Annotated in this window: 120 protein-coding genes, 6 tRNA genes and 1 riboswitch (2 of these 127 only partly in view); of the genes, 59 read left to right on the top strand and 67 right to left on the bottom strand. The window is 44.7% G+C overall.

Annotation, left to right across the window (positions count from 1 at the left end; genetic code table 11):
* The 10 genes from rplJ to LIN78_RS09250 all read right to left on the bottom strand — a co-directional run.
* A protein-coding gene (gene rplJ / locus LIN78_RS09295) for a 50S ribosomal protein L10 (RefSeq protein WP_227180515.1) crosses the window boundary here: on the bottom strand, nt 1–482 show its 5' portion. The gene continues 19 nt to the left of window position 1, outside the view; only the first 482 of its 501 coding nucleotides appear in the window; the start codon lies at nt 480–482; its stop codon lies off the left edge, out of view.
* 222 nt (nt 483–704) lie between these two features.
* Nucleotides 705–1,400: a 50S ribosomal protein L1 gene (rplA, locus tag LIN78_RS09290; RefSeq protein ID WP_227180514.1), complete on the bottom strand. Its 696-nt coding sequence runs from the start codon at nt 1,398–1,400 to the stop codon at nt 705–707.
* A 2-nt stretch (nt 1,401–1,402) separates the two neighbouring features.
* Entirely contained in the window at nt 1,403–1,831 is a 429-nt protein-coding gene (gene rplK / locus LIN78_RS09285; protein WP_227180513.1) for a 50S ribosomal protein L11, read from the bottom strand.
* A gap of 108 nt (nt 1,832–1,939) precedes the next feature.
* Nucleotides 1,940–2,473 (bottom strand): transcription termination/antitermination protein NusG, encoded by a 534-nt coding sequence (nusG, locus tag LIN78_RS09280; protein WP_227180512.1) that lies wholly within the window; start codon nt 2,471–2,473, stop codon nt 1,940–1,942.
* Nucleotides 2,474–2,475: 2 nt separating this feature from the next.
* Nucleotides 2,476–2,829, bottom strand: coding sequence for a preprotein translocase subunit SecE (gene secE / locus LIN78_RS09275; RefSeq protein ID WP_227180511.1), 354 nt, complete (start codon nt 2,827–2,829; stop codon nt 2,476–2,478).
* 35 nt (nt 2,830–2,864) lie between these two features.
* A tRNA-Trp gene (locus LIN78_RS09270) sits at nt 2,865–2,940 on the bottom strand.
* A 41-nt stretch (nt 2,941–2,981) separates the two neighbouring features.
* Complete coding sequence (tuf, locus tag LIN78_RS09265) at nt 2,982–4,172, bottom strand: elongation factor Tu (RefSeq protein ID WP_227180510.1); 1,191 nt, start codon at nt 4,170–4,172, stop codon at nt 2,982–2,984.
* A 62-nt stretch (nt 4,173–4,234) separates the two neighbouring features.
* Nucleotides 4,235–4,309: transfer RNA gene (locus LIN78_RS09260), tRNA-Thr, on the bottom strand.
* 13 nt (nt 4,310–4,322) lie between these two features.
* Nucleotides 4,323–4,396 (bottom strand) — tRNA-Gly (locus tag LIN78_RS09255).
* Nucleotides 4,397–4,475: 79 nt separating this feature from the next.
* A tRNA-Tyr gene (locus tag LIN78_RS09250) sits at nt 4,476–4,560 on the bottom strand.
* A 269-nt stretch (nt 4,561–4,829) separates the two neighbouring features.
* Here LIN78_RS09250 and LIN78_RS09245 point away from each other — a divergent pair.
* The 3 genes from LIN78_RS09245 to LIN78_RS09235 all read left to right on the top strand — a co-directional run bounded on the left by LIN78_RS09245 (nt 4,830) and on the right by LIN78_RS09235 (nt 6,295).
* A tRNA-Phe gene (locus LIN78_RS09245) sits at nt 4,830–4,902 on the top strand.
* A 10-nt stretch (nt 4,903–4,912) separates the two neighbouring features.
* Nucleotides 4,913–4,985 (top strand) — tRNA-Phe (locus LIN78_RS09240).
* Nucleotides 4,986–5,161: 176 nt separating this feature from the next.
* Entirely contained in the window at nt 5,162–6,295 is a 1,134-nt protein-coding gene (locus LIN78_RS09235; RefSeq protein WP_227180509.1) for a porin, read from the top strand.
* Nucleotides 6,296–6,364: 69 nt separating this feature from the next.
* Here LIN78_RS09235 and LIN78_RS09230 read toward each other — a convergent pair whose 3' ends face one another.
* A complete protein-coding gene (locus LIN78_RS09230; RefSeq protein ID WP_227180600.1) occupies nt 6,365–7,195 on the bottom strand; it encodes a Dyp-type peroxidase in 831 nt (276 codons plus the stop codon).
* A gap of 182 nt (nt 7,196–7,377) precedes the next feature.
* On the opposite strand from LIN78_RS09230, the gene LIN78_RS09225 reads away from it, so the two are divergent.
* The gene (locus tag LIN78_RS09225) at nt 7,378–8,430 is read left to right on the top strand and encodes an NADP(H)-dependent aldo-keto reductase (RefSeq protein ID WP_227180508.1); all 1,053 of its coding nucleotides are present in this window, start codon (nt 7,378–7,380) and stop codon (nt 8,428–8,430) included.
* 56 nt (nt 8,431–8,486) lie between these two features.
* Here LIN78_RS09225 and rfaD read toward each other — a convergent pair whose 3' ends face one another.
* Together rfaD and rfaE1 are read right to left on the bottom strand one after the other, a co-directional pair.
* Entirely contained in the window at nt 8,487–9,488 is a 1,002-nt protein-coding gene (gene rfaD / locus LIN78_RS09220) for an ADP-glyceromanno-heptose 6-epimerase (RefSeq protein WP_227180507.1), read from the bottom strand.
* Between the two features lie 22 nt (nt 9,489–9,510).
* A complete protein-coding gene (gene rfaE1 / locus LIN78_RS09215) occupies nt 9,511–10,455 on the bottom strand; it encodes a D-glycero-beta-D-manno-heptose-7-phosphate kinase (protein ID WP_227180506.1) in 945 nt (314 codons plus the stop codon).
* A 191-nt stretch (nt 10,456–10,646) separates the two neighbouring features.
* Here rfaE1 and minC point away from each other — a divergent pair, with 191 nt between their 5' ends.
* From minC to LIN78_RS09195, 4 genes are all read left to right on the top strand, one after another.
* The gene (minC, locus tag LIN78_RS09210; RefSeq protein WP_227180505.1) at nt 10,647–11,402 is read left to right on the top strand and encodes a septum site-determining protein MinC; all 756 of its coding nucleotides are present in this window, start codon (nt 10,647–10,649) and stop codon (nt 11,400–11,402) included.
* An 81-nt stretch (nt 11,403–11,483) separates the two neighbouring features.
* Entirely contained in the window at nt 11,484–12,299 is an 816-nt protein-coding gene (minD, locus tag LIN78_RS09205; RefSeq protein WP_227180504.1) for a septum site-determining protein MinD, read from the top strand.
* 3 nt (nt 12,300–12,302) lie between these two features.
* The gene (minE, locus tag LIN78_RS09200; RefSeq protein ID WP_227180503.1) at nt 12,303–12,563 is read left to right on the top strand and encodes a cell division topological specificity factor MinE; all 261 of its coding nucleotides are present in this window, start codon (nt 12,303–12,305) and stop codon (nt 12,561–12,563) included.
* A gap of 77 nt (nt 12,564–12,640) precedes the next feature.
* Nucleotides 12,641–13,618 (top strand): quinone oxidoreductase family protein, encoded by a 978-nt coding sequence (locus LIN78_RS09195; protein WP_227180502.1) that lies wholly within the window; start codon nt 12,641–12,643, stop codon nt 13,616–13,618.
* Nucleotides 13,619–13,641: 23 nt separating this feature from the next.
* On the opposite strand, the gene LIN78_RS09190 is transcribed toward LIN78_RS09195, so the two are convergent.
* The gene (locus LIN78_RS09190; protein ID WP_227180501.1) at nt 13,642–14,490 is read right to left on the bottom strand and encodes an SDR family NAD(P)-dependent oxidoreductase; all 849 of its coding nucleotides are present in this window, start codon (nt 14,488–14,490) and stop codon (nt 13,642–13,644) included.
* 163 nt (nt 14,491–14,653) lie between these two features.
* Between LIN78_RS09190 and LIN78_RS09185 the strand changes: the two genes are divergently transcribed.
* Complete coding sequence (locus tag LIN78_RS09185; RefSeq protein ID WP_227180500.1) at nt 14,654–15,616, top strand: TerC family protein; 963 nt, start codon at nt 14,654–14,656, stop codon at nt 15,614–15,616.
* 14 nt (nt 15,617–15,630) lie between these two features.
* Here the strand turns inward: LIN78_RS09185 and dinB are convergent, their stop codons facing one another.
* From dinB to panD, 4 genes are all read right to left on the bottom strand, one after another.
* Nucleotides 15,631–16,710: a DNA polymerase IV gene (gene dinB / locus LIN78_RS09180; RefSeq protein WP_227180499.1), complete on the bottom strand. Its 1,080-nt coding sequence runs from the start codon at nt 16,708–16,710 to the stop codon at nt 15,631–15,633.
* 81 nt (nt 16,711–16,791) lie between these two features.
* On the bottom strand, nt 16,792–18,402 hold the full coding sequence (locus LIN78_RS09175) for a GGDEF domain-containing response regulator (RefSeq protein WP_227180498.1): 1,611 nt from the start codon (nt 18,400–18,402) through the stop codon (nt 16,792–16,794).
* 167 nt (nt 18,403–18,569) lie between these two features.
* A complete protein-coding gene (locus LIN78_RS09170; protein ID WP_227180497.1) occupies nt 18,570–19,550 on the bottom strand; it encodes an ABC transporter substrate-binding protein in 981 nt (326 codons plus the stop codon).
* A 115-nt stretch (nt 19,551–19,665) separates the two neighbouring features.
* On the bottom strand, nt 19,666–20,046 hold the full coding sequence (panD, locus tag LIN78_RS09165; RefSeq protein ID WP_227180599.1) for an aspartate 1-decarboxylase: 381 nt from the start codon (nt 20,044–20,046) through the stop codon (nt 19,666–19,668).
* A gap of 172 nt (nt 20,047–20,218) precedes the next feature.
* On the opposite strand from panD, the gene hrpA reads away from it, so the two are divergent.
* Nucleotides 20,219–24,094: an ATP-dependent RNA helicase HrpA gene (gene hrpA / locus LIN78_RS09160; protein WP_227180496.1), complete on the top strand. Its 3,876-nt coding sequence runs from the start codon at nt 20,219–20,221 to the stop codon at nt 24,092–24,094.
* A gap of 11 nt (nt 24,095–24,105) precedes the next feature.
* On the opposite strand, the gene LIN78_RS09155 is transcribed toward hrpA, so the two are convergent.
* Nucleotides 24,106–24,519: a nuclear transport factor 2 family protein gene (locus tag LIN78_RS09155; RefSeq protein WP_227180495.1), complete on the bottom strand. Its 414-nt coding sequence runs from the start codon at nt 24,517–24,519 to the stop codon at nt 24,106–24,108.
* A 90-nt stretch (nt 24,520–24,609) separates the two neighbouring features.
* Between LIN78_RS09155 and LIN78_RS09150 the strand changes: the two genes are divergently transcribed.
* Nucleotides 24,610–25,317, top strand: coding sequence for a TetR/AcrR family transcriptional regulator C-terminal domain-containing protein (locus LIN78_RS09150; protein ID WP_227180494.1), 708 nt, complete (start codon nt 24,610–24,612; stop codon nt 25,315–25,317).
* A 45-nt stretch (nt 25,318–25,362) separates the two neighbouring features.
* Here LIN78_RS09150 and fabG read toward each other — a convergent pair whose 3' ends face one another.
* The 10 genes from fabG to LIN78_RS09100 all read right to left on the bottom strand — a co-directional run bounded on the left by fabG (nt 25,363) and on the right by LIN78_RS09100 (nt 35,280).
* Complete coding sequence (gene fabG, locus LIN78_RS09145; RefSeq protein ID WP_227180493.1) at nt 25,363–26,103, bottom strand: 3-oxoacyl-ACP reductase FabG; 741 nt, start codon at nt 26,101–26,103, stop codon at nt 25,363–25,365.
* Between the two features lie 335 nt (nt 26,104–26,438).
* A complete protein-coding gene (locus LIN78_RS09140) occupies nt 26,439–27,122 on the bottom strand; it encodes a Fe2+-dependent dioxygenase (RefSeq protein WP_227180492.1) in 684 nt (227 codons plus the stop codon).
* A 69-nt stretch (nt 27,123–27,191) separates the two neighbouring features.
* The gene (locus LIN78_RS09135) at nt 27,192–29,327 is read right to left on the bottom strand and encodes a TonB-dependent receptor (RefSeq protein ID WP_227180491.1); all 2,136 of its coding nucleotides are present in this window, start codon (nt 29,325–29,327) and stop codon (nt 27,192–27,194) included.
* Between the two features lie 144 nt (nt 29,328–29,471).
* On the bottom strand, nt 29,472–29,906 hold the full coding sequence (locus LIN78_RS09130) for an ExbD/TolR family protein (protein WP_227180490.1): 435 nt from the start codon (nt 29,904–29,906) through the stop codon (nt 29,472–29,474).
* Nucleotides 29,907–29,915: 9 nt separating this feature from the next.
* The gene (locus LIN78_RS09125; RefSeq protein ID WP_227180489.1) at nt 29,916–30,656 is read right to left on the bottom strand and encodes a MotA/TolQ/ExbB proton channel family protein; all 741 of its coding nucleotides are present in this window, start codon (nt 30,654–30,656) and stop codon (nt 29,916–29,918) included.
* Nucleotides 30,649–31,416 (bottom strand): energy transducer TonB, encoded by a 768-nt coding sequence (locus LIN78_RS09120; protein ID WP_227180488.1) that lies wholly within the window; start codon nt 31,414–31,416, stop codon nt 30,649–30,651. Before LIN78_RS09120 ends, LIN78_RS09125 begins: the two co-directional genes overlap by 8 nt.
* 214 nt (nt 31,417–31,630) lie before the next feature.
* Nucleotides 31,631–32,347, bottom strand: coding sequence for an ABC transporter ATP-binding protein (locus LIN78_RS09115; RefSeq protein ID WP_227180487.1), 717 nt, complete (start codon nt 32,345–32,347; stop codon nt 31,631–31,633).
* Nucleotides 32,347–33,126 (bottom strand): ABC transporter ATP-binding protein, encoded by a 780-nt coding sequence (locus LIN78_RS09110; RefSeq protein WP_227180486.1) that lies wholly within the window; start codon nt 33,124–33,126, stop codon nt 32,347–32,349. The genes LIN78_RS09115 and LIN78_RS09110 overlap by 1 nt, the downstream gene beginning before the upstream one ends.
* A 3-nt stretch (nt 33,127–33,129) precedes the next feature.
* A complete protein-coding gene (locus LIN78_RS09105; RefSeq protein ID WP_227180485.1) occupies nt 33,130–34,332 on the bottom strand; it encodes an ABC transporter permease subunit in 1,203 nt (400 codons plus the stop codon).
* 18 nt (nt 34,333–34,350) lie between these two features.
* Entirely contained in the window at nt 34,351–35,280 is a 930-nt protein-coding gene (locus LIN78_RS09100; RefSeq protein ID WP_227180484.1) for a branched-chain amino acid ABC transporter permease, read from the bottom strand.
* A gap of 642 nt (nt 35,281–35,922) precedes the next feature.
* Here LIN78_RS09100 and flhB point away from each other — a divergent pair.
* The 6 genes from flhB (at nt 35,923) to LIN78_RS09070 (ending at nt 43,536) form a co-directional block, all read left to right on the top strand.
* Nucleotides 35,923–37,056, top strand: coding sequence for a flagellar biosynthesis protein FlhB (gene flhB / locus LIN78_RS09095; RefSeq protein WP_227180483.1), 1,134 nt, complete (start codon nt 35,923–35,925; stop codon nt 37,054–37,056).
* Between the two features lie 197 nt (nt 37,057–37,253).
* Nucleotides 37,254–39,326: a flagellar biosynthesis protein FlhA gene (gene flhA / locus LIN78_RS09090; RefSeq protein WP_227180482.1), complete on the top strand. Its 2,073-nt coding sequence runs from the start codon at nt 37,254–37,256 to the stop codon at nt 39,324–39,326.
* 81 nt (nt 39,327–39,407) lie between these two features.
* The gene (flhF, locus tag LIN78_RS09085) at nt 39,408–41,120 is read left to right on the top strand and encodes a flagellar biosynthesis GTPase FlhF (RefSeq protein WP_227180481.1); all 1,713 of its coding nucleotides are present in this window, start codon (nt 39,408–39,410) and stop codon (nt 41,118–41,120) included.
* Between the two features lie 11 nt (nt 41,121–41,131).
* Entirely contained in the window at nt 41,132–42,019 is an 888-nt protein-coding gene (locus LIN78_RS09080) for a MinD/ParA family ATP-binding protein (protein WP_227180480.1), read from the top strand.
* Between the two features lie 27 nt (nt 42,020–42,046).
* The gene (locus LIN78_RS09075) at nt 42,047–42,781 is read left to right on the top strand and encodes an RNA polymerase sigma factor FliA (protein ID WP_227180479.1); all 735 of its coding nucleotides are present in this window, start codon (nt 42,047–42,049) and stop codon (nt 42,779–42,781) included.
* 5 nt (nt 42,782–42,786) lie between these two features.
* The gene (locus tag LIN78_RS09070; RefSeq protein WP_227180478.1) at nt 42,787–43,536 is read left to right on the top strand and encodes a flagellar motor protein; all 750 of its coding nucleotides are present in this window, start codon (nt 42,787–42,789) and stop codon (nt 43,534–43,536) included.
* Between the two features lie 8 nt (nt 43,537–43,544).
* Here the strand turns inward: LIN78_RS09070 and LIN78_RS09065 are convergent, their stop codons facing one another.
* From LIN78_RS09065 to LIN78_RS09010, 12 genes are all read right to left on the bottom strand, one after another.
* Nucleotides 43,545–44,111: a flavin prenyltransferase UbiX gene (locus LIN78_RS09065; protein ID WP_373307749.1), complete on the bottom strand. Its 567-nt coding sequence runs from the start codon at nt 44,109–44,111 to the stop codon at nt 43,545–43,547.
* Nucleotides 44,112–44,163: 52 nt separating this feature from the next.
* Nucleotides 44,164–44,778 carry a surface-adhesin E family protein gene (locus tag LIN78_RS09060; protein ID WP_227180476.1) on the bottom strand — a complete coding sequence of 205 codons (615 nt, stop codon included), beginning with the start codon at nt 44,776–44,778 and terminating at the stop codon, nt 44,164–44,166.
* A 2-nt stretch (nt 44,779–44,780) separates the two neighbouring features.
* Entirely contained in the window at nt 44,781–45,698 is a 918-nt protein-coding gene (gene rapZ, locus LIN78_RS09055; RefSeq protein ID WP_227180475.1) for an RNase adapter RapZ, read from the bottom strand.
* Nucleotides 45,688–46,638, bottom strand: a complete 951-nt coding sequence (gene hprK, locus LIN78_RS09050) for an HPr(Ser) kinase/phosphatase (RefSeq protein WP_227180474.1) — start codon at nt 46,636–46,638, stop codon at nt 45,688–45,690. The genes rapZ and hprK overlap by 11 nt, the downstream gene beginning before the upstream one ends.
* Nucleotides 46,639–46,640: 2 nt before the next feature.
* Nucleotides 46,641–47,093 carry a PTS sugar transporter subunit IIA gene (locus LIN78_RS09045; RefSeq protein WP_227180473.1) on the bottom strand — a complete coding sequence of 151 codons (453 nt, stop codon included), beginning with the start codon at nt 47,091–47,093 and terminating at the stop codon, nt 46,641–46,643.
* Between the two features lie 220 nt (nt 47,094–47,313).
* Nucleotides 47,314–47,649, bottom strand: coding sequence for a ribosome hibernation-promoting factor, HPF/YfiA family (hpf, locus tag LIN78_RS09040; protein WP_227180472.1), 336 nt, complete (start codon nt 47,647–47,649; stop codon nt 47,314–47,316).
* A gap of 47 nt (nt 47,650–47,696) precedes the next feature.
* Nucleotides 47,697–49,121, bottom strand: a complete 1,425-nt coding sequence (locus LIN78_RS09035; protein WP_227180471.1) for an RNA polymerase factor sigma-54 — start codon at nt 49,119–49,121, stop codon at nt 47,697–47,699.
* A gap of 3 nt (nt 49,122–49,124) precedes the next feature.
* The gene (gene lptB / locus LIN78_RS09030; RefSeq protein ID WP_227180470.1) at nt 49,125–49,856 is read right to left on the bottom strand and encodes an LPS export ABC transporter ATP-binding protein; all 732 of its coding nucleotides are present in this window, start codon (nt 49,854–49,856) and stop codon (nt 49,125–49,127) included.
* Nucleotides 49,857–49,862: 6 nt separating this feature from the next.
* Nucleotides 49,863–50,423: a lipopolysaccharide transport periplasmic protein LptA gene (lptA, locus tag LIN78_RS09025; protein WP_227180469.1), complete on the bottom strand. Its 561-nt coding sequence runs from the start codon at nt 50,421–50,423 to the stop codon at nt 49,863–49,865.
* 4 nt (nt 50,424–50,427) lie between these two features.
* On the bottom strand, nt 50,428–51,012 hold the full coding sequence (lptC, locus tag LIN78_RS09020) for an LPS export ABC transporter periplasmic protein LptC (protein ID WP_227180468.1): 585 nt from the start codon (nt 51,010–51,012) through the stop codon (nt 50,428–50,430).
* Between the two features lie 2 nt (nt 51,013–51,014).
* The gene (locus LIN78_RS09015; protein WP_227180467.1) at nt 51,015–51,548 is read right to left on the bottom strand and encodes a KdsC family phosphatase; all 534 of its coding nucleotides are present in this window, start codon (nt 51,546–51,548) and stop codon (nt 51,015–51,017) included.
* A gap of 54 nt (nt 51,549–51,602) precedes the next feature.
* Nucleotides 51,603–52,601 (bottom strand): KpsF/GutQ family sugar-phosphate isomerase, encoded by a 999-nt coding sequence (locus LIN78_RS09010; RefSeq protein ID WP_227180466.1) that lies wholly within the window; start codon nt 52,599–52,601, stop codon nt 51,603–51,605.
* A gap of 213 nt (nt 52,602–52,814) precedes the next feature.
* Here LIN78_RS09010 and LIN78_RS09005 point away from each other — a divergent pair, with 213 nt between their 5' ends.
* The gene (locus LIN78_RS09005) at nt 52,815–54,803 is read left to right on the top strand and encodes a monovalent cation:proton antiporter family protein (RefSeq protein WP_227180465.1); all 1,989 of its coding nucleotides are present in this window, start codon (nt 52,815–52,817) and stop codon (nt 54,801–54,803) included.
* On the opposite strand, the gene LIN78_RS09000 is transcribed toward LIN78_RS09005, so the two are convergent.
* The 8 genes from LIN78_RS09000 to mshL all read right to left on the bottom strand — a co-directional run bounded on the left by LIN78_RS09000 (nt 54,804) and on the right by mshL (nt 64,360).
* A complete protein-coding gene (locus LIN78_RS09000; RefSeq protein WP_227180464.1) occupies nt 54,804–55,493 on the bottom strand; it encodes a type II secretion system protein in 690 nt (229 codons plus the stop codon).
* Nucleotides 55,494–55,514: 21 nt separating this feature from the next.
* Nucleotides 55,515–56,306, bottom strand: coding sequence for a prepilin-type N-terminal cleavage/methylation domain-containing protein (locus LIN78_RS08995; protein WP_227180463.1), 792 nt, complete (start codon nt 56,304–56,306; stop codon nt 55,515–55,517).
* Complete coding sequence (locus LIN78_RS08990) at nt 56,296–57,459, bottom strand: hypothetical protein (protein ID WP_227180462.1); 1,164 nt, start codon at nt 57,457–57,459, stop codon at nt 56,296–56,298. Before LIN78_RS08990 ends, LIN78_RS08995 begins: the two co-directional genes overlap by 11 nt.
* Nucleotides 57,460–57,805: 346 nt before the next feature.
* A complete protein-coding gene (locus LIN78_RS08985) occupies nt 57,806–58,414 on the bottom strand; it encodes a hypothetical protein (protein WP_227180461.1) in 609 nt (202 codons plus the stop codon).
* Nucleotides 58,411–59,817, bottom strand: coding sequence for a hypothetical protein (locus LIN78_RS08980; protein ID WP_227180460.1), 1,407 nt, complete (start codon nt 59,815–59,817; stop codon nt 58,411–58,413). Before LIN78_RS08980 ends, LIN78_RS08985 begins: the two co-directional genes overlap by 4 nt.
* Nucleotides 59,814–61,022, bottom strand: coding sequence for a type II secretion system F family protein (locus LIN78_RS08975; protein ID WP_227180459.1), 1,209 nt, complete (start codon nt 61,020–61,022; stop codon nt 59,814–59,816). Before LIN78_RS08975 ends, LIN78_RS08980 begins: the two co-directional genes overlap by 4 nt.
* Nucleotides 61,019–62,626 (bottom strand): GspE/PulE family protein, encoded by a 1,608-nt coding sequence (locus LIN78_RS08970; protein WP_227180458.1) that lies wholly within the window; start codon nt 62,624–62,626, stop codon nt 61,019–61,021. Before LIN78_RS08970 ends, LIN78_RS08975 begins: the two co-directional genes overlap by 4 nt.
* A gap of 27 nt (nt 62,627–62,653) precedes the next feature.
* Nucleotides 62,654–64,360, bottom strand: a complete 1,707-nt coding sequence (mshL, locus tag LIN78_RS08965; protein WP_227180457.1) for a pilus (MSHA type) biogenesis protein MshL — start codon at nt 64,358–64,360, stop codon at nt 62,654–62,656.
* Between the two features lie 288 nt (nt 64,361–64,648).
* Between mshL and LIN78_RS08960 the strand changes: the two genes are divergently transcribed.
* The 24 genes from LIN78_RS08960 (at nt 64,649) to tatC (ending at nt 81,088) form a co-directional block, all read left to right on the top strand.
* A complete protein-coding gene (locus LIN78_RS08960; RefSeq protein WP_227180456.1) occupies nt 64,649–65,461 on the top strand; it encodes an ABC transporter ATP-binding protein in 813 nt (270 codons plus the stop codon).
* Nucleotides 65,458–66,237: a lipid asymmetry maintenance ABC transporter permease subunit MlaE gene (gene mlaE / locus LIN78_RS08955; RefSeq protein ID WP_227180455.1), complete on the top strand. Its 780-nt coding sequence runs from the start codon at nt 65,458–65,460 to the stop codon at nt 66,235–66,237. Before LIN78_RS08960 ends, mlaE begins: the two co-directional genes overlap by 4 nt.
* Before the next feature lie 2 nt (nt 66,238–66,239).
* Complete coding sequence (gene mlaD / locus LIN78_RS08950) at nt 66,240–66,722, top strand: outer membrane lipid asymmetry maintenance protein MlaD (RefSeq protein ID WP_227180454.1); 483 nt, start codon at nt 66,240–66,242, stop codon at nt 66,720–66,722.
* A 28-nt stretch (nt 66,723–66,750) separates the two neighbouring features.
* Nucleotides 66,751–67,359, top strand: coding sequence for an MlaC/ttg2D family ABC transporter substrate-binding protein (locus tag LIN78_RS08945; RefSeq protein WP_227180453.1), 609 nt, complete (start codon nt 66,751–66,753; stop codon nt 67,357–67,359).
* Between the two features lie 7 nt (nt 67,360–67,366).
* Complete coding sequence (locus LIN78_RS08940) at nt 67,367–67,648, top strand: hypothetical protein (protein ID WP_227180452.1); 282 nt, start codon at nt 67,367–67,369, stop codon at nt 67,646–67,648.
* 97 nt (nt 67,649–67,745) lie between these two features.
* Nucleotides 67,746–68,477, top strand: a complete 732-nt coding sequence (locus tag LIN78_RS08935) for an MlaA family lipoprotein (RefSeq protein ID WP_227180451.1) — start codon at nt 67,746–67,748, stop codon at nt 68,475–68,477.
* An 85-nt stretch (nt 68,478–68,562) separates the two neighbouring features.
* The gene (locus tag LIN78_RS08930) at nt 68,563–69,465 is read left to right on the top strand and encodes an ABC transporter ATP-binding protein (RefSeq protein ID WP_227180450.1); all 903 of its coding nucleotides are present in this window, start codon (nt 68,563–68,565) and stop codon (nt 69,463–69,465) included.
* On the top strand, nt 69,462–70,217 hold the full coding sequence (locus LIN78_RS08925) for an ABC transporter permease (protein WP_227180449.1): 756 nt from the start codon (nt 69,462–69,464) through the stop codon (nt 70,215–70,217). The genes LIN78_RS08930 and LIN78_RS08925 overlap by 4 nt, the downstream gene beginning before the upstream one ends.
* A gap of 37 nt (nt 70,218–70,254) precedes the next feature.
* Complete coding sequence (locus LIN78_RS08920; protein WP_227180448.1) at nt 70,255–70,500, top strand: BolA family protein; 246 nt, start codon at nt 70,255–70,257, stop codon at nt 70,498–70,500.
* Nucleotides 70,501–70,663: 163 nt separating this feature from the next.
* Nucleotides 70,664–71,917 (top strand): UDP-N-acetylglucosamine 1-carboxyvinyltransferase, encoded by a 1,254-nt coding sequence (gene murA, locus LIN78_RS08915; protein ID WP_227180447.1) that lies wholly within the window; start codon nt 70,664–70,666, stop codon nt 71,915–71,917.
* Nucleotides 71,892–72,308, top strand: coding sequence for a hypothetical protein (locus tag LIN78_RS08910; protein ID WP_227180446.1), 417 nt, complete (start codon nt 71,892–71,894; stop codon nt 72,306–72,308). Before murA ends, LIN78_RS08910 begins: the two co-directional genes overlap by 26 nt.
* A gap of 8 nt (nt 72,309–72,316) precedes the next feature.
* Nucleotides 72,317–72,958, top strand: a complete 642-nt coding sequence (hisG, locus tag LIN78_RS08905; protein WP_227180445.1) for an ATP phosphoribosyltransferase — start codon at nt 72,317–72,319, stop codon at nt 72,956–72,958.
* Between the two features lie 28 nt (nt 72,959–72,986).
* Nucleotides 72,987–74,291: a histidinol dehydrogenase gene (hisD, locus tag LIN78_RS08900; RefSeq protein ID WP_264474563.1), complete on the top strand. Its 1,305-nt coding sequence runs from the start codon at nt 72,987–72,989 to the stop codon at nt 74,289–74,291.
* A 105-nt stretch (nt 74,292–74,396) separates the two neighbouring features.
* On the top strand, nt 74,397–75,476 hold the full coding sequence (hisC, locus tag LIN78_RS08895) for a histidinol-phosphate transaminase (RefSeq protein ID WP_227180444.1): 1,080 nt from the start codon (nt 74,397–74,399) through the stop codon (nt 75,474–75,476).
* Between the two features lie 5 nt (nt 75,477–75,481).
* Nucleotides 75,482–76,075, top strand: coding sequence for an imidazoleglycerol-phosphate dehydratase HisB (gene hisB, locus LIN78_RS08890; RefSeq protein WP_227180443.1), 594 nt, complete (start codon nt 75,482–75,484; stop codon nt 76,073–76,075).
* The gene (gene hisH, locus LIN78_RS08885) at nt 76,072–76,731 is read left to right on the top strand and encodes an imidazole glycerol phosphate synthase subunit HisH (protein ID WP_227180442.1); all 660 of its coding nucleotides are present in this window, start codon (nt 76,072–76,074) and stop codon (nt 76,729–76,731) included. Before hisB ends, hisH begins: the two co-directional genes overlap by 4 nt.
* Before the next feature lie 23 nt (nt 76,732–76,754).
* Nucleotides 76,755–77,498: a 1-(5-phosphoribosyl)-5-[(5-phosphoribosylamino)methylideneamino]imidazole-4-carboxamide isomerase gene (gene hisA / locus LIN78_RS08880; protein ID WP_227180441.1), complete on the top strand. Its 744-nt coding sequence runs from the start codon at nt 76,755–76,757 to the stop codon at nt 77,496–77,498.
* A 39-nt stretch (nt 77,499–77,537) separates the two neighbouring features.
* Nucleotides 77,538–78,308, top strand: coding sequence for an imidazole glycerol phosphate synthase subunit HisF (gene hisF / locus LIN78_RS08875; RefSeq protein WP_227180440.1), 771 nt, complete (start codon nt 77,538–77,540; stop codon nt 78,306–78,308).
* A 39-nt stretch (nt 78,309–78,347) separates the two neighbouring features.
* A complete protein-coding gene (gene hisI, locus LIN78_RS08870; protein ID WP_227180439.1) occupies nt 78,348–78,743 on the top strand; it encodes a phosphoribosyl-AMP cyclohydrolase in 396 nt (131 codons plus the stop codon).
* 19 nt (nt 78,744–78,762) lie between these two features.
* Complete coding sequence (locus tag LIN78_RS08865; RefSeq protein ID WP_227180438.1) at nt 78,763–79,095, top strand: phosphoribosyl-ATP diphosphatase; 333 nt, start codon at nt 78,763–78,765, stop codon at nt 79,093–79,095.
* Nucleotides 79,096–79,140: 45 nt separating this feature from the next.
* Nucleotides 79,141–79,473 (top strand): histidine triad nucleotide-binding protein, encoded by a 333-nt coding sequence (locus tag LIN78_RS08860; protein ID WP_227180437.1) that lies wholly within the window; start codon nt 79,141–79,143, stop codon nt 79,471–79,473.
* Between the two features lie 46 nt (nt 79,474–79,519).
* Nucleotides 79,520–79,753: a Sec-independent protein translocase subunit TatA gene (tatA, locus tag LIN78_RS08855; protein WP_227180436.1), complete on the top strand. Its 234-nt coding sequence runs from the start codon at nt 79,520–79,522 to the stop codon at nt 79,751–79,753.
* Nucleotides 79,754–79,805: 52 nt separating this feature from the next.
* The gene (tatB, locus tag LIN78_RS08850) at nt 79,806–80,369 is read left to right on the top strand and encodes a Sec-independent protein translocase protein TatB (RefSeq protein WP_227180435.1); all 564 of its coding nucleotides are present in this window, start codon (nt 79,806–79,808) and stop codon (nt 80,367–80,369) included.
* Entirely contained in the window at nt 80,366–81,088 is a 723-nt protein-coding gene (gene tatC / locus LIN78_RS08845) for a twin-arginine translocase subunit TatC (RefSeq protein ID WP_227180434.1), read from the top strand. Before tatB ends, tatC begins: the two co-directional genes overlap by 4 nt.
* On the opposite strand, the gene LIN78_RS08840 is transcribed toward tatC, so the two are convergent.
* A complete protein-coding gene (locus LIN78_RS08840; RefSeq protein WP_227180433.1) occupies nt 81,085–82,275 on the bottom strand; it encodes a BaiN/RdsA family NAD(P)/FAD-dependent oxidoreductase in 1,191 nt (396 codons plus the stop codon). The genes tatC and LIN78_RS08840 overlap by 4 nt on opposite strands.
* A 74-nt stretch (nt 82,276–82,349) precedes the next feature.
* A riboswitch (yybP-ykoY riboswitch) is annotated at nt 82,350–82,539 on the top strand.
* A gap of 4 nt (nt 82,540–82,543) precedes the next feature.
* On the opposite strand from LIN78_RS08840, the gene LIN78_RS08835 reads away from it, so the two are divergent.
* Nucleotides 82,544–83,116 (top strand): TMEM165/GDT1 family protein, encoded by a 573-nt coding sequence (locus tag LIN78_RS08835; protein ID WP_227180432.1) that lies wholly within the window; start codon nt 82,544–82,546, stop codon nt 83,114–83,116.
* Between the two features lie 30 nt (nt 83,117–83,146).
* On the opposite strand, the gene LIN78_RS08830 is transcribed toward LIN78_RS08835, so the two are convergent.
* The 10 genes from LIN78_RS08830 to ffh form a co-directional block, all read right to left on the bottom strand.
* A complete protein-coding gene (locus tag LIN78_RS08830; RefSeq protein WP_227180431.1) occupies nt 83,147–84,136 on the bottom strand; it encodes a class I SAM-dependent methyltransferase in 990 nt (329 codons plus the stop codon).
* On the bottom strand, nt 84,133–84,627 hold the full coding sequence (gene coaD, locus LIN78_RS08825) for a pantetheine-phosphate adenylyltransferase (RefSeq protein WP_227180430.1): 495 nt from the start codon (nt 84,625–84,627) through the stop codon (nt 84,133–84,135). Before coaD ends, LIN78_RS08830 begins: the two co-directional genes overlap by 4 nt.
* A 58-nt stretch (nt 84,628–84,685) precedes the next feature.
* Nucleotides 84,686–86,572 carry a potassium transporter Kup gene (locus tag LIN78_RS08820; protein ID WP_227180429.1) on the bottom strand — a complete coding sequence of 629 codons (1,887 nt, stop codon included), beginning with the start codon at nt 86,570–86,572 and terminating at the stop codon, nt 84,686–84,688.
* 163 nt (nt 86,573–86,735) lie between these two features.
* Entirely contained in the window at nt 86,736–87,644 is a 909-nt protein-coding gene (gene xerD / locus LIN78_RS08815) for a site-specific tyrosine recombinase XerD (RefSeq protein WP_227180428.1), read from the bottom strand.
* A gap of 9 nt (nt 87,645–87,653) precedes the next feature.
* Entirely contained in the window at nt 87,654–89,312 is a 1,659-nt protein-coding gene (locus LIN78_RS08810) for a hypothetical protein (protein ID WP_227180427.1), read from the bottom strand.
* A 130-nt stretch (nt 89,313–89,442) separates the two neighbouring features.
* Nucleotides 89,443–89,826 (bottom strand): 50S ribosomal protein L19, encoded by a 384-nt coding sequence (gene rplS, locus LIN78_RS08805; RefSeq protein WP_227180426.1) that lies wholly within the window; start codon nt 89,824–89,826, stop codon nt 89,443–89,445.
* 77 nt (nt 89,827–89,903) lie between these two features.
* The gene (trmD, locus tag LIN78_RS08800) at nt 89,904–90,653 is read right to left on the bottom strand and encodes a tRNA (guanosine(37)-N1)-methyltransferase TrmD (RefSeq protein ID WP_227180425.1); all 750 of its coding nucleotides are present in this window, start codon (nt 90,651–90,653) and stop codon (nt 89,904–89,906) included.
* Nucleotides 90,654–91,190, bottom strand: a complete 537-nt coding sequence (gene rimM / locus LIN78_RS08795; RefSeq protein ID WP_227180424.1) for a ribosome maturation factor RimM — start codon at nt 91,188–91,190, stop codon at nt 90,654–90,656.
* 35 nt (nt 91,191–91,225) lie between these two features.
* Nucleotides 91,226–91,462 carry a 30S ribosomal protein S16 gene (rpsP, locus tag LIN78_RS08790; RefSeq protein ID WP_227180423.1) on the bottom strand — a complete coding sequence of 79 codons (237 nt, stop codon included), beginning with the start codon at nt 91,460–91,462 and terminating at the stop codon, nt 91,226–91,228.
* Between the two features lie 115 nt (nt 91,463–91,577).
* On the bottom strand, nt 91,578–92,936 hold the full coding sequence (gene ffh, locus LIN78_RS08785; protein ID WP_227180422.1) for a signal recognition particle protein: 1,359 nt from the start codon (nt 92,934–92,936) through the stop codon (nt 91,578–91,580).
* A gap of 302 nt (nt 92,937–93,238) precedes the next feature.
* Here ffh and LIN78_RS08780 point away from each other — a divergent pair, with 302 nt between their 5' ends.
* From LIN78_RS08780 to LIN78_RS08750, 7 genes are all read left to right on the top strand, one after another.
* Nucleotides 93,239–93,985, top strand: coding sequence for a cytochrome C assembly family protein (locus LIN78_RS08780; RefSeq protein ID WP_227180421.1), 747 nt, complete (start codon nt 93,239–93,241; stop codon nt 93,983–93,985).
* 187 nt (nt 93,986–94,172) lie between these two features.
* A complete protein-coding gene (gene pilB, locus LIN78_RS08775; protein WP_227180420.1) occupies nt 94,173–95,885 on the top strand; it encodes a type IV-A pilus assembly ATPase PilB in 1,713 nt (570 codons plus the stop codon).
* A 20-nt stretch (nt 95,886–95,905) separates the two neighbouring features.
* Nucleotides 95,906–97,144, top strand: coding sequence for a type II secretion system F family protein (locus LIN78_RS08770; RefSeq protein ID WP_227180419.1), 1,239 nt, complete (start codon nt 95,906–95,908; stop codon nt 97,142–97,144).
* Complete coding sequence (locus tag LIN78_RS08765; protein ID WP_227180418.1) at nt 97,144–98,022, top strand: prepilin peptidase; 879 nt, start codon at nt 97,144–97,146, stop codon at nt 98,020–98,022. Before LIN78_RS08770 ends, LIN78_RS08765 begins: the two co-directional genes overlap by 1 nt.
* A 12-nt stretch (nt 98,023–98,034) precedes the next feature.
* Nucleotides 98,035–98,631, top strand: a complete 597-nt coding sequence (gene coaE / locus LIN78_RS08760; RefSeq protein ID WP_227180417.1) for a dephospho-CoA kinase — start codon at nt 98,035–98,037, stop codon at nt 98,629–98,631.
* Nucleotides 98,632–98,747: 116 nt separating this feature from the next.
* A complete protein-coding gene (zapD, locus tag LIN78_RS08755) occupies nt 98,748–99,503 on the top strand; it encodes a cell division protein ZapD (RefSeq protein WP_227180416.1) in 756 nt (251 codons plus the stop codon).
* Nucleotides 99,504–99,559: 56 nt separating this feature from the next.
* The gene (locus LIN78_RS08750; protein WP_227180415.1) at nt 99,560–99,742 is read left to right on the top strand and encodes a DNA gyrase inhibitor YacG; all 183 of its coding nucleotides are present in this window, start codon (nt 99,560–99,562) and stop codon (nt 99,740–99,742) included.
* 13 nt (nt 99,743–99,755) lie between these two features.
* Here LIN78_RS08750 and LIN78_RS08745 read toward each other — a convergent pair whose 3' ends face one another.
* The 5 genes from LIN78_RS08745 to mutY form a co-directional block, all read right to left on the bottom strand.
* Nucleotides 99,756–100,175 (bottom strand): hypothetical protein, encoded by a 420-nt coding sequence (locus LIN78_RS08745; RefSeq protein WP_227180414.1) that lies wholly within the window; start codon nt 100,173–100,175, stop codon nt 99,756–99,758.
* Between the two features lie 3 nt (nt 100,176–100,178).
* Nucleotides 100,179–100,868 (bottom strand): 8-oxo-dGTP diphosphatase MutT, encoded by a 690-nt coding sequence (gene mutT, locus LIN78_RS08740; protein WP_227180413.1) that lies wholly within the window; start codon nt 100,866–100,868, stop codon nt 100,179–100,181.
* Nucleotides 100,865–101,713: an ATP-binding protein gene (locus tag LIN78_RS08735; protein ID WP_264474575.1), complete on the bottom strand. Its 849-nt coding sequence runs from the start codon at nt 101,711–101,713 to the stop codon at nt 100,865–100,867. The genes mutT and LIN78_RS08735 overlap by 4 nt, the downstream gene beginning before the upstream one ends.
* A gap of 17 nt (nt 101,714–101,730) precedes the next feature.
* Nucleotides 101,731–102,966 (bottom strand): bifunctional glutamate N-acetyltransferase/amino-acid acetyltransferase ArgJ, encoded by a 1,236-nt coding sequence (argJ, locus tag LIN78_RS08730; protein WP_227180411.1) that lies wholly within the window; start codon nt 102,964–102,966, stop codon nt 101,731–101,733.
* A gap of 62 nt (nt 102,967–103,028) precedes the next feature.
* Entirely contained in the window at nt 103,029–104,060 is a 1,032-nt protein-coding gene (gene mutY / locus LIN78_RS08725; RefSeq protein ID WP_227180410.1) for an A/G-specific adenine glycosylase, read from the bottom strand.
* Between the two features lie 201 nt (nt 104,061–104,261).
* Between mutY and hutH the strand changes: the two genes are divergently transcribed.
* From hutH to hutG, 7 genes are read left to right on the top strand one after another with little or no spacing between them, the layout of a single operon-like run.
* A complete protein-coding gene (gene hutH, locus LIN78_RS08720) occupies nt 104,262–105,791 on the top strand; it encodes a histidine ammonia-lyase (RefSeq protein ID WP_227180409.1) in 1,530 nt (509 codons plus the stop codon).
* A 5-nt stretch (nt 105,792–105,796) separates the two neighbouring features.
* Nucleotides 105,797–106,492: a histidine utilization transcriptional repressor HutC gene (gene hutC, locus LIN78_RS08715; RefSeq protein ID WP_227180408.1), complete on the top strand. Its 696-nt coding sequence runs from the start codon at nt 105,797–105,799 to the stop codon at nt 106,490–106,492.
* 58 nt (nt 106,493–106,550) lie between these two features.
* Nucleotides 106,551–108,224, top strand: coding sequence for a urocanate hydratase (gene hutU, locus LIN78_RS08710; RefSeq protein WP_227180407.1), 1,674 nt, complete (start codon nt 106,551–106,553; stop codon nt 108,222–108,224).
* The gene (locus LIN78_RS08705) at nt 108,224–108,811 is read left to right on the top strand and encodes a HutD/Ves family protein (RefSeq protein WP_227180406.1); all 588 of its coding nucleotides are present in this window, start codon (nt 108,224–108,226) and stop codon (nt 108,809–108,811) included. The genes hutU and LIN78_RS08705 overlap by 1 nt, the downstream gene beginning before the upstream one ends.
* Before the next feature lie 19 nt (nt 108,812–108,830).
* Nucleotides 108,831–110,060 (top strand): imidazolonepropionase, encoded by a 1,230-nt coding sequence (hutI, locus tag LIN78_RS08700; protein ID WP_227180405.1) that lies wholly within the window; start codon nt 108,831–108,833, stop codon nt 110,058–110,060.
* On the top strand, nt 110,057–111,442 hold the full coding sequence (locus tag LIN78_RS08695; protein WP_227180404.1) for a formimidoylglutamate deiminase: 1,386 nt from the start codon (nt 110,057–110,059) through the stop codon (nt 111,440–111,442). Before hutI ends, LIN78_RS08695 begins: the two co-directional genes overlap by 4 nt.
* Nucleotides 111,443–111,454: 12 nt before the next feature.
* On the top strand, nt 111,455–112,252 hold the full coding sequence (hutG, locus tag LIN78_RS08690; RefSeq protein ID WP_227180403.1) for an N-formylglutamate deformylase: 798 nt from the start codon (nt 111,455–111,457) through the stop codon (nt 112,250–112,252).
* 5 nt (nt 112,253–112,257) lie between these two features.
* Here the strand turns inward: hutG and LIN78_RS08685 are convergent, their stop codons facing one another.
* The gene (locus tag LIN78_RS08685; protein ID WP_227180402.1) at nt 112,258–112,998 is read right to left on the bottom strand and encodes a sulfite exporter TauE/SafE family protein; all 741 of its coding nucleotides are present in this window, start codon (nt 112,996–112,998) and stop codon (nt 112,258–112,260) included.
* A 115-nt stretch (nt 112,999–113,113) separates the two neighbouring features.
* Between LIN78_RS08685 and LIN78_RS08680 the strand changes: the two genes are divergently transcribed.
* Nucleotides 113,114–114,010, top strand: coding sequence for a LysR family transcriptional regulator (locus LIN78_RS08680; RefSeq protein WP_227180401.1), 897 nt, complete (start codon nt 113,114–113,116; stop codon nt 114,008–114,010).
* 96 nt (nt 114,011–114,106) lie between these two features.
* The gene (locus tag LIN78_RS08675; protein WP_227180400.1) at nt 114,107–114,640 is read left to right on the top strand and encodes a MarR family winged helix-turn-helix transcriptional regulator; all 534 of its coding nucleotides are present in this window, start codon (nt 114,107–114,109) and stop codon (nt 114,638–114,640) included.
* A 70-nt stretch (nt 114,641–114,710) separates the two neighbouring features.
* Here the strand turns inward: LIN78_RS08675 and LIN78_RS08670 are convergent, their stop codons facing one another.
* Nucleotides 114,711–115,343, bottom strand: partial view of an AsmA family protein gene (locus LIN78_RS08670; RefSeq protein ID WP_227180399.1) — the final stretch only. The gene runs 1,794 nt beyond the window's last position; only the last 633 of its 2,427 coding nucleotides appear in the window; its start codon lies off the right edge, out of view — the gene reads right to left on this strand; the stop codon is at nt 114,711–114,713.

Here is a 115,343-nt window from a genome sequence, read left to right as displayed (position 1 = left end):
CCTTTTTGTGCTGCCAAAGCAGCCAATGCACGAGCAAAGCCAGAAACAGGGGCTTGCATAACACCCAACAAGCGAGCAAGTAATTCTTCGCGACTTGGGATAGAGGCAAGAGCTTGTACACCTGCTTTATCTAGTACATTACCATCGTAACAACCAGCAGTTAGAACCAACTTGTCATTTGCTTTAGCAAAGTCGTTCAACACTTTTGCAGCCGCTACAGCATCTTCAGAGATACTATAGATAATCGGACCACTCATATGCTCAGCAAGACCTTCAAATGAAGTTCCCTGAACAGCACGGCGTACCAATGTATTTTTCAATACACGCAGGTAAACGCCACTTTTACGAGCATTTGCACGAAGTTGAGTAAGTTGGCTAACTTGGATACCACGATATTCAGCCAAAACAATGGTCTGAGCCTTTGCAACTTCTGCAGCGACTTCAGCCACGACGGCTTTTTTATCTTCGAGATTGAGACCCAAGGCCTATCCTCCTATTAACACGAAATTCCGTTACCAGAATTTCACCTCGGCGACCTTAGTTCAGGAGTGTTTAATCTAAATTCCTGCATTAGGGATCACCATCTGCGCAGGCTTCTGTTTTTGACAGAATTAACAACCTGCGGTCTTTGACGATCTGCAAGTTAGAAAATCTAACTTGCAGCCCAAAGCATGAGATCTTGCGATCTCACTACTTATTCTTTATTAAGCTTGTACGGTTGCTGTATCTACACGCACACCCAAGCCCATGGTGCTGCTAACTGCGACCTTGCGAAGGTAAACACCTTTGCTTGATGCTGGCTTGGCTTTTACCAACGCCTCGATCAACGCACCTAGGTTTTCACGCAAAGCAGCTTGTTCAAATGAAGCGCGACCAATTGTGCAATGGATGATACCTGCTTTGTCTGTACGGTATTGAACCTGACCAGCCTTAGCATTTTTCACAGCGGTTGCTGCATCAGGAGTAACAGTACCAACCTTAGGGTTAGGCATTAGACCACGCGGGCCCAACACTTGACCTAATTGACCCACGATACGCATTGCATCTGGTGTTGCAATTACGATATCAAAGTCAAGCATGCCACCTTTGATTTGCTCTGCTAGATCTTCAAAGCCAACAATATCTGCACCAGCTGCTTTAGCGGCTTCTGCGTTTGCACCCTGTGCAAAAACAGCAACACGAACAGACTTACCTGTACCACGCGGCAACACTACTGATCCACGAACAACCTGGTCAGATTTACGTGCATCAACACCTAGGTTAACTGATACATCTACAGACTCATCAAACTTTGCTGATGCAGTTTCTTTAATCAAACCCAATGCTTCTTCGATTGGATATAGTTTTGTAGAGTCAACTTTAGAACGAAGCTCTTTCAAACGCTTAGAGATTTTCGCCATGATTAACCCTCCATCTCTACGCCCATTGAACGGGCGCTACCAGCAATACAACGAACAGCAGCATCTAAATCAGCAGCTGTTAAGTCTGGCATTTTTGTTTTTGCAATTTCTTCAGCTTGAGCACGAGTCAACTTACCAACTTTGTCGGTATGAGGCTTCGGACTACCTTTTTGTAGACCAATTGCTTTTTTGATCAAGATAGTAGCTGGAGGAGTCTTCATCACGAATGTGAAAGACTTGTCCGCGTAAGCTGTAATTACCACTGGAATTGGCAGACCTGGCTCTACACCTTGTGTAGCCGCGTTAAAGGCCTTACAAAATTCCATAATATTTAGACCGCGCTGACCTAGCGCTGGACCAATAGGTGGAGATGGATTTGCCTTACCTGCAGGCACTTGTAGCTTAATTAAGCCAACAATTTTCTTTGCCACAATACTACTCCTTCAAATGGGTAATAACGCAGAAATTAATACTGCTCCCCGTTACATACAAACGCCCCACATTCAATATGTGAGGCATTTTTATCTCATCAAGAAGACTCAAAGCTTCTCGACCTGAGAAAAATCCAATTCTACCGGTGTTGCACGACCAAAAATAAGAACAGAAACACGCAACTTACTTTTATCGTAATTAATTTCTTCCACAGACCCATTAAAGTCAGTGAATGGCCCGTCAATCACACGAACCGACTCGCCGACCTCAAAAAGAATCTTAGGTTTTGGCTTTTCAACACCTTCTTGCATTTGATGCAAGATATCGTCTACTTCTTTTTGCGAAATAGGCGCAGGACGGTTTCCAGAACCACCAACAAAACCAGTGACTTTTGGTGTACTTTTCACCAAATGCCACGTCTCGTCGGACATATCCATCTCAACCAAAACGTACCCCGGAAAAAACTTTCTCTCGGTAATACTTTTGTGACCACCCTTAACCTCGACCACCTCTTCGACAGGGACCAAGATTCTACCAAACTTTTCAAGAAGTTCGCTACGATTAATTTTTTCTTGTAGCGCTCTTTGCACACTCTTCTCAAAACCTGAATAGGCATGAACAACATACCATCTCATCGCCATGTTCAACCCCTATTCAATAGAAACGAGTAAAAGAATTTACCCAAACTCCAATCCACCAACGACATAAAGATCGCAAGCACCACTACAAACAACAAAACAACACCCGTCATTTGCAACGTTTCTTTTCTCGTTGGCCACGTTACACGCTTCGCCTCTTTCAGAGAATCTGCCGCATAACCCTTAAACGAAGAACCCATTTCTGTCGTCAACATCAACACCAAAGCTGCCACAACAGACACCAAAACGATGCCTCCACGGGCAAAGCCTGGAAGTGAGTGAATCGAATAAAATACAACAAGACCAGCCGCGACCAATAAGATGGATGCGGCTAGTTTTGATTTATCAATCGTAGTCATTATTGATAATGCTCTATTTGCACTACTTGAGTGAATGGCAGGCCAGGAGGGCTTCGAACCCCCAACCCTCGGTTTTGGAGACCGATACTCTACCAATTGAGCTACTGGCCTGTAAGGAGGGTGACAATTTCACCCTCGTGAACAACTATCGATTACTCGATGATCTTAGCAACAACGCCCGCACCTACGGTACGACCACCTTCACGAATAGCAAAACGCAAACCGTCTTCCATCGCGATCGGAGCAATCAAAGCAACTTTGATTGACACGTTATCACCTGGCATCACCATTTCTGTACCTTCTGGCAATTCAACTGCACCAGTTACGTCTGTTGTACGGAAGTAGAACTGTGGACGATAGCCATTGAAGAATGGTGTATGACGACCACCTTCATCTTTAGACAACACGTAAACTTCTGCGCTGAATTTTGTGTGTGGGTTGATAGATGCTGGCTTAGCCAATACTTGACCGCGCTCAACGTCTTCACGCTTTGTACCACGCAACAATACACCAACGTTATCACCAGCTTGACCTTGATCCAACAACTTACGGAACATTTCAACACCGGTACATGTTGTTTTCTGAGTTGCTTTCAGACCAACAATCTCAACTTCTTCACCAACTTTAACGATACCACGCTCAATACGGCCGGTAACCACTGTACCACGACCAGAAATTGAGAATACATCTTCAACTGGCATCAAGAAAGTACCATCAACTGCACGCTCTGGCTCTGGAATATAAGAATCCAAAGCTTCAGCTAGCTTGTGAATTGCTGGCTCGCCGTATTGACCTTGATCACCTTCCAACGCCAACTTAGCAGAACCGATAACGATTGGAGTATCATCACCTGGGAAGTCGTAGCTAGATAGCAATTCACGAACTTCCATCTCAACCAACTCTAGCAACTCAGCATCATCAACCATGTCTGCTTTGTTCAAGAACACGATGATGTATGGAACACCAACCTGACGAGCCAACAAGATGTGCTCGCGAGTTTGTGGCATAGGACCATCAGCTGCCGAACATACTAGAATCGCGCCATCCATCTGCGCTGCACCAGTAATCATGTTCTTAACATAGTCAGCGTGACCTGGGCAGTCAACGTGAGCGTAGTGACGTGTTTCTGTCTCATACTCTACGTGTGCTGTGTTAATCGTAATACCACGCGCCTTTTCTTCTGGCGCGCTATCAATCTGATCGTAACCCTTAGCTTCGCCACCAAATTTCTTAGAAAGAATTGTAGTGATCGCTGCTGTCAATGTAGTTTTACCATGGTCAACGTGACCGATAGTACCTACGTTTACGTGCGGCTTCGTCCGCGTGAATTTTTCCTTAGCCATTGCGCAAAACCTCGTCTTATAAATAGATAGATGCGAAAGTTCACAACCCAACCAAGGGCGGTTGGAGCCCATGACGAGAATTGAACTCGTGACCTCTCCCTTACCAAGGGAGTGCTCTACCGCTGAGCTACATGGGCACAACTAGAAACCTGGAGCGGGTGAAGGGAATCGAACCCTCGTCTTAAGCTTGGAAGGCTTCAGCTCTACCATTGAGCTACACCCGCCCTAAAAAACCTCTGTCGAGTATTCGGACTGTATTTCTTAACACAACCTCGTCTCTGACCGCTAGTTGCAGCATTCTTCTGGTGGAGGGGGAAGGATTCGAACCTTCGAAGGCAGTGCCGTCAGATTTACAGTCTGATCCCTTTGACCGCTCGGGAACCCCTCCAAAAGAGATGCGCATTATGCAGACATTAAAAACTTGTGTCAACAGTAATTTTCAATTTTGTACAAAAAAGCTCACTTACACTAATAATTGCGTACCGATGTTATGTGTCAACCTCCCATTAACAATTACCGCCACTGATATCACGCCTGTTAGTAAGTAATACTTCAATCCCCCTCCCTACTTTATTTCATTTAATTAATTCACCCGCTTCAAGCATAAATAGTTGACACGCGCTTTTTCTTAGTGTTTAATGCACGACTTCTGTGTTTGGCCGGATAGCTCAGTTGGTAGAGCAACGGATTGAAAATCCGTGTGTCGGCAGTTCGATTCTGCCTCCGGCCACAGAAAAATAGGCCAGATAGCTCAGTCGGTAGAGCAACGGATTGAAAATCCGTGTGTCGGCAGTTCGATTCTGCCTCTGGCCACAAATATTTTAAAAGGCTGCCTAGTTTTCTATGCAGCCTTTTTTCTTTTCTATTTCTCTTCGTTTAAAACACTCACCTCTAACTGACTTCACCGTCACATAAACGTAATCACTTCGTAATCTCCCCTCTGTATAACGCTCTCTGTCCTTCTAACACGTTTTAACAGGGAGTTAAAAATGCGTAAAGTTATTGCACTAGCCGTTGCTGGTGTTTTCGTTTCTCCAACGGTCTTCGCCGACAGCGGCAATGTGACTATTTACGGTAAAATTCGTATGGGTGTTGAATTTTTAAATTCTGACGCCAACACAACGACCCTCAACTCAACCTCTCACACATCACAGACAAAAATTTCTAGCTTTAAAAGTCGCATTGGTTTCAAAGGTGAAGAAGATCTAGGTAATGGCCTAAAAACCGTTTGGCAAGCTGAAGGCGGTATTAACGCCGATGATGCAAGCATGGATACACTGTCTAGCTCAAAAAAATTAAACGGCAATGGTCTTCTTGCAACACGTGACACCTTCGTTGGTTTAAGCGACGCAAAACTTGGCACATTAAAATTGGGGCGCATTACCTCTCCATATGATAACGTTGGGTCAAAGTTTGATGGATTTATTGGTAGTGACCGTATAAACGGTTTCTTTGAGCAAAACAACACAGATCCTGATAGCTCTGTTACTAATGGGGTTTATAATTTCCCTATCAACGTTAAGCAGAACCGCAAAAATAATGCCATTCACTATACAAGCCCTAATTTAAATGGTTTCAGTGGTGCTGTTGAGTATTATCTCAATGAAAATGCCACATCAACTTCTAAGGCAGGCAAAGGTATTTCTACTAGATTATCTTACTCTGGTAATGGACTATCTATTGATTGGGGTTTCGAACAAAACAAAACAGGTGCCCCCTCTGTTTCTGGCAGTGCTAACAAAGAAACCGCCAACCTTGTAAGTATTGCGTACGACGTGTTGCCAGAGTTAACTTTAGGCGGCCAGTTGTATAAACAGCAAAACAATGCTGCTTCCAAGGTAGAAAACAAAGGTTATGGCCTTTTTGCAAACTATAAAGCAACCCCTCAAGTAACCTTACGTGCTTTTTATGGTCAATTTACAGCCAAGAAAAACGATGGTATTGAAGACACAAATGACTTCAAAGCAAAGCGCCTAACACTAGGTGCACACTATGCACTTTCTAAGCGCACACTCGTTTTCGCTGAGTATCTGAATGACAAGATTAATCGCAAAGCAGTAAGTGCCTCCACCGGCAATACTAGTGCACGTACAATCAGCATTGGTTTGTCACACGACTTCTAAGTCTTAAGCGATACTCCGTTGATTGACACGATTGAGGCCACCTTTGGGTGGCCTTTTTTTACATCTCATCTAAACTTCCGGTATCCAAAAGTAAGATGTTTTTATTGGTACCGAAAATCGAAACAGTCCATCCTCAACCCCATCTTCAAGCCCAAGCATTCTTTTGAATTGGCTTTCAAAAGCGTTCATCCCATTCTTTTCAAACGACAAAAAAGCTAATCCACTACTACAACCGTCTGACCATGGCATTGATCGTCTAACCATAAATGCTTCTGGCTCAAAGCTTTCTTGTGCCGTTCTTTTCACATGTGCGGAATCTGGCGCGTCTTCTATTTCTTCGTTATCTTTTAGCCTTCTTCCAATTAGAAGATCCTTCTCTTCAGGCGTGAATGAATGAAATCGATTAAGGTTATGTTGCCAAATTTGCAAAACAGCATAGGCGTCATTCATATCCCCTACCGCAACATTCAAGGCATCCTTATCCACAGGGTTCTCTGTACCATCCTCATAGCCGGTTAAATCCCGACCTTCTTTGTATTTGAAGCATTGAACGACATCTTCAAGCACAAACAATCCAGCTAATTTACTTTCTAGTAACTGCTGGAGGTGAACCAATTCGCCAATCTCCGCAGAACGGATCCATAGCCACAAATCATATTCATTAGAGGGAATATCTCTTTGGGCACCAACAGGGGGGTGAAACGCCTTTAACTGATTGTTCTCAATCCCTAACAAATCAACTAGTTTTTTCCCATACCCAATGGCTATTTTTTCGCCATCAATAAACTCTTTAATCGCATCTAATGCGAACTCAACTTTCGCCAAGTCTTGTATCTTCCATAGTAAGTGCCTTGCAAATGCAGGGATTGGCGCTAAGATAGCGCCTTGAAATTTTGACATCATCAAGCCTTTCTACTGTGTTATCTTTTCATATACAAATAAGAGCAAAGTCTTTCATCTGCATGTTGAATACATTTAAGATTTAATTCGATTTATCTTAAATTTTAGATCCATATAAGCGTTAACATTAGCGTACTCTTGCTAAGTCACATTACCTCTTTTTTTAATAAGGCACAGCATAGATGCAATATAAACAACTTGGTACAACAGATGTTCGTGTAAGCCTCATTGGTTTAGGGACCATGACATGGGGTGAGCAAAATACGTTAGATGATGCACATTCTCAAATTACTTTCGCCAAAGCAAGTGGCATTAATTTAATTGATGTCGCGGAAATGTACCCTGTCCCACCCAAGCCTGAAACACAAGGTGCCACAGAAAAGATCGTTGGCGAATATTTTGCTAAGTTTGGCGATCGTCAGGATTGGATACTGGCCACCAAAGCAACAGGACCGGCACAGAACCCTAAACAACCAGGGTATGTACGAAATGGAGAGCTAAATTTTAATTTAAAGAACTTAAGCACTGCAGTGGAAGGTTCTTTGAAGCGATTACAAACTGATTATATTGATCTTTACCAATTGCATTGGCCAGACCGTAAAACGAACATGTTCGGCCAACTTGGGTTTAAAGAAGAAGAAAACAACCCTGGCGCCGTAGCAATTGAGGAAACCTTATACGCACTAAGCGAACTAGTTAAGTCTGGAAAAATTCGGTACGTTGGTGTTTCAAATGAAACACCTTGGGGTGTGGCTCAGTTCCTAAAATATGCGGACAAATTTAACTTACCGCGAATTGTTAGTATTCAAAACCCGTACAATTTACTGAATCGCTCATTTGAAGTCGGACTATCAGAGTTCTCTTACCGTGAGCAGGTTGGATTACTAGCGTACTCACCACTTGCATTTGGTGTTTTATCTGGCAAATATTTAGATGGCCAAAAGCCTGATGGTGCCAGATTAACCTTGTTTGAGCGCTTTAGTCGCTACACAAATCCCCAAGCCACAGCGGCAACCGCTGCATATGCCGCCATTGCAAAGCAATATGGGCTATCTTTAACACAAATGTCACTTGCCTTTATCAATCAGCGCCCTTTTGTCTCCAGCAACTTAATTGGTGCGACTAATATTGATCAATTAAAAGAAAACATTGAAAGTGTTCATATCACCCTAAGCGAAGAAATACTGCAGGCAATTGAAGCGGTACATACTCAGCACCCGAACCCTGCGCCGTAACCAGTAAAAAAGCCCAAGACATCAGCTTGGGCTTTTTTACTGGTATAGGTCAAGATTTATGCTTTGCCGTCTGCCTTTAGTCTAGACTCCACATAACGGGAAGTACCTTCTTGTACAGTTAGGAAATCGTCTTCATATCCAGCTTCCCTTAGTAAGACCGTATCCGCCTCTGTAAAGCTTTGATATTTTCCTTTTAGTGCATCCGGGAAGGTGATGTATTCTAAAATCCCTTCTTTGACCAGTTCTTCTAGGGACAGGATAGATTTACCCTCTGCATGTCGGCAAGTATTAGCGACCGTCACCGCTACATCATTAAAGCTTTGTGCACGCCCTGTACCGCAGTTGAAAATACCAGCAACCTCTGGATGATCCATAAAATGAAGATTGACCTTCACCACATCTTCAACGGAAATGAAATCTCGCATTTGAGAGCCATTGGCGTAACCATCGCATCCTTCGAAAAGCTTAATTTTGCCGTTTTCCCAGTACTGGTTGTATAGGTGGTAGGCAACTGATGCCATGCGCCCCTTATGCTGCTCACGTGGACCATAGACATTGAAGTATCGCAAACCAACCACAGGGGCGGTTAGGGTATCGATTCGTTGACGAATGATTTGGTCGAACAGGAATTTAGAATACCCATAGACATTCAATGGCCCTTCAAACTCGCGTTCTTCACGGAAGACTTCTGTCGCGCCATAAACGGCGGCACTAGAGGCGTAAATAAATGGAATTTCTTCTCGTTGGCAGAATTCAAACAGATTCAGCGTATAACGGTAGTTGTTTTCCATCATGTAACGGCCATTATGTTCCATCGTGTCTGAACATGCGCCTTGATGGAAAATCATGGTTAGTTGGCCGTCTAGCTCACCTTCGGCCACTAACTGGATGAAATCTTCTTTATCCAGAAAATCGGCAATTTCACAATCAACCAAGTTCCGGTATTTGTCACCTTTTGTGAGGTTATCTACCGCTAGAATATTGGTAATGCCACGCTCATTCAGCGCTTTTACAAGATTGGAACCAATAAAGCCTGCTGCACCGGTTACAACATACATATTACTTCTCCGTTCAATTCTTTTATGCTGGTAAGAGTTCTTCAGGTAGCGCCACAGCAGTACCCAATTTACCAACAACAATGCCTGCTGCTCTATTTGCCCATTCAACAGAAGACTGCATGGATTCACCTGCGGCCAGCATGAGGCCCAAGGTGGCAATCACAGTATCACCCGCACCAGTCACATCAAACACTTCTCTGGCAAAGGTTGGCTGATGGAAGGTTGCGCCTTCAAGGAACAAGGTCATCCCTTCTTCGCTGCGAGTCACTAGCAAGCCTTCTAGATTAAAACGCTCCCTGACTGCATTCGCTTTTTGAATTAATTCCTCTTCGTTTGACCAGCCACCGGCAACTTCTTTAAACTCACTTCTATTAGGTGTAATTAGCGTTGCCCCTTCGTAGCGAGACCAGTCCGCCCCTTTAGGATCGACTAAGACAGGCTTTCCTGCTGCCCTTGCTAGTTCAATCATCTTACGGATGTGGGTTAGGCCGCCCTTACCATAGTCAGACAAAATCACGACATCTACGTTAGGGAGGCGGGCTTCGAAATCAGCCAACTTTGCAGCAAGCACTTCATGGCTTGGCATGGTTTCGAAATCGATCCGAATGAGTTGCTGTTGTCTACCAATCACGCGTAACTTAACGGTGGTGACTAGTGATGCATCTCTTAATAAACCAGCATCGATCTGATCGGCTACCAATAGTTTTTCTAGTGCGCTTGCAGGTTCATCATCACCAACAACAGATAGCAATCCAGTTTGACCACCGAGTGCAGCGATATTTTTAGCAACGTTAGCCGCCCCGCCTGGGCGCTCTTCTACTGATTCAACCTTTACCACAGGAACTGGGGCCTCTGGTGAAATACGATTGACTTCGCCAAACCAGTAGCGATCTAACATTACATCACCGACAACAAGTACTTTAGCGCTGGTTAAACGTTGCTTTAGCGTGCTTAGGGATAAGTCCATATAGACAGACAAGTCCTTCAAAGAAAATGTAAAAACAATTATTGCGCAATATTGTATCTTGAATCCCGTGAGTTATGCCCAAAAGTCTTCGCAAAAAATAGAAATCTGCCGGTTAAAACTTGTTCATTACATGACACACCGGTAAACTTATCATCTTTAAGTGTAATGATTTTTTTAGGGTTTTTTCTGTCATGACATCCACACCCGCTGGCCATGTTCCAGCCATTTTCGATCTCAAAAGCGCGACCTTGACCTTGATCGCGGTTGTTTTAAAAACAACCAACCTGGATGAATTGGCAACAGAACTCAATGATCGCCTTTCAAAAACGCCTAATTTCTTTAGTCAAGATCCTGTTGTTATCGATTTTTCGCTAGTGATGGATCAACCCACGCCTGACTTTGCTCGGTTAATCCCTTTGTTGAAGCAGTTCAAAATGATCCCGATTGCCGCAAAAGGCGGGAATGATCAGCAAATGAATGCAGCATTAGCTGCCGGCTTAACAGAAGCACCAGAACAACATGCGCCGGCAACTGTCGCGGCACCACGTGTTGAAACCGTTGTAAAAGAAGTGATTAAAGAAGTTGTTCGTGAAGTGAGCGTCCCAACTGCTGGTGTCACAATGGTGATTGACCGCCCGCTTCGCTCTGGCCAACAAGTCTATGCTAAAGGTGGTGATTTGGTGGTGCTTGGCGCAGTGAGTTTCGGTGCCGAAGTGATTGCGGATGGCAGCATCCATGTTTACGCTCCCTTAAGAGGAAAAGCGATTGCCGGCGCGCGTGGCAATATGGAAGCTCGCATTTTTACGACGCAATTTGAACCTGAATTGATTTCAATTGCAGGGATTTATCGCACCACAGACACTCCTCTTCCAGCCAATGTGGCAGGCAAAGCGGCGCATATTCGTCTTGAAGGCGAAAAAATGATCATGGAACCATTAGTATTTTAAGCGATTGACTCGCTCAGAAATTTGTTTAGCAGATTACTTGTACCTGTTGTCTGAGACAGGTTCTTTAAAGGAATAATGAATATGGCAAAAATCGTTGTCGTTACCTCTGGTAAAGGCGGTGTGGGTAAAACCACGACAAGTGCTAGTTTTGCGTCTGGCTTAGCATTGCGTGGTTTCAAAACTGCAGTGATTGACTTTGATGTAGGTCTACGTAACTTAGACTTGATCATGGGCTGCGAGCGCCGTGTGGTTTATGACTTAATTAACGTCATCCACAATGAAGCAAATTTGAACCAAGCACTAATTAAAGACAAGCAGTGTGAAAACCTGTTTGTTCTACCTGCGTCGCAAACCCGTGATAAAGATGCGTTAACACAAGATGGTGTTGAGCGCGTGTTAAACGACTTAGTCACAATGGGTTTTGAGTACATTATTTGTGACTCACCAGCTGGTATTGAAACAGGTGCACTGCTTGCGATGCATTTTGCAGATGAAGCATTGATTGTAACGAACCCAGAAGTTTCTTCTGTTCGTGACTCTGATCGTATTCTTGGCATGCTTGGATCAAAAACCAAACGAGCAACAGAAGGCAAAGAGCCAATTAAAGAGCATTTACTGATTACACGTTACAACCCACTACGTGTAGAAGATGGACAGATGCTGTCTCTTGAAGATATTCAAGAAATCTTGCGAGTGAACTTGATTGGTGTGGTGCCAGAATCTGAAAGCGTACTTCAAGCATCTAACCAAGGCGTACCAGCGATTCATTTACATGGTTCTGACGTATCAGAAGCTTACAAAGATGTGGTTGCAAGATTCTTAGGTGAAGATAAGCCACTTCGCTTTGTAGACGCTGTGAAGCCAGGCTTCTTCAAACGTCTATTTGGCGGGAGATAAGTCATGTCTTTTTTAAGTTTCTTTCTTGGCGAAAAGAAAAAGTCTGCCAGCGTTGCGAAAGAACGCTTACAGATTATTCTGGCGCATGAACGAAATGGAAAATCTGAAGCACCAGATTATCTTCCTGCGTTGCAGCGCGAATTAGTCGCCGTTATCTCTAAGTATGTCTCTATTAATGCAGACGATATTAAAGTGAACCTAGAGAAACAAGAAAACCTAGAAGTGCTGGAAGTAAAAATTGAACTGCCAGATGCTAACCGATAGGCAAATGCATTAACGTGACTTGTATTGATAAAAGCCCAGCTTAGCTCTGGGCTTTTTATTTAAACGGAAGAGATTCAATGAAAGCAGAACAAATCCAAATTTCAGCTCATGGTGGTCCTGAAGTATTGCAGTTGGTTAGTATTGATCTTCCAGCACCAGCGGCTGGAGAGGTTCAAATTAGGCAGTACGCGGCGGGTCTAAACTTTATAGATATTTACCATCGCACGGGTTTATATGCTGTGCCATTACCTTCTGGCATCGGGCAAGAAGGAGCTGGAGAAGTCATTGCCGTTGGCGACGGAGTGGATAACTTTAAAGTTGGTGATCGTATTGCTTATGCCGGTGGCCCCATTGGTGGCTATGCAAGTGTTCGCAATCACCCTGCAAAGCACATTGTGAAGCTACCGGATGGCATTAGCTTCGAGCAAGGTGCTGCGATGATGCTGCAAGGCTTAACTAGCCAGTATCTATTAAGACAAACATATCGCGTCAGTGCTGGCGACACGATTCTGATCCATGCGGCTGCTGGTGGGGTTGGCCTAATTGCCACCCAATGGGCGAAGGCATTAGGTGCAACGGTGATTGGTACGGTATCGAGCGAAGCAAAAGCGGAATTAGCAAAAGCCCATGGCTGCGACCATGTACTGATTAGTGGAGAGGTTAATTTACCTCAAGCGGTAAAAACCCTGACAGGTGGTGTTGGCGTGCCAGTTGTATATGATGGCATCGGTAAAGATACCTTCAATGATTCTTTAGATTGCTTAAGACCACGTGGGCTAATGGTGAGTTTTGGGAATGCATCGGGTGCTGTACCCGCGTTTGAGCCAAGCATCTTAGCGGCAAAAGGATCTCTGTACCTGACACGACCAACACTCGCACCGCATATTGCAAGTCGGGAAGCTTTAGACCAAGCCGCAGCAGAACTCTTTGAGGTAGTACTTAGCGGAAAAGTGAAGATTGAAGTAAACCAGCGTTATGCATTAAAAGATGCCGCCCAAGCGCAGATAGACTTAGCAGCCAGAAAAACGACTGGCTCCACTGTTCTGATTCCTTAAATAACTGCGGCAATATATCCCGGTTAGGTGCCCGCTTTTAAGCAAGCCCAATCCAATAAGCGCTGAGGCAAGATACGTTTTAGGATCGCAAATGCTTTCGTTGGCACCGTCACAGGATATCTTGCCTTTGGTCGTTTACTTTCTAGCGCATGAACCACCGCCGCCAATACCGCCTCTGGCCCTAAAGTAAAAGGCACTGCGGCACCTTGCTTGGTTAATCTTGCTTCTAACGACTCATAAATCACTTTATGAGTCGTTTCTTTTACTTCCGCAATCTTTGGGGCGATATGCTTCTGATAAGCCAAATACGCATTTGGGCGGAACTTGCTTTTGATAGGGCCCGGTTCTACCAACACTGGATACACGCCGCTTCCGCTTAACTCGAGGCGAAGCGTATCAACTAAACCTTCCATGGCAAACTTACTGGCATTATACGCACCGCGCATTGGCATGGCGGCAAAGCCCAAGATTGAGCTATTAAAAATAACCCTTCCGTGCCCTTGCTGCCTCATGATCGGGATGAGGAGGTTCGTTAACTCTACCGCACCGAATAGGTTTGTTTCAAACTGCTCTCTTAATGACTCGCGGCTAAGATGCTCTACGGCACCGGGTTGACCATAGCCGGCATTATTAAAAATGGCATCAATTTTCCCGCCTGTGCGCGAAAGGATGATTGAAACGGCTGTATGGATGCTTTCAGAGTCAGACACATCTAACTGTAGTGCTTCTAACCCTTCATCTTGTAGACGAATCACATCTTCAGGTTTTCTAGCTGTTGCAAATACTCGCCAGCCTCTTTCTTGCAAACCTTTGGCGACACACAAGCCAATGCCACTAGAACAGCCGGTAATTACAATATTGCGTTCAGTCATTATGTCCTAACGATGATGAATACATGAAAAAGGGATAATTCGATTGTAACCGCTTGCGAAATTATTCCATAGACTGCACGGAACAAATTCTCAGAGACTTGTACTAATGCTAAATAAGTCTAATGTAAAAAGTAATCAATTTTTGTTTTTACATGAGGATTATATGCAAACCATAGGTAACAACCCACTCTTGTGGATCGTCTTCCTAGTCATTATCGCGGTGATGATTGCAATTGACATGCTTGCAATGAAGAACCAAGGTGCACACAAAATTTCAACCAAAGAAGCGCTAACTTGGTCTGCTGTTTGGTTTAGCATCGCCTTATTGTTTAATTTAGGCTTGTGGATTTACCTAGATCAAACGGCGACGAGAGAAGTAGCTAACGACGTTTCCCTCGCGTTCTTTACTGGCTATCTCATTGAAAAAGCATTGGCCATTGATAACATCTTCGTCTTCTTGATGATTTTTAGCTACTTCTCTGTGCCTGCACAGTATCAGCGAAGAGTATTGGTTTACGGTGTGCTTGGTGCGATTATCATGCGTGCGGTGATGATTGTATTGGGTAGCGCGCTCATCAGCCGCTTTCACTGGGTCTTGTATATTTTTGGCGCTTTCCTCGTCTTTACCGCGATTAAAATGTGGTTTAGCAGCGAAGAAAAAGAAGATTTAGGCAACAATGGGCTACTAAAATGGGTGAAAAAACACATTCGCTTAACTGATGAGTTTGCTGAAGAAAAATTCTTTATTGTTAAGAACGGTATCCGCTACGGCACACCATTATTGCTCGTATTAATTATGATCGAACTTTCTGATCTGATTTTTGCGGTGGATAGTATTCCTGCAATTTTTGCCGTGACAACCGATCCATTTATTGTGTTCACCAGTAATATCTTTGCGATCTTAGGTTTGCGTGCCATGTACTTCTTACTAGCAGACATGGCAGATCGGTTCCATTTATTGAAATTTGGATTGGCTTTAGTACTTGGGTTTATTGGTGTGAAGATGCTAGTAGTGGAATTCTGGAAGATTCCGGTAGGGGTTTCACTCGGGGTAGTTTTCTTGCTAATTGCTGGATCGGTGGTGTTATCCCTTTACCGACCAGTGAAAGCAACCGAAGTAAAGTAATCGTCTAATCTAAGTTAGTAATCCCCATCTTGCCAGAGTGGTAGTTGTATACCCTCTGGCAAAGGTGCTTTATCGTGAAATCGAACACCCAACCCTAATAAACGAACCGCCTGCTGCTTTCTTGGTAATGCCTGCTTTAACAACCCTTCAAAGGTATGGAGATCTGGTTGTTCGCAAACACACTCCATGGTGGTTTGGCTAAAATCTGCGTACTTTATTTTCACAAAGGCTTTATGCGGCTGTTCGCTAGCCGATTTTTTCATCCGTTTCATCCAGTCTTCGAATAAAACAGGGATTTTACTCAAGCAGCTTTCTTCAGTCGTCAGATCTTGATCGAACGTATATTCAACCGACAAAGACTTTCTCCGCTCGTGTGGCGCGACACTTCTCGAATCTACCCCTCTACATTGGTCATAGAGTTGCTGGCCAAACTTACCAAAATTCTGCACTAATGCCGCTAGCGACCAGCCTTGCATATCTAGGCAGGTTTCAATCCCTAATTTACTGAGTTTTTCTGCAGTCACCTTCCCTACGCCCCACAATTTAGCAGCAGGCAGCGTGGTGATAAAATCGGAAACATCCTCTGGGCGAATCAGGAATTGCCCATTCGGTTTATTCCAATCACTGGCAATTTTGGCGAGTAGTTTATTAGGTGCAATGCCCGCAGAGGCAGTTATACCGACTGTTTGCTCAATTCGCTGGCGGATTTCTTTTGCCATTAAGGTGGCGCTCCCTTTACAGAGATCAACACCGGTAACATCTAAATAGGCCTCGTCTAATGAAAGCGGTTCGATTAAGTCTGTGTAGTCTGCAAAGATAGCGCGAATTTGTAGCGATGCTTCGCGATAACGGGGGAAATCAGGCGGAACGACTTTTAGATGTGGGCATAACTGGATTGCTTTATAGGTAGACATGGCTGATCGAACGCCAAACTTCCGGGCTTCGTAATTACAAGTCGCAATCACGCCTCTTCGATCGGCGGCACCACCGACTGCCAGAGGAATCCCTCTATAAGTAGGCTCATCTCGCATCTCTACAGAGGCGTAGAAGCAATCACAATCAATGTGAATGATTTTTCGAAGTGGCTCGATCATGTCAAACGAGAGGTTAGTCTAAAGTAATGATTTAGACCATATTGTACGATCGTTCTATATGATTGTCAGTACTGAAAGGGGCTAAATGCCTGATGTAAAAATCTTGAGGCAATTTCTACCGGCATGTTTGGCTTGATATAAAGCAGCATCTGCAGCGTTAATTAAGCCATCGATATGATCAGTGATTTTACAATCGGCAATACCGCCACTGAAGGTGGTATGAAAGAACGAGCTACCTTCTGGGTGCTGTAGTCGCCCAAAGTCAACACGGATTTTATCGAGAATCTGATGTGCTTGATCCGCATTCACGCCTGGTAATCCCAATAAAAACTCTTCGCCACCATAGCGACCAACCACATCGGTTTTGCGTAAACGACGTCGTAATAACCAAGCCAAAGAACGGATCACTTGATCCCCGACCGGATGTCCATAGCGATCGTTTACTTGTTTAAAGTGATCGATATCAATCATGATAACTGACATTGGCGAACCAGCCTGTTTACATTGAAGCATGCTCGCCTCAATCGCTACCTTGGTACTGGTATGGTTATGGAGCCCTGTAAGGCTATCACGGTACATCGACCAGCGTAATGCCCGATAACGCTCAACCGTACTTTTAACAATGGCATTTAAAAAGACGGGGTTAAATGGTTTTGTTAGGAATAAATCCCCACCAATTCTCAGCGCCTCGATTTGCAGCGCGACATCTGTCTCACTCGACAAATAGACGATAGGGATTGAGAGGTATTGTTGGTGTTGACGAATCACCCTAGCAGCTTCTACACCGGTACAGCCCGGCATGTGCATATCCATCAGAATTAGGTCTGGCTGGAATGCGGCTAGTTCTGACAAGACGCCTTGGGGCGCAGCAATTGCACGCGTCACAATTTGATGTTCGTTTAATGCTTGCTGGGTCAGCTTAGTGGCGGTTTTTGAGTCCTCTACAATCAAGACTTTGTAGGGTTCATCTTCAACAGCTTCACTCAGCGTGAGTAACTGAGACACAATTTGATGGACTGGCGTATCTTCTAGTAAGCAGAACTCACAACCCTCTTTTAAAGAGACTTGAAGGAGTTCGAAGTCTGATTTCATGCCAAAGGCAACGATTCGGCAGGTTGGATAGCCAGCGCGGAGTTGTTTAACCTTCATCCGCCAAGTGTTGGCATCTGCCGCCGACGCATCGATCAGCAACATCGGCATTTCATCGGTTACCGCGGGTAACTTAGCCCAATCGTGTGCTGTAGCAGCTAAACCAAAATAGCCCAATTGCTGAAGCATGTCTGCCCATCTGCTTGGGGTTGAGCTTAATAACCAGACGCTTCTAAAGCCCAGCCATTCAGATTTGGTTTGGTCGTTATTACTTTTGCGGCGTTCTTGTGTGAATTCTTGTCTCTCTACATGCTGAATGAGGAGATGATCTAAACTGGCAATTTTATCGCTTAGGTTGGATAGTTCATCTGTAGAAATAGGATGCGGTACACCATACAATTCTAGCGCTTGTTGCTCTAATACCTCTGCTAATTGCATTAAGCCGGAGATATGTTTCGCGACTAAAAACTCTGTCAGGCTACTTAGTGTCACCACAAACTCGACAAAGTGATCAAACTCTGGAGCAGCCACATAGTGCCGCCATGCGCTATCAAGTAAGAACCGACGCTCAGCAAGCTCGGTAGGAAGATATGGCATATCCATAAAATGATCTTATATTTAGTGCGTATTTACAAATCATTGTCAGCGCCTTTACAGGCTGCTGCAAAATGTAAAATAGTAGCACGCACTCGAACACGGTACAAATCATGATAGATAGATTATTGACCAATTAGTCAATACCTTTAACAACGGAATGATCGTACAATCAACTAACGTGATAGTGCCATCATGATCGCGCGCGTGTTTACCAAGGTGTCGAGATTGAGATTCTTTTGTAGCTTCCCTGTCTCCCGCAAAAATTGGGTCAGTTGCTGCAAGTAGATAGACATCCCTCCACCGTCTTTATTCCTTTGTAAAAGCGTCGATCGACTATGAAATTTGATGGAGTTCAGCATCCCGATTAGTTCGAGTGAGTCATACGCCGGTTCTCCTGCAAACGTTTTTTTGTTTAATATCGCCCCTAAAGTCTTCCAATCGTCCGTTTCTGCCATCCATTGACGTGCTTTTATCCAACCACCAAAAAACTTTGCCAAGGTCTCATCCCCGAATTGATTGAGACTGTCTGGGTGTATTGCAAAGCCTTCCGGCATTACACCCGGATAATCAGACGTGTCTGCGACAACATATCCCTTGCCTTGATTACTAGCAGTTAGTGCTGGGGGGTCATACAACACAATAAGTGGGAATTGATTCTGGATAAAGGCTTTTGCCAGTGGTTCGCCATCTAACTCTTTTAGTTTTACATCAGAAAGCGAGAGTCCATGTTGCTTTAGAAAGGTATGAAGAAAAAAAGTAACGGAAGATTTATTCAGATAAATACCAACCTCTTTCCCTTTTAACGTATTTATCTGCTTTAGTGATTGTTTGATAATGACTTTATCACTGCCATTTGACCAATCGGTTTCAGCCAAAAGGGTAATCGGAACCCCTTGAAGAGATAGATCTACCCAAGTGCCCGTCATGTCATAGAGGACATCTACTTTCCTATTTTTGTAATCTCGGAATAGATCCTCATAGAGGGTGTATTTTTTAATTTCTACAGAAAGACCCTGTTCTTTCCAATATCCTTTTGCTTCTGCCACGCTCAGTGGCGCAACACCAATCCAAGAGGTGACACCAACAACTAGCGTCTTCGCATAAATGGAATGTGACACTAGCAAAAGGATGAGCAGAAATGACTTGATTCGCACCGAAAGCCTCTTTTGTAGAGAAGATAAGGTGCTGAAAATACAGGGATAAATTGGCCAAGGATACAAAACATGTGCAATACACTCTTGCATCCTCAGCCACTTTTAATCAAACCGTTTATGCTGCTTGTACAGGAATCGCTCCCGCAGTACCTTTGATTTGATTCTTTTCTGTTACATAGACCAAGGCTGGCGCATAATTTGCCAGCTCGCTCTCGGCGTATTGCCCATAAGTAGCGATGATAACAAGATCACCGACCATTGCTCGGCGAGCCGCGGCACCATTCAGCGAGATCACCCCCGATCCGCGTTCTGCGCGAATGGCGTAAGTAGTGAATCGCTCACCATTATTGATGTTGTAAATATCAATCTGTTCGTTTTCACAAATATTAGCTGCTTCCAGTAGATTTTCATCGATTGCGCAGGAGCCTTCATAATGAAGCTCGCTATGCGTGACCGTCACACGATGAAGTTTCGACTTTAATAAAGTACGTAGCATGGTGGGGACCTTAGCCAGTTGATAAAAGTCTGGCGATTTTAGGGAAGATAATGCAGCCAAACAATGAGTAAACCGACCTTGCATGGTAGAATTTGGCATGTATTTTTTATCCAATGTTTAATTTGTTTCTAACCCGCTGGTAAGCCCTTTCCAGCCAGCAGATAATTGACCAATGACCGATTCACTTCAAACGCTATTCCTACAAATTGACCAATGCCTTGGTAAAGACCGCGCGTTTTATCGCAAGAAATTGCACCAAATACGCCAGCGCATCAAAGAACAAAAACCGGTTGATCGGATGGTGGCAGAACTCACTACCGCTATTGAACAATCGGTTCAACAACGCGAGGCAAAAATTGCGCAATTACCCAAGGTAGAGTTTGCTGGTGATCTGCCCTTCCACGAAAAAATGGAAGACATTGCAGCGGCAATTAGCCAACATCAGGTCACGATTATTTGTGGCGAAACGGGTTCAGGAAAAACAACACAGATCCCTAAACTGTGTTTAGCGCTTGGCAGAGGCGTAGATGGCCTAATTGGCCATACCCAACCCAGACGACTCGCGGCTCGTTCGGTGGCGTCCCGAATTGCGCAAGAATTGAAATCCCCAATGGGGCAATTGGTGGGGTATCAGGTACGTTTTGCGGATAATTTCTCTCGCGATACCTGTATCAAGCTAATGACTGACGGCATCTTGCTAGCAGAAACGCAAGGCGATCGATTATTAAGTAATTACGACACGCTCATTATCGATGAGGCGCACGAGCGCAGCCTGAATATCGACTTCCTGCTTGGCTATTTAAAGCAATTACTACCACAACGCCCAGATCTAAAAGTAATTATTACTTCTGCAACGATTGATGCAGATCGCTTCTCGAAACATTTTAATGGGGCGCCAGTAATCGAAGTTTCTGGGCGTACATTCCCCGTTGAAATGCGATACCGTCCACTTCTTGCAGAAGATGAAGATGATCGTGAAGTGGATATGGAACGCTCGATTGTCGAAGCATGTGATGAGCTTTCTATGCAAGGCCCAGGAGATATTCTGGTTTTCTTACCCGGCGAACGGGAAATTCGTGATACTGCGGAAGCGTTAAGAAAGCACCACAAGCCCGGCACAGAAATTATGCCGCTTTTTGCGCGTCTTTCACACGAAGAGCAGCAGCGCGTATTTGCCGCTCATGGCGGTAGACGTATTGTGTTGGCAACCAACGTGGCAGAGACCTCTCTCACCGTTCCAGGTATTCGCTATGTTGTGGATACGGGCTTAGCACGGGTTAACCGCTATAGCCCACGCGCAAAAGTCACTCAATTGCTGATTGAACCAATTAGCCAAGCGGCCGCACGTCAGCGTGCAGGCCGATGCGGTCGTGTGTCTGCGGGTGTTTGTATCCGCTTATATGCCGAGCAAGATTTTCAGCAACGTCCTGCATTCACTGATCCTGAAATTTTACGCTCCAGCTTAGCAAGCGTGATTTTGCGGATGGCCGCGCTTAAGCTTGGATCTGTCGATGATTTCCCATTTATCGAACCTCCTACATCTCGCGCAGTACACGATGGTTATCAAGTACTGCAAGAACTTGGCGCAGTAGACGAACAACGGCAATTGACACGCCTCGGTGAAAAACTAGCTAAGTTGCCGGTAGACCCGAAAATTGGCCGCTTACTATTAGCGGGTGAAGAACAACATTGCCTGCGTGAAATGTTGATTATCGCTTCAGGTCTCTCTATTCAAGATCCGCGCGAACGCCCTATTGATGCACGTGAAGCAGCCCAGCAACGACAAGCGCAATTTAATGACGAGCGTTCAGATTTCCTCGCCTATCTAAAACTCTGGGATTGGTTTGAAGACGCGCTCAAACATAAAGAATCAAATCGTAAGTTAGTTCAGCAATGCCACGACCATTTCTTGTCTCATCTCAGATTACGGGAATGGCGTGAACTACATGGGCAGCTTGCCAGCATTGCAGGTGAACTATCCCTTCGCCAAGCGGATGCGCCAGCTACTTTCGAGCAAATTCACAAAGCACTACTAGCGGGCTTAATCGGCAATATTGGCTTTTTGACAGAGCAAGGAGATTACCTCTCCGCACGCGGTAGTCGCTTCTTAGTTTCACCCGGTTCCGGGCTCAAGAAAAGCCGCCCGAAGTGGATCTTGGCGGCAGAACTTACCGACACTGGCAAACTGTATGCGAGAAGTGTTGCTAAAATCGAACCCGAATGGGTCGAGCACATGGCAAAGCATCTCATCAAAAGGTATTGGTTTGATCCTCGCTGGGATCGCGGCAGCAAACAAGTAGTGGCTTTCGAAAAAGTAACACTTTTCGGACTAACCCTCGTTCCGCGTCGGCGCATTAGCTATGGGCAGATAAATCCTGTTGAATCACGCGAGATTTTCATCCGTGATGCGCTAGCTCATTTTGATTACGATAGCCGCGCCCCATTCTTTGTCCACAACCGCAAGCTAATTGCCGAAGTGGAAGAATTAGAACACCGGGCCCGCCGCCAAGACGTACTAGTCAATGCAGACCGAATTGTTAGCTTTTTTGATCAACTCCTCCCTGCGGATATCGTGGGCGGAACCAGCTTTGAAGCCTGGCGAAAAAAAGCAGAGCAAACACAGCCTAAACTGCTATTTCTGAGCAAAGAAAGCCTCATGCAGCATGAAGCTGCGCATGTGACCGAAACCCTATTTCCCGATCGAATCACAGTAGGTGATCATGAGTTTGATCTTTCCTATCGATTCGAGCCGGCGCATCCACTAGATGGGGTGACCGTTGCGGTTCCACTAGCGATACTGAATACCCTCCGACCATCCGATTTTAGCTGGCTAGTCCCTGGAATGGCGCGTGAGAAAATTACTTGGCTAGTCAAAAACTTGCCGAAGTCAATTCGTCGCTTATGTGTTCCTGTGCCGGATACGGTGACAGCACTGATGGGCACAATGCAGGTTCGGGGGGATCTACTGGAGACACTGGCAAACGCCTTGCAAAAGCGCACGCAACATCCGGTCAAGATGGAAGACTGGCCACTAGCAGAGCTTCCGCCTCACTTACAAATGAACTATCGCGTCTTAGATGAAGCCAACCAAGAGTTAGCTTGTGGACGAGATTTACCCGCTTTGCAGCGAGAACTAGGTAATGCTGCACAGTTAACTTTCCGCCAAACCGTCTCAGCCCCATTAGAACAAACTGGGCTACTCGACTGGACATGCGGAGAACTACCTGAGTCGCTCACCTTTACTCAAAATGGCGCGCAACTCACCGGCTACCCCGCACTAGTCGATATGGATGACTCCGTAGCGGTCATGCTACTAGATACAGCAGAAGAAGCGATCAGCGCTCATAGAGCAGGAGTAAGAAGACTTTTACGCATTGTGTTAAAAGATCACCTTAAGCAATGGCAAAAAGGGCTCGCCAATTGGACGCAAATTAGCTTGCAACTACGCAATCTCTGCAATAGCGACGAATTACTAGATGATTTTATTACCGCGGTTGCAGACCGTGCTTTTATTGGCGACGACGAATTACCTCGTCACCAAAAAGCATTTGAAGAACAAAAAGCAAGAGCGAGAACAAGGCTCCCTGCTGTGACACAAGGCCTGCTTCGGTTACTAAGTGAAATCGCCCCATTATGGTCGAGTATCAAGCAGAAACTAGATAAGCCTGACGCCAGCACACGACCACTCGTGAATGTGCTCAGTCAACAGCTTGATCGGTTAGTTTACAAATCCTTTTTACAACAAACCCCATGGACATCACTCACCAACGTCCCTCGTTACCTCAAAGGCATTCAACTGCGGCTAGAGAAGTATCCAACAGCGAAAGACAGGGACCAAAAGCATACGGCGACCTTGCAAACATGGTGGAATAAATATCAGGCAAGAGTACAACTAAACCAGCAGATGAATCGCACGGAAGCCAAACTTGAAGAGTTCCGCTGGATGCTAGAAGAACTCCATGTATCGCTCTTTGCGCAAGAACTCCGCACCCCTTACCCCATCTCCGCCAAACGACTGGAGAAATTTTGGCAGGATGCAGGGTTCTAAGGATGCATTTGTTACTGGCCGACTTGATGCTCAACCGGTCGGCCAGATGAGCGATAAAATGCCGCACGCAGTGGCGCAGTATCGTAAATAATGCTCAAATGCTGAAACCGTTCCCGATCTTCCGTTAAATCAAACACATCCACACATTCAAAAGTAACTTGCTCACCGTTTGCTAATGTCCAACCATACGCAAAATGCAATGCAACGGCGGGTTTTTGTATGCTTTGCGGAAACACATTCAGCAAACGAGTATCAGATGCACCGGTATCTTCAAATAGGCTCGCATAAAAATCGACTGCTTTCATTTGCCCATATAACGGAGATGATACGGTTCCATCTGTAGCAAAGAGGGCTAAAACCCCCTCAAGGTCTCCTGCATTTAATGCAGCCAAATACTTTACACATAGTGATTCCACACTTGACATGACGCACCCTCCATTTAATTAAACACCGTACAATTAAATATTACGCCAAATAACTGTACAATGTCCAATAAACATTTAGATATTAAAACTATGGCACGTCCACCGCTTCACAGCCCTTCCTCGCTCAGTAAGTCTCGTATACTGGAATGCGCACTTCAATTAATCGACGAAGATGGCTTACCTAGCTTTAGTCTAAGAAAGGTGGCCAAAGCACTGAATGTCTATCCCGCCGCGCTTTATTGGCATTTTCCGAATTTAGCTGCCTTACAAGCAGGTATTGTGGCGCACCTACAAACGACACTACTGCCACTGCTATCCGAGAACTGGCAGCAAGATCTAAAGAACTTGTTCCAAAACTACCGGGATGCCATACAGCAACACCCCAATTTGGCACCTCTCGTCGGCGCGCAACTCACCGCCAACGCAGCCGTGGAATGGTCACAAGTCGAATTTATTTTGCAGGTACTGGTGAATGCGGGGTTTAAGGAGAAAGCACTTGTTAATGCATACAATACGGTTGTTGCAGGGATGACTGGCTTTGTGACCTTAGAGTTCGGTCAATTACCAGCTGACGAAGAAGAAGATTGGGCAAAAGACATTCAACAGCGGCTGAATTTGCTAGATGCAAAAATCACACCCCAGCTAGCAAAGTGGCTACCTCTAATGAAAAATCAGGCGTTTATTACACGTTGGCAAAATGGGGCAACACAACCGCTAGACACCGCGTTTGAATTTCATGTCGATACATTAATTGAAGGGCTAAAAGCACAGTTAGCTCGTAGTGAGCAGCCACAATAAAAAACGCGCCATAAAGGCGCGTTTTCCCTGAATCAAAAGACTCAATTACATCGTCAAGCCACCGGTTACTTCAATGACGGCACCGTTCATGTAGCTTGCTTCATCACTTGCCAAGAAAGCATAGATGTTTGCGATTTCTTCTGGTTGACCTAGGCGACCCAAAGGCACCTTCTCTTCCATCGCAGTAATCACTTTCTCAGGCATATCTTTAAGAATCTGGGTTGCAATAAAACCTGGGCAGACCGCATTCACACGAACACCCTTTTTACCCAATTCACGCATCCAAGTTTTGGTGAAGCCAATCACACCAAACTTAGCAGCAGCGTAGTTAGTTTGACCGAAGTTACCTGTCAGACCAACAATTGAAGATGCATTTAGGATCACGCCGCTTTGCTGCTCAACCATTAGGTCCACGACTGCTTTCGTGCAGTTGTAAACACCTTTTAGGTTGATATCAATCACGCGATCAAACTGTTCGTCTGTCATTTTCTGCAGACGAGCATCCATCACGATACCCGCATTGTTCACTAAGGTATCTACGCGACCAAATGCAGCCAATGTACCTTGAACAGCTGCTGCGATTTGCTCTTTATTGGTTACATCCACAACAAAGCTAATTGCTTCGCCACCAGCGGCTTTAATATCTGCCACCAACGCCTCTAGCGCTGCAGCATTTACGTCACAAGCAACTACCTTTGCACCTTCTTTAGCAAACTTTTCTGCAGTTGCACGGCCGATACCATTTGCAGCACCAGTAATAATTGATACTTTGTTTGCGAGTCTCATTCGGGTATTCCTTATTCAAAACGACAAGATGGCAATTTAAAAGCGCTGCGAATTCGATTTTTTATGAGGGGAAGAAAGTTCTCCAATCGCAGTTTGTTGTGCCTCCATAGAATAACTTTATACCAATATTTTGCAACGCACAAACTTTTATATTTACGTTTACGTAAATTAAATACACAAACTTAATATTTTCAATTACTTACAAATCACCCTTCAACACAACGACATGACAAATGAATTGCATTGCAGCATTTTTTGCGCACTAAACATCACAATTTGGCATGCCAATTTTCAATAAACTCACTTCAAATCACTAAACATGACGTTTACGTCAATTAACTATCGGCCCACATCCTGACCAAATTATGATAACAGCCAGTTAATCGTACAACCGCCTCTGTATCGCCTTCTCGAGAACGCAAATCCAGCAGTGCCATATCCATTTCATACAGCAATCGGCGACGCTCAGTTTCACGAATCATGCTTTCAATCCAAAAAAAGGAGGCAATTCGGGCGCCTTTCGTTACCGGTTCTACCCGATGCACACTCGAAGATGGGTAAAGAATCATATCGCCAGCCGCTAACTTAACGCGCTGCGTGCCAAATGTATCTTCAATGACCAATTCTCCGCCTTCGTAACTATCTGGCTCAGAAAGAAAAAGCGTGGCAGATAAGTCTGTTCTGACATTCCCGCCCTCTCCTTTATGGGTTCTGATCGCATTGTCGATGTGATTGCCAAAGGTATTATGTTCACCGGTATAGCAGTTAAATAACGGTTTAAAAATTTTCTTTGGTAGTGCAGCTGTAATAAACAAAGCATTGTTGGCCAACCCCGCCAAAACCAATTTACTCGCTTCCGTCGCTGCCGCACTTTGTTCAGGCAATTGGAGGTTATTTTTAACTTTTACCGATTGCTTTCCAGCGGTCACCGCACCATCCACCCACTCGGACTCAATCATGATCTGTTGGCAACGTGCCAATGCATCTCCCGTCAGCACATTTGGAATACGAATCAACATCGAAGGACCTCCAATTAAAACACCCGACTCATCGAGTCGGGTGCATTTTTGCGTTTAAAACAATACGAATTAAAACTTAAAGTCTGCAGTTAACTGCCATGTTCTTGGCGTACCAGGAACAACATGGCCAGTGTAAACACCTTCGTAGTAACGGGTGTTCGCCAAGTTAAATACATTCAAGCTAAATTTCACGTTCTTATTTAGCTCATAACTAACCAAACCATCAAAACGCGTATAGCCAGGAACACGAGTTGTATTTGATGTATTCGCATATCGTGCGCCTACACGCTCTACTCCAAGGCCAGCTTTCCAACCCTCTCCAAAATCATAAGTACCCCAAATACTTGCTGTATGACTTGGCGTATTTGTTGGACGTTTACCCTGAGCTGTACTGTTTGTACCTGGATCACTATCAACCTTTGCTTTCATTAGTGCCCAGCTAGCAGTTAACTCCCAGTTTTTCCATGGTTTACCAGATACTTCTACTTCAAAGGCATCGGTATGACGCTTACCAGAAAGTAAATATTGCGTTGCTGCAGTATCAACGTCCGTATTTCGTTCATTGTACTTTTCTGTTCTTGACAATGAAGTACGCAGTGATAGGTCACCATCTAGCAAGTCCCACTTGGCACCAATCTCAATATTTCTACTTTCCTCAGGCGGAGTATTACTCCCTCTAGCATCAAAGGTATATAAATCAGCAGATGGGTTAAAAGAAGAACCATAAGAGGCGTAGTAAGATGCAGTATCATCCGGTTCAAAAATAATACCAGTGCGATAACTCCACATTCTATCTTTACGGGTGTACTGATTACTTGTCGTAATATTGTTGTAATACGCTTTTAATTGATCAAAACGAGCGCCAACTAACCACTTCCACTCTGGCGCAAACTGGATCATATCTTGAGCATAGAATGCGCTTGTGTTGCCTTTGTAATTACCAGTTGATGCGGTCGTTCTATTGTAAAAAGAAGCTGATAGCGTCGGATAAGGATTAGGGTCATACACTGTGGTACTTGGTCTAGAGGCGCCATAAGTATGACTCCACGTATTGGAGGTTTCCCTCGCCAACTCCATCCCTGTTAGGATTTCGTGGTTCCAACTACCCGTATTGATAGTCGTAGACAAATCAGCTTGGAAAGTATCATTTGTCACCTCTCCACCCCTCGCTTGGTTTTGGCGAGTAATCGTGCTAGTACCACTTAAACGTGGTGCGGTAGCAGATAAATCTCTCCAATACTCTGAATGACGGAAGGTTGTTTTTAATTGAGTAGTTGGACTAAATTTATGCTTCCAACTTACCGTAGATATATCTGTATTATCACGTTCATAGTCAATTGCAGCCAAGCCATAGAATGTATTCAATGGCACTTCCATTGGCGCACCATTTAAGTACGGCACGCCAAAGAATGGTACATTATCTGTCTCTAGATGATAATGAGATACATTAACTTCATCTGGCGTGCCAATACCAAAACCGATAGATCCAGCCCACCCTTCACGGCTATTGCTAACTTCATTTGCAAATGAATCCGTATCAGTCTTCATTGCATTAAAACGTAGCGCCGTTGTTTCGCCCAATTGCTTATTAATATCAGCGGTCACACGCTTGTAGTTGTTATCACCAATGGTCACAGATGTCTTATATTCATCTAATAACTTTGGCGTTTTACTCTCTTGGTTAATGACACCACCAGTTGAACCACGGCCAAACAACATAGATGCTGAACCACGCAGCACATCAACCTGCTCTAGGTTAAATACTTCACGGTTATATTGTGCAGAATCACGGATACCATCCAAATACAAATCACCGACGACAGAGTAGCCACGCAACGTCATGTTATCGCCGATACGACCTCCCTCACCCGCGTTAAATGTCAAACCCGCCACGTCACGCAATGCTTCTTTCAGCGTATCCGCATTACGATCATCCATCTTCTGTTCAGTCACAATCGTCAGTGATTGAGGAATTTCTTTGGGATCTTGTACTAGCTTACCAATTGACGTCTTTTTCGCTACATATCCTTCATTCTCCAACTCTTTCGTCTGTTGGACTTTAATTGTAGGCATTGTAGTTACTTCACTTGCTTCTTCCGCAGAGGCCATCAGCGGTGCAGAAAGCACCATCATTGCGCCAAGTGGTAACAGTAAAGCAGCTGTTTCTGAAGGACGCTGCGGCTTGCGGTTTGCCTTTTTCGGCATATAACCTCCCAAATATATAGACAAAGCTTTCCCCTGCACAATGAAATGCACAAATAAAAAGCCACTGGAAATACTGGAGCGATTTGCTCCAAAAATGAATCGCCACGAACCAGCTGAAACTAGAAGCTTCGTGGCAAATGATACTTAAGGGTTTGCTTGTACAACCGGATTTGGCGTTGTTACAAACTGCAAATTAGACAACCCAGCTCGAGAAGATGCCCCCATAATTTCCGCCACCTCTTTATATGGAACGACCTCATCCACTCTAAGTTTAATGACTGGCATTACAGGTAACTGAACAGCAAGTTTCATCTCGTTTTCTAATTGTGCTTTATCTACAACCTTATCATTCCAGTAATAGACCCCTTGAGCATCTACGCTCAACGTTATCGTCTGTGGGGTATCTTCGACAGGACTAGAGCTAACAGTAGGAAGTTGCAGCTTCACTCCGTGACTCATCATTGGCGCAGTAATCATAAAGACGACTAACAACACCAACATCACGTCAATCAGCGGCACCATATTAATTTCAGCCAGTGCACCACTAGATTTGTTTTGATCGAATTTTCCAAATGCCATGATCAATCCTTATGCGGCAGCAGGTACTTCACTTAGTTTACGTTTCTGAGGCGACATCTGAGAAACCTCACCAACAAGTGCCAAGTGATACAAATCATGCGCAAATGCGTCTAGACGACCAGTAGCCAAACGGTGGTATCGATTCAGCATGTTATAGGCAAGCACCGCAGGAATAGCAACAGCCAAACCCACACCGGTCATAATCAATGCCTCACCAACGGGGCCCGCCACCTGCTCCAACCCAGCAGCACCAGACATACCAATATTCACTAGTGCGCGATAAACTCCCCATACTGTTCCAAATAAACCAACAAATGGTGCAGTCGCTGCAATTGACCCCAACAGAGTCAAACCAGACTCATACTTAGCAGATTGTTCATCTAAGGCTTTTCGCATTTCTCGCGTCAGATACTCTGACATCCCACCCACTTCTGCTAAACGGCCCGCTTTTTGGCCAGAGAATTGCTGCTTAGCGACCATCACAGTGCGAGTAAGATTCGCAAATGGATGCTGAACATGTTGTGCCTCCACCATTTTCGATACATCTTCTAGTGAATTTGCATTCCAAAACTGTTCGTTAAATTGTTTTTCTTTTGTTTTGTCGGCATACATCTTCACCGCACGCTGCAACAACACTCCCCACACCAACACAGACATTACGCAAAGTACACCAAATAAAAACTTACCGACTCCATCTGCTTGCGTCAGAAAGTGGAAAATACCAGGAGCTTCAACAACAGTCTTATTCATTACTACTTCCTTCTACAATACCAAAATCAATTGGAACTAACGCCCACGCTTTTAATGGACGGCCATTTTCAACATAAGGTTTAAAAGATGCTTGCTGAACCGCTCGTTTAGCCGCCTCATCTAGCCTAGAAAAACCAGAACTCGTTTGGACATTAATCTCCATTACACGTCCAAACTCATCCACCATGACTTTTAATGTCACCCGGCCGTGCTCATTTAAACGACTAGAAGCTGCAGGGTATTGCGGCTGCGGCGCTCTGATATAAGAAAGCGCGGAAACCCGTTTCGGCGCACCGGCACTTTCTGTTGCCTTTGCCTGTTGATTAGCACTGTCTGAATTATTTTTTTCATTAGCTGCAGATTGCTGAGTCGATGACTCCACTGATGGTTCAGTGGACTTCTTTACGCTATCTTTCACTGACTCTTCTTTTACGGACGCCAAGTTGGAGGTGTTATTTTTTACGGCAACAACCGTTTCCACCTTGCTTGAAGGAGGTGGTTGTTTAACGACCTTCCTGATTGGCATTTCAACTTTAGGCTTAGCGGCAGCATTTGGTGGAACTGCTTCCTTCACCAACTTCTCTTCTGTTTTCTCTACTTCTGTGGGCATTTCGGCTGGTGCGATTGAGACATTTACAACAGGCAAGTCTGGTAGCACACGCTTCTCTGCACCAACTGTGACCAAGATAGACATCAATAGCGCATGTCCCGCAAAGACTGCAGGCCAAATTACAATGTCTCGTTTTAATGAAAAGTCCATCACCAACGCGCCAATTCAAACAAAACATAATGATAATAGTTTGTATTTGTATTTACAATATGTAAATGATATTTATTATTATTTGCAAACAAAAAGAAGATAGCAAAAGCACCCTCGTGAACGGAGAGCAGGCATGAAGATACAACATCTTTAAAACAAAAAAGCCTCTGAATAAATCAGAGGCTTTTTGCTAAACCAAAACTCAAAGCGAAGATTATTCGCCCAAGTAGGCTTTCTGAACCGCTTCGTCATGCAATAGTTCTTTTGCATCACCTTCAAGCGTAATCTTACCACCATCCATCACGTAAGCGCGCTGGCATGTCTGAAGAGCTAGCTTAGCATTCTGCTCCACTAACAATAGCGTCACACCATCTTTAGCCACTTCACGGATCGTTTCAAAGATTTTTTGAACGATGATTGGCGCTAAGCCCATTGACGGCTCATCCAGCAACAATAGCTTCGGCTTACCCATCAATGCACGAGAAATCGCCAACATCTGTTGTTCACCACCAGACATGGTACCTGCCAACTGGCTGGCACGCTCTTTCAGACGAGGGAAGATCTCAAACATACGATCAATATCCGCCTGAATAGCTTCTTTGCTATCTGTACGTGAATAAGCACCCATTTCTAGGTTTTCTGTCACAGTAAGACGTCCAAAGATACCACGGCCTTCTGGAACCAATGCCAAACCTTCACGGATCAAGTCATAGTTCTTAATTGAAGACAGCTGTTTACCCATGTAAACAATGTCACCACCGGCAGGCTTTAACATACCGGCTAATGTTTTCAGTGTTGTTGTCTTACCAGCGCCGTTAGCACCAATCAGAGCAACCATTTCACCTTGCTTAATATGAAAGCTGATGCCTTTGATCGCCTGAATTGCACCGTAAGAAACTTTCAGGTCTTTTACTTCAAGAATGTTACTCATTAAGCTTCCTCCGTTGCTTCCGCACCCAGATACGCCTCAATCACGCGAGGGTTATTCTGAACTTCGGCAGGCACACCATCTGCAATCTTCTTACCAAACTCAAGCACCGCGACGCGATCACACAAGCCCATCACCAGTTTCACATCATGTTCAATTAGCAGAACAGCTTTGCCATCTTTCTGCATTTTGACCATTAACTCGCGTAGGCCCTCGGTTTCTGCACCGTTCATCCCTGCCGCAGGCTCATCCAATGCAATTAGCAATGGGTCTGTCGCAAGTGCGCGCGCAATTTCTAAACGACGCTGATCACCATAAGATAAGTTCTTCGCAGTTTCATTTGCGAAACGGCCAATACCTACATAATCTAGCCAGTAACGTGAACGCTCACGAATTTCTTTCTCTTCTTGCTTCGCACCTGGCGTACGCAGCATCGCGCCAATCACACCCACTTTGGTACGAACATGACGACCAACCATCACGTTTTCAAGTGCAGTCATGTTATGAAACAAGCGAATGTTCTGGAACGTACGTGCAATACCTGCTTCAACCACTTTGTATGGCTTAGTCGCATCTAATGGCTTGCCATTAAATAGCATATCGCCGGTATCTGCTTGGTACAAACCAGTCAACACGTTAAACATAGTGGTTTTACCAGCACCGTTAGGGCCGATCAAACCACGAATCTCTCCGCGATGGATAGTCAACGCCACATCTGTCAAGGCTTGTAGACCACCAAAACGTTTGTTGATGTTTTTAACATCTAGCAATACTTCAGACATGGCTTAGCGTCCTTCCCCGGTTGTATCACGATTATCCGGCTCATCAGCAGAAATCTTAGCGTGTGATGATTCTTTCACATAGTGTGCAGAATCAAACGGCTCGTCATCTTTGTCGTGCAACTCTTGGCGACGACGTGTAGAAGGGAACAAGCCTTCTGGGCGGTAACGCATTACCAAAACCATCGCGAAACCAAACACCAACATACGCAAGGTAGAAGCATCTAGGACATTTCGTAGCGTATCTTCGCTAATGAAAGTGATGTTATTCACTAGTACAGGCTGAATTGCATTCACTAAGTCACGGAACAATTCTGGCATTACAGACAGAATCACTGCGCCAATGACCACACCAGTGATAGAACCCATACCACCAAGCACCACCATCGCCAACACCATAACTGATTCCATCAGCACGAATGATTCTGGGCTAACGAAACCTTGGTAACTAGCAAATAGAGAACCTGATACACCACCAAATGTTGCACCCATACCGAATGCAAGTAGCTTGATATTACGCTTGTTTAGACCCATTGCTTCAGCTGCAATTTCGTCTTCACGCAACGCCATCCATGCACGACCAATACGAGAATTTTCTAAACGGCTAGACAAGAAAATCACGAAAATAACAATCGCCAAGAATACTAAGTAGTAATTAATAACAGGGGTTACTTCTAAACCAAACAATGACCAGGTGTTTTTCAGAGAATGATCACCTAAGTGCAACGGGTTAATGTTGTTAATACCTTGTGGGCCATTTGTTAAGTTAAATGGGCGATCCAAGTTATTCATGAAAATACGAATAATTTCACCAAAACCTAGTGTAACAATCGCTAGGTAGTCACCACGAAGCTTTAAGGTTGGCGCACCAAGTAAGGCACCAGCGACCCCGGCAACAATCGCACACAAAGGGATAATCACCCAGAATGGCCAATCTAGTGCTGCAGCAACCAAACCACTCTCGGCCAAATGAGGCGAAGACAGCAAGGCATAAAGGTATGCACCCAAGGCATAAAAGCCGATGTACCCCATGTCCAACAGACCTGCATAACCAATAACGATGTTAAGACCTAAAGCCAACATCACGTAAAGCATTGCGTAACCCAAAATACGAACCCAAGTTGGGCCCAAGAATGGGGTTGCGTTTACAATAAATGGCAGTGCTATTAGCAATAGTAGTAGCAAGCCATATTTAGTTGTTTTGTTCATCAGTGCTCTCTCCGTCTCTTAAGCACGTTCAGCAACACGTTCGCCCAACAAACCACTTGGACGGAACACCAACACCAGAATCAGAACGATAAAGGCAAAAATATCTTGGTAGTGAGAACCTAAGAAACCACCTGTTAGATCGCCGATATAACCAGCTGCCAAACTTTCGATCACGCCTAGCAAGATACCACCAGCCATCGCACCGAAAATATTACCAATACCACCTAGAACCGCAGCAGAGAACGCTTTCAAACCTAGAATCGCGCCCATGTATGCATCTGCCTGACCGTAGTTCGCTGCACGCATCACGCCTGCAACAGCTGCTAGTGCAGCACCGATCACAAAGGTCATAGAGATAATATGGTTAATGCTAATACCCATTAGGCCTGCAACTTCTTGGTTAACAGCGGTGGCACGCATCGCTTTACCAAGCTTGGTTTTTTCAACCAAGAACCATAGACCCAACATCATCAGCACAGCAACAACCATAATTGCAATTTGCAAGTTTGTAACGGTTGCACCCATAAAGTCGATCGGCTCAACGTCGATCACGCTTGGGAAAGATTTGAAACCACGACCCCAGATCATCATTGCCAAGTTCTGCAAGATGATTGAAATACCAATCGCAGTAATAAGAGGAGCTAGCTTAGGTGCTTTACGCAAAGGACGGTAAGCTGTTTTCTCCATGAAGTACGCCAACAGCATACAAGCAGGAACAGAGATCATCATTGCCATTAACAATACCACCACGCCAGGCAATTCGATTCCCATTGATTGAAACAGGCTAAGCATCGTGATAGTGATCATTGCCCCCACCATCACCACTTCGCCATGCGCAAAGTTGATCAACCCGATAATACCGTACACCATGGTGTAGCCAAGCGCCACCAAAGCATAGACACTACCGAGGACCAGTCCATTCAGGATCTGTTGTAACAAAATTTCCACGGATTTCGTTCCTCTTCTACTCGTGATAACTAGAAATATCACAGGATAGTCAACCAGCAGCTAATCGGTTGATAACCACTCTCTCCAGGACAACCACTACCGATTTTGTCGATAGCAGGGAACCAAAATGATTCGCAGCAATCAATCGCATTGAGCCAACAAGTGCGAAACAAGGCAGGGCATATAAATATTACCTGCTTGTGACGGCGGATTATGCGTAGGCAATTAACCCCTGTCAATTGTACGGATTATGATGCAACGCAAGAAAATAAAGCATCAAAACCCCTTTATTTTCAATTTGTTACGTTCTCCGCTTTATTTACCCCCCAATCAATACGTAATAATACGTACATCTAAAATCATATCTGGTTTATTCCACGGAAACCCAAGGGTAATTTTTGTTTGTAGTGAATATGAAATAATTAATATCAAAGAGCCAAAACACCCATCTATTACGTTTACTAATAGTAGTATTTATAATAGTTAGCAAATTAAGTTTATTTTTAACCGAGTAACAACCACTACATACCACAATGTAGTAGCAAAATTGCAGAGATTATTTTTCGCACTCGCACAAGCAAGGTATGATGTCGACGTTGTAGCCAACACCTCCAGATTAATCCCCATTATTCAGATGCGATCATGGCAGAAGACGACGACGACAGAACGGAAGCCGCCTCCGGCAGGCGAATAACCGAAGCCCGTAACAAAGGCCAAGTTCCCACGTCAAAAGAGCTGAGTACTTTCCTTGGGCTTGCGGGGGGGGTGATCGGACTAATTATATTTAGCGATCGGCTTATTCAAGCTTTTAAACAACTTCTCATCAATGGATTAACATTTGATTGGAAGTTAGACCAGCAAACGTCACAGATGACGGAAAATTTGCTGCGTAAATCGATGGATATGCTCATCGCTTTTGCGCCATGGTTAGGCGTGGTTGTGCTCGCCGCAATTATTGGACCATTTCTATTGCATGGCTGGCTTTTCACTTTCACCCCCCTCGCTCCTGATCTAAAAAAACTAAACCCACTCAATGGGCTAAAGCGCATGTTTGCGCTCAGTAGTTTAGTCGAACTATTTAAAGCGGTTCTCAAATCAAGTTTAATCGGCGGAATTGCTATTTTGGCGCTTTGGCACGAAAGAGATGTGCTAATTGAACTATCTAGAATGGAATCAGCGCTCGCTTACGCAACAGTTTGGTCTATTGGCATCAAAATTGTCTTGTACGGCATACTTGGCATGCTCTTAGTTGCTGCCGTAGATGTTCCTTACCAAATCTGGCAATACTATAAAAGTATGCGGATGACTAAACAGGAAGTGAAAGACGAAGCGAAAGAAGCGGAAGGGAACCCGCAGATCAAAGGAAAAATCCGCGCCCTACAAAGAGAGGCGGCTAGACGTCGCATGATGAAAAATGTGCCCACAGCGAGTGTAATTGTTACCAACCCGACGCATTACGCTGTCGCCATTTTATATAACGACAAAATGGAAACCCCTAAAGTCGTTGCGAAAGGAGCATCTCTAATCGCAGAACGAATCATAGATATAGGAAAAGAAAACAAGGTCCCGGTGTTACGTACACCACCTTTTGCACGGGCTTTGTATAAACACGCAGAATTAGAAGCAGACATCCCTGCTCCATTATTTACCGCTACAGCGGAAATTTTTGCATACTTATATCATTTAAAAGTGTATGAACAGTCTGGCGGTAGCACACCGATTCTACCGACTAAACTATCTATTCCAGAGGATATGATTCCTCCTGGTGAAGATTAAGACCTATATTGAATACCGGATAAGCAAACCAACTTAGTTTCCAAGTTGCATTATTCACGACAGGCAGGATGCATCTACAGCCTTAGTGATTGATTTTAGCGTTGATAGAAGAAAATTCATTTATATCATCCGTCATATACGTTAACTTCCGTTACAATAGGCGGTTATTTATTTGAGTGAACATAGTTAATTCAGACATGCCAAAACTGAATCTGAGCAAACTTGCCGGCCCTATCTTAATCATCATGATTCTTTCCATGATGATTTTGCCGTTGCCTTCGCTCATCCTCGACTTCTTATTCACCTTCAATATCGCTATGTCGATTATTGTGCTGATGGTCTCGTTGTACACGATGAAACCATTAGAGTTCTCGGCCTTTCCAACGGTACTGCTACTAACAACCCTACTTCGACTTTCCCTCAACGTGGCATCAACTAGGGTCATTTTGCTGGACGGCCATACTGGACCTGATGCAGCAGGTAAAGTGGTAGAAGCGTTTGGTCATTTTCTTGTTGGTGGCAATTACGCCATTGGTATCCTTGTTTTCATTATCTTAGTTGTCATTAACTTTGCCGTTATCACCAAAGGTGCAGGCCGTATTGCTGAAGTGAGTGCGCGCTTTACTTTAGATGCGATGCCCGGTAAGCAGATGGCAATTGATGCGGATTTGAATGCGGGTTTAATTGGAGAAGAAGAAGCGAGAAAACGTCGGACGACTATTGCTCAAGAAGCCGAATTCTTTGGTTCCATGGATGGTGCGTCTAAGTTCGTTCGTGGTGATGCCGTCGCCGGTATTATCATTATGCTGCTCAATGTGATCGGTGGCTTATTTGTAGGGATGCTGCAACATGACCTAGCCTTTGGTGATGCAGCGAAGACTTACACACTATTAACCATTGGTGACGGTCTAGTTGCACAGATCCCCTCGCTAATTATTTCAACCGCAGCAGGTATTGTGGTTACCCGCGTAGATACAAATGAAGATATCTCTACGCAAATGCTTGGACAGCTTTTTAAGCGTGGACAAGTGCTTTATATCACAGCAGGTTTGCTAGGCCTGTTTGGCATTATTCCCAATATGCCGCACATGGCTTTCTTAGTGTTTGCAGCGGGTATTGCAGCAATCGGTTATCAATTAGACAAACGAGCAAAGGCAGAAGCCTCAAAGCCAGCGCCACCTCCTCCCGCACCAACAGCAGCGGCTGTACCTGAGGTTAGCTGGGCAGACGTTCAGCCAGTGGACATGATTGGGTTAGAGGTCGGTTACCGCCTAATTCCTTTAGTGGATCGAAACCAAGATGGAGAGTTGCTCAGAAAAATTAGAGGCATTCGAAAGAAAATTGCTCAAGACCTGGGTTTCTTAGTCCCGGCGGTTCACATTCGGGATAATCTAGAACTAAAACCAAACACCTATCGCCTCGCCTTAAAAGGGGTGGAAGTAGCTGAGGGTGAAGCATTCACCGGTATGCTGCTTGCTATTAACCCTGGACGCGTTCACGGACAACTCACAGGCACGCAGACTAAAGACCCAGCTTTTGGCCTACCTGCGGTATGGATCGATGCCAATAAACGTGAAGAAGCGCAAATGCTCGGCTATACCGTTGTAGATACGAGTACCGTGATTGGCACGCATTTATCGAACGTCATTCAAAGCCATGCGGCAGAGTTGCTAGGGCGCGAAGAAGTGCAACAGTTGCTAGACCATGTTGGCAAACAGCATCCAAAACTAATTGAAGACCTCATCCCCAAAGTCATTCCACTTGGTATTCTTCACCGCGTACTACAAGGGTTACTATTAGAAGAGGTACACATCCGAGATATGCGTACCATCCTAGAAACACTGGCCGAATGGATTCCCAAGCAACAAAATCCAGAAGAATTAATTGGGCACGTACGTGTAGCACTTGGTAGAGCAATTGTTCAGCAAGCCTATAGTGGCTTTGGTATTAAAGATACTGACGCTCTGCCGGTGCTGGCGCTCGACCCTAATTTAGAGAATATTTTATTGCAAGCCACTCAAACTAAAGGGGCTGAAGGCGCAGGATTTGAGCCTAGTCTGGCTGACAACCTACTCCAGCAGACAGTCAAAATTGTGCAGCAAAGAGAGCAATCTGGTCAGCCGTCTGTACTAATGGTCCCAGGCCCATTACGAGGAATTCTCTCTCGATTTTTACGTCGTGCAATCCCTTCGCTAAAGATACTCTCGCACTCAGAAGTGCCTGACACACGCTCCATTCAGGTCGTAGCGATCATTGGGGGGCGAGGCTGATGATCAATTTTCGTGACATTTCCATATTCAATCAGGGTTGGCCTCTTCCGGTAAGCCTCCCGATCCGTTACAGTTAGGAATATGGTGGTTAGAAAATTTTACGGAAATAATACGAGAGAAGCCCTTCGTCAGGTGCGTGATGCACTTGGCCCGGATGCGCTCATCCTATCAAACCGTCAAATGCCTGGTGGCGGCATTGAAATTATGGCAGTTGCGGATACAGATGTTGCTGTATTAACCAACACGCCTGCATCACCTGTGGTTAACGGACACACTCACCAAGGGAATGTTCATCTTCCTGATAACTACTCCAGCAACGGCAATTACAACGCCACACCAACACCGGTAAGGACAAATGGACAACGCCAAAATGGCTATCCAGAGACTAACCAACAGAATAATGAATACGCACGCCCCGACTGGCCACAAGTTACTCGGCCGCGTGGTCGTGCACCTCAAACATCCTATGAAGACGAGCCGTTCCTAATTTCTCATACCAGAAATGGAGGAAGCAGGGAGTCTCGTCCACTTGAACCGGCACCGAGCCATCCAAACAGTCATCCGTTTACAGACGCACGCCAGAACTACCCACAGCAAAACTACCGCTCAGCTGAACCTAGTTTTGAGCAAAACAATTATGAAGAGCCCGTTGCGCCGAGAAATAATGGCACACGTTATGTCGCACCAGAGCTATTCGAAGAACCACAGCAAAGACAACCCAATCGCCAGAGTACGCAAGAAAGCAATACAGAAACACCAAACTTAGCGACAGAAGCTATTTTACAAGAAGTAAAAATGCTACGCGCCTTAGTGGAAAGCCAGTTAGCAGGCTTTGCTTGGGGAGACCTGACACAGCATCATCCAGAAAAACTGGAGATGCTCAGACGTCTGCTTGCCGCAGGCTTTAGTCCTCGCCTATCTAGGGAGTTATTAGATAGACTACCGGACAATCAAACGCCAGATACTGCTGCAAAGTGGATTAAAAATGCCCTCTTTCATAATCTAAAGTCTACAACACCAGATAATGAGATTATCGACCGAGGTGGGATTTTTGCCTTAGTTGGGCCAACTGGTGTCGGGAAAACAACGACCGTAGCCAAGCTCGCGGCTCGTTTTACACTGAGATACGGGCCTGATGAGGTGGCCTTAATTTCAACGGATAGTTACCGTATTGGGGCGCATGATCAATTAAGAATTTACGGCAAGATTCTAAATGTCCCGGTTGTATCAGTAAAAGATGAAGATGACCTTCAACTAACGCTTGCGGACTTAGCCTCTAAGCGCCTTATCCTGATTGATACAGTTGGGATGAGTCAGCGTGACCAGCGTGTAATTGAACAAACCAATATGCTGGCGGGTCGTGGTTTACCCATCTCCAGAATTTTGTTATTAGCAGCCAATACGCATGCCGCAACACTAGATGATGTAGTTCGTCGATACATTGGTGAACAGCGCCAGTCATTGACGCATTGCATTTTAACCAAGATTGATGAGGCGACTAGCCTAGGCGCTTCTCTAGATGCCATGCTCCGACATCGTTTAACACTGTGTTATGTTACCAATGGACAGCGTGTTCCCGAAGATTTACACCTTGGCAATCCACTCTACCTGCTAGATAGAGCATTCAAGAGTCTAGCCGATGGCGATACCTTCCAGCTAAAGGGTGATGAGTATCCGCTATTTATGGCAGCACAACCAAGCAGCCAACAACCCGAGTCTGTCTCGCCGAGTGTTCGCCGCAATCCGCGAGAGCCACTCATCAGCGCTAGCGTCTTACGCTCCAATCGAAAATAAGCGAGCCTTCAATGGATTCGTCCTATTTTCAACAACAAGATCAAGCCAGTGGTCTGCGTCGCTTATTTCATTCACAGCAACCTCGTAGTATTAGCTTTATCGGTGGCAGAGGGCGTATAGGCAAAACCAGTATTGTGATTAATATTGGCGCAGCACTTGCTGCCCAAGGGAAAAGGGTCTTGCTGATTGATGAATTTACCGGCAATGGCAATATTAATCATCGGACAGGTGGAAATGATCAATTTGAAGTGGCAGATGCTTTTTATGGCAGACAATCGATTGGGCAACTGATCTCCCCTATCCAAGAAAATTTATACTTATTGTCCTTGCCACTCACGACAAGAGATATTGCACAGCTTCCCTTCGAACAGGAAAAAAAGCTAATTAATGAGTTTGAACAGATTGTTCAAGATATTGATTTTCTGCTAGTTGATGCTAGACCACTTTCATCACCAAATCAGCCAAGTATGGCACTCGCTACCAATGAACGTGTCATTGTGCTGGCAGATCGTGCAGAAGCCATCACTGATGGTTATACATTTATCAAACTATTATCAAGTCACTTTGCAAAACATGATTTTCTATTGCTAATGAGTCGAGTCCAAGACTTAGATGCGGCGAGAAAATTATTTGCAAGAGTGGCACAAGTTGCCAGTCGCTTTACTAAGGCGGAATTACGGATGCTTGGCTTTGTACCTGAAGACGAATGGTTGCATAGAGCAAACCATATGCTTCATCCAATTCTCCCTGCGTTCCCAGATGCCGATGCAAGTCAGGCCTGTTTACAACTTGCAGAAGCCTTGATTCGCCTGGAACCTGATCAAACGCAAATAGCAGGCAGTTTTATGCAGAGATTGATCGCTAGCTATCGGGCATTTTTACCTTCTGTATTACAATGAATTAACTTCTGGCATATCAGGACTTTCATGTATAAGCAGGATCAGAAACAGCAATTACTCAATCGAATTGATCAGCACGCTGGGCTAGTCAAGAAAATTGCACATCATCTGATCATGAGATTGCCACCTAGCGTTGAATTAGATGACCTTATTCAAGTTGGCATGATGGGATTAATGGAGGCGGCACACCATTTTGATGCCAGCCAAGGCGTTCAGTTTGAAACGTTTGCGAGCCAGCGAATTCGAGGCGCAATGCTAGACGAGTTGCGAGGGCAAGATTGGCTACCTAGACAAGTTCGACGCCAATTAAAAGAAGTCGAACAAGCAATGCACCAGTTAGAGCACCAACTAGGCAGATCTGCCAGTGAAAAAGAAATTGCTTGTCATATGGGCCTTCCTCTTGAAGAACTTCAAAAAACAATAGATGATGGTAAAGGTCATCAATTAGTGTATTTAGAAGACTTTGCTGACGGCGATGATCATGGCTTACTCGACATTCTAATGCCAGATCATGAAGCAGATCCTGATCGCATTATTGAAAAAGACAACTTCCGAAAAGCCCTTGTCAATGCTATTACCAATTTACCAGAACGAGAAAAATTGCTAATGGCACTCTACTATGAGCAAGAACTCAATTTAAAAGAAATTGGAGAAGTGCTAGGCGTTAGCGAATCTAGAATTAGTCAACTACATACACAGGCCATTAGCCGGATTCGCAGCAACCTTACAGAATGGCTAACGCCATCCCGAACAGGACATTAAGCCGCATGAAATTTGATTTAATTAGCATTGGGGGCCTCTCTCTCGCCCTACTTGCCATTTTAGGCGGACAATTCTTAGAAGGTGGACATCTCGGTTCATTACTTCAACTGACTGCATTCATGATTGTTATCGGCGGCACGCTTGGTGCCGTTATGCTACAGAGCTCACTTTCAGTGTTTGTTCGTGGCTGTAAAATGCTCAAATGGGTATTTAAAACACCTATTCATAACTTTGAGCAAATGGCACATGATTTGGTAGCATGGAGCCAACTAGCTAGACGTGGCGGCCTGTTAGCCCTGGAGTCTGCAATGGAGGAACAGCAAGATCCTTTTATTCGCAAAGGACTGCAAATGCTAGTAGATGGTGTAGAGCCTCCAGTTCTTCGTTCAGCGCTATGGATTGATGTCAATGTATACGAAGAAAAGCTAAAGAAAGCAGCAAAGGTTTGGGAGTCTGCTGGCGGCTACTCGCCAACCATTGGCATTTTAGGGGCGGTACTAGGTCTAATCCACGTAATGGAAAACTTGTCAGACCCATCAAAACTGGGAGCAGGCATCGCAGTTGCTTTTGTCGCAACCATCTATGGAGTTGGTTCTGCGAACTTATTCTTTCTTCCCGCTGCCAACAAATTAAAAAGCATTATTCAAGAAGACATTATGTTGCGCGAGATGTTTATTGAAGGATTGACGGCAATAGCAAACGGTGAAAATCCGCGCATCATTGAAGCGAAGATGAAAGGTTACTTTGAAGCCTAAGCCTAAAGTTAACGCTCACCCCATCGCTGAATAATCTCATGCGGCACAGACAAGTGATCTAATATTCTTGCAACCACAAAATCCACCATCTCCTCAATCGTTGTAGGATGATGATAAAAACCTGGCGATGGCGGCATGATAACAACACGTTGCTTGGCCAGCGTTAGCATATTTTCTAAGTGAATCACCGAAAAAGGCATTTCCCTTGGCACAATAATGAGAGGGCGTTGCTCTTTCAACATCACATCTGCCGCTCGCTCGATTAAATTATCGCTCATGCCATGGGCAATCGCAGCTAAGGTACCCATGCTGCATGGACACACGACCATGGCATCAGCAGGATTTGAACCACTTGCAACCGGTGAAAACCACTCTTCCCTGCCAAAGACTTTCACTTGATCTGATTTACCATGGTATTGCTGGATTAGCCATTCAGCTAACTGATCTGTTTTAGCTGGGATTGCTAAATCTGGTAGTTCTTGACGAATCACCACTTGTGCCGCTTGTGAAGTCAGCACATACACTCTTGCACCAGCGGAGATCAAGCACTCAATGAGTCTCAGCGCATAAGGCATTCCCGAAGCACCCGTCAACGCGACACAAACCGTGAAAATGGAAGATGTACGACTATTGGGTAACACGTTTCTCTCCATTACCAGGAATCATAATCATGTCATCACCCAATAATACAGGAAGCCCCTGTGAAGAAGCCGCCTGCTCTTTTTGAATCGCAGGTGGTTTAGGCACAACCGGAACCGTTGGTTGCTTTGCTTGCGGTGCTTTGCTTTTGGCCTTGTTACTGATTACAGGAGCAGACGCAATATTTTCCTGAGCTTGCGGAATTGTGACGGGCGGAACCATCGGACAAAGCTTAGTGGAAAATGCATCGCCTATCGTATCCGGTACGATTGGAAGCATTTCACCATCTAATCCATTTGCTCGCTCTACCACCCTATTTTGTGCATCATATAGCAACCAATCTAACAGTTGCAGAGTGTGCTTTCGGCAATTAATTCTTTCTCTGTATAAACCTAGCGTTACATTTCCTTGCGCCCTAGCAATAGGGATTGAAAACATAATTCTTCGCCAGTAAGTCACTTCTTCTGCTTCAAATGACAGCTTGCTAGCATCATAAGCATGTTGGTTGGCATCTCCTAATGTGCCGACGGATAGCCAGTTTGCAGCCTTGGCATTACACGCCAGTATGAAGAGTACGCCAAACCATTTAGACAATTTCATCATGTCTATTTAGTCGGCAAGGAACGATAATCTTGTTGTTCCCGATGGCGAATTAACACTTTATTCGCTCCAGAAAAATAGGCTGCCAACTCTTCCACCAGAAACACCGAACGGTGCTGCCCACCAGTACAGCCGATTGCAACGGTGAGGTAACTCCGATTTTCTTCAACAAATGAAGGCAACCATTTCTCTACAAATGCTTGGATATCGGCTTTAAAGGCAATGACGGATGGTGTATTACTTAAGAAGTCTGCCACCGGCTTATCTTTGCCTGTCAGCGGCCTTAATAATGGATCGTAGTGAGGATTAGGCAATGCTCTCGCATCAAAAACCAAATCCGCGTCTAACGGTAAGCCATGTTTGAACCCAAATGATTGGAAAATTAGCGTTAATTGGCTTTTTTCAACACCAACCACCAGCTTTACCCAAGTTCGAAGCTGGTTCGCTTTCATATCACTTGTATCGATACGATGCGCACCAGACACCACATCGGCTAACTGCTCACGTTCTAGTTCAATACATTCAGCAACCGTTAGCTCCCCATGGGAGAGTGGGTGCTTGCGTCTTGTTTCTGAAAATCGCTTTACCAAAATTTCAGAACGGGCCTCTAAAAACAATAGGCGCACATCGACACCGGCGACTAAAAATGCTTGCAGATACTCAGGCAAAGAAGACACGCTTTGCCCACTGCGTGCATCAATACTAATCGCAGCTTTGCGATAACCTTGTACGGATAAAAACTCTGCAATTTGAGGGAGGAAATGCGCGGGTAAGTTATCTACGCAGTAATAACCGGAGTCTTCTAATACAGCTAGCGCCACACTCTTCCCTGAACCAGAAATGCCAGTTATTAGCACTAATTGAAACGGTTCGTTAGATTGATTCAGGTTAAGTGGCGGTCTTGCCGTCAGATTAGAGGTCACTTTGCTCTTCCAACATCTTTTGTTGTCGCTCAATAAACTCACGTGTGCTATCAATGCCACGTAACTGGAGAATATAGGCGCGCACAGCGGTTTCCACCAATACAGCCAAGTTTCGACCTGCGGCAACAGGCAACATCACTTTACGAACAGGTACACCCAAAATATCTTGTGTTTGAGCATCCATTTCCAAGCGGTCTAACGCGGCCAAGTTTTCACCACTTGCCTTCTGCAAATGAATAATTAACTTGAGCGTTTTTCTTGGACGAACAGCCGTTTCACCAAACACAGTCCGAATGTTTAAGATACCAAGACCGCGTACCTCGAGAAAATCTCGTAATAATTGAGGGCAACGACCTTCTAGTAACTCCGGAGCAACACGATAAAACTCAACAACGTCATCGGCAACCAAGCCATGTCCACGACTAATCAGGTCGAGCGCTAATTCGCTCTTACCCATCGCAGACTCGCCCGTAATTAACACACCAACTTCCAATACATCTAGAAATACACCATGCAAAGCAGTTGATACCGCTAAGGCCTTTGCCAAATATCCGCGCAACACATCCATCAAGTATGGACTGTGTTCAGGAGAAGAAAAAAGAGGCACGTGATGCTTTTCACAAAACTCCGCCAGAATAGGCGGTACTTGCTCACCATTGGCGACTATCATCGCGGCCATCGGGCTCGCGAACAATCGGGTGATTGATGCGTGTAAGGAAGGGAAATTCAGACTTCTTAGGTATTCCATTTCGGCAATACCTAAGACTTGTATTCGGTTTGGGTGGATAAAGTTTAAATGTCCAACTAGTGCTAGCGAAGATCTATCTGCTTCATCATCGTTAGAGATTACTTTTTCTGCAGCACCAAGGCCAGCAACCCAAACGATGGCAAGTTTATCTCTATTATCATCAAATAACTGCTGAACACTTATCTGGGGCATAGTTATACTTGTCCACCTAGTAATTCAAAAAGTTTTGCAGGATCAGTCTCAATTAACAATTGCTCTCTTAGCGTACGGCTACAAAATAATTCAGCCAATTCACCAAGAATTTGTAAATGCAATTCACTCGCATGATCAGGAACTAGCAAGACAAATAACAAACGAACAGGTTTGCCATCTGGGGCATCATACGGAATAGGCTCTTTTAATCGGACAAAGAAACCAGCCGCCTCTTTCAGTCCCTTGATGCGTCCATGCGGAATGGCAACACCTTGGCCTAATCCTGTAGACCCTAATTTTTCCCGATCAAATAAAGCATCGTAGACTTTGCTTCTAGCAATTTGAAAATCATTTTCAGCAACTAGCCCAACTTGCTCAAAAATGCGTTTCTTACTGCTAACATCTAGATCAAGAAAAACATGATCCACAGTGAGAATTTTGCGAATAAAACTCATACTTTTCATCCTGCAGGCGTATTCTGTTTTTTATTTCCTACGACTGCGGCATCGATAATTCTGTCAATATTCAGCTATACCTTAACTACAGTATAGACCTTAGCGGAAACAGATTATACATAGAAAAACAGCGAGACATCAGAGTCTCGCTGTTTTTACGCAATAGATGATTCATTCTCATGCGAAAACAAATTAACCATCGCATTTTACCGTTGAAACTTTATTCTTCGGCCAGTTGTTCATTCAAATGACGGTGACCACCTTCATGACGCTTTTCTGAACGTTTTTCCTTATGTTTAAGAACCAAACGGTCTAACTTATCAATCAATGCATCAATAGCAGCATACAAATCAGCATGAGTTGATTCTGCAAAAATGTCATTTCCACGCACATGCAAAGTTGCTTCTACTTTCTGCACCAGTTTCTCTACAGTCATGATGACATTGATATCAATAACATTGTCAAAATGACGAGTGACCTTGGCGAGCTTTGTTGTCATGTATTCACGGATAGCTGGGGTAATTTCCAGATGATGGCCGCTCATGGTCAGATTCATGGTGTTTCTCCTGTATTAACACGAATACCGCTATTTTGGTTATTTCGTTACAACGCTTTGCGTAAGTTTACTGGAGGGATTTGCATTGCTTCGCGATACTTAGCTACGGTTCTTCGCGCAACAATAACCCCTTGATTGGCAAGCATGTCAGATAACTGACTATCACTTAGTGGTTTGTTTGAATCCTCCGCTTGAATCAACTGCTTAATCAGTGCCCGTATTGCTGTTGCAGAACAAGCACCACCAGTGTCTGTATCTAATCGACTACCAAAAAAGTACTTTAGTTCAAAAATTCCTCTAGGGGTCATCATATATTTTTGATTAGTAACCCGAGAAACCGTCGATTCATGCAAATCTAATTCATCAGCTATCTCTCTTAATACTAGCGGAGACATGCCAACTTCGCCATATTCAAAAAATTTTGCTTGTCGAGCAACAATTGCCCGAGTAACACGCAATATGGTTGTAAACCGTTGTTGGATATTCTTAATCATCCAGCGGGCTTCTTGCAACTGTTCTTGAAGCCCTTTTCCATCTCCACCGCGCTGTCGCCCTAATATATTGGCATACATTTGATTAACACGGATTTTTGGTACAGCGTCACTATTAAGATGCGCTACCCACTGACCTTTTTCTTTGACGACGATCACATCTGGGACGATATAGGCTGCTTTTTCTTCTGAAAATGCCCGTCCTGGTCTAGGATCTAATCCAGAAATGAGTGATTGCGCCTCTCTGAGTTGATCATCGTTTGTGGTTAGCCTCTTTTTTAATTTAGTGTAATCCCTTGCGCCTAACAAGTCCAAATGTTGTGTAACAATTGTTCGGGCTAGTTTTACCATTGGTGAATCCGGCATACGTAGCAATTGCAAATCGAGACATTCGCTCAGATTTCTCGCACCGACACCTGCGGGATCAAAATGTTGAACATGATGAAGGGCAATTCGCCACTCCTCCTCTTCAACCGCCTCCTCCCAGTCTTCTGGACACATGGCAGCAAGCTCTTCCCACTCAGAAGCGAAGAAACCATCATCATCTAAGGATTCAATCACTAAAAAGGCGAGGAGTTTATCTCTATCCGATAGATGCATCTCACCTAATTGCGCAATGAGGTGTTCACGTAAGGAAGGATGTATCTCTACCTGATCGCCCGCCGGAATCTCTTCGTCATCATCACTGCTGCCAGAGGATTGCTGCCAGCTAAGCTCATCTAGCGCCTCTCCAGCAGCCTGCCACTCTTCTGTATTTGTTGAGTCAGTCGCACTACTCTCGCCAGCCTCAGCGTAGCTAGATTCATCTCCATTGCCAGACTCAAATCCATCAACCCTTTCAAGTAGTGGATTTAACTCCATAAACTGCTCTAACTCTTGTTGCAGATCTTGTGTAGATAACTGCAACAATCGAATAGATTGCTGCAGCTGAGGGGTCAGCGTGAGTTGCTGAGAGAGTTTGAGCTGTAAGCCTGGTTTCATGTGTTATAACCGGAACTGTTCGCCAAGATACACACGTCTTACCGCTTCATTATCCACAATATCGGATGGAGCACCGGTGGCTAATACCTTACCATCTGCAATGATGTAGGCACGATCGCAAATACCAAGTGTTTCGCGCACATTGTGGTCCGTAATCAATACGCCAATTCCTTTTTCTTTTAAGAAATTGATAATTCGTTGAATATCAATCACAGCAATCGGGTCGACACCAGCAAATGGCTCGTCTAATAAGATAAACTTTGGCTCGCTCGCTAAGGCGCGCGCAATCTCCACTCGTCTTCTCTCACCACCAGACAAGCTAATTGCGGGCTGATCACGTAGGTGATCTACATGCAGTTCTTCCAATAATTCTGTCAGTCTTTTTTGACGCGCTTCACGATCTTTAATATGCAATTCAAGCACTGCAAGCACATTTTCAGCCACAGTCATTCGACGAAAAATAGAAGCTTCCTGGGGTAAATAACCAAGCCCAGCTCTTGCGCGCTTATGGATTGGCCAACGCCCAATACTTTTCCCATCTAAATAGACATCGCCACCATTTGCGGGGACCAAACCTACAATCATGTAGAAACTAGTGGTTTTACCCGCGCCATTCGGCCCGAGTAGCCCCACCACTTCACCACTCGCCACTTCTAGCGACACATCCTGAACAACCGTTCTGGAGCGATATCTTTTTTGTAATTGTTCAGCACGCAAATGACTCATTTCGCTCATTCCAACTTAAGGTGTCGTACTAGGTTTTGCTGCATCGTTAGTGGTTGCAGTTTTCGGCTGGATAACGGCATGCACACGCCCGCCAGATTTACCGCCGGTTGCAGGGCTTCCTTGCACAGAGTATTGCTGACTGACCGCATCATAAAAAATAACCGCACCGCGAAGTTCATCGCCACCACGTTTTACACGCGCATCGCCGGTCAGTTTTAATTGATTTTTGCCACTGTCGTAATCAATTCTAGACGCTTGCGCCTCAATATATTCATCTACTTGATCTTGCTTTTGGCGAAAGGTCACTGGCTTACCATAGGCTTGCGCCAACATTTTGCCCGCCTTATCGCTTTGTACATCTATGCGATCCGCGCGAAGTCGTAGTGTTCCCTGAGTGATAATGACATTCCCTTCATAGCGACTAGTGCTATTGGCCATGTCCGACATGCCTTGATCTGCTTCAATATTGATTGGCTTATCTCTATCTGCTTGCTCAGCATACGCATTGCAAGACATTATCAATACAGCCAATACGCTTAACGGGCGCAAGACAGCTAATACAGAACTCTGTTTCATCACATTAAGACTTTCTATTCAGTAAAACGACACGTACTTTGTGCTTAAAGACCACTTGTTTGGTTAACTGATTGTAAGTTAGACCTTGAGCGGTAATTTTTGTGGTTCCTTCTGTAAGAACAACCACCGCATCAGTTTCCATTCTTTTTTCTTCCGGCCACACCGTCATATTGGTTGTGTAAATGTGTAAGGCAGGTTTTTTAGCATATCCGGCGCGTGACATTGTCACGCCTTTATCAAAATAAAGTTTGTTCCCGGTCTTATCTCTAATAGCAACTTTTGAAACGATGTGTTCATCTGGCAACCCTGGCTGATATTGAATCAGATGAGAGGAAAATAATTCGCTCGTATCCGTATCCGGGTAATGAACTAGTTTATCCGCCGTCAGTAGATGGGTAGGTACGCCATTTGCGCCCATCCTTGTCGCAACAAATTTTTCAATCACGTAGTCAGGATCATGTCGATCGCTACCATCTAACTTTAACTTTGTAGGCTGAACAATCTGCCGAAGCCAAAAAGATAGACCGGCTAGCAGCAACAATACTGCTAGCGGAAACCATGGCACGTGTTTAAACAAAGTAAATCGCACGATTAATCCAAGTATTGTGCCAAGTGTCGATCAAAAGTACCTTGAGCCTTCATGATTCGCTCGCACAGTTCTCTTACCGCCCCCTCACCACCTGCGCGAAGCGTCACCAAATGCGCTCTTTGCTGAACCTCCTCAGTTGCAGCAGGCACAGTGACGGCCAGTCCACTAAGTTTCATTGCAGGTAGATCTATCCAATCATCGCCCATAAAGCCGACAACATCTGTTGATAAATTCAATGTTTGGATTAAGTCCAAAAAGGCTTCTTTTTTATTTTCTACACCCTGATAGAGATGATTCACACCTAAATTTTTTGCGCGCAAGGCAACTGTTTCTGATCGGCGACCAGTAATAATGGCGACCTCAACCCCTGAAGACTGAAGCATTTTTAGCCCATGACCATCTAGGGTATTAAATGCCTTCATCTCTTCGCCACGGTCATTTAAATACAAGCGTCCATCCGTCAATACACCATCTACATCAAAAACCATCAGTTTGATTTTTTTTAGTCGACCTTCAAGGCTAAGATTCTCTGACATATGAAATACTCGTAAATTAATCTGACTTTGAAACGCTTTTGTCACTAATGCGAACTAAATAATTCCTGCTTGCAAGATGTCATGCATATGCAGAGCGCCAACTAGTTGGTCTTTATCATTCACAACTAAAAGGCTAGTAATCTTTACACTCTCCATGAGGCTAAAGGCATCAACCAATAAACAATTTTCTTGAATTGTTTTTGGAGAAGGCGTCATTGTCTCACCAATGCGTACCGCCCTGAGATCGCCAAACTTACTAAAAGCGCGTCTTAAATCACCATCGGTAAACACCCCGCAGAGGCGATCATCTTCTGTCAACACGGCAGCAAAGCCCAATCGCTTGCTAGTCACGACATTTAGTGCGTCAGGAATAGAATCAGTGACCCGAACGATTGGCAATTGTTCACCGGCATGCATGACATCACTGACCTTCATCAGCAACCGTCGACCTAAACGACCGCTTGGATGTGTTAGCGCAAAATCTGCGGGACCAAATCCTTTAATATCTAATAGCGCAACGGCTAATGCATCCCCCATGACTAGGGCTGCTGTGGTACTAGAGGTTGGCGCTAATCCTAGTGGACAAGCTTCTTTAGGCACGCTGACATTCAAATGAACGGTAGATGCTTTTGCTAATGTGGATTGAGGATTACCCGTTAACGCAATCATGGCAATTTGATGGTGCTTTACATAAGGCAATAAAGCGAGCACTTCGTCACTTTCACCAGATTGGGAGAGCGTGAGCAACACATCATTCGGTCGTAGCATGCCCAAATCACCATGACACGCTTCACCTGGATGCATAAAGAAAGCAGGGGTACCCGTGCTGGCCATCGTTGCAGCAATTTTATTACCAATATGACCTGATTTTCCCATTCCCGAAACCACAACACGTCCTTCACAATTCAAGATTAATTGAATTGCCTCAAGAAACGCATCATCTAACCTTGCGCGAACGGCTTCTACCGCCGCTACTTCGGTCTGCATCACATCTCTTGCAATCGCAAGGACGGTATTTGCATCAAAGGTGTATTGGGTAATTTCACTTTTCATGGCGCGTAGTATAGCAGGAGGAGAAGAAATTCATGACGAAAAAGATCGAGGTGGCATGATTTTAGCTTGATATGACAATGTATCGTAAAGTTTTCCATGCTTAGCCCCTGAATTTGGGCATTTATATGATAGGCTTAATACAAGAAAGATCACCTTGTACGGCATCCCATGCCGCTACAACGCAATGTAGATGTTGGTTTAATCGGATATTGAATGCACAACACTTTAGAACCTGTTCTTTTACTTCTATTTGCTGCAGTTATTGCTGTGGTGGGTTGCCGTATGCTCAAGCAGCCAGCCATTTTGGGTTATTTACTTGTTGGCATGCTCATCGGACCACACGCCTTCAGTTTAATTACCGAAAACGATAGCACAGAAACGTTAGGAGAGATTGGTGTTGTCTTTCTGATGTTCTCGATCGGGCTTGAATTTAGTCTCGCCAAACTAAAAGCCATGCGCCATAGCGTCTTTGGGTTAGGCATGGCACAAGTGGTCATTAGTTTGATTGTTTTTCCACTTGTGACTAGTCAAATCGGTCTTTCATGGCAAACAGGTTTAGCGTTAGGCGGCATGTTAGCCATGTCCTCTACTGCTATTGTCAGCAAAATCCTCACAGAACGCATTGAGTTAGAGTCTGCACATGGCAGGCAAATTTTTGGTATCTTGTTGTTTCAAGATTTATCAGTGGTTCCCCTACTGATTCTTATCCCAGCACTAGCAACCAATCCAAGCGGCAAAGATCTGTTTATTGAATTGGGCATTGCAGGGCTTCAAGCTGTCTTAGTGCTGCTAGCAGTTTTCTATCTTGGCGATAAGTTACTGCGTAAATGGTTTCATCTTGTTGCCAGCCAGAAATCCTCTGAGCTTTTCATCTTAAATGTACTCCTTATTACCCTTGGCATCGCTTGGCTAACCTCCCAGGCCAAACTATCGATGGCGCTTGGTGCATTTGTGGCTGGCATGCTGATTTCCGAAACCGAATATCGATTTGAGGTTGAAGACAACATCCGCCCATTTAGAGACATTCTATTGGGTCTCTTCTTCGTGACTATTGGTATGAAGTTAGACATATTGCACTTATGGCAATATGCATTAGGGATTGCAGTCTTTTTAGTGCTGCTCATTCCAGGCAAAATGATCATGATTGCGGGGCTCTGCAAAATCTTTAAATACCCGCCAGGTGTCTCACTCAGAACGGGTATTTACTTAGCACAAGCAGGCGAATTTGGCTTTGTCTTACTTGCACTCGCGACACAAAGTGGCGAGGCGCTACTATCCAACTACCTGCAACAAAGCTTATTAAGTGCAATGGTAATTGCCATGTTTGTCGCCCCACTGCTAATCCAGCGCAGCGATAAAATTGTGCTGAAATTCGTCAAATCGGAGTGGATGAGCCAATCCCTACAGCTCACTCGAATTGCGATGGCAAGTATGGATGCCGAATCCCATGTACTGATATGTGGATATGGTCGAAGCGGCCAATATCTTGCACGAACGTTGTCGGTCGAAAATATTCCATTTATGGCGCTTGATTTAGATCCTGAGAGAATTGCAGAAGCGAGAGCTGCAGGTGAGCAAGTAGTATTTGGTGATGCGGGCAAGAAAGAGGCGCTCATCGCTGCTGGACTAAAACGGGCAAGTGCCGTCGTAATTGCCTTTTCTGACACCCACCTTGCCCAAAAAATTATTAGTCATGTGCAAGATATTCGCCCCGAACTACCGATTATTGTTCGCACGCTTGATGGCACCGACATCGAAAAACTAAAAGATGCGGGGGCAGCAGAGGTCGTTGCAGAGTTGCAAGAAGGTAGCTTAATGCTCGCTAGTCATACACTCATGCTGCTTGGCATTCCATTCTCTAGGGTCATTCGTCGCATACGACAAACCAGAGAAGAGCAATACGCGTTATTTAAAGGCTTCTTCGTTGGGGAGACCGATTTGCAAGAAAGCGCGGGAGATGCTTCTCACCCACGCTTGCACACCATTCATATTGCCGAAAGCGCATATGCGGCAGATAAAACACTATCTGAAGTTTGCCTTGAAAGTGAATGCGGTGTTGAAATTCGCGCGATTAGAAGACGCAATACACGCACCATTACCCCAGCACCAGAATTGGTAATTCAAGTAGATGATACGCTGGTTATCTTAGGCACACCGGAGTCTCTAAAAAGCGCTGAAAAACGCTTACTACAGGGCAGTTAACTAATCAAATAGATAGGCACCACTGCAATTACTAGATGTGGTGTCTGGATTAACGCTCCACTGCAAATGGCCTTGTACAGTCTCCACACAACCTTCTACGGCCGTTTTCTGAAGATTATTCTGCCATGAGGAAAAGCGGAACCCTCCGCTTTTCGCACTACCATCATCTAGCGTTTGGTCTATGTCTTTTAGTATTACCGCAGGAATTAAACCTCCCGTCTTCAAGTTCATTCGTGAAGCCGAGGATGAATTCAGAAATTGATTATCCACACCAATCTGCATGATCCCACCCCAAGGGTTGGTTGGACTATTTTCCGAAGACCCTACATCACCTATTCCATTATACGAACCACTCAGCAGGCCTGCTGCACTCATCTGATTAAATGCGATGATTGACTTTCTTGCGGAATCTATCTGGCCCATATTGCAATCTACCTCACAGTTGACCGCACCGGGGATTGCAGAAGATGCTTCGCTCCAATCTCCTGGGATATGGTGATATTTCGACACAAACGTTTGATACGCCAATTGAATCGACTTTAAATCAGAGACAAAAGCATGAACACGTGCAGTATTAATCATCGCCTGCCCCTTCAAAATCCCGCCAACCAAGACACTGATAATGAGCAATACAATGGCCATCTCAACAAGTGTAAACCCAAGATTAACGGCGCTATTTCGTAACTTCATTCTTATCACTTTCATGACTATTTAAATTTTGTTGGCTTTTAACATTTGTCCATATATCTCAGGAGCAGAAATCCAGATGAGCGAATCATCGAAAAATTGATCACTTGTTTCAGAAGGCCCATGCATCACAAATATCCGGTTCCTTGCCCCTTTATCTTTCTTCGCATTTTGTAGCTCATCAACTCCAATCGGATGTTCATTTACATTCCTCCCTAAGGAATAAACGATGGCCACCACCCCATTTGCCAACCAAGTCGATGATGGAGAACAACTCGCTGTACTGCAGACACATAATTCAGGCGTAATGGGGTTCGAAAGATAAAAATTTGTTCGTAAGTTATCAGGGGCTGAAATAGGAGATGTCCACAGCCCAGACTTTTGTGTCGAAGGCGACGACGAGCAAGAAGATATGGTTGAAAAACCATTTATCGATACGGCATAACGAATACGGTGATGAACACTATCTAGCGCATCTGGCAAATAACCCTCTTCATCTACTCCACTAACCCCTAAAAAGGCAGCTGGAAAATAGCCATCGTATGGTTGCAAGCATTTACCATCTGCAGTTACCGCTGGTTGCCCGTGACTTGTAGCCGATGCAGGACAAGGCAATGCCCCATTTAATGCAACATAATCTAACAAGCTACTTTTTGCATTTTGCAAAATACGTTCAGTTTGGCGCAGATACCTGTCCTTATTTGCAACAGACTCATAACGCAAATAAGCAGACAGCAGAATAGACAAAACCAAAAGAACGATGGATAACTCAAACAGGCTAAATCCTATTTGCTTTTGATTTAAATTAGGGCGCATTTGCCACCTCATCTAGTGCGCACAAGCCTGATTGTGAAATCACAGGACGATATTGACCAAATGATTGCTGCATTTGAATCGTAAACGTGGCATCGCAACCATCTAACCAAATCTTTGCAACGCTTTCAGACTCTTTATCGTAATGAATAATGTCTCCCCAATGGCGCTCTAGTCTTTGCCATCGATTAAGGATGCTACCGCTATTGGGATGCTTTAAATCAATCGCCGGCCGACTATCTGGTAGCGGATAAGAGAAATCATTTGCGAAAACATGAACAACATGAGGCACCACTGCATTTATCCAGTCCGCCACACTGATCCAAACAAGCACATCATCTGAATAGTTTGGGTGACTGGAAAATTGCACTTCAGCCGATGGAATTGAAACCTGATATCTGCTGACGCTCTTGGCATCAAAAGCGCCATCAATACTTTCTAAATAAGATGCAACCATGTTTTTGGTTACTACATTCGTGGATTGCCACTTTCCAGGTTGCTCCGTACCCGCATCAAATACAATCGCAACCGCCTGATTCGCGATTACCTGATTGCCATTCTCTTTGATTGTCCACCACTCATAAGGAAGACTTCCATTTCTACAATCATTTCCTGCCTTTTGCTCCCGCATGACTTTACTATTTAATGGAGCGATACATGCCCCTCCCGGCAGCAGTGGATTGGAGGCAACATCCAACACATTTGGCGATACAGCATACCAATAGGAGGTAATCGCTTCGGCATTTTCAAATTGCCCTATCGATAACTTCATATCCTTAGTTGGCAACAAGCCAATACAAAATAAACTATGTTTTAGAGTGGCTATGTTGCCGTAGCGGATATATGGCAGACCAGTTTCAGTATCCGCATTTAAACATTGCCCATTGTCTGCAATGCCTGCGGATGTTCCTGTAAATATTGCGTCTGGTGCATGCATCGTTCCGAGTACCGACCGAAAGCTATCGGCGCTCAATTGAGACAATAAAACCCGTTTGATTTCCACTAGTTTATATAATCGGCGAGCCCGCTCCTCTAATACTTGAGACCGCGCTTTGTTCACGTGAATAGTGATTAAGAACATACCCAGACATACGGTAAGTAACACCGATAAAGCGACATACCCTGCTTGTCTATTTCTAGTAAAAAGTCGACTCACCGCCCCACTCCATCACGATCAATGGACTCCGATGGAAAGAGTTGTCCGATCTTCAGCGAAATGGATTTTCCTGCAGCATTCATCCATATAGATTGACGGGCATTGGCAGAGATGAGTGTCCAATTTGAATAGCGCTCCCCAATATGTATGGGCAGATCTCCAAGCCACACTGTCCAGTGGTTATCCACGTATGATGCACCAGTGATAACGCACCCTATCAGTATTGGTACCTGTGAATGATTTGAAGTCCGTTCCTCTGGAGAGAAAAATAAGGTCCCGAGCTCTTTAGCCGCTAATGTTGGCGTGATAATGATGAGCATCATGAATATAAGAAATGCACCTACCTTCACCCCGAACGCCCCTTCTTTTGAATTGGCTCAAAAAAATACTGCTCAAATGCACAGTTCAACATTAGTGGCTGCGAGTCAGGCGGAGGGAGTTTTGACAGTTCACAATTGCTTAAGCTAAGTCGGGTTGGTAACTGCAAAACCTTCTGGATCAAATCAAACCCGACCAATTCATCGTTCACCTTCGCGCTTACTGTGACGCGTGATGATAAAAGCTGCCAATCTGATGTTAGTGTTGGCAACTTCACATATGCAGATGAGAGGTGATAGTTCAAAGAAAGCATTTTGTGCGTAGAAACCAGATCATCTAGCTGCTTCACTAAATCCGTACGACGGTCTGTTAGCCAACCCTCTTTGATAAATTGATCCCAACCAGGGCTTAACTTGATTGCAATTTTTCGCGTATTGGCAATGCGTTGGGTTTGCATCACTTGATGCTGGTGATCTAACGTTAATTGCTGCACTGTTTTGTGCTGAGCATGTAAACTCCACACTCCACCAACGATACTTGCAAGCAATAGCGTAGCGCCAGCACTCGCAATAGAAATTGGCACAATAAATAAGCGGAGTGTGCCTGTGTCATCGAGAACTCGATTTAAAGAGATCATCGTTTCTGCAACTCCACAGTAAAGTTTGCTTCATGCGCGGAGGATGCCCGATCTTCACTATTCACTTCTTGTGATCTACTCGTAGTAAGTGAGTTACCCAGCAGATTAATTTGCCATGTATTGAAAGACGCTGTTAACTGTCGTTGAAAAAGCGCGAGCTTTTCCCTGCATGCGGGTAATTGGGCATCACAAATTAGCTGTGCATCTAGCTGGACTTTTGCCTTTCTCTTTGTGACAGGGTCTTCACTCCAATCCAACCTCGTGAGACGTATGTCGCCAACCTCTTCTATTACCTTACTCAATTGCCACCAGTCATCAATCAGACTGGGGCTTTTCTGAAGCTGGCCTTTAACGGAAATAATTTTTTGTCTAACTTGCCAAGTAGCTTCATCTGCTATCTGATCTGGCGAACTTGGAAGAGACAATAATGACTGTCTTTTTAACTGGTCAATTTGCAGTTGAATCGACTGGCTTTTTAACCAAAAGAAATACCCTGCACCAGCAGCACACAGTACGCAAAAGATAAAGAAAGTGCAGGCACGTTGGCGCCATCTACTCAGTAACCTAGGAAATTGGAAGCGATGAGAAAGAAAGCCCGAAGCATCGTTTCGCCTAGCATATTGCTGCAAATAAACAGTTAACAGACTTTCTGCGCCATCAAATATCGGTTTCCAATTTCGTTCGATTAACGCGCTCTTGTTCTCATGAGTCAAATTAGGAAGAAAAAAATGGTACGCCACCTCCATGTTTGCCCGACACTCATTGACCTGTTGCTGCCAATAACTAACGCTTTCCAATACATCTTCTACGAGTACCTCGGTGGAAAATGTCTTTGAGACGGGGAGCTCCCGTTTAAATACGATACTTCCTGCAAGACAGAGAACCACATGAACGACATCCTCTATTTGAAGAACGGCAACATTTACCTGAAGGGTGGTTTCAAATGTATATGAGAGGCTTAGCAGTAGACTGCCTGCCGTATGAATGGAGATAAGAGATAACGGTTGATATTGAAATGCAGCCTCTATTTCAAAACTAGTTTGACTATCTGTCTGACCAACCCAAGCAACCCAATCCCGTCGCCCATCTGGCAAGCGATTCTGTAGCTTCTGAAAACTACAAAGCGATTTTGCATCGACCTTCTCCATTCTAGAAGAAAGAAGTTTGAGTGCCTCTGCTTGTCTAACTGGCGGAATCTCTTCATACAACCATCGTTCATTTTCAGGCGTAAATAACACATGCCATGTCACATTTGGGCAAACAGTTAAAAAACGTTGAAAATCTGCTAACCAAGCATCGGTTTGCTTATCAAACCACTCACAAGCAGTTAGCCTTTCTTCCCACAAGAAGGCACTAACCTTTTCGGCTGTCCAAATTAAAATGCCCGTTTTCCCTCTCTTCATCGCGACGGATCCACTTGCATATACAACACGCCAAAAACAGAAAAACAAATCCAAATCATTACAAGGGCTAGCGCCATAAAAATAAGTGGCTGAAGCCATGCGAGCCAACGCGTCTCGGTCTTTTTAATTTGATTTTCTTGCAGGGCAATAATCTGCTGAAGACTAAGGTCTAAAGTGCCTGACGACTCTCCTATCGACAAATATCGTTCGTAAACACTTGGGAGGCTTAATGCACTAGCAAAACAACGAGAAAAACGACCACCACTGGCAATTTCTTGCTTAGCCTGCAGAAGTTGCTCCCGAACACCATCAAGCTCTGCACTTTCTGAGATTGCTTCTAGCGCATCAAATATAGGCACTCCGGAGATATAGAGCAGGTGCAAGGTATAACAAGATTGCAACCATTGCTTATGGTAGAGATAGCCTTTGAGCAAAGGTAAATTTAACGCTAAGCCATGAAGAATCCGCCTTCCCTTTGGAGAAAGAACACCCATAGCAAGAAGGATAAACAGGCTTATAGATGCAGTGAGCACGGCGACTAAATGTGCTTTTACAAAATCACTGAATGTTAATAACAGCAATAAATCTGATGGAACAGACTGATTTTCCATTATCAGCAATGTAGTTAATTGCGGGACGACGTTAGAAATAATGATGCCAATCGCAACCAACAAAATGAGGGATGTCAGCAAAGGATAAAATAAAACCGAAAGCACACGCTGACGCTGATTCTTTCGATGATTTTCTAGTGCAATGCACTGCGCCAACACTTCCGGCAAACGCCCACTTAACTCCCCAATTTTCAGCAGACAGTTAATGGATGGCGAACCTAAACCAAATGATTTTTCAAAGGCAGCGGAGAATGCGAGTCCAGACTCAACCCCCGCCTTTAATAAAAAGACCTTCTTGCGTAGAGCCACTTGCGTCTCGAATTGCTCCCCCAACAAAGCTAACGCCTCAATTATGGGATAACCAGAGACAAGTAGACTATGGAGATGAAAGAAAAAGTCATTAATAGAGACTTTCTCAAACAATCTGTTCAGCGGTGTCCTAGCGGTTCGCAACCTCTTGCGATACGAAAGTAAATCAAGCCCTTTGATTGCTAATTGATTGGTTAAGTCGTTCGTATCAATTGCGAAGAGGGAGCCTTTACAAATTCGCCCATGCTCATCCATTGCGCGAAAGCGATATAACTCACTACTCATGCCAACGACTCTTCCAAGCTAAAAAGACGAGAAAGTTCGGCCGGTGTAGTTAGTCCTTCGATCACTCTTTGCCATGCATCCTCTAAAAGCGAATATTCAGTAATATTTGATTCCGCCCCACGAAAAACGGAAGAGATAGCCCCCATACTCTGCGGAAAATCCACTTCCATAACAGGTAAACGGCCCTTGTAACCAATACCAAAACAATCATCACAGCCCATGGCCTGAAACAAAGATTGAGGCAACTTCAGCTGATGTTGTTCACAGAGTTGGGTGACACGATGGTTTGATTGAGCGGCAGCTTTACAGCAAGGACACAGTCTGCGAATTAATCGCTGAGTAATGATTGCTGATATATTCGCGGTTAGCATTTGCTGGCTGATACCGAAGTCTAGTAGACGATTCCAAGCAGAAACGATGGAGTGCGCATGGACAGTGGCAAAAACCAAGTGACCAGACAGCGCAGAGGTCATCGCGATTTTCGCGGTTTCGGTATCTCTAATTTCACCAATAAACAGAATATCTGGATCTTGTCTAAGCGAAGCCTTCATCCCAGAAGCAAAATTTAGCTTTAAATACTCACCAATTGAGGCCTGACGAACACCCTGCAATCGATATTCAACAGGATCTTCAAGGCTAATAATATTCAGTTCAGACCGATTTAACTCGGATAGCAGTGCATATAGCGAAGTTGTTTTTCCACTTCCGGTTGGGCCACAAAATAGAATTAACCCATCTCGCTTCAACAAAAGTTTTGACAGTCGATTGCGAGCATTGGAGGTAAGCTGAAGCGCATCTAATCCATGCGTCCAATCGGCACCTTTTAGAAAGCGAATGACTACACTTTCGCCATAATCAATTGGCAGAATAGATACCCGGCATTCAACCATTCGTAACATTGACTGATAACTAAAACGGCCTTCTTGTATCCCTCTACTCTCGGCAATATCTAATCCCGCCAATACTTTGATTTGGATTGATAGGGATGGCCATAAACTAAGATGCCAACAGCCACGCTCAAGTAACACGCCATCAATTCTGAACTTCACTGAAAAATATGTTTTTTCAGGCACAAAGTGCATATCAGAAGCATTCTGAGCGATGGCGAGTGCAAATAGCTCATTTAATGAAGGTGCATCTAACTCAGCACCAAACTTAAGCACATTGCCAACAGACGATCCATTTAAAGTGCTGCGATATATTTGCTCAATAGCAGGATTTAGGTCTACAGCTAATGCTTGAAAAAGCTTTATTGTCACATTCGCCGGCGTAAATTTTCGCAATTGATCTTTCACTAAAAGATCTTCACTATCCAAACAAGCGATGTGTAATTCATTTGCTGCGATGTCAAACCGCATCGGGCAAACGGTCAGTTGTTTTGCTTGACTAGCAGAGAGATAGCTAATTGCACGTTGGCAAGGCTGTATATCTTGGATATCAACACAAACACGCCTTTCCAAGAGTGCACATAATGCAATACTCACCGCCTCTCTGCTTGTAAACCCGGCCGCAATAATTAACTGCCCTATCGGCTGCAGCGTCGACTTTTGCTCAATCAGCGCCACAGTTAACTGATCTACCCGAATCAGCTTTTTTTGTAGCAAATATTCACCTAATAACATCAGTAGACATCACTCAAAATGTTGCGAATGGGTAGACAGCACGACTTGAGGCTCATCAATCAGTGCACTAGTTAGAAACTCTGCGGTTGGTAATACCGCATGATGCGCATTGGTGATCTGCTGAAAGCGATTATTCTTAATAATCACAGGGCGAAGAAAAATGACTAATTCAGACTTCACCACTTTTTGATCTTGATAAGCAAACAAATCACCAACCAATGGAATCCGATTGAGAATTGGCACCCCATCCCTAGTTTTTTGTATTTCATCTTGCATCAATCCACCAAGAACCACCACTTGCCCATCGGGGACTTTTAAAATGGACTCTAATTCTCTCACTTGGATTTCTGGCACAAGATTTTGAAAACTTGCATTCATTAACTGCGGAACCGGATCTTGCTTATAGCCAGTGATGCGGGAGATGGTTGGACGAATGTTCAACATTACTTGATCATCATTTGAAATTTGAGGCAGCACACTCATCACCACGCCAACCGGCACGGTATGCAAGGCACTGGTATATTTACGATCAGTGACATCTCCTTTTTCGTTCTTAGACTCATCCAAGGTCACGGTAAAATAGACTTTTTCATCCACTACTTTTAGCAATGCAGTCTGACTATTCATTGCCATAATTTTAGGACTAGAGAGCACCTTGGTTTTTCCAAAGGACTCTAACATTTTCAACGTAGCCGAAAATGTTCCTGAAAATAATGCGGAATCTTGATTTTGATAAGTGATCGCCGTGACGGGAGAAGTCCCAAGCCGATTGCCTGTAAGCTGCTGACCAACACTGAATCCATCTCGATTGGAAATCATTCGACTCCAATCCACCCCGCTTTGAAACTCGTCTGATAGCATCACCTCTGCGATCGTTGCCTCGATTAGGACTTGTCTACCCGCATGATTAAGCACTCGGTCTAAAAACCGAGCGATTTTTTGGTGTTGTTTTGCAGTCGCGCGAACAGAAATGACGCCTCCATCAGGGTTACTGATGACATTTACTTCTCGCTCATTAATTGCCACTTCTTGATTGCTTGGTATCGCATTTTGGGCGCCTTCAATGCTCACCTTCGTCACAGAATTCGAATTAGTGTTAGCTTCGCCAGCATCTTTAGTACTGACAGATTTTCCAACAACAATCAGTTTTTCCTTTTCCTTCAGAATGGCATTGATATTGTCGGTCAATGATTGCCAGAAATGACTTTCTGTCGCATTGGTTAAGATCGTATTGGAGCGATTGCCTTGCAACGCATCTGTCGCAAGACCGTTGCCAAGACTAGTGGATATATTCACCTCAGCCTTAGTGGTTCGTGAGATATTCAAATAATCAATGGCATAATCCAGCAAATACGGCGTATCTTTCTCTACCTTAATCAAGTTATTACGCTGTTCATAACGTAAGCCAGCACTATCTGCGATCGCCCCAAACACAGTACCAATCGTCTGATTATTTAAATTGAGCGTAATTTCACCACTGACATCTTCTGCAATTTCAATATTTAATCTGGCATCTTTCGCGATTTGATAAAGCAAGTCCGCAACTGGTACTTTATTTACTGTCACGGTCATCTTTTTGGATGAAAGAGACAGAACACCGTCTCTTTCTTTTAACGCTTGGATTACTTGAGAAGCGACAACTGAACGTTCACTATCCGGCTTCCCATTACTTGGAAAGAACAAATGTGACTCTTCATTCACTTTCAGAGGTTTCAATGCACATCCGCACAAGTAAGCGGAGAGAACAATTAAGAAAAGACGCCGTGAAGCCCCAACCAACATGACAATTTCATACCAAACAACAAGAAGGCGCGAAAGATAATGCAATTTGCATATTGATGTCAATATGAAATTTACATATTCTTCACATAAACTTACATCTCTTCTTTACCAAATTTGCTTTACCTTGATGTGAAAATTCTATTTATTTACAGAGACATCTCATGACACAAAGGGTAGTTAGGCAGTAAAATATCGATTAGTTAATCAATTTCGGAGCATTTCTTGTCCACAAGCACCCCTCTAATCGAATTAGCGAATGTGCACTTCTCCTATGGAGAAACACCGCTTTTAGATAGCATTTCCATGAGCGTTTCTCGTGGTGAAATCGTCGCCTTAATGGGGGGAAGCGGGAGCGGCAAGACAACTTTACTGAAGTTAATTTCAGGACAACTTTCCCAACAATCGGGAAGCATCAAGTTTCAAGGCGAAGAAGTCACCTCCCAAACCCATAAACAAAGACTCGCCATGCGTAAGCAAATGGGGATGCTCTTTCAGTTTGGGGCGCTTTTTACTGATCTTTCAGTGTTTGAAAACATTGCATTCCCATTGCGAGAGCATTTTCAACTCTCAGAGCAGACCATACGTGATCTAGTATTAATGAAGTTACACGCAGTAGGTCTTAGAGGAGCCGCCAACTTAATGCCCCATGAGTTGTCAGGGGGCATGGCAAGGCGGGTTGCTTTAGCGAGAGCCATCGCGCTAGATCCATTAGTGATGCTCTACGATGAACCGTTTACAGGATTAGATCCTATTTCACTTAGCATCATTGCAGACCTCATCAAAGAGCTAAATGATGCGCTTGGCACTGGCTCCATCTTAGTGACACACAATATCCCCGAATCATTAAAAATCGTGGATAAAGTTTATTTTATGTCGAGTGGCAAGATCGTCGGCCAAGGTACGCCAGATGAAATCCTAAACTCGACCGATCCTTACGTACATCAGTTTATCCACGCAGAGCCAGATGGCCCTGTTGCCTTTCACAAACCAGCACCCAGCTACACCGCTGACCTTGGACTTGGAGAGCAGCCGTGAGCTTCTTTGAATGGCTAGGGAAAACCACCCGTCAAAGCCTAACTCGCTTGGGCTACGCCACCCGTTTTTTGATATTCGTTTTATTTCAATCGGTCACTTGTCTCAAGCGCCCAAGCCTGACTATTCGCCAGATGTATTTCACCGGCGTTCAGTCTTTAGTCATTATTAGTGTGTCAGCATTGTTTGTCGGCATGGTACTTGGCCTGCAAATGTATGAAGTACTCAAGCGCTTTGGCTCGGGTGATGGCGTAGGCACGGTTGTCGCGCTTTCCCTACTAAGAGAACTAGGGCCTGTACTAGCAGCGTTGTTATTTGCTAGCCGCGCAGGCTCCGCCATTACGGCAGAAATCGGCCTGATGAAGGCAACCGAACAACTAGCAGCGATGGAAATGATGGCCGTCGAACCGGTTGCTCGCGTGGTTGCACCTAGGTTTTGGGCTGGTTTTCTGTCCATGCCGCTATTAGCCGCCATTTTTAACGTGGTCGGTATATTTGGCGGCTATTTAATTGCCGTCCCATTGATTGGCATTGATACTGGGACTTTCTGGGGGCAGATGCAGGCTAATGTTGATTTTCAACACGACCTGGTGAACGGACTGATTAAAAGCATCGTATTTGGAACAGCCGTAACACTGATTGCTGTTTTTGAAGGGTACGACGCACACCCTACGGCAGAAGGTGTTTCTGCAGCCACAACAAGAACCGTCGTCACTTCTTCTGTGGTGATTTTGATGTTGGATTTTGTGTTAACCGCTTTGATGTTTCAAGGAAATTAATTATGAAACGATCAACCATTGATATTTGGGTTGGCTTATTTGTTGCAGCAGGACTAGCCGGATTAATTTTTTTGGCACTAAAAGTTAGTAGCCCAAATAAAATTAGCGACGATGAAACGATTGCACTCACCGCTCGCTTTGACAATATTGGCGGATTAAAACTGAATGCCCCAGTCAAAAGTGCAGGCGTTGTCGTTGGACGAGTTGCAAATATCGTCTTTGACCCTAAGCGCTATCAAGCGGCAGTGACCTTGAAAGTAGACAAAAGCATCCCATTTAGCAAAGACAGCTCCGCAGACATTCTGACAGCAGGTCTTCTAGGGGAACAGTATATCGGCCTTGAAACTGGCAGCGACGAGCAAAATCTAAAGAATGGCGACAATATCACGATCACCTCTTCCGCTTTAGTACTAGAACAACTGATCAGTAAGTTCATGCTAGACAAAGCCGGTGAGAACAAAACCGCAGAATCACCGTCAAACTAACTCATAGTACGGAAATAGGATTTAGTATATGAAAACGATGAATAAAACCATTAAAACATTAACGTGCGGATTACTATTTAGCGTTGCAACGTCTGTATTCGCTCATCCAGCTGAAGACTTGGTAAAAAGCACCACACAAGATGTGGTCAGTATTCTGAAAAAAGAAAACAAACCAGGTAATGAAAAAGCAGTCAAAGAACAAGTCACTGCCAAATTACTTCCTTATTTTGACTTTACGCGTATGACAGCGTTAGTTGTGGGCAAAAACTGGCGACAAGCAACCCCAACACAACAAGCCGCTCTGACAAAAGAATTCAGAACACTGCTTATTCAAACCTACTCAAATGTATTAACGAACAATAAAGTTGATAGCATCACAGTTAAACCCGTTGTTGATGACAACAAGGCAACCGACGTGATGGTAAAAACGGTTGTCAATCGCCCAGGTGCAGAACCAATTCCAGTGGATTACCACATGGCAACGAATGGAAGCACATGGAAAGTTTATGATGTTATCGCCGAAGGCCGTTCAATTGTCACCGCGCAAAGAAGTAGCTATGCCCAGACAGTATCTCAGAGTGGCATCGATGGTTTAATTAAAGAAATTAGCACCAAAAACCAACAAAATCAGAAGTAAACTTATCATGCAATATGACGCCACCAGTAAAACCTTGTATCTACCTGCGAAATGTACCTTAGCGGACATTTCTACACTGGTGGCCGAAATATCTAATCATTATCGAAACAATCAAATCGAATTGATTAGCGGCAAATACTTGTCTGAAATTGATTCCAGCGCAATTAGCCTTTTACTCTCGCTCAAAAGAATGAATGCAAACAACATTCATTTCCTAGATATGCCCAGCAATATAAGCAAGCTAGCCTCTCTATATGGCGTAAATGAGATATTAGACATCACAAAATAAGCGCCACCATCGCCATTTATTGATTAAGATGCTAAGCTTCTTAATATAAACATACCATTTCTTACACCCACCTTCTTGTAATACGAATAGTCTAATCATGTGGCGCAAAATTGCAGTAGTCGCAACCAGTATTGTTACCTTAACTAGTTGCGCAACAAAAGAAAATCAAGGCGATCCGTTAGAACCAATTAACCGTCAGGTTTATCGGTTTAATAGCGGCGTAGATGCTTTGGTGCTTCGACCTTTAGCATCCGGATATGCAAAAATCACCCCATCCCCAATTAAGACAGGCATTCATAACTTCTTTAGCAATATTGATGATGTATTAGTCGGCGGAAATAACTTCCTTCAAGGCAATGCAAAGAATGGATTTTCTGACGTTGCTCGTATTGTTGTAAACACAACCATTGGTGTGGTCGGTCTAATTGATGTTGCTAGCAAAATGGGGCTAGAAAAGCACGATGCAGATCTGGGGCAAACGCTAGGTAAGTGGGGAGTGGGAAGCGGGGCATATCTGGTACTTCCATTCTTTGGTAGCACAACATTACGAGATACGAGCAATATTGTTGCGGACGTTGCTCTTTACAACAACATATCAAAAGAAGCGTCAACCAGAGACAAACTGCTCCCCTTTAAAGTGCTAGACGTACGGGCACAACTTTTAGGCGTCGAAAGTTTTGTCGATGCAGGCGGCTCAGATGAGTACGCTTTCACTCGCAGCGTCTATTTGCAAGGACGTGAATCAAAAATCACAGGGGTCACCCCCTCAGCAAGCGATGAATTTGATCCTGGCCCAACCCCAGAAACCACCGCCTCTAGTCCCCAGTAAGATCTCCCTACTTAACTTTGAAATTTTCAATGAAAACAAGTTAAGTAGGGTACAATAATCGTTTAACCCTGCAAGCAATCCCTATATGCTTCCCGCAATAGAAATCAGTGGTATCAACAAACAATTTGGCGACCTAAAAGCGCTAGACAATGTGTCTTTCTCTGTAGGCCAGGGAGAGTTCTTTGCCCTACTAGGACCAAATGGCGCAGGCAAGACAACGCTCATCTCTATTTTGGCAGGATTAACCAGAGCGGATAGTGGCTTCATTAAAGTAATGGGGCATGATGTCGTCACAAACTACAGACAAGCAAGAAGATCAATTGGCATCGTCCCACAAGAATTAGTTTTTGACCCATTTTTTACCGTTCGTGAAACACTTGTTTTTCAATCAGGCTATTTTGGATTGAAAAATAACGACGCATGGATTGATGAACTACTAGATAGTCTTGGCTTAGCCAATAAAGCCAATGTGAACATGCGAAACCTTTCTGGCGGCATGAAACGTCGAGTATTAGTTGCGCAAGCCCTTGTACACAAACCACCAGTCATTGTTTTAGATGAACCTACTGCAGGGGTTGATGTAGAACTTCGCCAGTCGTTATGGGATTTTATTCAACGACTAAATAAAGAAGGACACACCATTGTCCTTACTACACATTATTTAGAAGAAGCTGAAGAGTTGTGCAACAAAGTTGCAATGATGAAACTAGGAAAAATCCTAGCATTAGATGACACATCCCGCTTTTTGAAAAAACCAGAGCAAAAGACCGTTAGCCTAAAATTAAATGGACAACTACCGGATGCTTTACTTCCCAAGCTAGTTTCCAAGGAAACCGATAGCTACCTATTAAAGCTAAGTTCGTTAGCTGAACTAGAAGACATTCTAGCCGCGATAAGAGTGGCCAATTTAAAAGTAAAGGATCTATCTTTGCCTGAAACTTCGCTAGAAGATGCATTTGTAGCCATGATGCACGGGGATCAAGTATGACCGGATTTAGCACCCTCTTTCGCAAAGAAATCCTACGTTTTTGGAAGGTAAGCCTCCAAACCGTATTAGCGCCTGTTATTACGGCACTGCTATACCTAACCATCTTCGGCCATGCGATTGGTTCTCATGTAAAAGTCTACGAAAACATTTCCTACAATGGTTTTTTAGTTCCTGGACTTGTGATGATGGCCATGCTTCAAAACGCTTTTGCCAACACCTCTAGCAGTTTGATTCAGTCAAAAATAACCGGTAATCTCGTTTTCATTTTATTACCACCACTATCACATTTTGAATTCTTTCTCGCTTACACATTGGCTGCTGTCGTTCGTGGTTTAGTGGTTGGTGCTGGTGTGTTTATCGTTGCGATTTGGTTTATCCCTGTCAGTCTCCCTCATCCGATTTGGTCAATCGTTTTTGGATTACTAGGTTGTATCATGCTGGGTATACTGGGCTTAATTGCAGGGATTTGGGCAGAGAAGTTCGATCAGCTAGCAGGCTTTCAAAACTTTATTATCATGCCGCTTACATTTCTTGCCGGAGTATTTTACTCAATCCATTCACTCCCAGAAATTTGGCAGCAATTCTCGCACTTAAACCCATTCTTTTATATGATTGATGGATTCAGATATGGTTTTATTGGTGCATCCGATGTACCTATCGAGAAAAGCCTATCAATCATTGTAATTTGTACAGCGATCTTATCTGCGATTGCATTACAATTACTAAAAACTGGCTATAAAATCCGCCACTAAACAAGAACAATTTTGCTGCGCATAGGAAATAATCAACATGGTTACACCAGAACAAGTTAAAGCCTACATTGCCGCCGGTTTGACCTGCGACATCTTAGAAGTGAGTGGTGACGGCCATCATTTTGAAGCCATTATCGTTAGTGAGGCATTTTCTGGATTGAATCGTGTCAAGCAACATCAGCGCGTTTATCAAGCACTAGGTGAAAGAATGCGTGAAGAAATTCATGCGCTATCAATGAAGACTTTTAGCCCCACAGAGTGGGCTGCTCAGCAAGCAAAATAATGAAACTAAATTCGGAAGAGAAAACCAAAGCCAAGGATTCTAAACAAGAATCTCGCGACAACTCTCTTTCGGGTTTGATACTACTATCCAACCTGCCTGCACTAATCGCAGTAATTGCCTATCTCATTTGGCGATTTTGGTAAATAAGAACATCTGGATATATATGGACAAGCTAAAAATCACTGGTAACGGCCCTCTTAAAGGCGAAATTCGCGTTTCTGGCGCTAAAAATGCAGCACTTCCTATTTTATGTGCATCGCTTTTAACTGGCGAGACATTACGCCTAACCAACGTTCCGCAACTGCGTGATGTTCAGACTATTCAAAAATTACTGCAAGGTATGGGCGCGCGCGTCATGACTGATAACGTGCACGAGTACGAACTGACTTGTGCGAATATCGATAAACTAGAAGCGCCGTATGAATTAGTAAAAACCATGCGCGCGTCTATTTTAGTACTGGGCCCAATGCTTGCTCGCTTTGGCGAGGCACGTGTTTCATTGCCTGGTGGTTGCGCTATTGGTGAACGTCCTGTTGAACAACACATTAAAGGCCTAGAAGCCATGGGCGCGGAAATCACCATTGAGCATGGCTACATCCACGCCAAAGCTTCCCGTCTAAAAGGTGCAAGAATCGTTACCGACATGGTGACGGTAACAGGTACTGAAAACTTACTAATGGCCGCGGTATTAGCGGAAGGCACCACCGTATTAGAAAATGCGGCACAGGAACCTGAAGTAACCGACTTGGCAGAGTGCCTCATTAAAATGGGCGCAAAAATCACCGGACTTGGCACAAGTACATTAACTATCGAAGGTGTAGACAAACTGCATGGAGCTGAACACGCAGTGATTGCCGACCGTATCGAAGCGGGTACCTTCTTGTGCGCCGTCGCAATGACCGGTGGCGATGTGACGCTAACGCACGCAAGACCCGACACATTAGATGCTGTGCTAGATAAATTACGCGAAGCAGGTGCAGACATTTCTACGGGCGCAGATTGGATTCGTATCGTGATGAATCAGCGTCCAAAAGCAGTTAGCCTAAGAACCGCACCATACCCAGCCTTCCCTACCGATATGCAAGCCCAGTTTATGGCAATGAACACAGTGGCTGAAGGTACTGGCGTTGTGACAGAAACCATCTTCGAAAACCGTTTTATGCATGTTCCAGAACTTCGTCGTATGGGCGCAAGCATTAATGTGGAAGGCAATACATCAATTATTCAAGGTGTCGCTGGTCTATCTGGTGCAACCGTGATGGCAACAGACCTTAGAGCCTCTGCATCTCTAGTCATCGCAGGCTTAATTGCCTCTGGCGAAACGATTGTTGATCGTATTTACCACCTTGATCGTGGCTACGAACATATCGAAGCAAAATTAGGTGGCGTCGGTGCTCAAATCGAACGAATCAACTGAATTAGAAGCGAGTGCAGCAGCACTCGCCAATGAAGAGCTATCGCACAAGCTGAAGCAAAAAATTGAAGAGTTAGAATCATTAAGCACGACGTCTAACTCGCCTTTAGATGCTGAGAAATTCAGAAAGTCTGCTTTTCGGTTACGTGTCATGCAAACCGAAAGCTCCGTTTTTGAATTGGTCGGAAAGCAAATTTCATTAAATAAGTTTCGACGCCAATCAGATGCCAAGGCCGAAATTGCAGAATTAGCTAAGTTTGCAAAATTAAAACCCGAGCAACAGCAAGTGGCTGACTTATACAGACAACTAAATATGGCACTTCTTGGCGCCATATTCCCGTACGCATTGAGCATCGCATTCTTTTTATTTTGCGCCATCTGGCTATTTGATTGATATTAGAGATGATTACACTTGCACTATCCAAAGGCAGAATTTTTGAAGAAACAGTACCACTGCTAGCAGCAGCAGGCATTGTTCCGCTAGAAGCCCCAGAGCAATCCAGAAAACTGATTATTGGTACAAATAGAGAAGATGTCCGCCTGATTATTGTCCGCGCATCAGATGTACCTACTTACGTTGAATATGGCGCAGCAGATATTGGAATTGCAGGTAAAGATGTATTGCATGAGCATGGTGGCAATGGTCTTTATATGCCACTAGACCTAAACATCGCAAAGTGCAAACTAATGGTGGCCGTTCGTAAAGGGTTTGATTATGAAGCCGCAACCAAACGTGGCTCACGGTTACGTGTTGCAACTAAATATACAGACTCAGCTAGAGAACACTTTGCCAACAAGGGCGTTCATGTCGATTTAATCAAGCTATATGGCTCAATGGAACTCGCACCATTAGTCGGATTAGCAGACGCGATTGTCGACTTAGTTAGCACTGGCGGTACGCTTAAAGCAAATAATCTTGAAGCAGTTGAGCACATTTATGATGTGAGTTCACGCCTAATTGCAAACCAAGCTTCATTAAAATTAAAAAGAGATCGCTTACAGCCGATACTCGACGCCTTTGCCGGCGCAGTAAGTAAAGATTGATTTTGACGTTCACCCGATTGAGCAAAAGATGGCCTTCATTCGCAAATTAAACTCTTCTGATAGCAACTTCTACTCATCTCTTGATGAGTTACTGTCTTTTGACGCCACTTTATCTCCAGAGATCGAGAGCCGTGTAGCAGCCATTTTGGCCGACATCAAATCTCGCGGGGATGCGGCGGTTATTGAGTACACCAATCGTTTTGATCGCAGAGAGGTGAAAGAGATTGGCGAATTAGAAGTTTCTCAAGAAGAGTTAAAAGCGGCATTTGACCGCTTGCCTTCGCACGAACAGCAAGCGCTTCAAACGGCGTGTGAACGAGTAAGAAAATACCATCAACATCAAAAGCAAGCATCTTGGCAATATACCGATGAAGATGGCACGCTGCTCGGACAGCAAATTACTCCGCTTGATCGAGTAGGTATTTATGTACCAGGTGGAACAGCAGCATATCCATCTTCTGTATTAATGAATGCTATTCCTGCTCATGTGGCAGGGGTGCCAGAAATCATTATGGTTTCACCGCTTCGCGGCGGGGCAGAACAAGATCGTGTAATGGGTGCTGCTTGGCTTGCAGGCGTTACTCGCATCTTTACCATTGGTGGCGCACAAGCGGTTGCCGCACTCGCCTTTGGTACAGAAACGATTCCTGCAGTGGATAAAATCACAGGCCCAGGCAACGCTTATGTTGCAGCAGCCAAACGACAAGTATTTGGCCAAGTGGGCATTGATATGGTCGCAGGCCCTTCAGAGATTTTGGTCATTTGCGATGGAAAAACTAACCCAGACTGGGTTGCAATTGATCTATTTAGTCAAGCTGAGCACGATGAAGTGGCGCAGGCTATTTTACTTTGCCCAGATGAGGCATACATCACAGCGGTTGAGCAAAGCATCGAAAAACTACTGCCTGAAATGCCTCGCGCTGAGATTATCCGCACCTCATTAAAAAATAGAGGGGCGTTAATTAAAGTTGCAGACTTAGATGATGCCTGTGCAATTGCAAACCGCATTGCACCAGAACACCTAGAGTTATCCGTTGAAGAACCAACCTTACTCGCAGCAAAAATTCGCCATGCAGGTGCAATTTTTATGGGAGCCTTCACATCTGAATCACTAGGTGATTACTGTGCGGGTCCAAACCATGTGTTGCCAACCGCTCGCAGCGCGCGCTTCTCCTCACCACTAGGCGTGTATGACTTCCAAAAAAGAAGTAGCCTAATCTGTGTTTCACCAGATGGTGCACATGCGCTAGGTCAAGTAGCCGATATTTTGGCAACCGGTGAAGGTTTACCTGCCCACGCATTAGCAGCAAGGCTTCGTGTAAGAACAGAATAAATTCAGGCACTAACGGGTCGAATCAATCACTGCCGCATTTGGCCCGATCTGTTACAATCATGACAACAGTAATATATTTTTGATACTGACAGTAGAATTAATCATATGTCTATCTCTCCAGCATCCGTCTTTCGCGCAGACGTGATTGCACAAAAAGCGTACCAAGTGCACGACAGCGATGGCTTCATCAAGATGGATGCAAATGAGAGCCCGCATCCTCTTCCCGCACATTTAAAGCAAGCACTTGCAGAGCGTCTAGCGAATCTAGATTTAAATCGCTACCCAGACGGCGCCGCTAGACATTTGAAAGAAAAACTACTAAACCAATTAGGTTTATCGAATAAGTACGATTTACTGTTTGGCAATGGTTCTGATGAGTGCATTGGCTTACTGATGCAAGCCATTTCAGATGGACAAGCCAAAGTAATGGCGCTAGAGCCAACATTTGTTGTTTATGGTTTAGCAGCAAAGAACTTTCAGCTTAACTATGTTGGCGTGACATTAAATGAAGATTTTTCAGTTAATGTGGAAAGAACACTTGCCGCGATTAAAGAACATCAGCCCAAACTTCTGTTCCTAACACCGCCAAACAACCCTACAGGCAATATTTTATCAGCGGAAGATGCAAGCAAATTAATTGAAGCTACGCCTGGCCTAGTTATTATTGATGAAGCCTACGAAGCATTCTCTCGTCAGCGCTTAATCTCACTGCTAGATAAGCATGACAATCTACTGATTATGCGTACTTTCTCAAAGATTGGTGGGGCAGGTTTACGTCTAGGCTACTTAATTGGCCAACAGAAATGGCTAATTGAATTAGATAAAATTCGCATGCCGTACAATATCAACAGCCTCACTCAGGTCGCTGCTGAGTTTTTGCTAGATCATGCAGAAGTTATTAACCAGCAAGTAAAAACTGTCATTGCGGCTAGAGATAGTCTCATTTCTGCATTACGCGAATTTGCAGAACTGACCGTCTACCCTTCTGAAGCAAATATGTTTGTTGTTCGCTATGAAAAAGTCAGAGACCTTCATTCGTGGCTAAACGAGAAGAAAATATTAGTAAGACAAGCTTACAATTGGCATCCATTACTAAATAATTGCATTCGCATCTCTACCGGCACTGCTGAAGAGAATGCTGCATTATTATGCGCCATTTCCGAATTTTTTAAGAAGCAGAGCTGAAGATCATGCGCCAGGCTACCGTGACGAGAAACACTCTCGAAACACAAATTACGATCTCTATCAATTTAGATGGAACAGGTATTTCTAAGTTAGATACTGGCGTTCCATTTTTTGACCACATGCTTGATCAAATTGCACGTCATGGATTGATTGATCTAGAGATCAAAGCGACTGGTGACTTACACATCGATGCGCATCACACGGTAGAAGACGTCGGTATCACGCTTGGGCAAGCTTTTGCAAAAGCTCTTGGTGATAAAAAAGGGATTACTCGCTACGGGCACAGTTATGTGCCTTTGGATGAGGCGCTTTCTCGTGTAGTGATTGATCTGTCTGGACGCCCAGGATTGGAATATCACATTCCATTTACCAGAGCGACCATTGCCAATTTTGATGTCGATCTATTCTTAGAATTCTTCCGTGGCTTTATCAATCATGCAGCCGTCACCTTGCATATCGATAATTTGCGCGGCATTAATAGTCACCATCAAGCAGAAACAGTTTTCAAGGCATTTGGTCGTGCGTTACGTATGGCCGTATCCTTTGATGAGCGCATGGCAGGTATGACGCCATCAACCAAAGGAACACTAGTCGGATGAGTACCAAACAAAGAATTGCTATTGTTGATTACGGCATGGGCAACCTTCGCTCTGTTTATCAAGCAGTTAAACATGTCGCAGACGAGCATGATGTTGTGCTCACACATGATCCTGAAATCGTCGCGTCCGCAGACAAAGTTATTTTCCCAGGACAGGGCGCCATGCGTGACTGCATGAAAAACCTGAATGAATCAGGGTTACGCATCGTCGTTGAAGCAGCGGCCAAAGAAAAACCCTTCTTAGGTGTTTGTGTCGGCATGCAAATGTTGTTTGAACACAGTGAAGAGGCAAATACCGAAGGGCTAGGTCTATTCAAAGGACGCAGCCTTAGATTTCCAGCAGCATTAATGATTGATGAAGTCGGTCAAAAACTAAAAGTGCCTCACATGGGCTGGAATAACGTCAAACATGCACGACAGCATCCAATTTGGCAAGGCATCGATAACAACGATCGCTTCTACTATGTGCATAGCTACTTTGTGCATCCAGTTGATACCGATTTGGTCATTGGTGTTTCAGATTACCCATTTACATTTTGTGGTGCGATTGCCAGCGAACAATTAGTTGCTGTTCAGTTCCACCCAGAAAAAAGTGATAAAGCTGGCCTTCAACTTTATCGTAACTTTGTAAACTGGGACGGTAAAACGTCCTCTTAATTAACTATTCTCGTGATTAGATCATGCTGATTATTCCCGCTATTGACCTGAAAGATGGACTTTGTGTCCGTTTAAAACAAGGTGACATGAACGCCACTACCGTTTTCTCTGAAAACCCTGGTGAAACCGCCAAACTTTGGAGAGATCAAGGAGCTAAACGGCTTCATGTAGTGGATTTAAATGGCGCCTTTGCTGGCAAGCCAAAAAATCTACCTGCCATTAAAGAAATCTTAGCTGAGGCGGGTGATATGCCTGTACAGCTAGGTGGTGGCATTCGCGATCTAGATACCATTGAAAAGTATCTAGATGCAGGCATTAGCTACGTCATCATTGGTACAGCCGCAGTCAAAACACCAGGCTTTCTTCATGAAGCGTGTGATGCATTCCCTGGCCACATCATTGTTGGCCTAGATGCAAAAGACGGCATGGTAGCAACAGATGGCTGGAGCAAAATTACTAAGCACGAAGTTGTAGATCTTGCAAAACGATTCCAAGACTATGGCGTAGAAGCAGTGATTTACACTGACATCGGCCGTGATGGCATGTTGACAGGCGTTAATATTGACGCAACCGTTCGCCTAGCGCAGCACCTAACCATCCCAGTCATTGCCTCAGGCGGATTAACTGGACTAGATGATGTTCGCAAGCTATGTGAAGTAGAATCCGAAGGCATTATGGGTGCAATCACAGGTCGTGCAATTTACGAAGGTACGATTGATTTTGCAGAAGCGCAAAATCTAGCAGACGAACTATCTGACTCTTATTAATCATTACTAGGGGCTGCTTTTGCAGCCATCTGATGCACTATGGCTTTAGCTAAACGTATTATTCCATGTCTTGACGTTACCAATGGTCGCGTTGTAAAAGGCGTTAATTTTATCGGGTTGCGTGATGCAGGAGACCCAGTTGAAATCGCCAGAAGATATCAAGAGCAAGGTGCCGATGAACTCACCTTTCTTGATATTACCGCTACCTCAGATGATCGAGACTTGATTCTTCACATTATTGAAGACGTTGCTAGCCAAGTGTTTATCCCGTTAACCGTTGGTGGTGGTGTAAGAGAGGTCGCAGATGTTCGCCGCCTCTTAAATGCGGGCGCTGACAAAGTCAGCATCAACTCTTCTGCTGTAAAGAACCCACAACTTGTAGCAGATGCCGCTGGTAAATTTGGCTCACAAGCGATTGTTGTTGCTATTGATGCAAAAAATACAGGCAGTGAAGAGTTTCCAAAGTGGGAAGTATTCACCCATGGCGGCCGTAACAACACAGGTTTAGACGCCGTTGAATGGGCACTAAAGATGGAAGCGCTTGGGGCTGGGGAAATCCTATTAACCAGCATGGATAGAGATGGCACCAAGAGTGGCTTTAACCTACCGTTAACCAGAGCGGTATCTGACATTGTAAACATCCCAGTCATTGCTTCTGGTGGTGTTGGTAACCTTCAACACTTAGTTGACGGGGTGATGGAAGGCCATGCTGATGCGGTACTAGCGGCAAGCATTTTCCACTTTGGCGAATATACGGTACAACAAGCCAAAGAAGCGATGCATGCGGCAGGCATTGAAGTACGCCTCTAAAACAATATATTGACGCTCCCTTGTAATAAAGTATTTGATATGACGCAGAATACAGACTGGCTAGATCAGGTAAATTGGAATGCGGATGGCCTTGTTCCAGCGATTGCACAAGATGCCAACAGCGGCAAGATTCTGATGGTTGCTTGGATGAACAAAGAAGCCTTAGCACTTACCGCGAAACTAGGGACGGCACACTATTACAGTCGCTCTAGAAAAAAGCTCTGGCATAAAGGTGAAGAGTCTGGTCACTTCCAAGATGTTAAAGAGTTAAGACTCGACTGCGATGCTGACGTGATCTTACTGCAAATTACGCAGCAAGGCGGAATTGCCTGCCATACAGGCCGTGAAAGTTGCTTCTATAGCGTATATTCAAACGGCCAATGGGAAGCTGTAGATCCGATTTTAAAGAACCCCGATCAAATTTATAAATCATAAACTTCACTAGAGTTTTTAGATGACTGCGTTAAATAACCAAGATATTTTATCTAGAGTGGCAGAAACAATTGAGTCACGTAAAGAAGCATCACCAGATAGCTCATACGTTGCCAAATTATTCTCTAAAGGCCCTGACGCAGTTCTGAAAAAAATCGGTGAAGAAGCGACAGAAGTCGTTCTAGCAGCAAAAGACCAAGACAAAGCGCACATTGTCTATGAAGTCGCCGATCTTTGGTTTCATACCATGGTGCTATTGGCGCAGCACAATCTAAGTCCAGAAGATATCACCAAAGAATTGGCAAGACGCGAAGGACTTTCTGGCCTAGTAGAAAAAGCAGCAAGAAAAGAATAAGCGATTACGGTACACCGACCACTCATCCTATAGAGAGCGAACCCCATGAGCGATTGTATTTTTTGCAAAATCGTAGACGGAAATATTCCTGCAAAGAAAGTCTACGAAGATAACGATATGATTGCCTTCCATGACATTCGCCCCGCTGCAAAAGTTCATATTTTAATCATTCCTAAGTTACATATTTCCTCCCTATTGGAAGTAAACGACTCACATCAGGAACTGCTTGGCAAAATGATGGCCAAAGTACCTGTTTTGGCGAAGGAACTTGGTTTGAATGACGGATTTAAAACCAATATCAATACGGGTTTAGCTGGCGGACAAGAAGTGTTCCACCTTCATGTTCATGTTTATGGTGGCGGTCCTGCGTCAAATTAAACATTCAGTCATAGACTGATAATTTAGCTAGTCATTAAGGATTTTTATGAAAACCGCTTTATCAAATTACAAACGCCAACAAGGCTTTTTAAGCATTCAACATTTATTAGTCGTATTAGTCATTGTTGTACTGATTTTTGGCACTAGCAAATTAAAAAATATTGGTAAAGACCTTGGTGGTGCAGTAAAGGGGTTTAAAGATGGAATGAACGGCACTGATGATGAAAAATCTAAAGAAACCGGAAAAACCATCGAAGGTGAAGCGAACAAAAAAGACTAATCTTTTTTGATTACCTTTTTCGTTCTAATAACTTGTTGCCGAGGTTGGGTAAATGTTTGACATTAGTTTTGGCGAGCTAGCAATTATATTTGTTGTGGCGCTGCTCGTTCTTGGCCCTGAACGCTTACCCAAAGTAGCCCGGACAATCGGTAAAATTGTTGGTCAAATTCAGCAACATGCATCTCACCTCAAGCAAGAGTTAGCCAGAGAGGGTGAATTAGCAGAGTTGCGAAAAATCCATGAAGAAACGACGCGCAATCTACAAGAGGTAGGGCAACAACTTATTGCCCCATTACACCAAGCTGAGCAGCAACTTTCAGAAGCGGCTCAGACTTATACAAATGAAATCTCACAAGCAACAGCATTATCTACAGTACAAACAGAAACAAAAATCGAAAACGAAGAAGACAAAAAAGACCTGTCTGCTGCTGAATTAGCGATTAAACCAAATGCTATGCCAGCGCAAGAAGTATTAGAAGAGAACAAAGCGTCAGATGTAAAAGAAGATATTCAACCTGCCGCTATTTCGACTACAAAAACAACCGTTCAAACCGCAGATGCAGATGGTCAACTAGACTTATTTGCCACGCCTACAGCCAACGAAAAACAAGCATGAGCGACCTGCCACAAGAAAGCTTGCTTTCCCACCTAATTGAATTACGAAATCGACTAGTCAAAACACTGGCCGTATTTGCTATCGCCTTTTGCATTGCAATTTATTTCTCCGAGCATTTATACGAAATCCTGACACAGCCACTGATGAAGTTCTTACCCGGTGGATTAATTTCTACGGGTATTACTTCTCCTTTTGTCGTTTTGATGAAAATTGCTGCATTGGTAGCCTTTGTGGTTACCCTGCCTCACACCCTGTTTCAGATTTGGGCATTTATCGCTCCAGGTCTATACGCACATGAAAAGAAACTGCTGCTTCCATTTATCGTTTCGGCAACCATTTTATTTTTAGTTGGCATGTGCTTTGCCTACTTTTTTGTATTTGGCATGGTGTTTAAATTTATCGCCAGCATTCTCCCGCCGAATATGAGATGGACGCCAGACTCAGGCACCTACTTTGAATTTATTCTCAATATGTTCTTCATGTTTGGACTGACTTTTGAAGTACCAGTAGCGGTAGTGCTGATGGCAAAGATCGGCGTCGTCAAAATTAAGCAATTAAAAGAAGCAAGACCCTACATTATTGTAGGGTCCTTCGTCATTGCAGCCATTGTCACTCCACCAGATGTTGCCTCTCAACTAATGCTTGCAATCCCTCTGTGGCTACTATTTGAAGCCGGCGTATTGGCGGCCCAAATTTTGGTCAAGCCAAAATCAAATTAAACAGCTTGTCCTGCGGCTTGGGCGCTTGCCCAAGCCCACTGAAAATTATAGCCACCTAGCCAACCCGTCACATCTACAGCCTCACCGATAAAATAAAGGCCTTCTAGCTTCTTGACCATCATGGTTTTAGAGTCTAACTCTTTCGTATCCACTCCACCCCGCATCACTTCCGCCTTCTTAAACCCCTCAGACCCATTTGGAATGACAGCCCATTGATTAAGCGATTGCCCCAATTGTCTCAGTGATTTATCAGAAATATCAGCTAATACTTTATTCATCAAACCATGCTTGGATAACCAAAAATCTAGTAAACGACGTGGTAATAACTCGGACATCACTGTGTTAATTTGTTGTTTACAGCCAAGTTTACGTTCAATTAACCATGAAGATAAATCAACCTCAGGGAGAAGATTGATTAAGAGCGCATCACCATGCTGCCAGTAAGATGAAATTTGTAATACCGCTGGGCCAGATAACCCTCTATGAGTAAAAAGTAAGTCCTCTCTAAACTCGCCACCGGAGGAGGAACGAATATTTACTTCCAACGAAATACCAGCCAATTCAACAAAGGGCTGCCATACATCTTGGGCGAATGTCAGAGGCACTAATGCAGGCCTAGGTTCAACCACTTTTACTTTATATTGTCGCGCTAACTTTAAGCCAAAATCTGTTGCGCCAATTTTAGGAATAGCCATTCCCCCTGTTGCAATGACGATGCTATTGACCAATATTGACCCTGCAGAGGTTTCAACCAACCAGCCAGCTTCACTCTGATCAATATTGAGAACAGATGTTTCCATCGACCACTTCACTCCAGCCTTGTCACATTCATCAGCCAGCATATCAATAATTTGCTGGCTACTGTCATCGCAAAACAGTTGACCTTTATGCTTCTCATGCCACCGAATTTGATACTGACTTAACAGCTTTAGAAAGTCTTGAGGCGTATAGCGAGCAAGTGCAGAACGACAAAAGCGCGGGTTTTCAGAAATATAATTCGCTGGGCTTGCATATAAATTGGTGAAGTTACATCGCCCACCGCCAGAAATACGAATTTTCTCTGCAAGTTTACTCGCATGATCAATTAAGATGACGTGCTTACCTTTTGCAGCGGCCACAGCTGCGCACATCATGCCAGCAGCACCTGCACCAATCACAACCACATCCGCTTTTTTAAGACTCTTCATTCCCTACCCAGCATTCATTTTAACAATACACAAACCAGCAACCTCTAGTATAACCAAATAAGAAGTGTTATTATCTAGAAGTCTTTGGGGAGTAGCCGACCTGTTTTACAGGGGCTTGTATCAACACACTTGCCACACATGGCATGGTACAAGCATTCTCAATCTGCACAGCAGACCAGAACTGGCAAGACCTTTGACCCATGTCCGTCTCGTTCAGAGCCGCGGCGGCAGGGTCAATGGTTACGTTGCGGCTCTGGGAGACTTTCAAATGCTTGAAGCTTTTCTTACCTCTACTGGTGTTGTTGCACTAGCAGAAGTCGGGGATAAAACCCAGTTACTGGCCATTCTTTTGGCTGCTCGTTATAAAAAATCCACACCAATCATTCTTGGCATTTTTCTAGCCACTATTGTCAATCACTTATTTGCTGCTGCAGTTGGCCAATGGTTAACCGCTTTAATTTCTCCTGTCACACTGAAATGGATTTTAGGCATTGGCTTTATTGCGATGGCTGCGTGGTTATTAATCCCGGATAAAATTGATGAAGATGCCCCCATTAAAGAGAGCCTAGGTATCATCGGAACTACCATCGTTGCTTTCTTTATTGCGGAGATGGGAGATAAAACCCAAATTGCCACTGTCGCACTTGCCGCTAAGTATCATGCGGTTGTAGCAGTTGTGGTTGGCTCTACGCTTGGCATGATGATTGCAAACGTTCCCGCTGTATTATTTGGTGAAATTGCGGTGAAGAAATTCTCACCTAAAGTCGTCCACGCTATTGCAGCGGTTATTTTTGCGATTATCGGGATTTCGGTGTTACTTGGTATGAAAATAGGGCTCTAAATGGTGCTAGATAAAGGCGGAACGCCGCCTTTATCGATGACGAATTTCAAAGCACTGATGTATTTTTTTGTTACGAAAATCTTCAGGAATACTCGAGGAGGTAACGTCTTTCACATCCGCCATCGCAACCACTCCCGCGTCCATTTCAAAAGATCGAAGGTTATTAGAAAAGAATAAAACGCCATCTCTAGCTAACAGGGATAGGCATTGGCGAATCATCCAAGGATGGTCTCGTTGTACGTCTAAGATGCCTAGCATTTTTTTAGAGTTTGAAAAGCTTGGCGGATCTAAGACGATAATATCAAATTGCTTACGCTCATCGACCGCATCACGTAACCAACTAAACACATCTGCTCGTGTCATTTTATGTTGGATAGGAGAGATGTTATTTAACTCAAAATTTCTCGCCGTCCACGCTTGGTAAGTATTCGACAAGTCAACCGTCTCAGAAGAAATAGCGCCCCCCATGGCTGCGTAAACTGAAAAACTCCCTGTATAAGCAAAAAGATTCAGGACGCGCTTCCCTTTAGCCAACTGCCCTACCTTCATCCGAGTTGGTCGATGATCTAAAAACAATCCCGTATCTAAATAAGCGCCTAAGTTCACCCAGAACTTATATCCACTTTCATTAACAACGAAATCCTCACCAACTTCCCCGGTCTTCTCATATTGAGATTCGCCTTTTTGGCGCTGACGTAACTTAAACCAAACATTTGACTCAGGAAGCCCAAGCACCTCTATTACGGCCAGCTTAACAGCAGCCCCCCATGCCAAATGCTCTTCTTCGGTTTGTTTCCAACCGGTATCAAACTCTTGAATACACACACGATCTTCATAGAGATCGATTGCAACAGGAAACTCTGGGATATCCTTATCGTAAATGCGATAACAACTAATATCTTGCCGTTTCGCCCATTTTGCCCAGTGCTTACTATTCTTTAATAAGCGATTACGTAATGGAGAAATATCGATTGCAGCAACGACTTCGTTGCTCACAGGAATTTGAATGGAAGGTTTCATCTATCTAGGTTTTTAGCTTTAAATAATTCAAGAACAGCTTCAGGCACATACTTCCCAAGAATGGACTCCCATCCTTCAGGACCAACCATCCCTTTCACCATTGTTGAACTTACCTCTGCAATTTCTCTCGGAGGCATAAGAAAAATAGTATTTACAGAGGGTACTAAGTCATCATTAATATAACGCATGTTGCGCTCATATTCATAATCACTACTTGTTCGGATACCTCGCAAAATATACTGAGCACCCTGTGCACGTGCATAATTCACTAAGAATTGATTATCAAACGAATCAACCCTTAGGTTTGGCAAATGCTGAGTGGACTCCTTGAGCATGTCTAAACGCTCGCTGCGGGTAAAGGTATATTTCTTATCAGGGTTGATACCAACAGCGACAATCAACTCGTCAAATAGCTTCACACCTTGCTCGATCATCCAGAGATGCCCTTTGGTGAGCGGATCAAAGCTTCCTGCATAAACGGCTTTATTCATCACAACTCCTGAAAGAACATCTATTTCAGATGATCATCAATCTTCACATCGCAGCAGTTTACAACTCGACCTGCGTACCAAGTTCAACCACACGGTTGGTTGGAATTTTAAAGAAGTCTGTTGCTTTCGTAGCGTTCTTTGACATCCAGACGAACAGTTTTTCTCGCCAAATCGCCATGCCAGGAACTTTACTAGCAATTAGCGTCTCTCTCGCCAAGAAGAATGATGTTTCCATCATATCAAACGAAAGTTCGTGCATTGACTCGCATAGACCTAAAATCTGGTGAATATCTGGCTCTTCTTTAAAGCCATAAGTTGCTTCTATTCTCCAGAAATTATAGCCCAATGACTCTACTTTTAAGCGATCCTTCTCTTCAATATAAGGCACATCTTCAGTAGCCACCGTCAGTAGCACATTTCTTTCATGAAGTACTTTGTTGTGCTTTAAATTATGTAGTAGTGCATGTGGGACACCAGTCCGACTTCCTGTCATAAAGACAGCAGTCCCTTCCACTTGGTGTGGAGGGTGTGCGCCAACACTTTCAACAAACATATCTAATGGCAACGCATCTTCAGACAAACGCTGAAACAGTAATTCACGTCCACGTTTCCATGTAGTTAACAATGTAAAAGTCACTGCACCAATAGCAAGTGGGAACCAACCACCCTCAGGAATCTTAATTGCGTTTGCAGCAAAGAAGGTCAAATCAACAATTAGCAGCAAAGCAATACCAACACTAATTAAACCAATATGCCATTTCCAGATGCGGCGCATCACTACGAACGTTAAGATCGTTGCCATCACCATTTCTGTTGTTACTGCAATACCATATGCTGCGGCCAAGTTGCTTGAAGACTTAAACGAAACGACCAGCAAGATAACAATTAGCATCAACAACCAGTTGATGAATGGAATATAGATTTGTCCAATTTCTTGTTCAGAGGTATGCAAAATATCTAGTCTTGGGCAATACCCTAATTGAACCGCCTGCCTTGCAACAGAGAACGCACCGGAAATAACCGCTTGAGAAGCAATTACCGTTGCAAACGTTGCCAAGATAATCATCATCCAACGAATTGACTCTGGCACTAGTAGGTAAAATGGATTTACCACTGTGGTTGGGTCATTAATAATCAGCGCACCTTGGCCAAAATAATTTAAGACCAATGCAGGCAAAACAAATCCAAACCAAGCAGCACGGATTGGGAAACTTCCAAAGTGCCCCATATCGGCATATAAAGCTTCTGCACCAGTAATGGCAAGCACAACAGATCCCATCACAAAGAATGCATGAATTTTGTGCTCTACAATAAAGGTAATTGCGTAATACGGGTTAAGTGCTTTTAGCACCATTGGGTGGGAGACAATTTCGGTGAGACCCAATACACCTAACGCACCAAACCATAGCAGCATAATTGGGCCAAATAGCTTACCCACACTGGCAGTGCCAAATCGCTGAATCGCAAAAAGACCGATCAACACTGCAATCGCAACAGGCAGCACATAATGTTCAAGCGCAGGGTTAATGAGTGTTAACCCCTCAACGGCAGATAGCACGGACACAGCGGGCGTAATCATGCCATCGCCGAAGAACATGGACGCGCCAAAGATACCCAGCACCATCAAAAACCATCTTGTTCTGGTTCTTTCGGTACCTCTTAAAGCGAGTGCCATCAGCGCTAAAATTCCGCCCTCGCCATTGTTGTCTGCTCGCATAATAAAGATGACGTACTTAATTGAGACGACGATCATTAATGCCCAAAAAATGAGGGACAAAATGCCGTACACACTGTCAGGCGAAAATGGGATTTTGTGGCTACCACCAAAACATTCTTTTAGCGTATAGAGAGGACTGGTACCGATGTCTCCGTAAACCACACCAATTGCGCCAAGAACCAAAGCTCCAACACCTTGTGTGCGGTGTCCGTTTGCATTGCTACTCATGCAACGTTTCCTATTTAATGATTATCTTGAAGGGGGGATATTGCAGTGCACGAATCCTATCAGCTTCCAACCTCGAAGTAAAAGGATTGCGCATTTCAGATCTTATTAGTAGGCTTATTCGACAACAGGTATATAACTAGCTGTCTGATACAGCCAACACTCACTATTTACGTGGGTGATGCTTTGCATGCAATGCCTGCAATCGGTCTTTCGCGACATGCGTATAAATTTCTGTCGTTGAAATATCTGCATGTCCCAACAAAACTTGCACCACTCTCAAGTCTGCTCCGTGGTTTAGCAAATGCGTAGCAAACGCATGCCTCAAATCATGTGGGGAGACGCTTTTATTAATTCCCACCGCGATCGCCGCAGAGCGAATTAACTGCCAAAAATATTGCCGTGATATTGGTTCTCCACGGCTTGAAACAAACAAACATTTTTGTACTGTGTTCTGCACGAGTTTAATACGCCCATCCTCGAGATATGCAGCAACCTTTTTGGCGGCAATTTCACCTAGAGGCACAATCCGCTCTTTCTTTCCTTTTCCAAGTACTCTAAGCATGCCATCCGCTATATTTACTTGATTCACCGTCAAACCAATAATCTCAGACACTCGCAATCCAGTTGCATACATGAGTTCGAACATCGCGGAGTCGCGCATGCCTAGCGGGGTAGACGTATCTGGATAGTCTAAAATTCGTTTCATTTCCTCTTCAGAAATTGAAACTGGAATTGACCGTGGAATTCCCCGTATTGAAACCTTGGCAGCAGGATTATCTTCTCTCAAGCCTTCTTTTTGAAGGTATATATAAAACTGTCTAACGGCAGAGAGCTCCCTTGAAACACTAGCTGCTTTGACTTTACCAAGACGCTCCTGCATAAAATGTTCGATATTATTTGCAGTTACTTTTTCGACCAAAAGATCAGCAGCCCCCTGCTCTAGAAACTCGAAAAACAACACAAGGTCTCGTCTATAGGCTTCTAAAGTATTTTCACTAAGTCCACTCTCTAATCTCAATGAGCGCATAAAGGGAGTAATCCACTTGTGTGCCAAATCAGTAGCTAGCGTCATGTAATGTCTTTATTTCTTTGTTTTAGGTGTGATTGAAGCGACGTTATTTTGCTTTGACTTGTTTACCACCATTTTTTGCTGAAGCAAGTCAAACTGAATTAACTCCTCAGACTGTCCAAGTCGCATTAAACCAAGACGGTACAATGTAGCTACGTTTGGAGGCAAATGGCCACCTGTCTCTGCCATGAGCTTACCTGACATCGCAATTACAGTTTGCCAGTCATCAACCATGGCAGCCATTTCAATTACGTTAGGCGTGACTTTATCATTCAGTAATTCACTCGATTTATCCTGAATTAAACGCCAATAGCTAGGCATTAAGTCGGGTGACGTCCTCTGAATGGCTGAAAGTGATTTTTTTAGAAAGCCAATATTTTTCTCACCAATCCCTCCATCACTCTCTATCCAACGCTGAATCTGGGTAATTAATCCTTGACCGACATTTGCTTCCATTCCAATAGAAAGGTATGCACTTCTATCTTCAACGGGCATTACGTTGACTTGCGTTGTTAAGACCAGCAACTTCTCTGCTGCCGAGGCTTCTGTATTTGAAATGCCTTTGCTGAGCCGAACCAAAGATGCAGCAGACAAATTGCTGATCCATTCAGAATAATTGGGAGCAACCATGCGAGCCAATCGCCATTGCAAGATGGTTTTATCTTCAAAGCCTTGCATGATTAAAGCAAACTCATCCCCTTGCACATTTTGGGCCTTCGTATCCAACACCAATTTGCTCAGCAACGTATTTTTAATCCAAACCGCATTAATTGACGCACCATCTTTTAGCTCATGCAACCAAGCTTCTTTATCACCTTCCAGCAGCATTAACTTATTTGCTTGTCGTTCCCCAATTTGCTGCAAAGCCTGTATTGCTGCAAATTTTGAAGCTTCATCTAAAGGGTTAGCCAGATTCAGCTTCATTACTAGCGCTTTGTACTGCAACTCATCATCTTGCAGGGTTTGCGCCAGCCAAATATAGAAATCCAGCTTTCTCAAAGATATAACTGGTTGATTAGATTCAATTTCTTTAGTTAACACGCTTTTTAGTACTTCATCACCTACATAGCCCTGACGCCAATTGGCAACAGCCAAATAAAACGCAGGTGCCTTTAGTTCTTGCAGCACACTAGTGAGCGTATTTAAGTCTGTCTTATGTTGAACGGCGATGACCATTGCAGGCAAAATCCAATCTACAGGGACTGGGTTACCAAGCGCGACTTGCCGCCGAGCCTCTCTAATTGCCTCATCAGGCTGCCCCATCTTGATGAGTAAGAGTATTTGCGCTTGCGCAGCCGATTGTTTCTGGGAAACTGTAAGCGTTGCTTCATTTGCCATTACCTGTGCCAAATAGCGCTGAGCAGCTATTTCATCAGAATCAATTAAGAAGGTGATTACTTTCAATGAATCATCTGGGTTATCAGTAATTACACCTGGACTTGAGTTCACGACCTCAAGCGCATTGCTCCACTGCTTCAATTTGACATAGGCACCCAATAATAGCGCTGACTGATTTTTCGGTGCGGATGCATTCAGAGGTGCTTTTAGTGTTTGCAATGTAGAGAATGGTAAGTTTTGCTTTAGCAAATATTCGGAGCCGTTCTCTTCGGCATGAAGCGAATTAATCGTTAAAGCAGAACTAGTAATCAATAACCATTTTAAATATCGCATAACAAGACGCACCCAAAATAACAATGGAATAAAATCTAACACAACTCTCAAATTAACTAAAATCAACAACGCTTTAGGCAAAAAAAAACGCGAGTATTGACTCGCGTTTTTTAATCTACAACGACAGAAATTATTCTGCAGCTGCAACCGCCACTTTACGAGCTGGCAACTTTTCTTTAATACGTGCAGACTTACCTGAACGCTCACGTAGGTAGTACAGTTTCGCACGACGTACATCGCCACGACGTTTAACTTCGATAGAAGAAACTAGTGGAGAGTAAGTTTGGAATGTACGCTCAACGCCTTCACCAGAAGAAATTTTACGAACGATGAATGAGCTATTCAAACCACGGTTACGCTTAGCAATAACCACGCCTTCATAAGCCTGTAGACGTTCGCGGTTACCCTCTTTCACTTTTACCTGTACCAAAACGGTATCACCAGGTGCAAATGCAGGGATAGTTTTGTTCAAACGTGCAATTTCTTCTTGTTCAAGAATTTGAATCAGATCCATTTTTTATCATTCCAGATAAAGAAATCTTGTTCCTACTATGGACAATCCAAAACTACTCCGCCATTTGGCAAAGTAGTTCACTTTGTTTCTGCTTGAAACTCGGTTAGTAGCCCAGACTCCGTTTTAGTTAAAGCACGCTTGGCAAGCAACTCTGGCCGTCTAAGCCAAGTTCTACCAAGCGCTTGTTTCAATCGCCAGCGATTGATCTCTTTGTGGTTACCAGATAACAAAACATCTGGCACCTTCATTCCTTCATACACTTCAGGACGGGTGTAATGCGGACAATCCAATAAACCGGAAAAAAAAGAATCTTCCACAGCCGATTGTTTATCATTTAACACACCAGGCAAATGCCTGATCACCGCATCCATTAATACCATTGCAGGCAATTCACCACCAGAAAGAACATAATCCCCAATGGAGATTTCTTCATCTACCTGACGTTGAATAAATCGCTCATCAACACCTTCGTATCGCCCTGCGATCAGGATGATGCCTTGCTTGGTTAGCAAATCATTGACAACGTCTTGGTTGAGCACTTTACCTTGTGGCGACATATACACCACATGGCTTTTCTCTACCCCAGACTGCCTTTGCTTTTCTTTTGCTGCCATCACCGCCATTTCAAGCGGGGCAGAGAGCATCACCATCCCTGGTCCGCCACCATAAGGGCGATCATCTACTGTCTTATGCACATCCTCAACGAAATCCCTTGGATTCCATGCTTGAAAATGACAAAGCTGCTTTTTAAAAGCACGACTGACAATACCAGACCCAGTAAATGACTCAAACATTCCTGGAAATAGTGTAATGGCGTCAAAATGCATTTAGTAATCAAGACCCCAATCAACAATAATTTGCTGATCGCTTTCTTTGACTTCTAAAACAATATCTTTCACAAACGGGATTAGCCGCTGTTTTTCACCTTTAACAACCAGAATATCGTGAGCACCTGATTCCATCAAGTTATCAACGACACCAAGAGATTGTCCTGCAAGATTTTGCACTTGCATGCCGATCAAGTCCGTCCAGTAAAACTCATCATCGCCTGCTTCAGGAAGTTCTTCCCGAGGAATAGCAATATCTAAGTTTCGCATCACAAAGGCTTGATCCCGGTCATTACATCCCAAGAACTTTACTACCATACCTTTGCCATGCAACTGGGCATCTTCAATTTTATATTGCCGCCACGCACCATCACTACCTAGCCACACTTCCGTGTAGTCAAGTAGACTTTCAGGCGTTTCTGTATCAGCAAATACATGCACCCATCCACGAACACCAAAAGGCGAACCGACCTTAGCCATTGGCACAAGGTCGGTCGGGGCGATCGCAGACGGTGACGTTTTGGATGAACTATTCATCACTAACTAAACCACCGTATCGTATCTGTTGCAGATTACTTCTGCTTGATCAGGCGAGCAACGGTATCAGATACTTGCGCGCCAACACCACGCCAGTAAGCCAAGCGCTCACCGTCGATACGCAATGCTTCTGTACCTTCTGGAGCAACTGGGTTGTAGAAACCGATACGCTCTACGAAACGGCCGTCACGACGATTGCGAGAATCAGCAACAACTACGTTGTAGAACGGACGGTTCTTTGAGCCACCGCGAGACAAACGAATAACGACCATAATCTTCTATACCTAAAATTGGGTTGTATCGAAAACTCTAGATTTTACGGCAACGAGAAATCAGTTGGCAAGCATTACTTACATCACACCATCAATCTAGTTGCAATAACACCTATTACCTCATACCAGGAAGCATGCCTTTCATGCTTCTCATCATCTTACCAATACCACCTTTGCTAAATTGCTTCATCACTTTTTGCATTTGCTCAAACTGATTCAGCAACCGGTTAACCTCTTGAACAGTCACACCAGCGCCTGTGGCAATTCGTCTTTTACGAGATGCTTTAATTAATTCTGGCTTTGCTCGTTCTTGCGCAGTCATTGAATTAATAATCCCTTCAATGCGGTTGATTGACTTATCATCCGCACCTGCCGGCATTTGCCCACCTAATTGGCCAGTAAGTTGCGCAGGCAATTTATCCATTAAGCCAGCAACGCCCCCCATCTTCTTCATTTGAATGATTTGGGACTTAAAATCTTCCAAATCAAATGATTTGCCAGACTTCAGTTTGGCGATGGTTTTCTTTGCCTCTTCTTGATCGACTGAACGCTGAGCCTCCTCAATCAGAGAAAGTACGTCCCCCATCCCGAGTACACGCGAAGCCATACGCTCTGGATGGAACGGTTCAAGACCCGTTACTTTTTCAGCCACACCAACAAACTTGATTGGCTTTCCGGTGACGTGGCGAACAGATAGCGCCGCGCCGCCTCGCGAATCGCCATCCACTTTAGTTAGCACAACGCCTGTTAAAGGCAGTGCCTCATTAAAGGCTTTGGCCGTATTAACAGCATCTTGACCCTGCATTGCATCCACAACAAACAAGGTTTCAATTGGATTTAATGCAGCATGCAGACGTTTAATTTCGTCCATCATGACTTCATCAATTGCCAAACGACCGGCAGTATCCACCATTAAGACATCAAACAAGTGACGCTTGGCATGTGCCAGCGCTGCCTCACCAATTTGAATCGGATCGTCTTTATCACTAGAAGGGAACCACTCCACTTCCACTTGGGATGCCAATAGTCGCAACTGTTCAATCGCAGCAGGGCGATAAACGTCACAACTAACCACCAACACCTTCTTCTTGTGCTTTTCTTTTATGTACTTAGCAAGCTTACCAACGGTGGTTGTTTTACCCGCCCCTTGCAAACCAGCCATTAAGATAATAGCAGGCGGTTGAGAAGCAAAGTTAATATCAACATTGGCCTCACCCATTAGGCGAGTCAACTCTTCGTGCACAATCCCAATAACAGCCTGCCCAGGACTTAGACTATTTAAAACCTCTTGCCCAAGCGCACGTTGCTTTACCTCAGCAATAAAACTTTTTACTACAGGCAACGCTACGTCAGCCTCTAGCAATGCCATACGGACCTCACGCATAGCATCGCTAATATTTGTCTCCGTCAGACGAGCTTCGCCACGGAGGTTTTTCATTACGGTCGATAACCGACTAGTTAGACTGTCTAACATGATGATCCATCACTTATGTTTAATGATTGTTTAGTACAATCACTACAGATTCATTTCCCACTTCTCTTTTAATAGCCTATTACCTTAACTTCATAGCACGTCAAATAACACACAAACGTGACCCACAGGTATAAAGAGAAATGCTAGACTAAGCAAATTGCATGAGCAATGCCGTAAAGCACATCGTCAATGCATAATTATTTCAATCTATTTTACCTGAGTCCAACCTCACTGACATGATTTCATTCATCTCGGCCATTTTTTACTTAGCACTTGCCTATTACTTTTATCAAGTACGTTGGTTGAGCAAGCCTTTTTTCAATCGTCAACCGAGCCATCAAGGCGAGTATTTGATTATTGCAAGTGCGATTGCTTTACATGCAGCGAGTTTAGTTAGCGCACTATTTCGCCCTAACGGTTTAGACCTTGGGATTGGAAATACACTTTCACTCTTGGCATGGTTGATCACACTTTTTGTATTCGCTAGTAATTTTTGGCAAAAACTCAGCAGTCTTTACCCAATATTATTTTTGATCTCTGGTGTAAGCGCAATTTGCCAAGTCATTTTACCTGGCCACCACATCCCATTAAACACATCGTTACCACTGTTTAGACTCCACCTACTGGTTGCACTATCAGCCTATTCTTTACTTTCGATTACCACTTTACTCGCAATTTTTATCGCCATGGTGGATTACAATCTTCACCACATTCGATCAAGTAAATTACTTCAAGGGCTCCCCCCGTTACTTGCGCTAGAGAAGCTGCTGTTTAATACAATGGCAGGCGGCTTTATCTTACTCACAGCAGCAATGTTATCTGGCGCCTATTTTACCCATCGTATTAATGGTGCTTGGTTCCAGGCAAATCACAAAAATATCTTCTCCTTGATGTCATGGCTAGTATTTGGTTATCTACTACTAGGACATTATTTGAAAGGCTGGCGGGGAAGAATGGCAGCAAGGTTAACGATCATGGGCTCTTCAATGCTATTGCTGGGTTATGTAGGTAGTAAATTTGTTATCGAAGTACTTTTGCACAAGAATTAGTCAGATTAAAGCAAAAATTTTTACATACAGATACATTTAATCGTCATACACTTGACTTGAACGCTGATAAATTGAAGTATTCAGTATAGTATTTAAGCAACAGAACAAAAACAAACGTAGACGCAACGTTGAACTACGTCCATGCAACGAACGACAAAAAATAATCTCCTTATAGGATATTTTACGAGTGGCCGCGAATATTTCTCCGCTAACAGGACTTGCCAGAGCGTTAATTCAGCACAATTTATTGCTAGAAGTTGATGCTAAAAATTTGAATGAGCAAGCAGGCCAAAACAATCGGCACTTCATTCAGCAACTAGTTCAGAGCAAAAAACTATCGGCAAAACAAATTGCTGAGTTTGCCGCACGAACCTTTTGTATCCCGCTGTTAGATCTCAATACATTTAACGCGGATTACCTCCCCAAAAACTTACTTGATCAAAAGTTAGTTGCAAGCCGACGCTGTGTCCCACTTTACAAACGTGGGAACACAATTTTTGTTGCCATAAGTGACCCAACAAACTTAGATGCACTTGATGAAGTTAAATTTAAGTTAGGGACGAATGTAGAACCGGTTGTTGTTGAAGATGATTTACTAGATAAACTAATTGCAACCGAAGCGGAAGCGAGTGGTAGCAACTTCAACAACATGGCACTAGAAGACGTTGATCTGCAGTTTGAAGATGCGGACGCACCCGCAGACACTGCTGACCCTGCCGCAAACGATATCGATGATGCACCGATTGTTCGCTATATACACAAAGTCCTACTTGATGCCATTAATGCAGGCGCATCAGATATTCACTTTGAGCCCTATGAGAAATTTTATCGAATTCGATATCGGATTGATGGCATTTTATCCGAGATAGGACAACCGCCTCTTGCGATTAAAGAAAAGGTCGCCTCGCGCATTAAAGTTATCTCAAAGATGAACATTGCCGAAAAGCGCGTCCCACAAGATGGTCGGATGAAACTGGTATTATCGAAAACGCGTGCAATCGATTTTCGGGTTTCATCACTACCTACGCTCCATGGCGAAAAAATTGTGATGCGTATTTTGGACCCTAGCAGTGCAACACTAGGTATTGATGCGCTTGGTTATGACCCGGACCAGCGCGAATCCATTATGCACGCCATTAAGCGCCCATATGGAATGGTGCTAGTGACTGGCCCAACCGGCTCTGGTAAAACGGTTTCTCTTTATACCTGCTTAAACTTGCTTAATGAACCCGGGATTAACATTTCTACAGCAGAAGATCCTGCTGAAATTAACTTGCCAGGGATTAACCAAGTTAACGTCAATGATGCAGCAGGACTTTCTTTTGCTGCTGCACTAAAGTCTTTCTTGCGTCAAGATCCGGATGTGATCATGGTTGGTGAGATTCGAGACTTAGAAACAGCCGACATTGCGATTAAAGCAGCGCAAACTGGGCACATGGTTTTCTCTACCCTACATACGAACGATGCCCCTACGACATTAACACGTCTAATGAACATGGGTGTTGCTCCATTTAACATTGCAAGTTCAGTTATCTTAATTACAGCGCAGCGTTTAGCACGACGCTTATGCCCACAATGCAAAGAACCAACCACCTTACCTGATGAAGTACTTTTGCGGGCAGGTTTTTCTCCAGCAGATCTGGATGGAAGCTGGCAACCCTACCGACATGTTGGCTGCGACCACTGTAAGGGAACCGGCTATAAGGGTCGAGTGGGTATTTATCAGGTGATGCCCATATCTGAAGATATTCAGCGTATTATTATGACAAATGGTAACGCAATGGATATTGCAGACCAGGCTAAAAAAGAAGGCGTAAGGGACCTGAGACAGTCAGGTCTTCGCAAAGTCAAGCTGGGACTAACCTCTTTGGAAGAGGTTGAATCTGTAACTAACGAATAAAACAAACAAGGTACGCAGCCATGGCAGTTGCAAAAGCAAAAAGCACCGGATCTCAAGGCCCCAAAGAATTGAACTTTGCTTGGGAAGCCAAAGATAAAAGCGGCAAAACAGTAAAAGGCGAAACTAGAGCCGCAACCAAAGAAATTGTTGCGGTTCAACTTCGTAGACAAGGCTTGAAGCCTGTCGTAATCAAGCAGGCTAGACGATCTGCAGGAAAAAAGATTACGGACAAAGATATCACGCTATTTACACGCCAATTATCCACCATGATGAAATCTGGCGTTCCTCTACTTCAGTCATTTGATATTGTAGCCAAAGGTCACAGTAACCCTTCTGTTACCAAGCTACTAATGGATATCAAATCTGATATTGAGACTGGCAGTAGCATGTCTCAAGCATTTAAAAAGTATCCACTCTATTTCGATGCCTTATTTTGTAACTTGGTAGAAGCGGGTGAGCAAGCGGGTATTTTGGAAACATTGCTTGATCGATTAGCGACCTACAAAGAAAAAATCCAACAAGTCAAAGGCAAGATCAAATCTGCGCTTTTCTATCCAACCTCTATTATTGTCGCTGCATTCATTATTACTGCAGTGATTATGATTTTCGTTATTCCTGCGTTTAAAGATTTGTTCTCGAACTTTGGCGCAGACCTCCCCGCCCCAACCATGATCGTCATTGCTATGTCCGACTTTTTTGTCACATATTGGTGGCTATTGTTTGGCTCTATTGGCGGCGGTTTATATGCATTTTTCTATACATGGAAGCGCTCTAAAACACTACAAGCCAGAATGGACAGAGTAATGTTAGCGCTTCCAATTTTTGGAGAGGTAATCCGCAAAGCAACTTTAGCACGCTGGAGCAGAACCTTAGCAACCATGTTTGCAGCCGGCGTCCCCTTAGTTGAGGCCCTTGAATCTGTGGGCGGCGCATCTGGCAATCAGGTTTATGTCGAAGCAACAAAAGGCATTCAAGCGGAAGTAAGCGTAGGTACATCACTTACTATTGCCATGCAAAACAGCAAAGTTTTTCCAAATATGGTGTTGCAAATGGCATCTATTGGCGAAGAGTCCGGCTCTTTGGACTCGATGTTAAGTAAAGTAGCCGACTTTTATGAAGAAGAAGTCGACCGCGCAGTGGAAAGTCTCTCGAGCCTCATGGAACCACTGATCATGGTCATCTTAGGTGTACTTATTGGCGGTCTAGTAATTGCAATGTACCTGCCAATTTTCAAAATGGGTTCAGTGGTTGGCGGATAATGTACTTATTTTTTTTCGCGCTCGCAGGTTTAGCAATTGGCAGTTTTTTAAATGTATTGATTTACCGTCTCCCCAAAATAATGGAGCATCAATGGGGAGACGATGTTGGAAATGCATTAAATGAATTAAGTGAACAGCAAACAGATGCAGAAAAGAAACACCAACTGGCTAGCACAAGCCAGTTGGTGTTTGGTATTTTCAAGCGCAGCACGCCATTTAATTTGGTCGTTCCAGCATCATCGTGCCCACATTGCGGCCATGAAATCACTGCTATCGAAAACATCCCATTATTGAGTTATGCAATACAAAAAGGGAAATGTACGGGCTGTAAATCCAAGATTAGCCCTCGCTATCCGACTGTAGAGTTATTAACGGCCATTGTTGCAGGATTAAGCTGGCACATTTACAGCCCATTCGGCTGGTATGTTGCCGTTGCTGTTTTCTTGTTTTCCGCAACGTTAATTGCTCTGGCTTGGATTGATGCTGACACCATGCTGCTACCGGATAGCCTAACCCTTCCATTAATGTGGCTAGGTATTTTATTTTGTACATTCGGAGGCACTGTTTCACTACATGACTCAGTCCTTGGTGCCGCAGTTGGTTATCTGATCCTTTGGCTAGTATTTTGGACCTTCAAACTAGTCACTGGCAAAGAGGGAATGGGATATGGAGACTTCAAGCTGTTAGCCGCATTGGGGGCATGGCTTGGGTGGCAAATGATTCCGCAAATCGTGTTAATCTCTTCAATCGCTGGCGCAACTATCGGCATCGCAAGTATTGCGCTTAAGAAAAAAGGGCGTGGCCAAGCCATTCCATTTGGCCCATATTTAGCGATCGGTGGGCTTATTTCTGTTTTTGCTGGCAATCTACTTCTGTAAAGTTGAAAACGGATGAAGGTAATCGGGCTTACAGGCGGAATAGGTTCCGGCAAGACAGCGGCTTCCGATGCATTCCATGCATTAGGTGTCAATGTCATTGATACGGATTTAATTTCGCATGAGTTAACGTCAAAGAACGGTAAAGCCATTTCCTTGATTAGTAGTCACTTTGGCAGTGACTATATCGATAGCGAGGGAAAGTTAGATCGTAAGAAAATGCGTGAGTTGATCTTTACAAACGCAAACGCAAAACTTGCCTTAGAACAAATCATTCATCCGTTAATCGAGTATGAAGTAGCACAGCAAATACAATCAAGCCAAGGCGCCTATGCACTTGTTGTTGTCCCTCTTTTATTTGAAAGCCAACGATATCGCTCACTGGTCAACTATGTAATTGCATTAGATTGTTCGGAAGAGATGCAAATTGAACGAGTGATGACTAGATCACAACTCAGTAGAGAAGCAGTAAAAAACATCATGCAACACCAACTTTCAAGAAGCGAACGCAACGCATTAGCTAATTTCATACTGGTGAATGACGGAACGAAAGAAGCGTTAATTGAGAAAGTTAGACTGCTTCATGAACAATTATTGCAGCTTAGCGAGTAAACATCGAAATACGCTATCGCCCTGACATATTTTTCCCGTTTTCTGCCAAGGATGTTTGTATAAATGCTATTCATAGTGCAGAATACCGTAATAACCTTACAGCCCAGTTTTATATTGTGATCAAATACGAATTCCCGCTAAACGAACGAACTCGCAGTCTTTTAAGGCTGGAGGATTTATACGAGCGTTTTGATCACTTTGTTAGTCAGACAGGTGCATTTGAACATCATTTTGCCTTGCAAACCTTGTTTGAAATTATTGAAACAGGGGCTCGAGCAGACTTAAAATCAGACCTACTTCAAGAGTTAGAGCGGCAGCGCTTAACACTAGAATCTTTACGCAATAACCCTCAAATCTCCGAAGAAGCACTAGACACCGTCTTACAAGAAATAGAACGCACGTCTTCTCGTCTGTTAGAAGTAACGGGTAAGTTCGGTCAGCATATCCGTGAAAATGAATGGCTAATGACCATCAAACAGCGGATGTCTATTCCTGGCGGAGTTTGTGAGTTCGATATCCCGTCTTACCATTACTGGTTAAAAAACGAAACAGAAAGCCGCCGCCAAGATTTAGCAACCTGGATTCGTCCACTCTTACCGATTAGAGACGGTAGCGCAATTGTACTTCGGTTATTAAGAGACTCAGGTAAATCTCACCAGTTTGTGGCCCGTAGCGGCATGTTCCAGCAAATGTCTGGAGGTAAGATTGTTCAACTTCTAAAAGTAGATTTATCTTCTGATATTGCTGCAGTTCCCGAACTGTCTGCAAACAAGTATGCAATCAATGTCAGGTTCACCACCCCGGGAGGTGAAGGTCGCCCTAAAACGGTAGATAGCGACATTCCATTTACCCTAACCTATTGCAACCTGTAATTAATCCCCATTAAAATTCAAGGCTAGATTTACTTATATTCTGAATACTAGTCACCATGAAAAAAGTCACCTGCCCGACCTGCAAGCAAGAAACCATCTGGTCCCCAGAAAATGCGTATCGTCCTTTTTGTTCTGACCGCTGTAAATTAATTGATTTAGGACACTGGGCAGAAGAGTCTTACCGTGTCCCAGTAGTGGAAATGGATGATTTAGACGAGTTGAAGTTGCCGTTGCAGTAGACCACACAAGCAACTACATTTTTGCTGTAAATTTAAAAACATAAAGCTGGCCTGATAGCGCAATCGTCCCACGCCAATCGGAACGGCCTTGAATACATGCAGGTAAGATAACCTTCGCAACATAATGGCCTGCCGCCATTTCTTGCACCTTATACGCTGCTGGCCCCATTGCCATTCCTTCCATATCAAAACGCAAAGTAATGGCCTGCTTTGTCGGCGCGATGATTTCGACCAAGAAGGGTGTTGCACCACTTGGCGGACTAGTAAACTTCAGCTTTACTGACTTTGGATATGACCAAAGACAAGCTTTAGTTGGCTCACAAGAAATGCTCTCTTGATGCGCCAACGCATTTTGTTCGCTTTGGTAATAGTAGGCAGCAAAAGCAACTAAACCAACAATGCCCGCCCAACCTAGATATGCCAACCAACGCATCAATTAAACCGCGTCATAAATGCCATGTGCGCCCAGCGACATAGCGAGTGTCAAATTACCACCCACCAATTCAGCAGGCAAATAGATGGGTACAAAGCCCTGTTCTAATAAGCTATCCTCTCCTGTTGCTGCCGGAAGTGCTAGACCAGACCAGAGCAATGCGTCCGCCCCTAGCTGGATTTTATCTTTGATCGCCTGCACATTAGAAGCATGAGATAGCTTAGCGAACACCGATGTTAGGTGGATTAGATCGCCCTGAGCATTAGGAATCAACACCTCTTTCTTCACCTGGATCCGTTCAGGAAGACCGAGCCAACGAAGAATATCTTGATTGGCAGGGAGGACAGGTGAAACGGTTACTTCGTTTACGTGTTGCCACGCAAAATGCTGAGACTCTTTAGACTCAACTTCACCCTCCCACTCTGTGATCCGGAAGAAATGCAGTCTAACCTTGGCATGGGTGTAATCAAATGACTGAACCACCCATGGATAAGCGGTTTTAACCTCGATACCCAGTTCTTCTTGTAACTCACGAACAAGTGCATGCTCTGGCGTCTCGCCGGCTTCTATTTTCCCCCCTGGAAACTCCCAGTAACCAGCCATGGGTTTTCCCTCTGGACGGCTGGCTAGTAGAAACTCTCCATTTGGACGAATTAAAACACCAGCGGCAACATGCACAAAGCGTTTAGTCATGAGTTTGTTTCCATTGCATGCTTACCAGCGAGGTCTCGGGCAAATTGCCAAGCAATTCGGCCACTTCGCCCTCCACGTGCTTGCGCCCACTGTAGAGCCAAGCGCTCATTTTCCGGTGTAAGTAGAATGCCGTAACCAGTTAACCAACCAGAAACGGCAGCAAGGTATTCTTGCTGGCTAAACGGATAGAAAGACAGCCAAAGACCAAAACGTTCGGACAATGCAATTTTGTCATCTACGGCTTCAGCAGGATGAATCTCTTCCCCGACCTTACGCCCCGCAGCATTCTCTTCAAAGTACTCTGGCAAGAGATGACGTCGATTACTCGTCGCATAAATAACCACATTCTCACCCGGGGCGGATATTGTGCCATCTAGTGCGCTCTTCAATGCCTTGTAGCTATCATCTCCCTCGTCAAAGGATAGATCATCACAGAACACAATAAAGCGTTCAGGGCGACCGTATAGCGTTTCAATCACATCGGGTAAATCGACTAAGTCCGTTCGGTCTATTTCCACCAGCCGAAGATGGTGCGCTGAAAACTCGTGCAGCATGGCTTTAATCAGCGAGCTTTTGCCTGTACCACGGCCACCAGTCAGCAAGACATTGTTTGCAGGTTTTCCAGATACAAACTGCTGCGTATTGGCGAGCACTTGGATTTTTTGCGGCTCAATATTTTTGAGTGAATCTAAACGTACCTGATGCGGATGCAGAACTGACTCTAAATAGCCCTGCCCTGCTTTCTTTCGCCAGCGATAGGCAGTCGCCGACCAGTCTGTGGCAGGAAGCGAAGCCGGCGCCAACGCATCGGCAATACGTGTTAACTGTGTCAGTAGATCTTGCATCAGGTTCTCGTTCACGCTTAGCTCCGATAGTCTGCGTTAATCTTCACGTAATCGTAGCTAAAGTCACAAGCCCAAACGGTTGCATTTACATCACCACGGCCTAATTCAATGCGAATGGTAATTTCTGCTTCATTCATCACTTTCTGGCCAGCTTCTTCTACATAAGAAGCCGCACGCCCACCATGCTCTGCCACCAATACATCGCCTAAATACACACGGATTGTGTTGGTATCAAGATCTTTTAGGGAGTCACATTGGCGCGGCGCATATCCAACGGCAGCCAAAATACGACCCAAGTTAGGGTCTGAGGCAAAGAAAGCGGTTTTTACGAGTGGAGAGTTACCAATCGCGTAACCAACCGCTTTACATTCGTCATGCGTTTTACCGCCATTAACTTGAATCGTCATAAATTTGGTAGCGCCCTCACCATCTCTGACAATCGCTTTAGCCAAGTATTGAGCGACTTCTTTTAACGCGGCATAAAGCACATCTAAGTCTTCGCCTGCAACAAGTGGGGCATTGCCAGCTTTACCTGTCGCCATCACAATAAAGGAATCATTCGTTGAGGTATCGCCATCTACGGTAATGCAGTTAAATGATTCATCTGCCAAGCGCTTTGTTAAACCAGCCAACACGCTTTGCTCGATAGCGGCATCTGTTGCCAAGTAGCCAAGCATGGTAGCCATATTTGGCTGAATCATGCCTGCGCCTTTAGCAATACCAGTAATAGAAATGGTTTTACCTGCAATCGTCACTTGGCGAGACATTGCTTTAGGTGCAATGTCAGTAGTCATGATGGCGAAAGCTGCATCGTACCAATTCGCTTCTTTTAGATTGGCAACAGCAGAAGGGATGCCGGCAAGCAATCTGTCCATTGGCAATTGCTCTAAGATCACACCGGTAGAAAAGGGCAACACGTTATCTGCGCTCAAGCCCAACTCGGATGCGACTGCTGCACAAGTTTTTTGGGCATTATTGAGCCCCTCTTCACCGGTTCCCGCATTTGCGCAGCCAGTATTCACCACCAAAGCACGAATAGGAGCAGAAGCTAAGTGTTGTTTACTCAGTGTGACTGGCGCTGCGCAAAAACGATTTTCGGTAAATACACCAGCAACAGCAGTTCCCTCTGCCAATCGCATCACTAATACATCTTTGCGATTTGGTTTCTTGATTCCTGCTTCGGCCCAACCGAGCTCTACGCCTGCAATTGGTAGCAAGTCGTTAGCGGATAGAGGGGGCAGATTTACTGGCATAAACGATTCTCCGTCATCAAATTCTTGGCGTACAGCACCAGCAATTTTACTGGTGATTTTCTCTAATTTTGTGATTGTAAACGATAATCTTGCTGCATTGCGGCGATCGTCTCAATTATTCTTCTCACCGGTTGTGGCACACCTTGCGTCAAGGCATCTTCTAGCAAAAACCAATTGCCATTCTCTGTGTTTTTTGGCGGCATATTAGTAATTAAAAGCGGTGAAATTTCTAGTTTAAAGTGTGTAAACACATGGGTGAAAACCGGCAGATTAATTGACGCCTCAATGACGTCCACTTCTTCAGGGAAAGACCATAAACCACCCCAGATACCTGAATCAGGCCTTTTCTCTAACCATATCTGATCTTTGTTTTGATATATGCATAGGTAGGCACGCTTAGTCTGCACCGTTTTTTTCGGCTTTGGCAGCGGTAGTTCATCTTGTTGATTCGCATGATATGCCTGGCAACTTGCGGCAACAGGGCAAACCTGACATTGTGGTTTTGTCCGTTTACAGACCAAGTTACCCATATCCATGACACCTTGCGTGTAGGCAATCATCTCGCGATGAGTAGCGTCTGCAGGCACCTGATTAATCGCAATTGGCCAAAGTTTTTTCTCTTGCGCAGTACCGCCGACAGACTCTTGCAGCCCTAAGTAACGGATCATTAATCGTTTGACGTTGCCATCTAATATCGGCACGGTAACACCGTAAGAAAAAGCAGCGATCGCATTGGCGGTAGATTGCCCGACCCCTGGCAAACTAGCTAATAGATTGGGATCAGATGGAAACTTACCGTCAAACGTGTCGACGACCATTTGAGCCGCCTTGTGCAGGTTTCGTGCTCTTGCGTAGTAACCAAGTCCACTCCAGTGTGCGAGTACCTCATCAATAGAGGCATTAGCAAGTGCGTAGACCGTAGGAAAGGTTTGCAAGAACTTCTGGTAATAAGCGATCACGCTACTGACTTGGGTCTGCTGCAGCATGATTTCAGACAACCAAATGCGGTATGGGTCTGCTGTTTCCTGCCATGGCAACCCCTTACGTCCGTTGGCTAGTTGCCATTCTACAATCTGCTGAAAAAAGCGTTCCAATGCGGTATCCCCTTTCAAATGAGGGAGTGTGTTTTTAATGTAGGCCATATTATACGGGCATGCATTGCATTGAATAACACGGTCTATGCAATGCTGCATTTGAGCCTCGTACTTCTACGGATAAAAAAATTAAAAAATCAACTTGTCTATACAAGATTTTCCTCCTATACTGCACTCAAGTTGTATAGACAGGAGATGCCAATGACTACCCTAACACTTACCCCTGGCAAACTTAGCTTGGCGGACTTGCGCGTAATTGCAAGACAACATGTACAGTTACATTTAGACCCAAATGCAGTAGCGATTATCAACAAAGGCGCAAAAGCAGTTGAGGCAATTGTTGAAAAAGGCGCACCAGCCTACGGCATTAACACTGGCTTTGGTCGCTTAGCAAGTACACACATCCCAAATGATCAACTAGAGTTGCTTCAAAAGAACTTGGTGCTTTCGCATGCGGTGGGTGTGGGTGAGCCAATGTCTGCGCCGGTTGTTCGCTTATTGATGGTCATGAAGTTATCTAGCATGGGCCGTGGTCACTCCGGTATTCGCCTGTGCGTGATTGAAAACCTAATCAAGCTATTTAACGCGGATGTATTGCCACTGATTCCTGTGAAAGGGTCTGTTGGCGCTTCTGGCGACTTAGCACCGCTAGCACACATGGCAGCCGTTCTGCTTGGCGTTGGTGAGGTATTTATTGAAGGCAGACGTGCGCCAGCCACCGAAGGTCTAGCGCATGTTGGCCTAGCCCCAATGACATTGGCGGCGAAAGAAGGCCTTGCCTTGCTAAATGGTACACAGGCTTCTACTGCTCTCGCTGTAAAACATCTTTTTGATATTGAAGACCTATACAACACTGCGTTGGTGTCTGGTGCATTGTCAGTCGATGCGGCAGCCGGCTCAGTAAAGCCATTTGATCATCGCATTCATGAATTGCGTGGTCAGCAAGGTCAAATTGAAGCGGCTGCAGCCTACCGCGCATTGCTAGATGGTTCGGATATTAACCAATCACATCGCGAGTGCAGCAAAGTGCAAGACCCGTATTCTTTGCGTTGTCAGCCACAAGTAATGGGTGCATGTTTAGATCAAATCCGTCATGCGGCTTCTATTTTACTAACTGAAGCCAATGCCGTTTCTGATAACCCACTGATTTTCCCTGATACGTTAGAAGTATTATCTGGCGGTAACTTCCATGCAGAACCAGTGGCGTTTGCCGCAGACAACCTTGCATTGGCGGCAGCTGAAATTGGTGCGTTATCCGAGCGCCGTATTGCACTATTAATTGATGCCACTTTATCAGGCTTGCCACCATTCTTAGTGAAAGATGGCGGCGTGAACTCTGGTTTCATGATTGCACACGTGACTGCTGCAGCACTTGCATCAGAAAACAAAACGCTAGCACATCCAGGCTCGGTAGATTCATTACCAACGTCGGCCAACCAAGAAGACCATGTATCTATGGCCACCTTTGCTGCGCGCAAATTAGGTGACATGGCTTACAACACAGCAACCATTCTGGCGATTGAATTACTGGCTGCGGCGCAAGGTGTAGATATGCACGAACCGCATCAAACTAGCCCAGCACTACAGACAGTAATGAAGTTGATACGTGATAATGTGCCGCACTACGATATTGACCGTTATTTTGCACCCGACATTGAAGTAATGACGAACTTGGTGCAAAAGGCGGCCATCTCGGCGAATAGCCCATTCCGTTTTATTTCTGAAAAGTGATAACAATGACTACACCAGCGTACCAAAATATCAAAGACTTTATTCTTAGCCGTGTTGCCTCTGGCGAGTGGAGAGAAGGTGATTTGGTACCGTCTGAAAATGAACTTGCCAAGCAGTTCAGTGTAGCGAGGATGACGGTTAACCGGGCTATTCGTGAACTCACTGCTGATCAAGTACTTATTCGGGTAAAGGGGGCGGGTACTTTTGTTGCACAGCCAAAGTACCAATCCACGCTGGTGGAAATCAAAAGCATTGCAGAAGAAATCACAGCGCGAGGGCACCAGCATTCTGCGGTTGTCCTTAAATTAGATGCAGTGGTACTCGATGAATCATTGGCTCGCGAAATGCAAATGAAAGCCAAGCAACCGGTGTTTCATTCTGTACTACTACATTTAGAAAACGGTACCCCGATTCAGTTAGAAGAACGTTGGGTGAACCCCAAAGTCGCACCAGACTATGCAGCACAAGACTTCACACAAACGACACCAAACGAATATTTAGTGCATGTTGCACCCTTGCAAAAAGTGGAATACCGCATTGAAGCGAGAAGCCCGGATAGTGGCACGCGTAGCGCACTAAAAATGGAGTCTGGGGAGCCTTGTTTGATGCTGCATCGCCGGACCTTCTCTCAAGGAGAGGTCGCCTCGGTTGCCAACCTCTGGCATCCAGGTAGTCGCTATCAGTTCACCGGACATTTTTAAATATTAGCAGCGAGGCAGATAGCCAACTGAGCCTATCTGCGAGAAATTGGAGAGAAACATGTCAGACCCACGTTTTGATGCTTCTAGAGTCATCCGCGCCCCACGCGGTGCAGAGAAAACCTGCAAAAGCTGGCTAACAGAAGCCGCCTATCGCATGATCCAAAACAACTTGGACCCTGAAGTAGCTGAGCATCCACAATCACTCGTTGTGTATGGCGGCATTGGCCGTGCAGCACGTAACTGGCAATGTTTCGATCAGATTCTGGCCTCGCTGAAAGAACTGAACGACGATGAAACGCTACTAATCCAATCGGGAAAACCAGTAGGCGTGTTTAAAACCCACGAAAATGCACCACGTGTTTTATTGGCAAACTCGAACCTGGTACCACACTGGGCAAATTGGGATCACTTCCATGAGTTAGACAGAAAAGGCCTGATGATGTATGGCCAGATGACCGCAGGTAGCTGGATCTATATTGGTAGCCAAGGCATTGTGCAAGGGACTTACGAGACTTTCTACTCTGTCGCCAACCAGCATTTTGACGGCAAGCCAGCCGGCCGCTGGATTCTGACTGGTGGCTTAGGGGGCATGGGTGGCGCGCAACCATTGGCTGCGACCATGGCAGGCTTCTCGATGATCGCAGTAGAGTGCGATGAAACCCGCATCGATTTCCGCATCAAAACACGTTATGTTGACCGCAAGGCCACCACACTAGACGAAGCACTGGCAATCGTAGAAGAAGCCAAGCAAACAGGGAAACCAGTCTCCGTTGGTTTATTAGGTAATGCAGCAGACGTATTTACCGAGCTAGTCAACCGCGGCATTACACCAGACTGCGTGACAGACCAAACCTCTGCACATGATCCAATCAATGGCTACTTGCCACAAGGTTGGAGCATGGAAGATTGGAAAGCGGCTCGTCAGAATGACCCTCAATCGATTGTTCTACCGGCTAAACAATCAATGGCCGTACAAGTAAAAGCGATGCTAGCACTGCAAGATCGCGGCGCTGCAACACTAGATTACGGCAACAACATCCGCCAAATGGCGCTTGAAATGGGCGTAGAAAATGCCTTTAACTTCCCAGGCTTTGTCCCTGCTTACATTCGCCCACTATTTTGCGAAGGCAAAGGACCATTCCGCTGGGTGGCATTAAGCGGCGACCCTGAAGACATCTACAAAACCGATCAGAAAGTAAAAGAGTTGATCCCTGATGATCCTCATCTACACAACTGGTTGGATATGGCGCGCGAGCGCATTGCCTTCCAAGGTTTGCCAGCACGTATTTGCTGGGTGGGGGTAAAAGATCGCTATCGTTTAGGCCAAGCCTTTAACGAGATGGTAAAAAATGGCGAGCTAAAAGCACCAGTCGTGATTGGACGTGATCACCTAGATACAGGCTCTGTTTCAAGCCCGAACCGTGAAACCGAAGCGATGAAAGATGGTTCTGATGCAGTATCAGATTGGCCACTATTGAATGCGATGTTGAACACGGCTGGTGGCGCAAGTTGGGTATCTCTGCACCACGGCGGCGGCGTAGGCATGGGCTTTAGCCAGCACTCTGGCGTGGTTATCGTCGCCGACGGTACCGACGAAGCACACAAGCGCTTGGGCCGCGTACTGTTTAACGACCCTGCTACCGGTGTAATGCGTCATGCGGACGCTGGTTATGAACTCGCCCAACAAACTGCGCGAGAAGCAGGCTTAAACTTGCCGATGCTTGGTAAATAATGATGCACTCCACACAGATCAAAGCGACTGACCTAACACCAATGCCATGGAAAAATGGTGGCGGAGTAACAAGGGAAGTCGCTGTGTGGCCAGTCGGTGCCGGGTTAGATGCATTTATCTGGCGTATTAGTCTTGCCGAGGTGGCCCAATCTGGGCCATTTTCTCGCTTTGCGGGTATTGATCGTATTCTGGTGCTAATTGATGGCCATGGAATGGAATTAGCGGATACCCATGGTGATTCCACCCTACTTCAACAACCCGGTGAGTTACTGTGTTTTGCAGGTGAGGCAGAAATTGTATCTACCCTACATCATGGTACAACGCATGACTTTAACCTGATGTGGCGGCGAGACCAAGCCAATGGACATGTTGAGATCATCACAACGTCTCAAAGCATGGCACTTGCGGCGGGAACACACGTCTTGCATGCCGTCAGTTCTGCTATCGACATCCAACTCTCGACAACAGAGACAAAACGGCTAGCAGCTGGCGACAGCCTCATTCTTAACACAGAGAAACCACAAGCAATCTCCATTCAGAAAGCAGAATCTGGATTGCTCATTCACGCACAGATCACCTCAAAATAGCTCCAAGGAAAATGTCCCCATGAATGCTGTCTGGCACAACATGACATTAAGCCCTAACGCCCATCCGGATGACTACATTCGCGATGCAGCCCTCGTTGTAGAAAATGGCAAAATCGTCTGGCTTGGACCCAAGTCAGCATGTCCAACTGCTTATGCAGCGTGGGAGCATATCGACTTAAACGGAAACTGGGTGACGCCAGGCTTTATCGACTGCCACACCCACCTTGTCTATGGGGGGAATCGGGCAGATGAGTTTGCAATGCGATTAGCAGGCGTCAGCTATGAAGAAATCGCCAAACGTGGTGGAGGCATTGTCTCTACCGTCAATGCGACTCGTGCATTAAGCGAAGAGACCCTATTTGCCGCGTCCGCACCAAGATTACAAGCGCTCATTCAAGAAGGTGTCACGACGGTAGAAATAAAGTCTGGCTACGGTCTAGATCTCGCCACCGAACGGAAAATGCTGCGCGTAGCAAAACAATTAGGCGAGTACTTTGGTATTAACGTCTACACCACCTTTTTGGGTGCGCACGCATTACCACCCGAATACGCAGGACAAGCAGACGACTACATCGATCTAGTCTGCAACGAAATGCTGCCGACGCTACACAGCGAAGGCTTGATTGATGCCGTGGATATTTTCTGCGAAAAAATCGGCTTCACGCTCGCACATAGTGAACAATTGTTTAAAGTAGCAACCGCACTTCACCTACCTGTAAAAATGCATGCAGAGCAGCTATCCAATATGGGGGGAGCGGCGCTAACTGCAAAATACAAAGGGTTATCAGCCGACCATCTAGAATATCTAGATGAAGAAGCCATTATCCAAATGAAAGCAGCAGGGACGGTAGCCGTATTGTTGCCTGGCGCGTACTACTTCATCCGGGAAACCAAACTACCACCACTGGATGATTTGCGAAAACATCAAGTCCCCATCGCGTTATCCACTGATAGCAACCCAGGTACATCCCCTGTCACCTCATTACCACTCACTCTAAACATGGCTTGTACGTTATTTAGAATGACAGTACCAGAAGTGTTAGCCGGCGTAACATCCAACGCGGCGCTCGCACTAGGACAATCGGAACGACATGGCACGCTAGCCATTGGCCGCGACGCCGACTTTGCGGTTTGGCAGGTAGAAACACTCGCTGAACTAGCCTATTGGTTTGGTAGACCGCTGTGCCAACGCGTCGTCAAAGCAGGCAAAACACTGCACCAGCAAAACAATCAAGAGAATCAGGCATGAAGCACGCTCTATTTGCAGAAACAGCGCTCCTACCCTCTGGCTGGGCAAGTAATGTACTTTTGGAATGGGATTCACAAGGTGTCTTAACCAATACAACCATCCATTCGACTAAACCCGCCAATGTAGCGGTTGCAGAGGGAGCCGTTATCCCTGGCATGCCCAACCTACATTCGCATGCCTTCCAGCGTGCCATGGCAGGGTTAACAGAGTACTTAGGTGATCCACAAGATAGCTTTTGGAGTTGGCGCAAGCTGATGTACCAATTTGCGCAAAAGATTGATCCGGATACGTTTGAAGCCATCGCAAAGCAGCTATATACCGAGATGCTAAAAGCAGGGTACACATCCGTCTGTGAGTTTCATTATGTACATCATGATGTTGGTGGCAAGCCATATGCAAACCCAGCGGAACTATCTGCAAGGCTCGTTAAAGCGGCAACGGAAGTAGGAATTGGATTAACCCTATTACCCGTACTGTACCAACATAGTGGGTTTGGTGAAAAAGCACCACTGACTGAGCAAGCTCGCTTTATCAATGATCCAGACTGGATCTTGAATTTACTTACCGCCTTACAACAACAACACCCGATTCATGCGGGGCTCAATTATGGTGTTGCCCCACACTCGCTACGTGCGGTTGGTCCTAAAGCACTCGCTTATATGCAAGCAAATCTGCACCAGCAATTACCTACCGCACCCATCCATATTCATATTGCCGAACAAACCAAAGAAGTCGATGACTGTGTCGCGCTCACCGGCCAACGCCCAGTTGAATGGTTGCTCGACCATCTGCCTGTGGATGAGCGCTGGTGTTTAGTTCATGCAACGCATCTCACCCCCGCTGAAACTACCGCCTTAGCCCAAAGCAATGCCGTGGCAGGCATTTGTGCAACCACGGAAGCAAACCTTGGTGATGGCATTTACGATGGCGTGAACTATCTCCAGATGAATGGGCGATGGGGGATTGGATCAGACAGCCACATTAGCGTCAGCATGGTGGATGAGTTACGCCTGTTCGAATATAGCCAACGCTTAAGAGATCGTCGTCGTAATGCGTTAGCGACATCTGCACATCCAAATCTCGCAGAACACTTATTCCAATCCGCCTTAGGTGGCGGCGCGCAAGCGACAGGGCGCAAGGTGAACGGACTACAAGTAGGTCATCGCGCAGACTTGTTAGTACTCGACGCATCGCATGTGAATTTGGCGCACAAACCAGCGTCACAATTACTAGCGGGGCTTATTTTCTGTCAGCACAACACGACACCAATAAAAGATGTCATGGTGGGCGGCCGTTTTGTGATTAAAGATCAGCAACACGCTTCAGAAACAGCGACGAGTGACACTTACAAAGCGGCACTAAAAACGCTGCTAGAGGCATAAAAAGGAAATCAGATGAGCACGCCCGTTTATTCCTTACACCAAGGCACCATCCCTTTGTTGATTTCCATGCCGCATGTGGGCACGGAAATCCCTACCGACATACTTGCGCAAATGGAACCAGTCGCCACTCACCTAGACGATACCGACTGGCACCTACCCCGTCTTTACGACTTTGCCATTGCCATGGGCGCATCGGTACTGATACCCACTTACTCTCGCTATGTGATCGATCTTAACCGCCCTTCGGATAATGCAAATCTTTATCCCGGGCAAGACACCACGTCGCTATGTCCTATAGATACCTTCCATAAAAAGGCACTCTACGCAGAAGGAAAAACACCTAGCGAAGAAGAGATACAACGACGAGTCGACACCTATTGGCACCCCTACCATGACGCACTGCAAGCGGAAATCGCAAGGTTAAAATTAGCACATGGCGGTGTTTGCTTGTGGGAAGCACATTCTATTTTATCGACAGTGCCACGTTTTTTTGAGGGAAAATTACCAGACTTTAATTTTGGCACCCTCAATGGCCAGACTTGTGCAGCAGGCTGGGGAGAATCCATGCTCTCCATCGTTCAGCAACAGGACACATACACAGGCGTTCTAAATGGTCGATTCAAAGGGGGATATATCACTCGAGCCTACGGTAATCCGGCGGAAAACATCCATAGCATCCAATTAGAGCTTTCCCAAGCAACTTACATGGAAGAAGTGCGACCTTACTCTTACACATCAACGAAAGCGGAGCCGACGCAAGTAGTACTTAAAGCCTTGTTAAACCAATGCCTATCCTTACTACCCAAGTAATAGACTTACCACAACATCACGGCAGTAGTACAAAGTAAGCCGCAAAATGCTAGCCGGAGCAATCGCTCTGGCAATGCATGCGCAAGCGCAACACCATAAGAGACACTCAATATGCCGCCGCAAGCGAGCGGAACCCCAATGTGCCAATCCACTTTTCCAGCGGCACTATAGGCATATAACGAAGCAAACGAACCTGGTACTACAGTAGCAAGGCCCAATCCTTGGGCAATCGTTTGTTTCTTCACCCCAAACCAGCGAATTAACGCAGGCACCACAACCAAACCGCCACCCACCGTAAATACGCCAGCGCAAATCCCACTAACCACACCCAAGGCCGGCAGCCAAACTGGCGGCAAGACGACCGATTGACTCTCTGCGCTCAACCCTCGTCCACTGTTAAACACAAGAAAAGCTAGCACCACCAAAAAAACTGCAAATATCCCCTGCAACGTTGCACTCGGTAAACCAATCACTAACCTAGCGGCACAATAACTCGTCACCAAGGCACAGCAGCCCAATACAGCGCCCGTTTCCAGTTCAATGGGGTTACGCTGCTTGTACCGAATAAAACCAAGCAATACATTTGGCGCAATCATTACCAAGGCAGTTCCTTGTGCCATTGCCTGTGGCATACCCAGCCACACTAAGGCGGGAATCGCCAACAATCCCCCGCCAATACCAAAGACACCCCCAACCCCACCCAAGACAATCCCAAGTAAGAAATATTCAACTATCACCCAATCCATGATGCACTCTGTACCAGCAAGTAATGAAGTGATTGTGCCAAGCAAAATGGTTAACAATCGTTGAATAAATTAATTTATTATTAAATTACAGTTAACAAATCAATATATTCTCCTCATGAATCACTTATCAGACTTAAGCTTTTTTGATCAGTTAATTCGGGCAGGAAGCCTGACACGTACCGCTCAACAGCTTGGCGTCACGACAGCGGCGATCAGCAAGCGCTTATCGCTCTTGGAGCAGCGGTTGGGCATACGCTTACTCGAAAGAACGACCCGAAGAATGGTGCCCACTGCAGAAGGGTGGATTTACCTAGAGGAAGGAAGAAGAATACTGGCCGAGGTAACCTCGTTAGAAGAAACCATTTCTCAACATCAAGAGTACCCAAGAGGGTTACTCAGGATATTAGTTGGCTTTGGGTTTGGCAGAACTGTCATCGCACCACTGATTCCCAAATTTTTAGCGGCATACCCAGAAGTAGAAGTGCAACTCACCCTAACAGACAAACCGATTCGACTCACAGACAATGAAGTAGATGTAGCGATCCGGTTTGGCCAAATTACGGATGGTCGTGTCGTTGCAAAAAAACTTGCAGCCAACCGCCGTTTACTTTGTGCATCCCCCTCGTATCTGAAACAATTTGGCACCCCGAAAACACCACAGATGCTGCTAAAGCATCAATGTATTGATATTCGAGAAAGAGATGAGACCTTTGGCGTCTGGAAACTAAGCCACGCAGATCAAACTGTTCATATCAAAATACACGGAAATACATCGACAAATGACGGAGAGACAGCCGTTGCATGGGCGACCCAAGGAATGGGCATTGTGCTACGCTCACATTGGCACATCGCCCCGATGCTAAGAAGTAATCAGCTTGTTCATATCTTGCCGGAATGGGAACAATCCGATGCAGATATTTATGCCATCTATCCAGCAAAAAAATACACGCCCGCAAAAATCAGTGCGTGGATTAGCTTTCTAAGCGAACAACTCTCCTCGCATGCCTTTTAATTTTGCAAGGGAAACAAATTAGTGTACAAAAGATATTGACATTCAACTACTTCTGCGACAAATTCAACTTATATTCACAACAAGAAAAGACACGACATGTTTGACCTAAGAGAACTACCAAGCCATGACACTATGCTTCGTTTTGCAAGCAGTTATCCAGACTTGGATATCAGCGCATTAGAAAGCTGGTTAACCATGCTGAGAACTGCCAGTGATGAACTGACTGCTTTCGATGAGTTTTTGTCTGAGTACGGCGTCTCCCAGACCAAGTTTTTCGTCTTGTTGCTGCTAATGCGCCATCCTGATGGTTTAACCCCATCACGATTGGCACAAGGCGTAGCGGTGTCTCCTCCAACAATGACGGGCATTGTAGATCGCCTAGCACGGGATGGCTTAGTCGAGCGTATCGACATTCCAACTGATCGTCGTAGCGCGATTATCAATCTGACTGAATCTGGCAAGCAGCTGATGGATACCTTGTTGCCACCGCATTACGCGCGTATTGCCAGCATTTTTGCAGTGCTAAGTGAAGCGGAACGTCAAACACTGCAAGTGCTGATGGGTAAGCTAAGACTTGCAGCCCATGATCAAGCCCTGCATGTAAAAGAATCTGCCTCAACTGAAGACTAATTCAGCGATGCCAAAATAAAAAGACCGCGCTAGCGGTCTTTTTATTTTGTAAGAGGAGAAACCAATCAGATCATTTACCCAACAAGCCTTTCAGCTTATCTTTCAGTTTGTCTTGCTCACCTTTTACCTGATCATTCAATTTAGCTTTTTGTGCATCGGCACTTTGTTTTAGTTTCTCTTGCTGTGCAGCTAAATCTGCTTTCGCTTTATCCTCAATCGCCTTTGTATCAACATTCAATTTATTCTGCAAAATTTGCTTAGCGACTGAAGCATAATCAACGGTAAATGTTGGCTGGGTAAAAGTGCCGCCGATATGCACAGGGACATTAACACCACCCAATGCCCCCGCATCTTTCTTATACTCCACACCACCTAAGGCATTGTAATCAATGGTGCTCGCAGGGATATTAAACTGACCACTCCCAGATGCTTTCAACAGCGGAGCAATCATCGACAAATCGCTGTTCTTCGCAACACCATTAGTTAACTGAAAAGATGCGCTTAAATCAGAGAACTCAGTTTTAGCTGTAGCGCTCGCACCAGTCTTAGCCTTTTCTCTCAATGAATTAATCGAACTTTGTGCCTTCTGAACAGTATCAATCATGCTAATGCCTTTGATCGCACCATCCGCCACTTTGACTTTCAAATTACCATTTAAAGACTGTTTAATCCCTGCCAAGGTTTTACCAGAAAATGAAACTTG

Source organism: Leeia speluncae, from assembly GCF_020564625.1.
GTDB lineage: Bacteria > Pseudomonadota > Gammaproteobacteria > Burkholderiales > Leeiaceae > Leeia > Leeia speluncae.
This window is presented reverse-complemented; position numbering and strand designations above follow the sequence as displayed.

What these genes read in the sequence shown, in the direction of transcription:
- LIN78_RS08980 (WP_227180460.1), bottom strand. Translation starts at nt 59,817, where the DNA reads ATGAAGAGAGGGAAAACGGGCATTTTAATTTGGACAGCCGAAAAGGTT.
- LIN78_RS09035 (WP_227180471.1), bottom strand. Translation starts at nt 49,121, where the DNA reads ATGAAACCAGGCTTACAGCTCAAACTCTCTCAGCAACTCACGCTGACC.
- xerD (WP_227180428.1), bottom strand. Translation starts at nt 87,644, where the DNA reads ATGACGCTAGCTACTGATTTGGCACACAAGTGGATTACTCCCTTTATG.
- tatA (WP_227180436.1), top strand. Translation starts at nt 79,520, where the DNA reads ATGAAAACCGCTTTATCAAATTACAAACGCCAACAAGGCTTTTTAAGC.
- LIN78_RS08930 (WP_227180450.1), top strand. Translation starts at nt 68,563, where the DNA reads ATGCTTCCCGCAATAGAAATCAGTGGTATCAACAAACAATTTGGCGAC.
- hutU (WP_227180407.1), top strand. Translation starts at nt 106,551, where the DNA reads ATGTCAGACCCACGTTTTGATGCTTCTAGAGTCATCCGCGCCCCACGC.
- hisF (WP_227180440.1), top strand. Translation starts at nt 77,538, where the DNA reads ATGGCTTTAGCTAAACGTATTATTCCATGTCTTGACGTTACCAATGGT.
- LIN78_RS08940 (WP_227180452.1), top strand. Translation starts at nt 67,367, where the DNA reads ATGCAATATGACGCCACCAGTAAAACCTTGTATCTACCTGCGAAATGT.
- LIN78_RS08810 (WP_227180427.1), bottom strand. Translation starts at nt 89,312, where the DNA reads ATGCGATATTTAAAATGGTTATTGATTACTAGTTCTGCTTTAACGATT.
- LIN78_RS09105 (WP_227180485.1), bottom strand. Translation starts at nt 34,332, where the DNA reads ATGAACAAAACAACTAAATATGGCTTGCTACTACTATTGCTAATAGCA.
- hisC (WP_227180444.1), top strand. Translation starts at nt 74,397, where the DNA reads ATGTCTATCTCTCCAGCATCCGTCTTTCGCGCAGACGTGATTGCACAA.
- minC (WP_227180505.1), top strand. Translation starts at nt 10,647, where the DNA reads ATGACATCCACACCCGCTGGCCATGTTCCAGCCATTTTCGATCTCAAA.
- LIN78_RS08975 (WP_227180459.1), bottom strand. Translation starts at nt 61,022, where the DNA reads ATGAGTAGTGAGTTATATCGCTTTCGCGCAATGGATGAGCATGGGCGA.
- LIN78_RS08680 (WP_227180401.1), top strand. Translation starts at nt 113,114, where the DNA reads ATGAATCACTTATCAGACTTAAGCTTTTTTGATCAGTTAATTCGGGCA.
- LIN78_RS09175 (WP_227180498.1), bottom strand. Translation starts at nt 18,402, where the DNA reads ATGGATATGCCATATCTTCCTACCGAGCTTGCTGAGCGTCGGTTCTTA.
- hisH (WP_227180442.1), top strand. Translation starts at nt 76,072, where the DNA reads ATGAGTACCAAACAAAGAATTGCTATTGTTGATTACGGCATGGGCAAC.
- LIN78_RS09130 (WP_227180490.1), bottom strand. Translation starts at nt 29,906, where the DNA reads ATGGCATTTGGAAAATTCGATCAAAACAAATCTAGTGGTGCACTGGCT.
- hutI (WP_227180405.1), top strand. Translation starts at nt 108,831, where the DNA reads ATGAATGCTGTCTGGCACAACATGACATTAAGCCCTAACGCCCATCCG.
- hisI (WP_227180439.1), top strand. Translation starts at nt 78,348, where the DNA reads ATGACGCAGAATACAGACTGGCTAGATCAGGTAAATTGGAATGCGGAT.
- dinB (WP_227180499.1), bottom strand. Translation starts at nt 16,710, where the DNA reads ATGATCGAGCCACTTCGAAAAATCATTCACATTGATTGTGATTGCTTC.
- LIN78_RS08920 (WP_227180448.1), top strand. Translation starts at nt 70,255, where the DNA reads ATGGTTACACCAGAACAAGTTAAAGCCTACATTGCCGCCGGTTTGACC.
- hutG (WP_227180403.1), top strand. Translation starts at nt 111,455, where the DNA reads ATGAGCACGCCCGTTTATTCCTTACACCAAGGCACCATCCCTTTGTTG.
- hisA (WP_227180441.1), top strand. Translation starts at nt 76,755, where the DNA reads ATGCTGATTATTCCCGCTATTGACCTGAAAGATGGACTTTGTGTCCGT.
- flhB (WP_227180483.1), top strand. Translation starts at nt 35,923, where the DNA reads ATGGCAGAAGACGACGACGACAGAACGGAAGCCGCCTCCGGCAGGCGA.
- LIN78_RS09120 (WP_227180488.1), bottom strand. Translation starts at nt 31,416, where the DNA reads ATGGACTTTTCATTAAAACGAGACATTGTAATTTGGCCTGCAGTCTTT.
- murA (WP_227180447.1), top strand. Translation starts at nt 70,664, where the DNA reads ATGGACAAGCTAAAAATCACTGGTAACGGCCCTCTTAAAGGCGAAATT.
- LIN78_RS09065 (WP_373307749.1), bottom strand. Translation starts at nt 44,111, where the DNA reads ATGCCTTATGCGCTGAGACTCATTGAGTGCTTGATCTCCGCTGGTGCA.
- LIN78_RS08770 (WP_227180419.1), top strand. Translation starts at nt 95,906, where the DNA reads ATGGCAGTTGCAAAAGCAAAAAGCACCGGATCTCAAGGCCCCAAAGAA.
- LIN78_RS08750 (WP_227180415.1), top strand. Translation starts at nt 99,560, where the DNA reads ATGAAAAAAGTCACCTGCCCGACCTGCAAGCAAGAAACCATCTGGTCC.
- LIN78_RS08695 (WP_227180404.1), top strand. Translation starts at nt 110,057, where the DNA reads ATGAAGCACGCTCTATTTGCAGAAACAGCGCTCCTACCCTCTGGCTGG.
- LIN78_RS09230 (WP_227180600.1), bottom strand. Translation starts at nt 7,195, where the DNA reads ATGTCAAAATTTCAAGGCGCTATCTTAGCGCCAATCCCTGCATTTGCA.
- rpsP (WP_227180423.1), bottom strand. Translation starts at nt 91,462, where the DNA reads ATGGTCGTTATTCGTTTGTCTCGCGGTGGCTCAAAGAACCGTCCGTTC.
- LIN78_RS08945 (WP_227180453.1), top strand. Translation starts at nt 66,751, where the DNA reads ATGAAAACGATGAATAAAACCATTAAAACATTAACGTGCGGATTACTA.
- minD (WP_227180504.1), top strand. Translation starts at nt 11,484, where the DNA reads ATGGCAAAAATCGTTGTCGTTACCTCTGGTAAAGGCGGTGTGGGTAAA.
- coaE (WP_227180417.1), top strand. Translation starts at nt 98,035, where the DNA reads ATGAAGGTAATCGGGCTTACAGGCGGAATAGGTTCCGGCAAGACAGCG.
- LIN78_RS09225 (WP_227180508.1), top strand. Translation starts at nt 7,378, where the DNA reads ATGCAATATAAACAACTTGGTACAACAGATGTTCGTGTAAGCCTCATT.
- LIN78_RS09155 (WP_227180495.1), bottom strand. Translation starts at nt 24,519, where the DNA reads ATGTCAAGTGTGGAATCACTATGTGTAAAGTATTTGGCTGCATTAAAT.
- LIN78_RS09005 (WP_227180465.1), top strand. Translation starts at nt 52,815, where the DNA reads ATGCACAACACTTTAGAACCTGTTCTTTTACTTCTATTTGCTGCAGTT.
- LIN78_RS09150 (WP_227180494.1), top strand. Translation starts at nt 24,610, where the DNA reads ATGGCACGTCCACCGCTTCACAGCCCTTCCTCGCTCAGTAAGTCTCGT.
- trmD (WP_227180425.1), bottom strand. Translation starts at nt 90,653, where the DNA reads ATGCATTTTGACGCCATTACACTATTTCCAGGAATGTTTGAGTCATTT.
- LIN78_RS09195 (WP_227180502.1), top strand. Translation starts at nt 12,641, where the DNA reads ATGAAAGCAGAACAAATCCAAATTTCAGCTCATGGTGGTCCTGAAGTA.
- LIN78_RS09140 (WP_227180492.1), bottom strand. Translation starts at nt 27,122, where the DNA reads ATGTTGATTCGTATTCCAAATGTGCTGACGGGAGATGCATTGGCACGT.
- hutC (WP_227180408.1), top strand. Translation starts at nt 105,797, where the DNA reads ATGACTACACCAGCGTACCAAAATATCAAAGACTTTATTCTTAGCCGT.
- LIN78_RS08865 (WP_227180438.1), top strand. Translation starts at nt 78,763, where the DNA reads ATGACTGCGTTAAATAACCAAGATATTTTATCTAGAGTGGCAGAAACA.
- tatC (WP_227180434.1), top strand. Translation starts at nt 80,366, where the DNA reads ATGAGCGACCTGCCACAAGAAAGCTTGCTTTCCCACCTAATTGAATTA.
- rplA (WP_227180514.1), bottom strand. Translation starts at nt 1,400, where the DNA reads ATGGCGAAAATCTCTAAGCGTTTGAAAGAGCTTCGTTCTAAAGTTGAC.
- LIN78_RS09185 (WP_227180500.1), top strand. Translation starts at nt 14,654, where the DNA reads ATGCAAACCATAGGTAACAACCCACTCTTGTGGATCGTCTTCCTAGTC.
- LIN78_RS09045 (WP_227180473.1), bottom strand. Translation starts at nt 47,093, where the DNA reads ATGAGTTTTATTCGCAAAATTCTCACTGTGGATCATGTTTTTCTTGAT.
- hpf (WP_227180472.1), bottom strand. Translation starts at nt 47,649, where the DNA reads ATGAATCTGACCATGAGCGGCCATCATCTGGAAATTACCCCAGCTATC.
- mutT (WP_227180413.1), bottom strand. Translation starts at nt 100,868, where the DNA reads ATGACTAAACGCTTTGTGCATGTTGCCGCTGGTGTTTTAATTCGTCCA.
- LIN78_RS09060 (WP_227180476.1), bottom strand. Translation starts at nt 44,778, where the DNA reads ATGATGAAATTGTCTAAATGGTTTGGCGTACTCTTCATACTGGCGTGT.
- LIN78_RS09190 (WP_227180501.1), bottom strand. Translation starts at nt 14,490, where the DNA reads ATGACTGAACGCAATATTGTAATTACCGGCTGTTCTAGTGGCATTGGC.
- lptA (WP_227180469.1), bottom strand. Translation starts at nt 50,423, where the DNA reads ATGAAACAGAGTTCTGTATTAGCTGTCTTGCGCCCGTTAAGCGTATTG.
- secE (WP_227180511.1), bottom strand. Translation starts at nt 2,829, where the DNA reads ATGACTACGATTGATAAATCAAAACTAGCCGCATCCATCTTATTGGTC.
- LIN78_RS08860 (WP_227180437.1), top strand. Translation starts at nt 79,141, where the DNA reads ATGAGCGATTGTATTTTTTGCAAAATCGTAGACGGAAATATTCCTGCA.
- lptB (WP_227180470.1), bottom strand. Translation starts at nt 49,856, where the DNA reads ATGAGCGAAATGAGTCATTTGCGTGCTGAACAATTACAAAAAAGATAT.
- flhF (WP_227180481.1), top strand. Translation starts at nt 39,408, where the DNA reads ATGGTGGTTAGAAAATTTTACGGAAATAATACGAGAGAAGCCCTTCGT.
- LIN78_RS08675 (WP_227180400.1), top strand. Translation starts at nt 114,107, where the DNA reads ATGTTTGACCTAAGAGAACTACCAAGCCATGACACTATGCTTCGTTTT.
- LIN78_RS08830 (WP_227180431.1), bottom strand. Translation starts at nt 84,136, where the DNA reads ATGAAACCTTCCATTCAAATTCCTGTGAGCAACGAAGTCGTTGCTGCA.
- ffh (WP_227180422.1), bottom strand. Translation starts at nt 92,936, where the DNA reads ATGTTAGACAGTCTAACTAGTCGGTTATCGACCGTAATGAAAAACCTC.
- rfaD (WP_227180507.1), bottom strand. Translation starts at nt 9,488, where the DNA reads ATGTATGTTGTAACCGGTGCAGCAGGCTTTATTGGTTCCAATCTTGTA.
- minE (WP_227180503.1), top strand. Translation starts at nt 12,303, where the DNA reads ATGTCTTTTTTAAGTTTCTTTCTTGGCGAAAAGAAAAAGTCTGCCAGC.
- LIN78_RS09135 (WP_227180491.1), bottom strand. Translation starts at nt 29,327, where the DNA reads ATGCCGAAAAAGGCAAACCGCAAGCCGCAGCGTCCTTCAGAAACAGCT.
- LIN78_RS08820 (WP_227180429.1), bottom strand. Translation starts at nt 86,572, where the DNA reads ATGAGTAGCAATGCAAACGGACACCGCACACAAGGTGTTGGAGCTTTG.
- LIN78_RS09235 (WP_227180509.1), top strand. Translation starts at nt 5,162, where the DNA reads ATGCGTAAAGTTATTGCACTAGCCGTTGCTGGTGTTTTCGTTTCTCCA.
- nusG (WP_227180512.1), bottom strand. Translation starts at nt 2,473, where the DNA reads ATGGCGATGAGATGGTATGTTGTTCATGCCTATTCAGGTTTTGAGAAG.
- coaD (WP_227180430.1), bottom strand. Translation starts at nt 84,627, where the DNA reads ATGAATAAAGCCGTTTATGCAGGAAGCTTTGATCCGCTCACCAAAGGG.
- LIN78_RS09070 (WP_227180478.1), top strand. Translation starts at nt 42,787, where the DNA reads ATGAAATTTGATTTAATTAGCATTGGGGGCCTCTCTCTCGCCCTACTT.
- LIN78_RS09125 (WP_227180489.1), bottom strand. Translation starts at nt 30,656, where the DNA reads ATGAATAAGACTGTTGTTGAAGCTCCTGGTATTTTCCACTTTCTGACG.
- argJ (WP_227180411.1), bottom strand. Translation starts at nt 102,966, where the DNA reads ATGCCAGTAAATCTGCCCCCTCTATCCGCTAACGACTTGCTACCAATT.
- hisD (WP_264474563.1), top strand. Translation starts at nt 72,987, where the DNA reads ATGGCCTTCATTCGCAAATTAAACTCTTCTGATAGCAACTTCTACTCA.
- LIN78_RS08685 (WP_227180402.1), bottom strand. Translation starts at nt 112,998, where the DNA reads ATGGATTGGGTGATAGTTGAATATTTCTTACTTGGGATTGTCTTGGGT.
- rplS (WP_227180426.1), bottom strand. Translation starts at nt 89,826, where the DNA reads ATGGATCTGATTCAAATTCTTGAACAAGAAGAAATTGCACGTTTGAAC.
- LIN78_RS09110 (WP_227180486.1), bottom strand. Translation starts at nt 33,126, where the DNA reads ATGTCTGAAGTATTGCTAGATGTTAAAAACATCAACAAACGTTTTGGT.
- LIN78_RS08985 (WP_227180461.1), bottom strand. Translation starts at nt 58,414, where the DNA reads ATGATCTCTTTAAATCGAGTTCTCGATGACACAGGCACACTCCGCTTA.
- LIN78_RS08765 (WP_227180418.1), top strand. Translation starts at nt 97,144, where the DNA reads ATGTACTTATTTTTTTTCGCGCTCGCAGGTTTAGCAATTGGCAGTTTT.
- hutH (WP_227180409.1), top strand. Translation starts at nt 104,262, where the DNA reads ATGACTACCCTAACACTTACCCCTGGCAAACTTAGCTTGGCGGACTTG.
- panD (WP_227180599.1), bottom strand. Translation starts at nt 20,046, where the DNA reads ATGCTACGTACTTTATTAAAGTCGAAACTTCATCGTGTGACGGTCACG.
- LIN78_RS09115 (WP_227180487.1), bottom strand. Translation starts at nt 32,347, where the DNA reads ATGAGTAACATTCTTGAAGTAAAAGACCTGAAAGTTTCTTACGGTGCA.
- LIN78_RS09000 (WP_227180464.1), bottom strand. Translation starts at nt 55,493, where the DNA reads ATGAAGTTACGAAATAGCGCCGTTAATCTTGGGTTTACACTTGTTGAG.
- fabG (WP_227180493.1), bottom strand. Translation starts at nt 26,103, where the DNA reads ATGAGACTCGCAAACAAAGTATCAATTATTACTGGTGCTGCAAATGGT.
- tuf (WP_227180510.1), bottom strand. Translation starts at nt 4,172, where the DNA reads ATGGCTAAGGAAAAATTCACGCGGACGAAGCCGCACGTAAACGTAGGT.
- rfaE1 (WP_227180506.1), bottom strand. Translation starts at nt 10,455, where the DNA reads ATGGACTTATCCCTAAGCACGCTAAAGCAACGTTTAACCAGCGCTAAA.
- LIN78_RS08735 (WP_264474575.1), bottom strand. Translation starts at nt 101,713, where the DNA reads ATGCAAGATCTACTGACACAGTTAACACGTATTGCCGATGCGTTGGCG.
- flhA (WP_227180482.1), top strand. Translation starts at nt 37,254, where the DNA reads ATGCCAAAACTGAATCTGAGCAAACTTGCCGGCCCTATCTTAATCATC.
- tatB (WP_227180435.1), top strand. Translation starts at nt 79,806, where the DNA reads ATGTTTGACATTAGTTTTGGCGAGCTAGCAATTATATTTGTTGTGGCG.
- LIN78_RS08925 (WP_227180449.1), top strand. Translation starts at nt 69,462, where the DNA reads ATGACCGGATTTAGCACCCTCTTTCGCAAAGAAATCCTACGTTTTTGG.
- hisB (WP_227180443.1), top strand. Translation starts at nt 75,482, where the DNA reads ATGCGCCAGGCTACCGTGACGAGAAACACTCTCGAAACACAAATTACG.
- LIN78_RS08935 (WP_227180451.1), top strand. Translation starts at nt 67,746, where the DNA reads ATGTGGCGCAAAATTGCAGTAGTCGCAACCAGTATTGTTACCTTAACT.
- LIN78_RS08705 (WP_227180406.1), top strand. Translation starts at nt 108,224, where the DNA reads ATGATGCACTCCACACAGATCAAAGCGACTGACCTAACACCAATGCCA.
- LIN78_RS09075 (WP_227180479.1), top strand. Translation starts at nt 42,047, where the DNA reads ATGTATAAGCAGGATCAGAAACAGCAATTACTCAATCGAATTGATCAG.
- hprK (WP_227180474.1), bottom strand. Translation starts at nt 46,638, where the DNA reads ATGCCCCAGATAAGTGTTCAGCAGTTATTTGATGATAATAGAGATAAA.
- LIN78_RS09080 (WP_227180480.1), top strand. Translation starts at nt 41,132, where the DNA reads ATGGATTCGTCCTATTTTCAACAACAAGATCAAGCCAGTGGTCTGCGT.
- mlaD (WP_227180454.1), top strand. Translation starts at nt 66,240, where the DNA reads ATGAAACGATCAACCATTGATATTTGGGTTGGCTTATTTGTTGCAGCA.
- LIN78_RS08835 (WP_227180432.1), top strand. Translation starts at nt 82,544, where the DNA reads ATGCTTGAAGCTTTTCTTACCTCTACTGGTGTTGTTGCACTAGCAGAA.
- LIN78_RS09015 (WP_227180467.1), bottom strand. Translation starts at nt 51,548, where the DNA reads ATGTCAGAGAATCTTAGCCTTGAAGGTCGACTAAAAAAAATCAAACTG.
- hrpA (WP_227180496.1), top strand. Translation starts at nt 20,219, where the DNA reads ATGACCGATTCACTTCAAACGCTATTCCTACAAATTGACCAATGCCTT.
- LIN78_RS08840 (WP_227180433.1), bottom strand. Translation starts at nt 82,275, where the DNA reads ATGAAGAGTCTTAAAAAAGCGGATGTGGTTGTGATTGGTGCAGGTGCT.
- LIN78_RS08995 (WP_227180463.1), bottom strand. Translation starts at nt 56,306, where the DNA reads ATGCGCCCTAATTTAAATCAAAAGCAAATAGGATTTAGCCTGTTTGAG.
- rimM (WP_227180424.1), bottom strand. Translation starts at nt 91,190, where the DNA reads ATGAATAGTTCATCCAAAACGTCACCGTCTGCGATCGCCCCGACCGAC.
- LIN78_RS08745 (WP_227180414.1), bottom strand. Translation starts at nt 100,175, where the DNA reads ATGCGTTGGTTGGCATATCTAGGTTGGGCGGGCATTGTTGGTTTAGTT.
- LIN78_RS09010 (WP_227180466.1), bottom strand. Translation starts at nt 52,601, where the DNA reads ATGAAAAGTGAAATTACCCAATACACCTTTGATGCAAATACCGTCCTT.
- hisG (WP_227180445.1), top strand. Translation starts at nt 72,317, where the DNA reads ATGATTACACTTGCACTATCCAAAGGCAGAATTTTTGAAGAAACAGTA.